This window comes from Bradyrhizobium sp. 521_C7_N1_3 (assembly GCF_052075975.1).
GTDB classification, from domain to species: domain Bacteria; phylum Pseudomonadota; class Alphaproteobacteria; order Rhizobiales; family Xanthobacteraceae; genus Bradyrhizobium; species Bradyrhizobium japonicum.
The window spans coordinates 7,372,909-7,483,291 of the sequence record NZ_CP197232.1 but is presented as its reverse complement, the minus strand read 5'-3'; the positions used below and the strand labels follow the sequence as shown (position 1 = coordinate 7,483,291).

General features: G+C 64.0%; 113 protein-coding genes and 2 pseudogenes (2 of these 115 running past the window's edge). 54 read left to right on the top strand and 61 right to left on the bottom strand.

Annotated elements, in window-relative coordinates; all coding sequences use genetic code 11:
- Positions 1 to 1,030, bottom strand: the 5' portion of a protein-coding gene (gene xoxF5 / locus AB7008_RS35325) for a lanthanide-dependent methanol dehydrogenase XoxF5 (RefSeq protein WP_028156726.1). It extends 782 nt beyond the left edge of the window; 1,030 of the gene's 1,812 nt are visible here — the first part of the coding sequence; its start codon is at positions 1,028 to 1,030; the stop codon falls past the left edge of the window.
- A gap of 513 nt (positions 1,031 to 1,543) precedes the next feature.
- Between xoxF5 and AB7008_RS35320 the strand changes: the two genes are divergently transcribed.
- Complete coding sequence (locus tag AB7008_RS35320) at positions 1,544 to 2,512, top strand: helix-turn-helix domain-containing protein (protein WP_441260284.1); 969 nt, start codon at positions 1,544 to 1,546, stop codon at positions 2,510 to 2,512.
- A gap of 40 nt (positions 2,513 to 2,552) precedes the next feature.
- On the opposite strand, the gene AB7008_RS35315 is transcribed toward AB7008_RS35320, so the two are convergent.
- From AB7008_RS35315 to AB7008_RS35290, 6 genes are all read right to left on the bottom strand, one after another.
- The gene (locus tag AB7008_RS35315) at positions 2,553 to 2,978 is read right to left on the bottom strand and encodes a hypothetical protein (RefSeq protein WP_014493618.1); all 426 of its coding nucleotides are present in this window, start codon (positions 2,976 to 2,978) and stop codon (positions 2,553 to 2,555) included.
- 128 nt (positions 2,979 to 3,106) lie between these two features.
- On the bottom strand, positions 3,107 to 4,108 hold the full coding sequence (locus AB7008_RS35310) for a Bug family tripartite tricarboxylate transporter substrate binding protein (RefSeq protein ID WP_014493619.1): 1,002 nt from the start codon (positions 4,106 to 4,108) through the stop codon (positions 3,107 to 3,109).
- A 100-nt stretch (positions 4,109 to 4,208) separates the two neighbouring features.
- Positions 4,209 to 5,198 (bottom strand): FUSC family protein, encoded by a 990-nt coding sequence (locus AB7008_RS35305; RefSeq protein ID WP_441260283.1) that lies wholly within the window; start codon positions 5,196 to 5,198, stop codon positions 4,209 to 4,211.
- A gap of 322 nt (positions 5,199 to 5,520) precedes the next feature.
- On the bottom strand, positions 5,521 to 6,450 hold the full coding sequence (locus AB7008_RS35300) for a transporter substrate-binding domain-containing protein (RefSeq protein ID WP_304490767.1): 930 nt from the start codon (positions 6,448 to 6,450) through the stop codon (positions 5,521 to 5,523).
- On the bottom strand, positions 6,447 to 6,803 hold the full coding sequence (locus AB7008_RS35295; protein ID WP_304490766.1) for a c-type cytochrome: 357 nt from the start codon (positions 6,801 to 6,803) through the stop codon (positions 6,447 to 6,449). The genes AB7008_RS35300 and AB7008_RS35295 overlap by 4 nt, the downstream gene beginning before the upstream one ends.
- 10 nt (positions 6,804 to 6,813) lie before the next feature.
- Complete coding sequence (locus AB7008_RS35290; protein WP_014493624.1) at positions 6,814 to 8,478, bottom strand: methanol/ethanol family PQQ-dependent dehydrogenase; 1,665 nt, start codon at positions 8,476 to 8,478, stop codon at positions 6,814 to 6,816.
- A gap of 338 nt (positions 8,479 to 8,816) precedes the next feature.
- Here AB7008_RS35290 and AB7008_RS35285 point away from each other — a divergent pair, with 338 nt between their 5' ends.
- The 4 genes from AB7008_RS35285 (at position 8,817) to AB7008_RS35270 (ending at position 10,724) form a co-directional block, all read left to right on the top strand.
- Positions 8,817 to 9,209 (top strand): EF-hand domain-containing protein, encoded by a 393-nt coding sequence (locus tag AB7008_RS35285; RefSeq protein ID WP_028156722.1) that lies wholly within the window; start codon positions 8,817 to 8,819, stop codon positions 9,207 to 9,209.
- Positions 9,210 to 9,380: 171 nt separating this feature from the next.
- Positions 9,381 to 9,461, top strand: coding sequence for a pyrroloquinoline quinone precursor peptide PqqA (gene pqqA / locus AB7008_RS35280; protein WP_012029362.1), 81 nt, complete (start codon positions 9,381 to 9,383; stop codon positions 9,459 to 9,461).
- Between the two features lie 24 nt (positions 9,462 to 9,485).
- Positions 9,486 to 10,391, top strand: a complete 906-nt coding sequence (locus AB7008_RS35275; protein WP_441260282.1) for a hypothetical protein — start codon at positions 9,486 to 9,488, stop codon at positions 10,389 to 10,391.
- 123 nt (positions 10,392 to 10,514) lie between these two features.
- Positions 10,515 to 10,724: a hypothetical protein gene (locus AB7008_RS35270; RefSeq protein ID WP_014493627.1), complete on the top strand. Its 210-nt coding sequence runs from the start codon at positions 10,515 to 10,517 to the stop codon at positions 10,722 to 10,724.
- Between the two features lie 10 nt (positions 10,725 to 10,734).
- On the opposite strand, the gene AB7008_RS35265 is transcribed toward AB7008_RS35270, so the two are convergent.
- The 5 genes from AB7008_RS35265 to AB7008_RS35245 are packed head-to-tail and all read right to left on the bottom strand — an operon-like array spanning position 10,735 to position 14,367.
- Positions 10,735 to 11,082, bottom strand: a complete 348-nt coding sequence (locus AB7008_RS35265; protein WP_014493628.1) for a hypothetical protein — start codon at positions 11,080 to 11,082, stop codon at positions 10,735 to 10,737.
- A gap of 25 nt (positions 11,083 to 11,107) precedes the next feature.
- Complete coding sequence (locus AB7008_RS35260; protein WP_304490764.1) at positions 11,108 to 11,905, bottom strand: pentapeptide repeat-containing protein; 798 nt, start codon at positions 11,903 to 11,905, stop codon at positions 11,108 to 11,110.
- A gap of 45 nt (positions 11,906 to 11,950) precedes the next feature.
- Positions 11,951 to 12,691, bottom strand: coding sequence for an ABC transporter ATP-binding protein (locus tag AB7008_RS35255; RefSeq protein WP_304490763.1), 741 nt, complete (start codon positions 12,689 to 12,691; stop codon positions 11,951 to 11,953).
- Positions 12,681 to 13,418, bottom strand: coding sequence for an ABC transporter permease (locus tag AB7008_RS35250; RefSeq protein ID WP_038957639.1), 738 nt, complete (start codon positions 13,416 to 13,418; stop codon positions 12,681 to 12,683). Before AB7008_RS35250 ends, AB7008_RS35255 begins: the two co-directional genes overlap by 11 nt.
- Position 13,419: 1 nt before the next feature.
- Positions 13,420 to 14,367, bottom strand: a complete 948-nt coding sequence (locus AB7008_RS35245) for an ABC transporter substrate-binding protein (protein WP_039152719.1) — start codon at positions 14,365 to 14,367, stop codon at positions 13,420 to 13,422.
- A gap of 135 nt (positions 14,368 to 14,502) precedes the next feature.
- Between AB7008_RS35245 and AB7008_RS35240 the strand changes: the two genes are divergently transcribed.
- Entirely contained in the window at positions 14,503 to 14,862 is a 360-nt protein-coding gene (locus tag AB7008_RS35240; RefSeq protein ID WP_014493633.1) for a hypothetical protein, read from the top strand.
- Positions 14,863 to 15,019: 157 nt separating this feature from the next.
- Here the strand turns inward: AB7008_RS35240 and AB7008_RS35235 are convergent, their stop codons facing one another.
- Both AB7008_RS35235 and AB7008_RS35230 read right to left on the bottom strand, forming a co-directional pair.
- A complete protein-coding gene (locus AB7008_RS35235) occupies positions 15,020 to 15,838 on the bottom strand; it encodes a quinoprotein dehydrogenase-associated SoxYZ-like carrier (RefSeq protein WP_304490762.1) in 819 nt (272 codons plus the stop codon).
- 73 nt (positions 15,839 to 15,911) lie between these two features.
- Positions 15,912 to 16,838 carry a quinoprotein relay system zinc metallohydrolase 2 gene (locus AB7008_RS35230; protein ID WP_304490761.1) on the bottom strand — a complete coding sequence of 309 codons (927 nt, stop codon included), beginning with the start codon at positions 16,836 to 16,838 and terminating at the stop codon, positions 15,912 to 15,914.
- A 129-nt stretch (positions 16,839 to 16,967) separates the two neighbouring features.
- Here AB7008_RS35230 and AB7008_RS35225 point away from each other — a divergent pair, with 129 nt between their 5' ends.
- Together AB7008_RS35225 and AB7008_RS35220 are read left to right on the top strand one after the other, a co-directional pair.
- On the top strand, positions 16,968 to 17,849 hold the full coding sequence (locus AB7008_RS35225) for a substrate-binding domain-containing protein (protein WP_041959058.1): 882 nt from the start codon (positions 16,968 to 16,970) through the stop codon (positions 17,847 to 17,849).
- Positions 17,846 to 18,403 (top strand): PQQ-dependent catabolism-associated CXXCW motif protein, encoded by a 558-nt coding sequence (locus tag AB7008_RS35220; RefSeq protein WP_304490760.1) that lies wholly within the window; start codon positions 17,846 to 17,848, stop codon positions 18,401 to 18,403. Before AB7008_RS35225 ends, AB7008_RS35220 begins: the two co-directional genes overlap by 4 nt.
- Positions 18,404 to 18,529: 126 nt before the next feature.
- Here AB7008_RS35220 and AB7008_RS35215 read toward each other — a convergent pair whose 3' ends face one another.
- From AB7008_RS35215 to AB7008_RS35190, 6 genes are all read right to left on the bottom strand, one after another.
- Entirely contained in the window at positions 18,530 to 18,829 is a 300-nt protein-coding gene (locus AB7008_RS35215) for a copper-binding protein (protein ID WP_304490759.1), read from the bottom strand.
- A gap of 137 nt (positions 18,830 to 18,966) precedes the next feature.
- Entirely contained in the window at positions 18,967 to 19,581 is a 615-nt protein-coding gene (locus tag AB7008_RS35210) for a hypothetical protein (RefSeq protein WP_028156711.1), read from the bottom strand.
- Positions 19,581 to 20,426 (bottom strand): ABC transporter permease, encoded by an 846-nt coding sequence (locus AB7008_RS35205; protein WP_441260281.1) that lies wholly within the window; start codon positions 20,424 to 20,426, stop codon positions 19,581 to 19,583. The genes AB7008_RS35210 and AB7008_RS35205 overlap by 1 nt, the downstream gene beginning before the upstream one ends.
- The gene (locus tag AB7008_RS35200; RefSeq protein WP_041959066.1) at positions 20,423 to 21,229 is read right to left on the bottom strand and encodes an ABC transporter ATP-binding protein; all 807 of its coding nucleotides are present in this window, start codon (positions 21,227 to 21,229) and stop codon (positions 20,423 to 20,425) included. Before AB7008_RS35200 ends, AB7008_RS35205 begins: the two co-directional genes overlap by 4 nt.
- The gene (locus AB7008_RS35195; protein ID WP_028156708.1) at positions 21,226 to 22,194 is read right to left on the bottom strand and encodes a YVTN family beta-propeller repeat protein; all 969 of its coding nucleotides are present in this window, start codon (positions 22,192 to 22,194) and stop codon (positions 21,226 to 21,228) included. Before AB7008_RS35195 ends, AB7008_RS35200 begins: the two co-directional genes overlap by 4 nt.
- 8 nt (positions 22,195 to 22,202) lie before the next feature.
- Complete coding sequence (locus AB7008_RS35190; RefSeq protein WP_304490757.1) at positions 22,203 to 23,384, bottom strand: ABC transporter substrate-binding protein; 1,182 nt, start codon at positions 23,382 to 23,384, stop codon at positions 22,203 to 22,205.
- Between the two features lie 59 nt (positions 23,385 to 23,443).
- Here AB7008_RS35190 and AB7008_RS35185 point away from each other — a divergent pair, with 59 nt between their 5' ends.
- Positions 23,444 to 24,016 carry a DUF3280 domain-containing protein gene (locus AB7008_RS35185; protein ID WP_152621421.1) on the top strand — a complete coding sequence of 191 codons (573 nt, stop codon included), beginning with the start codon at positions 23,444 to 23,446 and terminating at the stop codon, positions 24,014 to 24,016.
- A gap of 40 nt (positions 24,017 to 24,056) precedes the next feature.
- Here AB7008_RS35185 and fghA read toward each other — a convergent pair whose 3' ends face one another.
- Both fghA and AB7008_RS35175 read right to left on the bottom strand, forming a co-directional pair.
- Positions 24,057 to 24,902, bottom strand: coding sequence for an S-formylglutathione hydrolase (gene fghA / locus AB7008_RS35180; protein WP_039152707.1), 846 nt, complete (start codon positions 24,900 to 24,902; stop codon positions 24,057 to 24,059).
- 75 nt (positions 24,903 to 24,977) lie between these two features.
- The gene (locus AB7008_RS35175) at positions 24,978 to 25,598 is read right to left on the bottom strand and encodes a response regulator (protein ID WP_028156704.1); all 621 of its coding nucleotides are present in this window, start codon (positions 25,596 to 25,598) and stop codon (positions 24,978 to 24,980) included.
- A 209-nt stretch (positions 25,599 to 25,807) separates the two neighbouring features.
- Between AB7008_RS35175 and AB7008_RS35170 the strand changes: the two genes are divergently transcribed.
- Both AB7008_RS35170 and AB7008_RS35165 read left to right on the top strand, forming a co-directional pair.
- Positions 25,808 to 27,157, top strand: coding sequence for a histidine kinase (locus AB7008_RS35170; protein WP_441260280.1), 1,350 nt, complete (start codon positions 25,808 to 25,810; stop codon positions 27,155 to 27,157).
- A gap of 153 nt (positions 27,158 to 27,310) precedes the next feature.
- The gene (locus AB7008_RS35165) at positions 27,311 to 29,776 is read left to right on the top strand and encodes a TonB-dependent receptor (protein WP_028156702.1); all 2,466 of its coding nucleotides are present in this window, start codon (positions 27,311 to 27,313) and stop codon (positions 29,774 to 29,776) included.
- A 33-nt stretch (positions 29,777 to 29,809) separates the two neighbouring features.
- On the opposite strand, the gene AB7008_RS35160 is transcribed toward AB7008_RS35165, so the two are convergent.
- The gene (locus AB7008_RS35160; protein WP_441260279.1) at positions 29,810 to 30,313 is read right to left on the bottom strand and encodes a DUF4440 domain-containing protein; all 504 of its coding nucleotides are present in this window, start codon (positions 30,311 to 30,313) and stop codon (positions 29,810 to 29,812) included.
- Between the two features lie 163 nt (positions 30,314 to 30,476).
- Between AB7008_RS35160 and AB7008_RS35155 the strand changes: the two genes are divergently transcribed.
- A complete protein-coding gene (locus AB7008_RS35155) occupies positions 30,477 to 31,439 on the top strand; it encodes a LysR family transcriptional regulator (RefSeq protein ID WP_304490754.1) in 963 nt (320 codons plus the stop codon).
- A 9-nt stretch (positions 31,440 to 31,448) separates the two neighbouring features.
- On the opposite strand, the gene AB7008_RS35150 is transcribed toward AB7008_RS35155, so the two are convergent.
- A complete protein-coding gene (locus tag AB7008_RS35150) occupies positions 31,449 to 32,012 on the bottom strand; it encodes a DinB family protein (protein ID WP_441260278.1) in 564 nt (187 codons plus the stop codon).
- Positions 32,013 to 32,136: 124 nt separating this feature from the next.
- Here AB7008_RS35150 and AB7008_RS35145 point away from each other — a divergent pair, with 124 nt between their 5' ends.
- From AB7008_RS35145 to AB7008_RS35135, 3 genes are all read left to right on the top strand, one after another.
- Positions 32,137 to 32,304 (top strand): hypothetical protein, encoded by a 168-nt coding sequence (locus AB7008_RS35145; RefSeq protein ID WP_196236530.1) that lies wholly within the window; start codon positions 32,137 to 32,139, stop codon positions 32,302 to 32,304.
- A gap of 61 nt (positions 32,305 to 32,365) precedes the next feature.
- Positions 32,366 to 32,773, top strand: a complete 408-nt coding sequence (locus tag AB7008_RS35140) for a hypothetical protein (RefSeq protein ID WP_028156698.1) — start codon at positions 32,366 to 32,368, stop codon at positions 32,771 to 32,773.
- 357 nt (positions 32,774 to 33,130) lie between these two features.
- Positions 33,131 to 35,956: an ATP-binding protein gene (locus AB7008_RS35135; protein ID WP_441260277.1), complete on the top strand. Its 2,826-nt coding sequence runs from the start codon at positions 33,131 to 33,133 to the stop codon at positions 35,954 to 35,956.
- A 72-nt stretch (positions 35,957 to 36,028) separates the two neighbouring features.
- Here AB7008_RS35135 and AB7008_RS35130 read toward each other — a convergent pair whose 3' ends face one another.
- Both AB7008_RS35130 and AB7008_RS35125 read right to left on the bottom strand, forming a co-directional pair.
- Positions 36,029 to 36,442, bottom strand: coding sequence for a putative quinol monooxygenase (locus AB7008_RS35130; protein ID WP_441260276.1), 414 nt, complete (start codon positions 36,440 to 36,442; stop codon positions 36,029 to 36,031).
- A 72-nt stretch (positions 36,443 to 36,514) separates the two neighbouring features.
- Positions 36,515 to 37,354 (bottom strand): VOC family protein, encoded by an 840-nt coding sequence (locus AB7008_RS35125; protein ID WP_304490751.1) that lies wholly within the window; start codon positions 37,352 to 37,354, stop codon positions 36,515 to 36,517.
- A 203-nt stretch (positions 37,355 to 37,557) separates the two neighbouring features.
- Here AB7008_RS35125 and AB7008_RS35120 point away from each other — a divergent pair, with 203 nt between their 5' ends.
- The 3 genes from AB7008_RS35120 to AB7008_RS35110 all read left to right on the top strand — a co-directional run bounded on the left by AB7008_RS35120 (position 37,558) and on the right by AB7008_RS35110 (position 41,138).
- On the top strand, positions 37,558 to 39,021 hold the full coding sequence (locus AB7008_RS35120; protein ID WP_441260275.1) for a GH1 family beta-glucosidase: 1,464 nt from the start codon (positions 37,558 to 37,560) through the stop codon (positions 39,019 to 39,021).
- A 225-nt stretch (positions 39,022 to 39,246) separates the two neighbouring features.
- Positions 39,247 to 40,479, top strand: a complete 1,233-nt coding sequence (locus AB7008_RS35115) for an acetyl-CoA C-acetyltransferase (protein ID WP_041960713.1) — start codon at positions 39,247 to 39,249, stop codon at positions 40,477 to 40,479.
- Positions 40,480 to 40,835: 356 nt separating this feature from the next.
- Positions 40,836 to 41,138 (top strand): HU family DNA-binding protein, encoded by a 303-nt coding sequence (locus AB7008_RS35110; RefSeq protein WP_014493658.1) that lies wholly within the window; start codon positions 40,836 to 40,838, stop codon positions 41,136 to 41,138.
- A gap of 72 nt (positions 41,139 to 41,210) precedes the next feature.
- Here the strand turns inward: AB7008_RS35110 and AB7008_RS35105 are convergent, their stop codons facing one another.
- The 4 genes from AB7008_RS35105 to AB7008_RS35090 form a co-directional block, all read right to left on the bottom strand.
- Complete coding sequence (locus AB7008_RS35105) at positions 41,211 to 41,366, bottom strand: hypothetical protein (protein ID WP_187387991.1); 156 nt, start codon at positions 41,364 to 41,366, stop codon at positions 41,211 to 41,213.
- Positions 41,367 to 41,371: 5 nt separating this feature from the next.
- Entirely contained in the window at positions 41,372 to 43,765 is a 2,394-nt protein-coding gene (gene lon / locus AB7008_RS35100; RefSeq protein ID WP_441260274.1) for an endopeptidase La, read from the bottom strand.
- An 8-nt stretch (positions 43,766 to 43,773) separates the two neighbouring features.
- Positions 43,774 to 44,157, bottom strand: a complete 384-nt coding sequence (locus AB7008_RS35095; protein ID WP_014493661.1) for an Hsp20/alpha crystallin family protein — start codon at positions 44,155 to 44,157, stop codon at positions 43,774 to 43,776.
- A gap of 188 nt (positions 44,158 to 44,345) precedes the next feature.
- The gene (locus tag AB7008_RS35090) at positions 44,346 to 44,915 is read right to left on the bottom strand and encodes a YciE/YciF ferroxidase family protein (RefSeq protein WP_248879015.1); all 570 of its coding nucleotides are present in this window, start codon (positions 44,913 to 44,915) and stop codon (positions 44,346 to 44,348) included.
- 145 nt (positions 44,916 to 45,060) lie between these two features.
- Here AB7008_RS35090 and AB7008_RS35085 point away from each other — a divergent pair, with 145 nt between their 5' ends.
- From AB7008_RS35085 to AB7008_RS35070, 4 genes are all read left to right on the top strand, one after another.
- Positions 45,061 to 45,687: a MarC family protein gene (locus AB7008_RS35085; protein ID WP_441260273.1), complete on the top strand. Its 627-nt coding sequence runs from the start codon at positions 45,061 to 45,063 to the stop codon at positions 45,685 to 45,687.
- A 177-nt stretch (positions 45,688 to 45,864) separates the two neighbouring features.
- Complete coding sequence (locus tag AB7008_RS35080) at positions 45,865 to 46,512, top strand: L-fuculose-phosphate aldolase (protein ID WP_441260272.1); 648 nt, start codon at positions 45,865 to 45,867, stop codon at positions 46,510 to 46,512.
- A gap of 13 nt (positions 46,513 to 46,525) precedes the next feature.
- Positions 46,526 to 48,313: a chloride channel protein gene (locus AB7008_RS35075; RefSeq protein WP_028156689.1), complete on the top strand. Its 1,788-nt coding sequence runs from the start codon at positions 46,526 to 46,528 to the stop codon at positions 48,311 to 48,313.
- A gap of 45 nt (positions 48,314 to 48,358) precedes the next feature.
- Complete coding sequence (locus AB7008_RS35070; protein WP_441260271.1) at positions 48,359 to 49,354, top strand: hypothetical protein; 996 nt, start codon at positions 48,359 to 48,361, stop codon at positions 49,352 to 49,354.
- Between the two features lie 71 nt (positions 49,355 to 49,425).
- On the opposite strand, the gene AB7008_RS35065 is transcribed toward AB7008_RS35070, so the two are convergent.
- Positions 49,426 to 49,683, bottom strand: a complete 258-nt coding sequence (locus tag AB7008_RS35065; protein ID WP_014493668.1) for a DUF2798 domain-containing protein — start codon at positions 49,681 to 49,683, stop codon at positions 49,426 to 49,428.
- A 305-nt stretch (positions 49,684 to 49,988) separates the two neighbouring features.
- Here AB7008_RS35065 and AB7008_RS35060 point away from each other — a divergent pair, with 305 nt between their 5' ends.
- A complete protein-coding gene (locus tag AB7008_RS35060; protein ID WP_304490747.1) occupies positions 49,989 to 50,378 on the top strand; it encodes a hypothetical protein in 390 nt (129 codons plus the stop codon).
- Positions 50,379 to 51,290: 912 nt separating this feature from the next.
- Here AB7008_RS35060 and AB7008_RS35055 read toward each other — a convergent pair.
- A complete protein-coding gene (locus AB7008_RS35055; RefSeq protein WP_248879012.1) occupies positions 51,291 to 51,506 on the bottom strand; it encodes a hypothetical protein in 216 nt (71 codons plus the stop codon).
- A gap of 253 nt (positions 51,507 to 51,759) precedes the next feature.
- On the opposite strand from AB7008_RS35055, the gene AB7008_RS35050 reads away from it, so the two are divergent.
- The 4 genes from AB7008_RS35050 to uraD all read left to right on the top strand — a co-directional run bounded on the left by AB7008_RS35050 (position 51,760) and on the right by uraD (position 54,379).
- Positions 51,760 to 52,047, top strand: coding sequence for a hypothetical protein (locus AB7008_RS35050; protein ID WP_304490746.1), 288 nt, complete (start codon positions 51,760 to 51,762; stop codon positions 52,045 to 52,047).
- Between the two features lie 89 nt (positions 52,048 to 52,136).
- Positions 52,137 to 52,550 carry a DUF3830 family protein gene (locus AB7008_RS35045; RefSeq protein ID WP_014493672.1) on the top strand — a complete coding sequence of 138 codons (414 nt, stop codon included), beginning with the start codon at positions 52,137 to 52,139 and terminating at the stop codon, positions 52,548 to 52,550.
- Positions 52,551 to 53,486 (top strand): allantoinase PuuE, encoded by a 936-nt coding sequence (gene puuE / locus AB7008_RS35040; protein ID WP_304490745.1) that lies wholly within the window; start codon positions 52,551 to 52,553, stop codon positions 53,484 to 53,486.
- 5 nt (positions 53,487 to 53,491) lie between these two features.
- Entirely contained in the window at positions 53,492 to 54,379 is an 888-nt protein-coding gene (gene uraD / locus AB7008_RS35035) for a 2-oxo-4-hydroxy-4-carboxy-5-ureidoimidazoline decarboxylase (protein ID WP_304494736.1), read from the top strand.
- Here uraD and AB7008_RS35030 read toward each other — a convergent pair.
- Both AB7008_RS35030 and AB7008_RS35025 read right to left on the bottom strand, forming a co-directional pair.
- Positions 54,376 to 57,102 (bottom strand): molybdopterin-dependent oxidoreductase, encoded by a 2,727-nt coding sequence (locus AB7008_RS35030; protein WP_304490743.1) that lies wholly within the window; start codon positions 57,100 to 57,102, stop codon positions 54,376 to 54,378. The genes uraD and AB7008_RS35030 overlap by 4 nt on opposite strands.
- Entirely contained in the window at positions 57,099 to 57,926 is an 828-nt protein-coding gene (locus tag AB7008_RS35025; protein ID WP_304490742.1) for an FAD binding domain-containing protein, read from the bottom strand. The genes AB7008_RS35030 and AB7008_RS35025 overlap by 4 nt, the downstream gene beginning before the upstream one ends.
- Before the next feature lie 151 nt (positions 57,927 to 58,077).
- Here AB7008_RS35025 and AB7008_RS35020 point away from each other — a divergent pair, with 151 nt between their 5' ends.
- Positions 58,078 to 59,427 (top strand): 8-oxoguanine deaminase, encoded by a 1,350-nt coding sequence (locus tag AB7008_RS35020; protein ID WP_441260270.1) that lies wholly within the window; start codon positions 58,078 to 58,080, stop codon positions 59,425 to 59,427.
- 109 nt (positions 59,428 to 59,536) lie between these two features.
- Here AB7008_RS35020 and AB7008_RS35015 read toward each other — a convergent pair whose 3' ends face one another.
- From AB7008_RS35015 to AB7008_RS35000, 4 genes are all read right to left on the bottom strand, one after another.
- Complete coding sequence (locus tag AB7008_RS35015) at positions 59,537 to 60,613, bottom strand: BMP family ABC transporter substrate-binding protein (protein WP_253572079.1); 1,077 nt, start codon at positions 60,611 to 60,613, stop codon at positions 59,537 to 59,539.
- A gap of 77 nt (positions 60,614 to 60,690) precedes the next feature.
- Positions 60,691 to 61,608, bottom strand: coding sequence for an ABC transporter permease (locus tag AB7008_RS35010; protein ID WP_041959265.1), 918 nt, complete (start codon positions 61,606 to 61,608; stop codon positions 60,691 to 60,693).
- Positions 61,595 to 62,686: an ABC transporter permease gene (locus AB7008_RS35005; RefSeq protein WP_041959264.1), complete on the bottom strand. Its 1,092-nt coding sequence runs from the start codon at positions 62,684 to 62,686 to the stop codon at positions 61,595 to 61,597. Before AB7008_RS35005 ends, AB7008_RS35010 begins: the two co-directional genes overlap by 14 nt.
- Positions 62,670 to 64,241 carry an ABC transporter ATP-binding protein gene (locus tag AB7008_RS35000; protein ID WP_304490740.1) on the bottom strand — a complete coding sequence of 524 codons (1,572 nt, stop codon included), beginning with the start codon at positions 64,239 to 64,241 and terminating at the stop codon, positions 62,670 to 62,672. Before AB7008_RS35000 ends, AB7008_RS35005 begins: the two co-directional genes overlap by 17 nt.
- A 574-nt stretch (positions 64,242 to 64,815) precedes the next feature.
- Here AB7008_RS35000 and AB7008_RS34995 point away from each other — a divergent pair.
- Positions 64,816 to 65,925, top strand: a complete 1,110-nt coding sequence (locus AB7008_RS34995; protein WP_304490739.1) for a hypothetical protein — start codon at positions 64,816 to 64,818, stop codon at positions 65,923 to 65,925.
- Positions 65,926 to 66,103: 178 nt separating this feature from the next.
- Here AB7008_RS34995 and AB7008_RS34990 read toward each other — a convergent pair whose 3' ends face one another.
- The 6 genes from AB7008_RS34990 to AB7008_RS34965 are packed head-to-tail and all read right to left on the bottom strand — an operon-like array spanning position 66,104 to position 71,976.
- Entirely contained in the window at positions 66,104 to 66,589 is a 486-nt protein-coding gene (locus AB7008_RS34990) for a nucleoside deaminase (protein ID WP_304490738.1), read from the bottom strand.
- 13 nt (positions 66,590 to 66,602) lie between these two features.
- Positions 66,603 to 68,135, bottom strand: coding sequence for an ABC transporter ATP-binding protein (locus AB7008_RS34985; protein WP_304490737.1), 1,533 nt, complete (start codon positions 68,133 to 68,135; stop codon positions 66,603 to 66,605).
- Positions 68,132 to 68,815: a biuret amidohydrolase gene (gene biuH, locus AB7008_RS34980; RefSeq protein ID WP_248878998.1), complete on the bottom strand. Its 684-nt coding sequence runs from the start codon at positions 68,813 to 68,815 to the stop codon at positions 68,132 to 68,134. Before biuH ends, AB7008_RS34985 begins: the two co-directional genes overlap by 4 nt.
- 11 nt (positions 68,816 to 68,826) lie before the next feature.
- Positions 68,827 to 69,753, bottom strand: a complete 927-nt coding sequence (locus AB7008_RS34975) for an ABC transporter permease (RefSeq protein WP_014493686.1) — start codon at positions 69,751 to 69,753, stop codon at positions 68,827 to 68,829.
- A 1-nt stretch (position 69,754) separates the two neighbouring features.
- On the bottom strand, positions 69,755 to 70,867 hold the full coding sequence (locus AB7008_RS34970) for an ABC transporter permease (RefSeq protein ID WP_304490736.1): 1,113 nt from the start codon (positions 70,865 to 70,867) through the stop codon (positions 69,755 to 69,757).
- The gene (locus AB7008_RS34965; protein ID WP_304490735.1) at positions 70,864 to 71,976 is read right to left on the bottom strand and encodes a BMP family ABC transporter substrate-binding protein; all 1,113 of its coding nucleotides are present in this window, start codon (positions 71,974 to 71,976) and stop codon (positions 70,864 to 70,866) included. The genes AB7008_RS34970 and AB7008_RS34965 overlap by 4 nt, the downstream gene beginning before the upstream one ends.
- A 396-nt stretch (positions 71,977 to 72,372) precedes the next feature.
- Between AB7008_RS34965 and AB7008_RS34960 the strand changes: the two genes are divergently transcribed.
- Positions 72,373 to 73,650, top strand: coding sequence for an allantoate amidohydrolase (locus tag AB7008_RS34960; RefSeq protein ID WP_441260269.1), 1,278 nt, complete (start codon positions 72,373 to 72,375; stop codon positions 73,648 to 73,650).
- A gap of 98 nt (positions 73,651 to 73,748) precedes the next feature.
- On the top strand, positions 73,749 to 75,128 hold the full coding sequence (locus AB7008_RS34955) for a hypothetical protein (protein WP_441261266.1): 1,380 nt from the start codon (positions 73,749 to 73,751) through the stop codon (positions 75,126 to 75,128).
- Here AB7008_RS34955 and AB7008_RS34950 read toward each other — a convergent pair.
- Positions 75,125 to 76,443: pseudogene (locus tag AB7008_RS34950) on the bottom strand (dicarboxylate/amino acid:cation symporter). The gene AB7008_RS34955 and the pseudogene AB7008_RS34950 sit on opposite strands and share 4 nt — an antisense overlap.
- Before the next feature lie 182 nt (positions 76,444 to 76,625).
- On the opposite strand from AB7008_RS34950, the gene map reads away from it, so the two are divergent.
- Positions 76,626 to 77,378: a type I methionyl aminopeptidase gene (gene map, locus AB7008_RS34945; RefSeq protein ID WP_441261265.1), complete on the top strand. Its 753-nt coding sequence runs from the start codon at positions 76,626 to 76,628 to the stop codon at positions 77,376 to 77,378.
- Positions 77,379 to 77,465: 87 nt separating this feature from the next.
- Here the strand turns inward: map and AB7008_RS34940 are convergent, their stop codons facing one another.
- Positions 77,466 to 77,687 carry a hypothetical protein gene (locus tag AB7008_RS34940; protein WP_028152899.1) on the bottom strand — a complete coding sequence of 74 codons (222 nt, stop codon included), beginning with the start codon at positions 77,685 to 77,687 and terminating at the stop codon, positions 77,466 to 77,468.
- 365 nt (positions 77,688 to 78,052) lie between these two features.
- On the opposite strand from AB7008_RS34940, the gene AB7008_RS34935 reads away from it, so the two are divergent.
- The gene (locus AB7008_RS34935) at positions 78,053 to 78,235 is read left to right on the top strand and encodes a hypothetical protein (RefSeq protein WP_441260268.1); all 183 of its coding nucleotides are present in this window, start codon (positions 78,053 to 78,055) and stop codon (positions 78,233 to 78,235) included.
- 25 nt (positions 78,236 to 78,260) lie between these two features.
- On the opposite strand, the gene AB7008_RS34930 is transcribed toward AB7008_RS34935, so the two are convergent.
- From AB7008_RS34930 to AB7008_RS34920, 3 genes are all read right to left on the bottom strand, one after another.
- A complete protein-coding gene (locus AB7008_RS34930; RefSeq protein WP_441260267.1) occupies positions 78,261 to 79,640 on the bottom strand; it encodes a vWA domain-containing protein in 1,380 nt (459 codons plus the stop codon).
- A 5-nt stretch (positions 79,641 to 79,645) separates the two neighbouring features.
- Positions 79,646 to 80,593: an AAA family ATPase gene (locus AB7008_RS34925; RefSeq protein WP_028156663.1), complete on the bottom strand. Its 948-nt coding sequence runs from the start codon at positions 80,591 to 80,593 to the stop codon at positions 79,646 to 79,648.
- A 145-nt stretch (positions 80,594 to 80,738) separates the two neighbouring features.
- The gene (locus AB7008_RS34920; protein WP_028156662.1) at positions 80,739 to 80,936 is read right to left on the bottom strand and encodes a hypothetical protein; all 198 of its coding nucleotides are present in this window, start codon (positions 80,934 to 80,936) and stop codon (positions 80,739 to 80,741) included.
- A 226-nt stretch (positions 80,937 to 81,162) separates the two neighbouring features.
- On the opposite strand from AB7008_RS34920, the gene AB7008_RS34915 reads away from it, so the two are divergent.
- Positions 81,163 to 82,137: a quinone oxidoreductase family protein gene (locus tag AB7008_RS34915; RefSeq protein WP_028156661.1), complete on the top strand. Its 975-nt coding sequence runs from the start codon at positions 81,163 to 81,165 to the stop codon at positions 82,135 to 82,137.
- 39 nt (positions 82,138 to 82,176) lie between these two features.
- Here the strand turns inward: AB7008_RS34915 and AB7008_RS34910 are convergent, their stop codons facing one another.
- Both AB7008_RS34910 and AB7008_RS34905 read right to left on the bottom strand, forming a co-directional pair.
- On the bottom strand, positions 82,177 to 82,452 hold the full coding sequence (locus AB7008_RS34910; protein WP_304490729.1) for a hypothetical protein: 276 nt from the start codon (positions 82,450 to 82,452) through the stop codon (positions 82,177 to 82,179).
- Positions 82,453 to 82,551: 99 nt separating this feature from the next.
- Positions 82,552 to 83,160: a S24 family peptidase gene (locus tag AB7008_RS34905; RefSeq protein ID WP_028156659.1), complete on the bottom strand. Its 609-nt coding sequence runs from the start codon at positions 83,158 to 83,160 to the stop codon at positions 82,552 to 82,554.
- Positions 83,161 to 83,326: 166 nt separating this feature from the next.
- On the opposite strand from AB7008_RS34905, the gene AB7008_RS34900 reads away from it, so the two are divergent.
- Positions 83,327 to 83,857 (top strand): GcrA family cell cycle regulator, encoded by a 531-nt coding sequence (locus AB7008_RS34900; RefSeq protein WP_028156658.1) that lies wholly within the window; start codon positions 83,327 to 83,329, stop codon positions 83,855 to 83,857.
- Positions 83,858 to 83,896: 39 nt separating this feature from the next.
- Complete coding sequence (locus AB7008_RS34895) at positions 83,897 to 84,469, top strand: hypothetical protein (protein ID WP_028156657.1); 573 nt, start codon at positions 83,897 to 83,899, stop codon at positions 84,467 to 84,469.
- 49 nt (positions 84,470 to 84,518) lie between these two features.
- Here the strand turns inward: AB7008_RS34895 and AB7008_RS34890 are convergent, their stop codons facing one another.
- On the bottom strand, positions 84,519 to 84,875 hold the full coding sequence (locus AB7008_RS34890) for a hypothetical protein (RefSeq protein WP_014493703.1): 357 nt from the start codon (positions 84,873 to 84,875) through the stop codon (positions 84,519 to 84,521).
- 687 nt (positions 84,876 to 85,562) lie between these two features.
- On the opposite strand from AB7008_RS34890, the gene AB7008_RS34885 reads away from it, so the two are divergent.
- Positions 85,563 to 85,748 (top strand): hypothetical protein, encoded by a 186-nt coding sequence (locus AB7008_RS34885; protein WP_014493704.1) that lies wholly within the window; start codon positions 85,563 to 85,565, stop codon positions 85,746 to 85,748.
- A 146-nt stretch (positions 85,749 to 85,894) separates the two neighbouring features.
- On the top strand, positions 85,895 to 86,236 hold the full coding sequence (locus AB7008_RS34880) for a phasin (RefSeq protein ID WP_014493705.1): 342 nt from the start codon (positions 85,895 to 85,897) through the stop codon (positions 86,234 to 86,236).
- Positions 86,237 to 86,286: 50 nt separating this feature from the next.
- Here AB7008_RS34880 and AB7008_RS34875 read toward each other — a convergent pair whose 3' ends face one another.
- The 3 genes from AB7008_RS34875 to AB7008_RS34865 form a co-directional block, all read right to left on the bottom strand.
- The gene (locus AB7008_RS34875; protein WP_155255968.1) at positions 86,287 to 86,463 is read right to left on the bottom strand and encodes a hypothetical protein; all 177 of its coding nucleotides are present in this window, start codon (positions 86,461 to 86,463) and stop codon (positions 86,287 to 86,289) included.
- 78 nt (positions 86,464 to 86,541) lie between these two features.
- Entirely contained in the window at positions 86,542 to 87,372 is an 831-nt protein-coding gene (locus AB7008_RS34870) for an alpha/beta hydrolase (RefSeq protein ID WP_028156656.1), read from the bottom strand.
- A gap of 148 nt (positions 87,373 to 87,520) precedes the next feature.
- A complete protein-coding gene (locus tag AB7008_RS34865) occupies positions 87,521 to 89,317 on the bottom strand; it encodes a ShlB/FhaC/HecB family hemolysin secretion/activation protein (RefSeq protein ID WP_304490726.1) in 1,797 nt (598 codons plus the stop codon).
- A gap of 131 nt (positions 89,318 to 89,448) precedes the next feature.
- Here AB7008_RS34865 and AB7008_RS34860 point away from each other — a divergent pair, with 131 nt between their 5' ends.
- The gene (locus tag AB7008_RS34860; RefSeq protein WP_304490725.1) at positions 89,449 to 90,681 is read left to right on the top strand and encodes a FecR family protein; all 1,233 of its coding nucleotides are present in this window, start codon (positions 89,449 to 89,451) and stop codon (positions 90,679 to 90,681) included.
- Positions 90,682 to 90,742: 61 nt separating this feature from the next.
- The gene (locus tag AB7008_RS34855) at positions 90,743 to 93,487 is read left to right on the top strand and encodes an EAL domain-containing protein (RefSeq protein WP_304490724.1); all 2,745 of its coding nucleotides are present in this window, start codon (positions 90,743 to 90,745) and stop codon (positions 93,485 to 93,487) included.
- Positions 93,488 to 93,514: 27 nt separating this feature from the next.
- Here the strand turns inward: AB7008_RS34855 and AB7008_RS34850 are convergent, their stop codons facing one another.
- A complete protein-coding gene (locus AB7008_RS34850; RefSeq protein ID WP_092191058.1) occupies positions 93,515 to 93,775 on the bottom strand; it encodes a hypothetical protein in 261 nt (86 codons plus the stop codon).
- A 276-nt stretch (positions 93,776 to 94,051) separates the two neighbouring features.
- Here AB7008_RS34850 and rocF point away from each other — a divergent pair, with 276 nt between their 5' ends.
- The 4 genes from rocF (at position 94,052) to AB7008_RS34830 (ending at position 97,388) form a co-directional block, all read left to right on the top strand.
- On the top strand, positions 94,052 to 95,029 hold the full coding sequence (gene rocF, locus AB7008_RS34845) for an arginase (protein WP_039152647.1): 978 nt from the start codon (positions 94,052 to 94,054) through the stop codon (positions 95,027 to 95,029).
- Positions 95,030 to 95,189: 160 nt separating this feature from the next.
- Entirely contained in the window at positions 95,190 to 96,461 is a 1,272-nt protein-coding gene (gene soxC, locus AB7008_RS34840; RefSeq protein WP_039152645.1) for a sulfite dehydrogenase, read from the top strand.
- Positions 96,448 to 96,990 (top strand): c-type cytochrome, encoded by a 543-nt coding sequence (locus AB7008_RS34835; RefSeq protein ID WP_039152642.1) that lies wholly within the window; start codon positions 96,448 to 96,450, stop codon positions 96,988 to 96,990. The genes soxC and AB7008_RS34835 overlap by 14 nt, the downstream gene beginning before the upstream one ends.
- A 113-nt stretch (positions 96,991 to 97,103) precedes the next feature.
- On the top strand, positions 97,104 to 97,388 hold the full coding sequence (locus AB7008_RS34830) for a hypothetical protein (protein ID WP_028156648.1): 285 nt from the start codon (positions 97,104 to 97,106) through the stop codon (positions 97,386 to 97,388).
- A 131-nt stretch (positions 97,389 to 97,519) separates the two neighbouring features.
- On the opposite strand, the gene AB7008_RS34825 is transcribed toward AB7008_RS34830, so the two are convergent.
- Positions 97,520 to 98,836, bottom strand: a complete 1,317-nt coding sequence (locus tag AB7008_RS34825; RefSeq protein ID WP_049826287.1) for an NRAMP family divalent metal transporter — start codon at positions 98,834 to 98,836, stop codon at positions 97,520 to 97,522.
- Between the two features lie 733 nt (positions 98,837 to 99,569).
- On the opposite strand from AB7008_RS34825, the gene AB7008_RS34820 reads away from it, so the two are divergent.
- On the top strand, positions 99,570 to 99,743 hold the full coding sequence (locus AB7008_RS34820) for a DUF3606 domain-containing protein (RefSeq protein WP_080703974.1): 174 nt from the start codon (positions 99,570 to 99,572) through the stop codon (positions 99,741 to 99,743).
- Between the two features lie 34 nt (positions 99,744 to 99,777).
- Here AB7008_RS34820 and AB7008_RS34815 read toward each other — a convergent pair whose 3' ends face one another.
- Positions 99,778 to 99,963: a hypothetical protein gene (locus tag AB7008_RS34815; protein ID WP_014493715.1), complete on the bottom strand. Its 186-nt coding sequence runs from the start codon at positions 99,961 to 99,963 to the stop codon at positions 99,778 to 99,780.
- A gap of 275 nt (positions 99,964 to 100,238) precedes the next feature.
- Here AB7008_RS34815 and AB7008_RS34810 point away from each other — a divergent pair, with 275 nt between their 5' ends.
- The 4 genes from AB7008_RS34810 to AB7008_RS34795 all read left to right on the top strand — a co-directional run bounded on the left by AB7008_RS34810 (position 100,239) and on the right by AB7008_RS34795 (position 102,729).
- Positions 100,239 to 101,084: a hypothetical protein gene (locus AB7008_RS34810; protein ID WP_041959231.1), complete on the top strand. Its 846-nt coding sequence runs from the start codon at positions 100,239 to 100,241 to the stop codon at positions 101,082 to 101,084.
- Positions 101,085 to 101,282: 198 nt separating this feature from the next.
- A complete protein-coding gene (locus AB7008_RS34805; RefSeq protein ID WP_441260266.1) occupies positions 101,283 to 101,525 on the top strand; it encodes a hypothetical protein in 243 nt (80 codons plus the stop codon).
- Between the two features lie 71 nt (positions 101,526 to 101,596).
- Positions 101,597 to 101,911: a hypothetical protein gene (locus AB7008_RS34800; protein ID WP_441260265.1), complete on the top strand. Its 315-nt coding sequence runs from the start codon at positions 101,597 to 101,599 to the stop codon at positions 101,909 to 101,911.
- A 569-nt stretch (positions 101,912 to 102,480) separates the two neighbouring features.
- Positions 102,481 to 102,729: a hypothetical protein gene (locus tag AB7008_RS34795; protein ID WP_014493719.1), complete on the top strand. Its 249-nt coding sequence runs from the start codon at positions 102,481 to 102,483 to the stop codon at positions 102,727 to 102,729.
- 39 nt (positions 102,730 to 102,768) lie between these two features.
- Here AB7008_RS34795 and AB7008_RS34790 read toward each other — a convergent pair whose 3' ends face one another.
- Positions 102,769 to 102,963 (bottom strand): hypothetical protein, encoded by a 195-nt coding sequence (locus AB7008_RS34790; protein ID WP_028156644.1) that lies wholly within the window; start codon positions 102,961 to 102,963, stop codon positions 102,769 to 102,771.
- A complete protein-coding gene (locus tag AB7008_RS34785; protein WP_028156643.1) occupies positions 102,960 to 103,160 on the bottom strand; it encodes a hypothetical protein in 201 nt (66 codons plus the stop codon). Before AB7008_RS34785 ends, AB7008_RS34790 begins: the two co-directional genes overlap by 4 nt.
- A 403-nt stretch (positions 103,161 to 103,563) precedes the next feature.
- Between AB7008_RS34785 and AB7008_RS34780 the strand changes: the two genes are divergently transcribed.
- From AB7008_RS34780 to AB7008_RS34770, 3 genes are all read left to right on the top strand, one after another.
- Positions 103,564 to 104,337, top strand: a complete 774-nt coding sequence (locus AB7008_RS34780) for a DUF4261 domain-containing protein (protein ID WP_014493722.1) — start codon at positions 103,564 to 103,566, stop codon at positions 104,335 to 104,337.
- A 297-nt stretch (positions 104,338 to 104,634) separates the two neighbouring features.
- On the top strand, positions 104,635 to 105,270 hold the full coding sequence (locus AB7008_RS34775) for an imm11 family protein (RefSeq protein ID WP_441260264.1): 636 nt from the start codon (positions 104,635 to 104,637) through the stop codon (positions 105,268 to 105,270).
- 341 nt (positions 105,271 to 105,611) lie between these two features.
- On the top strand, positions 105,612 to 107,201 hold the full coding sequence (locus tag AB7008_RS34770; RefSeq protein ID WP_441260263.1) for an AHH domain-containing protein: 1,590 nt from the start codon (positions 105,612 to 105,614) through the stop codon (positions 107,199 to 107,201).
- Positions 107,202 to 107,314: 113 nt separating this feature from the next.
- Here the strand turns inward: AB7008_RS34770 and AB7008_RS34765 are convergent.
- Positions 107,315 to 108,843, bottom strand: a pseudogene (locus AB7008_RS34765) (FAD-dependent monooxygenase).
- Positions 108,844 to 109,397: 554 nt separating this feature from the next.
- Between AB7008_RS34765 and AB7008_RS34760 the strand changes: the two are divergent.
- Complete coding sequence (locus AB7008_RS34760; protein ID WP_441260262.1) at positions 109,398 to 109,826, top strand: GNAT family N-acetyltransferase; 429 nt, start codon at positions 109,398 to 109,400, stop codon at positions 109,824 to 109,826.
- Between the two features lie 237 nt (positions 109,827 to 110,063).
- Positions 110,064 to 110,383, top strand: partial view of a CaiB/BaiF CoA transferase family protein gene (locus tag AB7008_RS34755; RefSeq protein ID WP_304494236.1) — the 5' end (the start) only. Its footprint extends 955 nt past the window's final position; the window shows 320 of its 1,275 coding nt (coding positions 1-320); it begins with the start codon at positions 110,064 to 110,066; its stop codon lies off the right edge, out of view.

Below are 110,383 nucleotides of genomic sequence, written 5' to 3'. Positions count from 1 at the left end.
GAGTCAGCAGCTTGCGCGGCTGGCCGTTGATCTGCTGATCCGACAGGATCATCTCGTTGACGCCGTCATAGTCCCACTCGTCGTGGGGCGTCATCTGATAGACCCACTTGGCCATGCCGGTGTCCGCGTCACGCGCGAAAATCGTCATCGACCACTTGTTGTCGCCCGGACGCTGCTTCGGATTCCAGGTCGAGGGGTTGCCCGACCCGTAATACACGAGGTTCAGAGCGGGATCGAAGGACATCCAGCCCCAGGTGCAGCCGCCGCCGATCTTCCACTGATCGCCTTGCCAGGTCTTCAGCGAGGAATCGGCTCCGACCGGCTTGCCGAGCGACGTTGTCTTGGCCGGATCGACCTTGATCTGGTCATCCGGACCTTCGGAGAAGGCGCGCCAGACCTGCTTGCCGCTCTTGAGGTCGTAAGCGGTGACGTGGCACTGCACGCCGAACTCGCCGCCGGAGATGCCGACCAGGACCTTGTCCTTGACGACCAGCGCCGCCGACGTACCGGTCTCGCCCTTCGCGGGGTTGCCGTTCGTCGCCGACCACTCGACCTTGCCGGTCTTGGCGTCGAGCGCGACGAGGTTGGTGTCGGCCTGATGCAGGATGATCTTGCCGTCACCGTAGGACAGGCCGCGGTTAACCGTATCGCAGCACATCACCGGGATGACGTTCGGATCCTGCTTCGGTTCGTACTTCCAGACGATCTTGTTCTCGTTCGAAAGGTCAATAGCATAGACCTTGTTCGGGAACGGCGTATGGACGTACATCATGTTGCCGATGATCAGCGGGCCGCCTTCGTGGCCGCGCAGCACGCCGGTGGAGAAGGTCCAGGCGACCTGGAGCTTGCCTACGTTTTGTGCGTTGATCTGGTTCAGCTTCGAATAGCGGGTATTGGCGTAGTCTCCCGCGGGCATCACCCAGTCTTTGGGATTCTGCGACATCTTGATCAGCTCGTCATTGGCTGACGCGCTGCCGACGGCGAGCATCGCCGCGGAGCCAAGATAGGTCGCCATTAGCACCTTGCGCATAGTCATTCCTCCGTTGGTCTCGTTTATTGTTTCCGAAGCATTGCTTAATCACCGGGCTTCTCGTCCGGCGTCTGCTCGTGCAGGGCGGTCACGTTTGGGACCAGAAACGATGCTGTGCTGTTTCCTCCTCCGGATGAGAGCTACGGGTCCACGTGCAGGAGAGGCCCGTTTTTGTTGTTCCTGCCGCAATCCCTAACGACTTCGTCATCGGGAAACTTGCCCAAGAGGGAAGCCGGTTTGCTCGACAGCGCACGGACGCGAAGTTTTTGATTTTGCAGTAGCGAATTCAGCGGCTTCCGCGCGGCTTCGCGACGCCTTCGACGCTCAGGTTCCCCTTGACGGCGCTGCAACTAAGGCGGAGGATTAACCGTCAAGGGTGGCAATGGAACGACCGCGATCGTTGCAAGAGACCGCTCAAATTCGAGGTAAACGTCACGCAATCATAGCTGAGGGCTCCGGCAGCGCTGGTTGCGATTCGCGTCGAATCTCCAGATGAAACCAGCGGCTGGATTAATGTCCGACACCATTCACACGCTCTCGACGACCGGCCTGACGCCGAAGCGGCAGATCCAGAGCTGGATCGACGGGCTGACAAGCCTGTGTGGGCATTTCGACGTCGATCCGCTCGAGGCGTCCTCGCTTGAGGGCCGCATCGACTACACCAGCGTCTCGCGCCTGAAGCTCTGCCAGATCGAGGTCAGCCAGCATCGCATCGCGCACACGCTGGCGCGCGCCAAGGCCAATGAACACCCGTACATCAAGATCCACTTCCAGACCTACGGCGTGTCCTATTTCGAGCAGGAAGGCCGCCACATCGAGCTGAACCCGGGCGACATCATCGCCTATGACGTCTCCTGTCCGCATTCCATCATCAGCCCCGCCTTCACCCGCCACGACGTGGTGATCGTGCCGAAGGCCTTGCTGCGCGACCGCGGATTCCCGTCGCAGCGGATGCCGGCCTGCAAATTGTCGGCGAAGACCGGGACGGGGAGGATCGCCCATGATTTCGTCCATGCCACCTTCGACGAGGCGGCCAAGCTGTCGGCGAACAGCGCGGTCGGTGTCGCCGATTCGCTGATCGACCTCTTGCTACTGCCGTTGCGCGAAGCGGACGCGATGTTCGATCGCGTCGGGCCCGAGGCGATGTATGTGCGCGCACAATTCTTCATCCGCGAGCACCTGCGCGATCCGGATCTGTGCATCGACCAGATCTCCGCCGAGCTCGGCTGCTCCAAGCGCTATCTGCACATGCTGTTCTCCGAGCGCGGCACCACGGTGAGCGACTACATCTGGCAGGCGCGCCTGCAGAACTGCCGCCAGGAGCTCGAGGCACACGGTGGCAAGACCATCACCGACGTCGCCTTCTCCTGGGGCTTCTCCAGCTCATCGCATTTCAGCCGCGTGTTCCGGAAATATTTTGGCGTGGTGCCGTCCTCGATCCACAAGGCCCAGCAGGGCGCCGCGGCCTCGGGCGAGCATTAGGCGAGCGCCGCAGCCGACGCGGGCCGCGCGGCGATATCTCTCAGGCCGATATGGCGACGTAGGGAATGCTGGTCACGAGAGCGACGAGCAAGACCGCGTTGCCCAGCATTCCGCTCCAATGCAGGCGTCGCAGCCGACGCGGAGCCTCGGCATCTCCGGCGTCCCTCGCGCGGAGCTGGTCGTCCATCCGTTGCATGAACCAGCGGCGTCCCCAGATCGCCAGGGCCGCGAGCAGGCCGACGCCCATCGCGGCGACCAGGCGACCGTCGAGCAGGAAAGCCAGCGCCCCGATCACGCCGGCGATGCGCATCACCAGAAAATGGGCGTTGAACATCCCACGCAATAGCTGGGCGACGGGCTGGATATCGAGCTTCACCAGCAGGAAGGCGGGCGAGGCCAGCGTGAAATAGCCCATCGGAAAGAGCAGGATGATCATGACGGCAACGGCGACGCCATCCGGTGTCATGCGATCGGCCTTTCTTGTCCGCCGGTGAGGGGGGCACCGGCACACAATCATAGCGGGAAAATGCCCTTCCGACACTAGGCTTTGGTCGGATGTCGGGCTCCGTTAGGACAGCCCGTGCGCCGCGCGGTTCAGGCCGGCTCGAGGCCGAGCGACCGCGCGCTCTCGATCCAGATCGGCAACTCGCGCTGATACAGGGCATTGGTCTCCTTGAAGCCGATTGCCGGCTCGAGCACGAAGGTCGCGAGAACCTCCTTCACCTTCGGATCGCTGTTGGCGGCGACGCAGAGTTCCGCCAGGCGGTCGACGACCGGCTGCGGCGTCGCCTTCGGCACGGCCCAGCCGGAGAAGCCGCTCACGGTGAAGAATTTCGACGTTGCGCCCTGCTCCGGGAGGGTCTTGATGGCGGGGATCGCGTCGACCTTCTTCGAATGCACGGCGAACACGGTGCCACGGTCGCTTTGCAGGACGGACTGCGCAGCTGTGTAGCTGCCCATTGCGGCATCGAGCGTGCCTTCCAGCATCCCCGTCCACATCGGCGCTTCGCCGCGGTAGTGAACCGGCTCGATGGAAAGACCGTACTGCTTGTTGAGCTCGTTGATCGTCATGTGCGGGGCCGAGCCCGCGCTATACGTGCCGAAGTTGACCTTGCCGCTTTTGCGCGCGAAGGCGACGAAATCCTCCAGCGTTTTGACCCCGGTCTTGGGGTTCGCGACCAGCAGCAGGCCGGCGCCCGGAATGACACTGACCAGCGTCAGGTCCTTGTCCATGTCGTAGCCGGGATTCTTCATCACGACCCGGTTCATGATGTAGGTGGTCGAGATCGAGCACAGGATGGTGTGGCCGTCGGGTTCGGCGCGGGCGACCTCTGCGGTGCCGATCGCGCCGGAGGCGCCGGGCTTGTTCTCGACCACGACGGTCTTGCCGACCTGCTTGGAGATGAATTCGCCATAGGCGCGCGCGAGCAAATCGGTCTGTCCGCCGGCGGGATAGCTGCAAATCATGCGGATCTGCCGCGACGGCCAATTGCCTTGCGATGCGCCTTGCGCCGAGGCGCCGCGCGCGACGAAGGGCATCGCGAGTGCACTGGTACCGGCAGCGATGAAGTGGCGGCGATCGAATTTTGCGGGCATGATTCCCTCCTGATTTTTGCCGACCCTACTGCATCAGGCTGGGGTGGTAGGCGAGACAGATTGGCGCATTCGACAGGGCCGCGCGATGCCCATGTGCGCGTCATCCGGGCGATCGGGTCTTCCGCATCACCCGCAGCCAGACGATCTCGGTCAGGGCTACCGCAATCAGGCCGAACGTACCGCCGATCAGCACGTTGACGATGCGCTCCTCGGCGATGCCGATGGCGCCGCCGGCAAAGGATGCGGCGAGCGCGATGAAGAAGCAGCGCAGGCCGAAGCCGACGACGTAGCGGGAGAACGAGATCAGGGTGAGGGTGGCGGCGAGAATCGCGATGGCGTAGCCGACGCGGCTTTGCGGCAGGGCAAGGCCGGCGAGAAAGCCGAACGGCGCCCCGACGAAGGCGCCGATCGCCCGCTGCTTCAGCTTGCCGGTGGACGCCGTGAGGTCGCCAACCACGACGCTTGCGGCCGACCACATCACCCATTGCCCCTGCGCGAGGTTGAAGATCTCGACCAGGGCGGCTGCAGCAAAGACCGCCATGGCGGTTGCCGCTGCGGGCAGAAACCAGTCGGCGGCGGGCGGTCCGAACGAGGTCGCGGCATTGCCGCGCAGCCGCTGGTCGCAAATCTGAATAGCGCAGACGAGCGCCAGCGCGATCGGAGAGGAGGCGACGATCACGCCGGCATGACTTATCGCTTCTTCGGCGCTCACGCCCTCCCGCACCTCGCAGGCGAGATAGACGGCGGGGATGAACACCCAATTGCCGAGCGTGCGGAAATGTTCGCCGTAGCGCGTCCCCGCCACCGCAAGGAAGCCCGCGAGTGCCGTCAGCACCACGAATAGCGGCTTGACCGGAGCTGCAAGGAAAAGCGCGGCAAAGGTGACGAGGATGGCGAGATAATGCCACGCGACGACTTTTGGCGGAAAGTGCTGCCTGAGCGCCGGAATGAGCAGCGAGACCGCGACCAGCCCCAGGTTCAGCAGCGCCGTCTCGCGCGAGATGAAATAGGCGGCGACCATCGGGCCGACGACGATCAGCGCGCGCAGGAGCTCGCTGGTCTTGACTTCGCGGGAGAGAAGATCGCGCAAGTTTGTGGCAGAAGGGATGGTCGGAGAATTCACAGGGCACCAAAGGGGCGAATGAAGCATGACGCGTAGCGCCGGACAACGCCCGCACCTTAGCGCGTGGGGCGATAGCCACGCCACGCCCTCGCTGTCATCGCCCGGCTTGACCGCGCGATCCAGTACTCCAGAGGCGCTTGCGATTGAATCGGGAGGCCGCGGCGTACTGGATACCCCGCCTGCCGCCTACGCTAAAGCTTCGGCGCCCCTGGACCTCAACCCCGGCGAAGCCTTGGCGTAGCCGGGTCGCGGGGCATGACACCGGTGATGTGACGGCACGTGTGGCTACCTACCGCTGAATGATCTTCGCCCAGACATCGCCGAGCACCGCAGGCTCGCGCGGCGGCAGATAGGTGAGGCCGGCCTGCTTGCCGAACTCGGCGATCTTGCCCTCGGCGGCAAGGCTGGTCAGCGCCTTGTTCACCGCGTCGATCAGTGCGCCATCGCTGGCGAGCCCGACATAGCCGCGATTGGCGCCGATCGGATAATAATAGCCCGACGCGGTGATCGTCGTGTCGGGATGTGCGGCGCGGTGGGCGTCGAAGCGGCCGAGGTCGATCAGCGTCGCGTCATGGTCGCCGCGCTGGATCGCGCCGAGGAGATCGTCGCGGCCGGGGACGAGATGGGTGATGCTGTCGATCAGGCGGCCCTTGTCGAAGGTCATCAGGATGGCATCGCCCAGCGAGCCGCTCTCGATCGCAAGACGAAGGCCGGCGAGGTCGCCGATGTCGCTGATCTTGCGGCCCTGCGCTTTCGGCCCGAGTACCACCGTCATCGGCGAATAGACGTAAGGCTGGCTCGGCGCGAGCACGCCGAGCGCGACGCGGCGGCGCCGGTCATCGCGCGTGGCCCCGGCGAAATCCGGCAAGCGTGCCGTCTTCATGCCGGGCTTGACGAGGGAATCCGTCGTCAACGCATAGCCGCCGACCAGCGAGCAGCGCCCATCGGAGAGCAAGGCGTTGGCCTCGAGCTGCGGGCTCGAATCCTCGTCCAGCTTGCTCTCGAACCACTGGATCTTCAGCGGCCGGCCGATCCGGTCCGCGATCGCCTGCGCCAGCAGCACGTCGAAGCCTGAATCCGGCTTGCCCTTGTGATGCATCGAGAGCGGCGGCCGGTCCTCGTCGAGGCAGACCTTCAGCGGCTCGTCGGCCGCGCGCGCGGCGGTGGTCGCCGCCGCGAGGATCGCGGCGACGCTCCATGCGGCGAGCCAGGCTCTCATGGCTTTCTCCTGCTCGAGACGAAGGCCCAGAGGTTGCCGATCTCGTCGTCGCTCAAAATGTCAGCCCAGGGCGGCATCTTGTTGTTCTTGCCGTTCTTCACCGTGGTGACGAAGCGCGTCTTGTCGTCGGGAAAGACGCGTAGGTCCGGCGTGATGGTGCCGGAATTCATCATGTTGGGGCCGTGGCAGTGCGAGCACTTCGAAGCATAGGTCGACTTGCCATGATCGATCTGTGCCTGCACGGGATTGCCGGTTGCATCGTCCGCGGCACGAACGGTCGCCGCAAGCGCGACCGTCAGCACCGCGACGGTGGCGATCGTCGCCACCGTCTTGTGAGATATGTCCTTCAGCATCGGGCCGTGGTTATTGCTTGACCGCAAAAACCCACAGCGAGCCGCCGGGCGGCACCTTGGCAAGCCGCTCGTCGCCGGAGAACAGCGAGTAGACGCCGCCATAGCCGGAAGTGACGGCAATGTACTGCACGCCATCCTGCTGCCAGGTCACCGGTTGCCCCTCGATACCGGAGCCGGTCTGGAACTGCCAGAGCTTCTTGCCGGTGTCGGCGTCGAAGGCCTCGAACTCGCCGGTCAGCGCGCCCGTGAACACGACGCCGCCCGCGGTCGACAGCACGCCCGAGAAGCGCGGGATGTCGCTCGGCGCTTCCCACTTGGCCTTGCCGGTCATGGGATCGATCGCCTTCAGATGACCGCGCGGGCCGTCACCCCACTCCCAGAGGTCGGTGAGGTCCATGCCGAGATACCATTCGCCCTGCTTGAAGGTGACGGGCTCGGTCTTGTACCTGCCGCCGAAGGCGAGCGTGTTGGCATAGGCGAGGCCGGTCTGCGGATTGAACGACATCGGCTCCCAGTTCTTGCCGCCGAGGATCGACGGATAGACGGTGACCTTCTTGCCGTCGCGCGCGTCCTTCGTGACGTCGGTCTCGATCGGCTTACCGGTCTTCATGTCGACGCCGGTTGCCCAATTCACCTTCACGTAAGGATTGGCCGCAAGCAGCTTTCCGTTGGTGCGGTCAAGCACGTAGAAGAAGCCGTTGCGGTTGGCGTCCATCAGCACCTTGGTCGGCTTGCCCTCGACATTCATGTCGGCGAGGACCATCTCGGCCACCGAGTCATAGTCGAACGGATTGTTCGGCGAGAACTGGTAGTGCCACTTGATCTTGCCGGTCTTGGGATCCATCGCCAGCACGGAGCAGGTGTAGAGGTTGTCGCCGGGACGCACCGCCGAGTTGAACGGTCCGGGATTGCCGATGCCCCAATAGACCGTGTTGAGCTCGGGATCGTAGGAGCCGGTGATCCAGGTCGAGCCGCCGCCGAGCTTCCAGGTGTCGCCCTTCCAGGTGTCGCCGCCGGGCTCGTCGGGCGAGGGGATCGAATGGGTACGCCAGAGATGCTTGCCCGTCGCCGGATCCCAGCCGTCGATGAAACCGCGGGTGCCGAACTCGGCGCCGGAGATGCCGGTGATGACGACACCGTCGGCGACCAGCGGCGCCACCGTCATCGAATAGCCTTCCTTGATGTCGGCGGCCTTCTGTCGCCACAGCTCCTTGCCGTCCTTGGCATCGAGCGCGATCACGTTGGCGTCGAGCGTGGTGCGGAAGACCTTGCCGTCATAGAGCGCGGCGCCGCGGTTGATGATGCCGCAGCAGACGATGCGCGGCGTCTCGGCGGGATACTCGACCTTGGATTTCCAGATCTGCTTGCCGGTCTTGGCGTCGACCGCCATGGTCGCGTTGTGCGAGGTCACGTAAATCACGCCCTGGTACACCAGCGGCTGCGATTCCTCGCTGCGATCGTCGTTGAAACTGTAGTTCCAGACCGGGACGAGATTCTTGACGGTGTCCTTGTTGACCTGGTTCAGCGTCGAGAAGCGCTGCAGATTGTAGCCCATCCCGTAATTGAGAACGTTCGATGTATCGGTCGCGCCCTTGACCAGTTGCTCGGTGGTCTGTGCGCTCGCACAAGTCGATGCAAGCATGACGAGGCTCGCGGCCATCGCAAAGCGTTTCATCCGTTCCTCCCAATATGCGCGCCTTTTGACGCTGCGGGAGCAACACTCCGCCCGAACGCAAAACACGTCAATACGAAAGTCGTAAGTGCGTCGCCGATATGTTGGATGCCAGATGCCGGTCACCTGACGGAAACCTGACAACCGACTTTCACTTGTGCGCAGACGCTGAAAAAATTCCGTGGCATGAAGCAGTGGCGGCTTCGGCCGCTCTGCTCCGGCCGTCGGGTTCCGCGAGTTGTGCGGTGCGCAGGTTGCAATTCCGGACTTGAACCGGGGCTCGCTTGTAGACTTATGTCGTTTCGATCCCCTACGAATCGGGGGCTGGTCAGGAGGGTTTGATGATTTCACGTCGCTCAGTTGCGCTTGCGCTCACGATTGCAGTGCTGTCCGGTCCAGCGTGGGCTGCTTCCGGCAACGCCGTAAAGATGTTCGATACCGACAATGACGGCACGCTCGATCTCGCCGAGGTGAAGAAGGCGGCCGCCGCGCTGTTCGCAAAGCTCGATCCCGATCACGACGGCACGCTGGACGCGCGCGAATTGCGCGGACGGTTAACGGCGAAAGAACTCGCCGCCGCCGACCCCGATCACGACGGGACTCTCACGCTCGACGAATATCTCGTGGTGGTCGAGCAGCGCTTCAACGCAGCGAATCCCGACAAGGATGGAACGCTGGATGCGAAGGAGCTGAACTCGCGCGCCGGCCGCGCGCTGCTGCGCTTGTTGCGGTGAGAGACGCGGCGCTTGACTGGGAGCGAAGCCGATTTGCCCGAGAGGGAAATTCGCGAGCATAATGCGACAGTTCGCTGTGTTTGCGCTTCGATTCCAGGCTTGCGCTGCACCTGACGCAGCCCTAGGTTTTGCCCCGCGCGATGTCGCGCTCAATACCCTTGGGAGACCCGAATGGCTTGGAAAGCTCCGAAGATCGTGGAAGTGCCGGTCGGCATGGAAATCAACATGTACGCCTGCGCTGCGCGCAAGTAAGACTGACGACCTGCCGCGGCTTCGATGGCGGACGCCGTCGAAGCCGTGGTAGTGTTGGCAATGCGCCTTGGAGCCCACACGATCTGGACGGCAATCGCGTTCGGTGTTGCGCTTGCACCGGCGTGTGTCAGTGCCGAAGAGGGCTTCGATACCGAGCACATCTTCGGCTTCATGATCGGCACCGACGTCGGCAATCCCGGCGAGCGCGAATTCCAGACCCAAACGACAGGGAGCTTCGGCAAGGGCGGCGGTACCTATCGCGCCCTCCAGCAGGAGGTCGAGATCGAGGTCGTGCCGCTGCCGAACTTCCGTGTCGAGGTCGGCGGCACTGCCACGCTCCACGACATCACCGGCGTTCCCGATATCGACGACCGCCGCCAGTTCAATTTCCAGGGCGCCTCGCTCGACCTGCGTTACCGCCTGCTCGACCGCGAGCGCGCGCCGTTCGGGTTCACTGTCGCCGCCGAACTCCATGGCGATCGTATCGACGAGACCAGCGGCGCGAAGGGACGGATGTACGGCTCCGAATTCACGTTCGCTTTCGACCGTGAGCTGATTCCGAACTACGCCATCGCAGCGCTCAATCTGATCTATCAGCCGGAATGGGCGCGCTTCGAGGTGGCGGGGGTGTCCGAGAAGAGCTCGACGATCGGCGCGGCCTTTGGCGCCCTGGTGCGCGTGCGTCCCAATTTTCTGCTCGGTGGGGAGATGCGCTACTTCCGCCAGTACGAGGGCATCGGCCTCGGTGAGTTCTCGGGGCAGGCGCTGTTTGTCGGTCCGACCGCCTATTTCCAGCTATCGGAGAAGTCGCGGCTCACCTTGAGCTGGAGCATGCAGGCCTGGGGCCGCCCGGCCGCATCAGGCGGCAATCTCGACCTCGTCAATTTCGAGCGCCATCAGGCGCGATTGGTGTTCGGGGTAAACTTCTAGGTGTTTGTTCCGCCTCTGCCCGCGCGCAGAGAGAGGGAACATCCCGTCCGTTTGAAACTTCCCGCTCCTCGGAACGTAATCTTTCGTGCTACTCTCCATTGTCCCTTGCGACAGGATCCCGGCATGAACCCGATTGACCTGGTGGTGACTGTGTGTGCGGTGCTCTCGCCTGCGACCTGCGAGGAGCAGCATCTGGTGTTCAACTTTGCGGGGTCGCCGAGGCAATGCGTGATGGCTGCGCCGCCCTATATCGCACAATGGGTCGGCGACCATCCGAAGTGGCAGGCGGTGCGGTGGCGCTGCGAATATCCCCACCCGAACGACAAGGCGTGAACCGCCTTCGTTATTTCGTGCAGTCCTTCAGGTCCTTGTCGGCGATCGAGAACACCGCGTCCGCCTTGATCTCGATGTCGCGGACGACGCATTGCCGCGCATTGGGATAGCTGACCCTGGCGTCATAGCGGCCGGGCTCGACGCCGGTGATGCGCAGCCGCTCGTCGTGGTCGACTTCCTTGTCCTTGTCGTTCAGGCACTGGTTCGGGCCCCACTCGGTCTTGCCGGCGGGCGAGAGCTGGAAGCCGGAGATCGTCTCCGTCGTCAAATTCCAGAGCCGGATGCCCTTGCCCTTGCTTTGGGCGGCGGCTTCGCCGGCCAACGTCAACAACGCGATCAAAGCCAGAAACCAACGCATCAGCCGATCCTCCCAAAGGCGCCCGTTATTCCCTGATCAGGCGCTCGCGGTTCTTTGCCTTGTCGAAATTCCTGGCGCGGTCAAGGCCGATCGGCGCGATCAGCTTCGCCGAGGCAAGATCGGCGCCCTCGAAATCGGTGTCAGTGACGGTGGCTCCGGTCAGGTCGGCGCCGCCGAGCTGAGCATTTTTGAGCGACGCGCCGGTCAGGTCGGCTCCCTTGAGGGAGGCAAATTCGAGATCGACGCGCGACAGGTCGGCATTGCGCGCGTTCAACCCTTCCAGATTGGCGGATCGCAGCACGGCGCGCATCAGCCCCATCGACTGGTTGCGCATATCGGCGCCAAGATGCGCGTCCGCAATCGAGGCGCCGAGCAGGCTTGCGCCGGTGAGGTCGGCCGCGATGCGAGCACCGGTCAGGTCCGCGCCGTCCAGACGCGCGCGCGCCATCTGCGAGGCGAACAGATTGGCGCCCTTCAGGCTCGCGCCGGCGAGATCAGCGTCCAGCAGCCAGGCCTGATCGAGGATCGCCTGATCAAGACGGGCACCGGCGAGTTTTGTCTTGTTGAGCCGTGCCGCACGAAGGATCGCCGTGGAAAGGTCGAGACCCGAGAGATCGAGCCCCGACAACCGCTTGCCGGTGAAATCGGCCGGCGCCCCGGCGCCGGCTTTGGCCAGGATGGCCTCGATCTCCTGCCGGCTCATTTCCGCGGAGACCATCGCGGGTGACGTGAGGTCGACGTCACGCATCATGTCCTGCGCGCTCGCCATGGTCGCGACGAGAGCGAGGCCAAACGTCATGAGGGCGACCATTCGCTTCATCATCAGGCTCCGCTACGGGCCCTGTTTAGCACGCGCTTTGCGTGGCTCCTATGAGGCATCACGCCCGTCGCGTTCGCCGCCATGTTCACCCTGGGTCCTCGCCAGGAGGCCCGCCTTGATCGTGGCGATCTCTGCGTCGCCGCGTGCGCCACGCGGGATGCCGATCGGCACCTCTGCCAGAATTCGCGCCGGCTGCGGCGACAGGAAGAACAAGCGGTCGCCGAGGCGGACCGCATCGTCGAGGCTGTGGGTGACGAGCAGCGTCATCATGGGGCGGCTTGCGACCAGCGTCGCGATCTCGTCGCGCAGGCGGCTGGCGAGCGCGTCGTCGAGCGAGGCGAGGGGCTCGTCGAGTACGAGCAGATCGGGCTCGACCGCGAAGGCGCGGGCCAGCGCGACGCGCCGGGCCAGGCCCAGCGACAATTCGCCGGGAAAATGGCTGCGATGCGCTTCCAGCTCCAGGATCCTGAACAGCTCCGACAGCTTCGCCTCGGAGATATCAGGAGCCGCAAGCCGCACATTCTGCTCGACCGAGCGCCACGGCAGCAGCCGCGGCTCCTGGAACACCATCCCGATCCGCGCTTCCGGCGGACGCGCGATGGTCCCCTGGAAATCGCGGTCGAGCCCGAGGATGATGCGCAGCATCGTGCTCTTGCCGCAGCCGGAGGGGCCGATCAAAACGCCGACCTCACCGGATTGAAGCGCGAAGCTGACCGGGGCCAGCACCTCGTGCGTTTCGCCCGCGGCGCTCCTGAATGTCTTTCCGGAGATATCGACTTCAAGCCGCACGGGGCCGCCACCGTGTTGCGCGGGCTTCGAACGGCTGCACCAGCAAGGTTTCGATGACGAGCACGACGGCCGCGAAGGTGAGCGAATAGGCCAGCAGTCGCGGCGTGTCGAACAGCTGGAAGGCGACGCCGATCTCGAAGCCGACGCCGTTCGGCCGTCCCAGCAGTTCGGCCACCAGCACGATCTTCCACACCAGCGACAATCCGGACCGGGCCGAGGCTGCGATATAGGGCGCAAGCTGCGGCAGCACGACGTGGCGGAACGCGCGCCAGCGCGGCATCGCGAACACGGTGGCCATCTCGTCCAGCGAACGGTCGAGCGCGCGCGTGCCCTCGCGCAAGGTGACGATGGCGGTCGGCAGCTTGTTGATGGCGATCGCCGCGATCGCGGCCGCTTCGGTCAGGCCGGCCCAGATATAGGCCAGCACGATCACGACCAGCGCCGGCAGGTTCAGCAGCAGGATCAGCCAGGGATCGCCGAGCCGGTCGGCGAGCTTCACCCGTCCCATCAAATAGCCGATGGCGCTGCCCAGCGACATCGCCAGCACGAAGGCGAGCGCGACGCGCGCCAGCGTGGCGCCGAGATGCAGGAACAGGGCGCCGCTCGATGCTTCCGCGATGATGACGTTGAGCACGGCAGGCGGGGAGGGCAGCTTTGCGCCGCCGACGAACAGCGCCGCAATCCACCAGGTCGCGAGGAACAGGGAAAACGAGAGAAGACGCAGCACCTCAGTCTCCGGGGACCGCGTGATAGAAGGTGCCGGGATCGAGCTCGGCCGCCGGCCCGACCAGGTCGCGTCCGCCGATCTCGGCGAGCACGCGATAGAGCACGCGCGCATCCGCCTCCTCGTCCACGATGCTCCGGCGCGGAATGCCGTCGCGATAGCGGTCGCGGTAGGTCTTGAGGATGGCCGGATCGCTCGCGCCGGTGAGCGGGGCGATCTTGTCCCAGGCGGCGTCGGAGGTGACCAGCAGCTGCTTGGCCTTGCGGGTCATCGCAATGAAACGCGCCACCGCATCGCGGTGGGTTGCGGCCCAGCTCTCGTCGAAGACATAACCGACCGCGGACACCGCGCCCTTGGCCCCCAGCTTTGGCAAAATCTCCTCGATGCCGGCCAGGCGGCGAAAGCCCTTGGCTTCGAGCTGCGCACAGAAATTCCAGAAATTGAGGCTCGCATCCATCTCGCCATCGAGGGCCTTGGCGGCGATCAAGGGCGGCGCACCATAGACGATGCTGGCATCGGACTTCAGATCGATGCCGTCCTGCTTCATCCGCGCCTGCAGCAGCAGCCAGCTCTTGTCGATCGCACCGCCGCCGACGCCGAGCTTCCGTCCCTTCAGGTCGGCGAGCGTCTTGAGCGGCGACGAGGCCGGCACCATCACCGCGCCGAGCGCGCTGGAATAGGGATAGAAGGTGAGCTTGGCGCCGAGTACGCGCTCGCGCGACACCCACAGCCAGTCCGACAGGATGATGTCGGCATTCCCGGCGCGCAGGGCGATCTTGCCGGCCTCGGGGCTCGCGAGCTCGGCGACGTCGAGCGACAGATCGGCTTCCTTGTCGAGCCCGCCTGCGCGGATCGCGGCCAGCTCCCAGGAGAATGTTCCGGTCTTCTGCACTGCAAGGCGGATCGTATCCGCGGCGCGGCCAGGCGCGGCCAGCGACAGCGCCAGCGTCATCGCGAGCGCCAATGTTCGCCCAGGCGCTCTCAGACCAAGTGCTCTCATCACCTTGTGAGCCGTTTCCTCGAAGGGAGTGCTTTTCATGACAATACGCATAGCATAGCTTTCGTCGCAACCAGCGGGAGGACGCTCATGAATCTGGCGGGACAGCTACGACCGATTGTCGCCGCATTGGCGGTGTGGGCTGCGACCGTCTACGCCGCGCGTGCCGAGGAGGCCAACGATTATCCGACCTCGGCGCGTGCCGAATATGTCTATGGCTGCATGAAGGCCAATGGCGAGAGCCGGCAGTCGATCGAGCAATGTTCCTGCTCGATCGACGTGGTGGCCTCGATCGTGTCCTATGACCGTTACGTCACCGCCGAGACGGCGCTGAGCATGTCCCAGGTGCGCGGCAATCTCGGCGTCCAGTTTCGTACGTCCGAGCAGGCAAATTCGGCGGTGAACGATCTCAGGCGCGCGCAGGCGGAAGCCGAGGTGAGGTGTTTCTGACAGCCAGCTTCACGCCAACCGTAGTCGTCATGCCCAGGCTTGTCCCGGGCATCCACGTTCTTAGGATCGGCGCGAAGTCCGTGGATGGCCGGGACATAGGCGAGCGAAGCGACGCCGTCCTTCGGACGGCTATGCCCGGCCATGACAATCGAGAGACTTAAGTCCCCGGCTTCTCCGCATCCCATTCATTGCGGAACACGTGCCCATCCGTGTCCTTCGCCTCCGCGCGGAAGCGCTTGGCACCGTTGGACACATACGTGAAGCGCAGATTGGGATCTTCCGAGATCGAGATGCCGCCCTCCATCGACAGCACGGGGCTGTCGTCCTGCGTCAGCTTCAGCTGGTTGACGAAAAAGGCGGGAATGTAGAGCTGCGTGACCTGGTCCATTTGCAGCCCGGAATTGTTGGGGTGGCCGATCATGATCTGCGCCTCGCGGACGCGGCTCGCCGGTGCCTCCTCGCGCGCGAATTGCCGGTAGCGCATCTGGCCGAGCCGGTTCCTGGCTTCCTCGATGTTCTTTCCTGCCGGCGCCGAGCAGCCGCCTGAGGCCTTCACATAGGTCTTGGCGACGTAGAGCTGGCCGTCGCTGAGCTCGGCGACCGCGTGGACGTCGGTGTAGTTGTTGACGCGCACGCGCGTGGAGATCTCGGTGACGTTGGCGTCTGCGCCGAGCTCGAACTTCGCCGCCATCGGCGCCGGGTTGCGGTCGATGACAAGGGTGATCGAACGGATGCGGCGGCTATCCGCAGGCGACAGTTTGCTGCGCAGGGTCACCGGCACGATCGCCGCGTCCTCGGCGCGATAGGGCATCTCGATGCCGATGACGTCGTTGCCGTCGTTGATCGGACGGTTGCTGAAGATGTCCTGCACCAGGCCCGGCCAGGGATCGTAAGCCTCCTCGGCGCTCGCCGGCACAGCGAAGGCGATGCCAAGCAATGCGGCGATCAGGGGCAGGCGGCGTGTGCATCCCGTCATGGTCGTGGTCCCGTGCGGACGAAGCAGTTCTCTGGGTCGGCGTAGCCGATCCGCGTCCAGCGTAGCGCGTCCACTACTCCCATTCAATTTCCGAAAATGCTGCGGTTGCGTTGCGAGCATTGTAGTCGTCGAACAATTGCCAACGCGGCCGTTCCGATGCGGCCGCTTTGTCGGCGGCAGTCCGGATCGGCTCGCCCTTCTTGTTCGACGTCCGGACGTCCGCCAGCAGCGTCGTGAGATAACGCCGTTCGTCGCCGAGCGCGGCAGGCCAGTCGCTCACAGGCCCGTGACCGGGCACGACGCGCTGCGCTGGAATCTTGTCGAGTTCCCCGAGCGTGCCGAGCCAGCCGCGGATGCTGCCGTCCATCACCGGGATATGGCGGAGGAAGACGAGGTCGCCGGCGAACAGTGTCTTGCTGGTCTCGTCGAACACGGTCAGATCGTTGTCGCTGTGCCCCGCCGGCCAGGCCCGCAAGGTGAGGCGGCGCGACCCGAGATCGAGCGTCAGGGTATCAACGACGAGCAGGGTGGGCGGCACGATCTTCACGGGATCGATCAATTCGCTACCCATGAGGCGTCTAAAATTGTCGAGATAATACGGCCCGCGCGTCGCCAGCGCCTGCGGCAGCTTGCTGTGGCCGACGAAGCGGGTTCCCTCTGCAGCAAAGGCCGCATTGCCGAAGACATGGTCGGGATGGCCGTGGGTGTTGATGACGTAGCGGATCGGCTTGGATGTGCGAGCCCGCACCGCCTCCAGCAGCGCCTGACCCTCGCGGAGGCTGCCGCCGGTGTCGATCACGGCCACCGCGTCCTCGCCGACGATGAAGCCGACATTGGCGATGTCGCCTTCGTTCTCGCGGGTCATCAGCGCAATGGCCCCGGAGTGTACGAAGATTCCCGGCGCGACTTCGCTCACAGGCAATTCGGCCGCTTCAGTGCGTGCTAGCGTCGCGATCCCCAGTAGAGACAAGGTTGCGATCACGAGAGCGATGCGAGACACTTTTCCGCCTCAGTTCAAAGGGTTGCGCGCTTTGCACTGCAACAAAGCAAAGCCAGCACAAAGTTTGGCAAAACATGGCGCGTCATGCGTTGCATGGCTAGCATTCAAACAAACCGAGGAGGAAGCGCGATGACGGAGGCCGGACGACATCGTCGCTGGTTGTTTTCACTGTGGGTCCTGGTGGCATCCTGCGCGTTCGGCGACGTCGCCATGGCGCAGACCAGCGAGACCGGCGACCTCTCGTTCGAGCTGGTCGATCCAAAAGTGCTGCGCGTCTGTGCCGACCCGCGCAATCTGCCGTTCTCGAACGAGAAGGGCGAGGGGTTCGAGAACAAGATCGCCGAGTTGCTCGCGGACAAGCTTCAGAAGAAGCTCGACTACGTCTTCTTCCCGCAGGCCACCGGCTTCGTGCGCATGACGCTGGGCGCGCATCGCTGCGACGTCATCATGGGATTTCCGCAAGGTGACGACCTCGTGCAGGGCACCAATCCCTATTACCGCACGACCTATGCGCTGGTCGCCAAGACCGGCAGCGGGCTCGAAGACGTCGATACGCTCGAAGACGCGCGCCTGAAGGGCAAGCATGTCGGTATCGTCGCCGGCACGCCGCCGGCGACCAACATGGCGTTGGCCGGCCTGATGGGCGATGCGAAGCCCTATCCGCTGATGATCGACACGCGTTTCGACAATTCGGCGCAGGCCATGATCGACGACCTCGCCGCCGGCAAGATCGATGCCGGCGTGCTGTGGGGTCCGATGGCCGGGTTCTATGCCAAGAAGGCCGGATCGCTGCACGTTACGCCGCTAGTGAAGGAAACCACCGGGCCGAAGCTGGTGTATCGCATCGGCATGGGCGTGCGTCCCGCCGACCAGAACTGGAAGCGGCAGCTCAACAAGCTGATCCAGGAGAACCAGGGCGAGATCAACAAGATCCTGCTCGACTTCGGCGTACCGCTGCTCGACGAGAGCGACCGGCCGCTCGGTGCGGAGACGGCCAAGAAGACGCCATGAGGCGGCGCGTTACCGCCGCGCTGCTCGCTGCCATTCTGGTGGCGCCGGCGTTGGCGGAGCAGCAGGAGCCGTTCGAGCCCGAGGGATATCGCGCCGACAATTACCGCGCGCCGGTGCCGGCGACGCTCACTGGCGCGCGCGTGCTGACGACTGCGGAGGCCGAAGCGATCTGGCGTGCGAAGAGCGGCGCATTCATCGACGTGCTGCCACGCGCACCGAAGCCGAAGAACCTCCCCGAAGGCACCGTCTGGCGCGATATGCCGCGGAAAAACATTCCGGGCAGCATCTGGCTGCCGGACACCGGCTACGGCGTGCTGCCGCCCGCCATGGACGACTATTTCCAGCGCGGCCTCGCCCGCGCCGCGCGCGGCGACAAGGCTGCGCTGCTCGTGATCTATTGCCTGGCGGATTGCTGGATGTCCTGGAACGCTGCCAAGCGCGCCTTGGCCTACGGTTATGCCAACGTCGCCTGGTACCCCGACGGCACCGACGGCTGGGAGCGCGCAAACCTTCCGACCGAGGAGACACAGCCGCAGCCGCGGCCAGAGCAGTAACCACAGGCGGTCATGCCCGGCTTGTCCCGGGCATCCACGTATTTCAATCCGTGTGGTTGGGCGTGGATGGCCGGGACAAGCCCGGCCATAACGCCGTGCCGCGCGGGGAGAGATGAAGATGCAGGGTTACTGCTTCTGCAACTTGGTCAGCGTGCCCGTACCGTTGTTGTCGGTCGCCGAGTAGGTCACCCTGTCGCCGGCATGGACGGCATCCAGCATCGCGGCGTCCTTGGCCTTGTACTCCTGAACCGCGCCGGCGCCGCCTGTGCTGCCGCCGACCGTGCCTTTCTGTGTCTGCTGGATCGAGATCGTGCTGTTGAGCCGGTCGATTCTGGTGACCATTCCGGTCATGTCGTCAGCAAGAGCGCTGGTTGCGAGCATGCCGAGGGCCGCAGCACCCGCAAAGATGAATTTTGTTGTTCCCATCGAGGCCTCCCGACGTCTTGAAGTTCACTTCGACAAGCCAACTTGAATAGATTTAGTTCCGGCAGATAGCGCGGCAAAAGGTTAACGTTCCCGAGGCGATCGCGGGAACTTTTGGTGAGCTGTCAGCGAGGCTGACGCTATTCCATTTCCTGCTGGATCACGCGTCCGAGAGCGAACAGGCGCTGGTCGATCGTGGTCGGAACTTCGCAAACGAACCGCACCACCTTGTGGCGGTCCTCGAAGATGCGGGTCTTCCAGATCAGGTCGTTGCTGAGCGCCTCGACCTTGGCCTCGTCGCGCGGCGTTGCGCCCTGGAGCGCCTGCAGCGCCAAGGTCTCCTCGCGAATCTTGTCGGCGGCCTCGCGCTGCTTGCGGCTGACGCGTTCGAGCCCGCTCATGACCTGGGAGCGCTGCGCATTGAGCGTGTCGAACAGACCGGCGAACAGGAGTTTTGCGTTCGCGGTCTTGTCAGCGGCGGAGCCCGCCAGAAATTCCTTGACCGACTTCTCCGCCTCGTCGAGCGGCGTCTTGCGCGCCGACAGCTTTGAGACCAGCGCGCTGATCTTGGCGTCGTCCTTCCACTTGGTCTCGGCGTCGTCGAGCGCCGGACCGGCCCACACCGCGGCGAGAGAAATCACCGGTACTTTTGCCTGCGTGCAGGGCCAGTCGGGATAGCGTGGATCAGCCGCGCGCGCGGCCGTGCCCGCAACAGCGAGCGCCACAGCGGCTACGATCACGGTCCCGGATCTCATCATTCGCCTCCCGCAGGGCCCCGTCGCGCCAGCCCGCGCGAGGGATCATAGGCCAGAATCGCGCCGATCATGAAGACGATTGTGCAGGCCGTCACCACCGCCAGCGAGATCCAGTTGATTTGCCCGTAGAACGCAAAGCGGATCAGTTCGACCGCATGAGTGAACGGGTTGGCCTCGCAGAGATAGTAGAGATAGGGGCTGCCCTCCTGCACCCGCCAGAGCGGGTACAGCGCGGAGGAGGCGAAGAACATCGGGAAGATCACGAAGTTCATCACGCCGGCAAAACTCTCGAGCTGCTTGATGCCCGAGGAGATCAGCATGCCGAGCGAGCCCAGCATCAGCCCCGACAGGATCAGCGCCGGCAGCACGGTGAGATAGCCGATCGCGGGAGGGGTGATGTCCCAGAACCAGGCGATCAGCAGGAACGCGTAGACCTGGAGCAGCGACACCGCGGTGCCCGCCAGCAGCTTGCAGAACAAGAGGAACCCGCGCGGCAGCGGGCTCACCAGCAGCGTCCGCATATTGCCCATCTCGCGGTCATAGACCATCGAGAGCGAGGACTGCATGCCGTTGAAGAGCTGGATCATCGCCATCAGCCCGGGCGCGATATAGACATCGTAGAGGATGTAGGTCTCGTAAGGCGGGATGATCGAGATGCCGAGCACCTGGCGGAAGCCGGCGGCGAAGATGAACAGCCATACCAGCGGGCGCACCAGCGCCGAGACGAAGCGCTCGCGCTGATGCAGGAAGCGCAGGCCCTCGCGCCAGACGATGCCGGTGAGGCAGGTCATGTATTCCGCGGCCGAGAAGCCGCGCGGTGTATCCCGTGTCGTGATGCTGCTCATGCGCCGCCTCCCGGCATCGTCTGCGCACCGGTCAGGCGCATGAAGGCGGTGTTGACGTCCTGCGCGCCGGCATCCGTGATGACGCGGCTCATCGGCCCCTGCGCCAGCACCTTGCCCTGGTGCAGCACCACGAGGTCGTCACCGGGCATGATCTCGTCGAACAGATGCGTGGCCCAGAGCACGCCGATGCCTTGCTCGGTGACGAGCTGGCGGACATGGCTGATGATGTCGGCGCGCGCCTTGACGTCGAGGCCGACGGTCGGCTCGTCCAGCAACAGCAGCCGCGGCCGGTGCAGCAGGGCGCGGGCGATCTCCAGCCGCCGCATCTGGCCGCCCGAGAGATCGCGCACCTTGCTGCCGGCACGCTCTTCGAGCCCGATGCGGCCGAGCAGTTCGCCGCTGCGCGCGGCCGCCTCGCGCCGGCTGATGCCGTGGAGGGCGGCGTGATAGAGCAGGTTCTGTGTCAGCGACAGGTCGAGATCGAGCGTGCGCGGCTGGAACACGACGCCGAGCAGCCGCAGCGCCTCGCCGGGGCTCTTGCTGATGTCGTGGCCGAAAATGCCGACTCGGCCGCTCTGGATGCCGAACAGGCGCGTGATCAGCGAGAACAGCGTGCTCTTGCCCGCGCCGTTGAGCCCGAGCAGCGCAGTGAAGCTCGCAGGCTGCACATTGAAGGAGACGTCCATCAACGCCCGGCGCGGCCCATAGGAATGGCTGACGCCGTCGATCGACAGCGCCGGCACCGCGGCCGCTTCCAGCCTCGGCATCTCCTGTGGTTCGGCGATGGGAGCAGGGCTGGTCATGGCGCGATCGTAATGCCCCAGGGCAGTTCGCCCACCTGAATGGTCTTGATCACCTTTTGCGCGGCGACGTCGATCACCGAGACGTCGTTCGATACGCCATTGGTGGTGAGCAGATATTTCTCGTCCGGCGTGAACGCCAGGTGCCAGACGCGCTGTCCCACCAGCAGGTATTTCGTCACCTTGCGCGAGGCGACGTCGACCACGGCGACGCGGTTGGCGGGGCCGAGCGCGACGAAGGCGGTCTTGTCGTCCCTGGTCATGCTGATGCCGACCGGCTGGATCGCCTCTTTCCGCAACCCCGGAATCTCGAACGTGACCTTGCCGGTCACCTCGTGCTTCTTGGGATCGATGATCGAGACCGTGCCGCCGATCTCCGAGGAGACCCACAGCTCCGAACTGTCATGCTTGAATTCGGCAAAGCGCGGCCGCGCGTCGACCAGCACGTTGGCGACGATCTGGCGCGACGAGGTGTCGATGAAATGCGCCATGTTGGTCGTCTCGGACGTGTTGATCAGCGTCTTGCCGTCGGGGCTGATGGTCATGCCCTCGGGCTCGACGCCGACCTGGATGTCGCCGAGCCGCGCGCGCTTCTCCAGGTCGATCACGGTCACCGTGTTGTCGTTCTCGTTGGCGACATAAAGGATTTTTCCGGCCGCATCCTGCGCGAACAATTCCGGGTCGGGCCCGGAGGGCAGGCTGTCCACCACGGCCTGGGTCTTGGCATCGATCACCTGGATGGTGTCGTCGTCGCCGACTGCGACCATCACGAACTTGCCGTCGCGCGTGAAATCGATGCCGCGCGGGCGCTGGCCGACCTTGATGGTCTTGGTCACGGTCCAGCTGTCGGTGTCGATCACCGAGACCGTGTTGCTCTTCTCGTTCGAGACATAGGCGATGAACGCATGCGCGGGCGCGGCCGCAAGCGCCAGTCCGGACAGCAACCCCACACGCCACATGCGCAACATTCGCGTCCTCATTTCAGCTTGCATTTGCTCTCCGGGCGGTCGTAGCCGAGCGTGTCGAGCTCGGAGACCTGGTGCAGGAATCCCTCCTGCGGCGACACCGACACCACCATGCGGCCGTCGACCAGCAGGATCGGCTGGCGCAGCTGCAGGTTCCAGTCGCGCAGGGTCAGTCTTGTGCCCTTGAAGGCAGCGACCGAAAAATCCGGCCCCTTGATGAAGTCGGTGACTTTCTTGACGTCGCCGGAATTGGTGCGCGAGGTGGCCTCGCCGATCATGCGCACCGCCGTCCAGGCCTGCATGTCGAGCGCGGTCATGCGCCGTGAATTCAGCTTGATGAAGCGGTTCTGCATCTGGATCGCGCCCCACTGGTCCTGCGATGCGTCCCAGCTGCGCGGCACGAGGCCGGCCGAGCCCGCGACGGGGCGCGGATCCCAGGTGCGATAGGGCAGATAGGCGCCGAACACTTCGCTCTCGTCGGCGGCGACCAGCACGTCATAGGCCGGCAATTGTTGTGTGAACACCGGCATCTGGCGCTGGATCAGCGTGACACCGCTATCGGTGCGGCGCGCGCCGCCCTTGTCCTCGAAGGTCTTCTCTTGCACGATCTTGGCGCCGAAGCGTGTGGCGGTACGCCGGAGCGCGTTGGCAAACAGCTTGTCCTCGTCATGCGAGCCGACCACGAGCACCCAGCGCTTCCACTGCTTCCACACCAGATATTGGCCGAGCGCATCGGCCAGCATCGCGCGCGTCGGTGCGGTGTGAATGACATTGGCGCGGCAATCGGTCTCGCGCAGCCGCTCGTCGATCGCGCCGGCGTTGAACAGCAGCGTGCCGCGCTCACGCAGGGCATCCGAGACCTTCAACAGCGCGTCGGCCGGCAGGTCGGCGATGATGAAGCCGTTCTTCTCGGCGAGCGCAGCCGCGGCCTCAACCGGATCTTCGCCTTCCTTGATGCGGCGCTCCTCCAGCGTGAAGCGCTGGTTGAGGAATTTTCCCGTGGTGTTGTTGTCCTCGATGGCGAGGCGCGCGCCAGCGACACCGTCATTCTCCGCGGGCTGCTCGACCAGCGACAGCGTCGATCTGGTGCCGGCGACGCCGAGATAGCCGACGCCGATCTGGACCGGGTCGGCCGCGAGCGCGCTCGTCGCGGCAAGACCCAGGCCGATCAGGCCGACCAACCATCGGATCATGTTTCCTCCAGATGTTCTCCCTGGCTTGACCGCCGGTGGAGAATTGTCTCTGCTAAAGCATGACCGATTTGGCCCGGCTTGCAACCCCGCATTTCGTCCCCGCGCGCGCGAGGCCGGGAATCACGATCATGCGAGCGCTGATCTGTTTCTCAGCTTTGCTGTTGACGGGGTCGGTCGCGTTGGCCGATCCGCCAAGGCTCGCGGTGTTCGATTTCGAGCTGATCGACACCAGCCTTCCCGGCGAGTTCTACGGCTCCAAGCCGGAAGAGGCGCGGCTCGAACGCATCAGCGAGCAGCTGCGCAAGGAACTGGCTCTGTCGGGAAGGTTCCAGCTGCTCGACATCGCACCGGTCAGGGATGCGGCCCGTCACGCCAATTTGCAGGCCTGCGGCGGCTGCGACCTCAAGCTTGCCGACCAGCTCGGCGCCGACCTCGAGATCACCGGCATGGTGCAGAAGGTCTCGAACCTGATCATCAATCTCAACATCTATTTGCGCGACGTGAAGACCGGCAACATGATCACCGCCGCCAGCGCCGACATGCGCGGCAACACGGACGAATCGTGGTCGCGCACGATGAGCTATCTGATCCGCAATCGATTGCTGGCGCCGAATTACGGGAAGCCGGAATAGGGATTTCTTACCCTCCCCCTCCAGGGGAGGGTAAGAAAGATCACCCCTTCAATCTTTCCGCATGCCAGTGCAGATGATCGCCCATGAAGGTCGAGATGAAATAATAGCTGTGGTCATACCCCGCCTGCCGCCGCAGCGTCAGCGGGATGCCCGCCTTGGTGCAGGCGGCCTCGAGCAGCTCGGGCCTGAGCTGTTCTTTCAGGAAATTGTCGGCCTCGCCGACGTCGACGAGGAAGCCGGAATATTTCGCACCGTCCTCGATCAGCGCAACGGTGTCATGGTTGCGCCAGGTCTCCTTGTCCGGTCCGAGATAGCCGGTCAGCGCCTTGATGCCCCAGGGCACGAGCGAGGGCGCCACGATCGGCGCGAACGCGCTTGCCGCGCGATAGCGGTGCGGATTGCGCAGCGCGACCGTCAGCGCGCCGTGGCCGCCCATCGAATGACCCATCACCGATTGCCGCTTGGCGTCGACCGGAAAATTCTCCGCGACGAGCTTTGGCAGCTCGTCGGTGACATAGCTCCACATGCGATAGTTGCGCGCAAACGGCTGTTGCGTCGCGTCGACATAGAAGCCGGCGCCGAGGCCGAAATCATAGGCATTGTTGGCATCGCCCGGCACGTCGGGCCCGCGCGGGCTGGTGTCCGGCGCGACGAAGATCAGGCCGAGCTCGGCGCAGGCTTTGCGGAATTCACCCTTCTCGGTGACGTTGGCATGCGTGCAGGTGAGGCCGGAGAGATACCAGACCACGGGAAGCTTTGCGCCGGCGGCATGTGGGGGAACATAGACCGAGAACACCATGTCGGTTCCGGTCGCCTGGCTGGCATGGCGGTACACGCCCTGCACGCCGCCATAGGAAGTGTTGGTCGAGACAGTCTGGATCGTCATGCCGTTATGCTCCGTGGCATCTAACCACATCAGGATTGCAACGCTTGTGTGACCGAATTCGTGGCGGCGCGCGCGTCAGGCGACGCCGCTGTCGATCGCCAGCCGCACCAGCTCGACCGAGGTCTTCACGCCGAGCTTCTGTCGCATGATCGAGGAGGTGTTGGCGACAGTCTTGTAGGACGACTGCACCAGCCAGGCGATCTCGGACAGGCTCTTTCCGGCGCTGAGCAGCCGCAGGATTTCCATCTCGCGCGCGTTCAGCTTCGACAGCGGGCTCTGCGCCAGCGTCGGTCCTGCAAACGCGATGCTGCGCGCGATCGCGGTCGGCAGATAGGTGCCGCCGGCCCCGACGGCGCGGATCGCCTCGACGAGGTCGTCGGGGTCGCCGGTCTTGGAGACGTAGCCCTTGGCCCCGCACTCGATCGCGCGCGCGGCGAAGGCAGGGTCGTCGTTCATGCTGAACATGATGATGCGGGCCTCGGGCGCGCGTTCGAGGATGCGGCGCGCGAGCTCGAAGCCGGACACGGTCGGCAGGTTGATGTCGATGATGCAGAGGTCGGGGCGCTCGACAATGAAGACGCATTCGCCGTCCTCGGCGTCGGCGGCCTCCAAAATCTCGATCTCGCCCTCGTCGGCCAGCACGGCGCGGCAGCCGGAGGCGACAATGGGATGATCGTCGACGATCAGAATACGCATAGGCGTTCCTCGCGACAGCGCGTTCCCCTTGACAGAAGTTGCCTGTTTTGCGCCGCATGATCCGAACAGGAACGCTGCGCGCGTCTCATGTCGCCTCATGCAACCCGGCCGGGATTGCTGTACGCTTTCGATTAGATATCGGGCGCTTCGCCTCTGTCAACGTCATCGGACAGGTGCGGGCCAACCTTCGCGAGGCACGGGCGGCACCAATGTGGCAAAATCTATCGTTGCGCGCGCGCATCAACCTTCTGCTGGCACTGCTGCTGGCGCTGGGGCTCGCCGTCAATATCGGCCGCCAGGTCGCGGAAGCCGGGCCGCGCGTGCAGGCCGAGGACCAGAGCGTGATCCGGCTTGCGCGCGAATTCATCGAGATGATCGTGGCCGATCTGAACGAGGCGCCCGATCCGGATGCCAGGCTGAACCAGATCGCACGCGATCTGAGCCGCCTGCGCCATGTCAGCATCGCGCTTCAGGATGCCGGCGGTAACCCGCTGACGCCGCCCCGGCCTGCCGACGACGACGCGCGCGGACCGCCGGCCTGGTTCGTCAGCCTGGTTCATCCCGAGCAGACTGCGGTGAGTGTACCAGTCTCGGTCCATGGCAAGCCGGGCTCGCTGGTGATCACCGCGCATCCCGACGACGAGATCGCCGAGATCTGGGACGCCATCGTGACCCAGCTCGAGGTCGGCTCGGTGATCGCGCTCGCGCTGTTCCTGGTGATGATGACGGTGGTCGGCCGCGCGCTCGCGCCGCTGCAGTCGTTGGCGCAGACGATGACCGCGATCGAGGGCGGGCATTATGACGCGCGCGCCACGCCGGGCGGTGCGCCCGAGCTGGCCGCGATCTGCGGCAAGCTCAATCATCTCGCGGAGGCGCTCGGCGCGGCGGTGGAGGAAAAGCGGCTCCTGGCCGAGCGCGCGGTGTCGCTCCAGGACGTCGAGCGCAAGGAGATCGCGCGCGAGCTGCATGACGAATTCGGGCCGTATCTGTTCTCGCTGCGCGCGCATGCGAGCGCGCTGGCGAAGCTCGCGGACGGGCGCGCGCCGAATGCCGAGTCGGTCCGAAAGCACGGCAGCGCCTTGCTGGAACAGATCAACCAGCTCCAGCAGTTCACCCGCCGCGTGCTGGAGCGGCTCCGGCCGGTCGGCCTTGCCGAGCTCGGCCTGCGCCAGGCGCTGGAATCGCTCTCGCGGCTGTGGCGGGAGGCGCATCCCGACGTCGCGATCGAAACCGTGATCTCCGCCACGCTCGGGGTCACCGGCGAGACGGCCGACCTCACCATCTACCGCATCGTGCAGGAGGCGCTCACCAACGTGTTCCGCCACGCCGGCGCGACGTCGGTCAATGTCGTGATCGAGCCCGTCGAGCAGGCCGGCGGCCGCGGCTACGCGCGCGTGCGGGTCAGCGACAACGGCCGCGGCATGGAGCCGGGCCAGAAGCTCGGCTTCGGCCTCGTCGGCATGCGCGAGCGCATTCTGGCGCTGGGCGGCACGCTCAACGTCGTCTCCGGCGACGGCGGACTGACTGTGGAGGCGCTGGTTCCGACGGTGGCATCCTGATTGTGTCGGGAAAAATTCCCGATTTGGTCGGGAAAACGGGGGCGGATAGTGCCTGACCTTTTGTGGCTGGCGGACTCACTGCCGCCGAATACACTCGTCTCAACCAAACGGCGAAAATCAAAACAGCCGGTGGTCACGGATGGGAAGGCAGGGATGGGCACGCCTCTTTGGTTCAAGCGTCGTTTGTTGATGGCCTCGGTGTCGACGGGGCTGGTGTCGGGCTTGGTCCTTGCAAGCCCCGCCGTAGCCGCGCAGGACGAGGAAACCAACGTCCAGAACCTGCCGGCGGTCGAGATCGCGGCACCACCGCCACCGGCCGTGAGGCGTAGTGCGCCGACGCGGCCGGTCGCGCGCATAGGGGCGCCGGCGTCCGCCGCTCCCAAGACGCGCCTCTACGTCTACCCGACGGCACCCGGAGCCGGCAGCAGCATCGAAGTCGACAAAATTCCAGCCAGCATTAATGCGGTCGATGCCAGTCAGATCAGGCGTACCGCCTCGCCGGATATCGCCATTGCCCTGCAGCAGTACGTGCCTGGTCTCAGCATCAATGAAGTGACCGGCAATCCATTCCAGCCCGACGTGCAGTTTCGCGGCTTTGTCGCTTCACCTCTGGCCGGCACGCCGCAGGGCCTCGCCGTCTACCAGAACGGCGTACGCATCAACGAGGCGTTTTCCGACACTGTCAATTGGGATCTGATCCCGACGGCTGCGATTCGATCGGCGGTGGTCGTAACCAACAATCCGGCATACGGCCTTAACGCGCTCGGCGGCGCCATCGATCTGCAGATGAAGAACGGCTTCAACTATCAGGGTGCCGAAATCGACATCATGGGCGGTTCGTTCGGTCGCATCCAGGGCTCTGCGCAATGGGGCAAGAAGGTCGACAATAACTGGGCAGTCTACGGAGCGCTCGAAGGCGTTCACGACAATGGTTTCCGCAATTTCTCGCAATCGGATGTCCGACGCTTCTATGGCGATGTCGGGTACCGCTTCGAAGGCAACGAGTTTCACCTCAATGGCGGCGTCGCCAACAATTCCCTGGCAGGACCCAGCACTGTTCCGGCTGAATTGCTCCAGCAATATTGGGGGGCGACCTACACGACGCCGCAAACCATCTCCAACAAGGTCGGCTATCTCAACCTGACCGGCAAGGTGGAGGCGACGCCGACCTGGACCTTTGAGGGCACGGCGCATCTGCGGAGCTTCAAACAGAGTACCGTGGACGGAAATCCGACCGATGCCCAGGCGTGTGCCGATCCAACCCTCCTGTGCTTCGGCGATGATACGGTCCCGGCTTTTGGCCTGAATGGCGTTCAGCTCGCCAATACCTTTGCGCCGGATGCCATTCTTGGCGAGATCGATCGCACCAGCACGAAATCGACCACGTTCGGCGTATCCGGGCAGGCGACCAACAGCGACCAGCTGTTCGGTCATGAGAACCGCTTCGTAGTTGGCGCGAGCTATGATGTCAGCAGCACGCGCTTCATCGGCAGCGCTGAATTAGGAACCATAGGCACGAACTATGTCGTCACGGGCAGCGGCATATTCCTGGGCCCGTCCGGCGACCCGACATCGGTCGGCCCTGTGTCGCTTCGCACCGTCAATCAATATCAGGGGCTCTATGCGCTCGACACGTTCAACGTGGATGATCGCTTCGCGATCACGGGAGGCGGGCGGTTCAATGCGGCCCATATCTCCCTGATGGACCAGCTCGGCACCGCGCTCAACGGCGATCATAACTATAATCGATTCAATCCCATCATCGGCGGTACCTACAAGATCACGTCTGAAGTCACCGCCTATGCGGGTTATTCCGAAGCCAACCGGGTGCCGACGCCGCTCGAACTCGGCTGCGCCGATCCGACGCGGCCGTGCATCATCGGGCAGTTCCTGATCGCTGACCCGCCACTTCAGCAAGTCGTATCCAAGACGTTCGAAGCGGGCTTCCGCGGCACCAAGGAATTGAACATCGGCTCCCTCGGATGGAAAATCGGTGCCTACCGCGCGACCAACTACGACGACATCCTCGCGACGCCAATTCCCGGATTGACCGGCTTCGGTTTTTTCCAGAACGTCGGCCGAACACGCAGGCAAGGTGTCGAAGCCGAGGTGAGCCTGAAGTCGAATGTGCTTCAGTTCCAGGCGAGCTACGCGTTCCTGGACGCGCGCTTCCTCGACGCGCTGACGCTTGGATCAGAGAGCCCGTTCGCCGACGCCGACGGCAACATCCAGGTCTTGCCGGGCAATCACATTCCGCGCCTCCCTAGCCACCTTATCAAGGCAAGCATCGAATATGCGGTTACCGATGTCTGGAAGGTCGGGGGTGACGCGCTCTTTGTCTCGAGCCAGTATTTCGTCGGCGATGAGTCCAACCAGTTTCCGAAGCTGCCGTCCTACGCCGTGTTCAATCTCCACACCTCTTACCAGATCACCAAGAACCTGCAGATTTACGGTCGCGTCGCCAACATCTTCGACAACCGCTACTCGACGCTTGGCACCTTCTTCGACAGGGAAGCCCTGCCCAACTTCACCAATGGCGGCGCGGAATTCAACGACCCGCGATCGCTGAGCCCGGCAAGGCCCCGTGCGTTCTATGCGGGCATGCGGATGACGTTCTGAGTTCGACACGCTGGAGGGCGAAAGACACCATCTTTACTCCGCCCAGCCTCGGGCGAGGATCGCCGCTTGCTGCAAGGAAATGCGCCGGACCAGCGGGTCTGCATGGCGGTGTACCAGCTGCCAATCCGTGCCGTCCTTGCGATAGATCTCCGTGACGCGCAGCGACCAGTCCTGGGCAGGTAGGCCGCCGACCTCCGCGCTCTGGCGTTCGATCATGACGAGCGCGACGAGCCCGTTCGAGGCATAGGTCTGCAAGACCTCCAGTCCGGTTTCCCCGTTCCTGAAATATTGCGCCAGGTCGGCCAGCCGTTTTGGGCTGTTGTCGAATCCGAAGCTGGCAGGGCCACCGAAGGGCTGCATCAGCGTGAAATCCGGGGCAATGCGGACGAGCTGCGACCAGCGGTCCATGTCGCCACGCATGAAGGCGGCATTCTTCTCGCCGGCGAGCTTGATGAGACCGGCTGTCGCATCGTCCTCGGCGGCCGCGTCGGCTGAAGGCTGGCCGGATATCGGAATTGCCGCCGCCGCCATCATCATCGAGCGCCTCGAGATCCTGTCTGGCGAGTCCTGGTTGTCCGGCGAGCCGTGGCTTTTGCTCACCTCTTTCGACCTTCTGATCATTTCGAGGCTCCTGATTGCACGATCTACGCATTCCATGGGGCTTTGATCTCGATGAATCTAGCGATATGATTTCAGCAACATGCTGAACCAAATTGATCTATCCAGGCTTGAACTGAATCTCCTTGTGCTCTTCCGCGTGGTCCTGGAAGAACGCCATGTCGCGCGCGCGGCCGCGCGACTGAACCTGACGCCCTCCGCTGTCAGCCACGCACTTGGCCGGCTGCGCCTTGTTTTGAACGACCCGCTGTTCCTGCGAACGCCGAAGGGCGTCGTTCCAACGGAGCGGGCCCTGGAGCTTGACCACCCTATCGCTGAAATCATCGCGCGCGTCGAACAACTGGTTGGCGCGGCTAGACCATTCGACCCTGCAAAAAGCCATCGCCGTTTTACGATCGGCGCACCCGATGCTGTTCTCGCCTCGACAACGGGGCAGCTACTCGGTTCGATCGCGAGCAGGGCGCCCCACATCGACATCGGATTGATCCATGTGATGCCCGCGCTCCGCGGCGGCGCGATCGGCGAACCCTGGCACGAGTGCCTCGAGATGCTCGAAAGACGAGAGCTGGACATCGCGATGCTGCCGCTGCCGGCGGTATCGCCGCGTTTCGAGGCGCGCAGGCTCTACGACGAGGAATTCGTGCTGGCCATGCGCAAGGGACATGCCTTCGCAAGAGCTCCGACACCCGCGGCATTCTCGCAATCGCAGCATCTGCTAGTGTCTCTCAGCGGTGAGCCGCGCGGCTTCGTCGATGAGATGTTGGCAAAGCGCGGTCTCAAGCGCCGCATTGCGTTGACTGTCCCGAACTTTATGATGGCGCTGGTCCAGCTTGCAGGGTCCGAACTGATCGCTGCATTGCCGCGGCGTCTGGTGCAACAGCACGCCGGGCATTTCGGATTGGTGTTCGTCGAGCTGCCTTTCGCCCGTAAACCGGATACGATCTGCGCCATCGCGACCAAGGCTGCGATGAAGGACGCCGGTGTTGCATGGCTGATGGAAGTTGTCGTCGCCTCGGTCGGAGCAGGTCGGAACCGCAATCGGTAGCGCGCTCGCTCAGTCGGGCGGCCCCCAAACGGTTTCCTCCGTCCAGCCCAGATCGGCAAACTCGGATGCCCTCAACGGCGCTTCGGCCGTCGAAAAGAACTCGTCGAGCTGCGGCGGCTTGATGCGCGTTCCCGATAACATCGCATGCGCCTGCCCACGGTGGTGAATTTGATGCTGAATGAGATGCATCAGCAGCCGGTCGCGTCGCTCTGTCTGGACACTGGGATCTCGATTGATCCGCACGTCTTCGTTCAACGAGGCGGGTGTCAGAGCATCGCAGACGCCGATGAAGCGGCGGTCCATCGATGCTTGAGCTTCCGAGAGCCCTGCAAGAGCCGGAAATGGGATCGGATCCTCCCAGGCCTTCGGCCCAAGCCATCCACCCTCGAGTGCATCGACGTAAAAGAGGTCAACGACATAAATATGGTTCAACGTCCGCTGCAAGCTCGGGAAGAAGCCCGTCCGCTCGACCTCAAATTCGCCTTGGCTCAGCTCGGCGCACGCGCGGAGCAATCGGTGGTTCGCCCAGGCATTGTTGTAGGCGAAGGCGCGATAGCTTTGAACGATCGACATTGCAAACCCCGCGACCTGCTTGGCGCCGCGTTCCTTTACCGATCAGAAACCATAGCAAATGATCTGAAAATTGTAACGAAACGACTTGGCTGTTTCCGGGTAGGTTTGCCGGAGGGCCCGTCCGATGACAGAGCACCAGTTGCGAGAGCAGGAATTCCAGATCGCGCGTTACAGGCTTCTGGAGCGCGAAGTCACCGATCCGCTTGCCGCAAGTCTGCTTCACAGCATCATCGAGGAACTGGAAGCCGAGTTGCGAAGGGAAAGACCGGATTCGCACGGGCCGCGCGATTAACCGTTTCTTAGCGCTGATCATGCGGATTATTCGCGAGGGAATGTCAAGGGAGACTGCTCCCATGCTGAAGGACGGCACCTACGCGGCGTGGTACAAGACACCACTGGACCAGGGTACCGGGATCGTCCATGTCGCAGATGGCCAGATTTGGGGCCGCGATAGCCTGATGACCTATCACGGCTCCTGCAACGTCGACGGCGATCGCTTCACCGCCACCGTGCTGACGAAGCGTCATACCGATGGACGTGCAACGGTCTTCGGGGTGGATGATGAGCTCACGCTGGAGATCCAGGGGACGTGCCCCGGCAAGATCGCGACTTACACCGCGACGGCGGGACAGGCGCCGGGCGTCGTACTCCAGGGAACGCTCATTCGGACCGAACAGCCGACGCCGGCCCCCGAACAGATCGCGAAGGTCCCCCCGTTCGATCCTGGCAAGCTCCCGAAATTGCCGAAGCGCTCGCGCTGACCGCACGCGCGGGCGCCTGCGGGCGCTCCTCCGCCTTGCTCCGGCATCCGCTCTTCGGCTGCAATCGAACGCGGGCTGCGTCAGTTCGCCCGACCCTATTCGTGCCAATCCGGAAGAATTCCGGGCCTGTGCCTGATAGCTGCGTGCGTACCTTCGTACCGGCTGAGCACTGGCCACAACCGATGATCCCGCTCGATCCCGATATCACCCGATCCAATTTGCCAGGGTCCGGATCGACCGCGTCCTGTGCCTGCGACACCTTGTCGAGTTGCTGTGGCCGCAAGGTCGGCGATCGCGCGACGCCTCTGCAGAACGGCCGACCGGTCGACCATCGCTGCGCTGAGGGCTGAACAGGCAATGTCGGGTCCGGAAGTTACATTTGGACCATTTCGTTTCAGCCTGGCCAGACGCCTGCTGTTGCACGGTGAGACGCCCGTCAGGATTGGCTCGCGCGCGGCGGCGATCCTGGGTGCTCTCCTGGAAGCTCCGGGTGAGCTCGTCTCGAGGTCTGAGCTCTACGATCGGGCATGGCCCGGGAGGATCGTGACCGAGGCCAATCTGAAGGTTCAGATCTCCGGCCTGAGAAAAGCTCTTCGTGAATACGGCGACCTGATCCGCGCAGAGGCATCGTTCGGATACCGCTTCGTCGGGGAGACCAGCGTCTATCGCGCACCGAAGCGCCGATGCCGGGCGCCGGGCGCGACAAGCAGGCCGATTGGCCGCGGTGCGGTGATCGGCAACATCAGGGAGCTGCTGCAGAACAAGCGGCTCGTCACGGTCCTGGGGCCCGGTGGAATCGGCAAGACGACGGTGGCGCTTGCCGTGGCGAGCGAGCTCGAAGCGGCCTATGCCGACGGTGTCTGCCTTGTCGAGCTCGACCGCATCACTGACGGCAGTCAGGTCTATGCGGCGGTTACCGGCGCGCTTGATCTGCCGGTTCAGGTCGCCGCAAGTCTCGATCAGGTCTTGCTGGCCCTCCACGGCCGACACCTGCTGCTGGTCCTGGATTCCTGCGAGCATGTCACCGAGAATGTCGCGCTTCTCGTTGAAGCCGTGCTCAGCGATACAAGCGACGTCCACATTCTGGTGACGACCCGCGAAACCATGCGGATCGAAGGCGAGCTGGTCTGGCGTCTCGATCCGCTCGAAACACCGCCGTCGTCTGTTCTGGTGACAGCGGAGAACCTTCAGGATTATTCATCGGCCCAGCTGTTCACGCGAACCGTCTGCCAGAGACTTCCGGGCTTCGAGGTCGACGATACCGTCGCAGCAGCGATCGCGGAGATTTGCCGGCATCTCGATGGAATGCCCCTGGCTATCGAGCTCGCGGCTTCGATGGTCGACGTCCTCGGCGTCGACGAGGTTCGCCGCGGGCTTGACGAACGGTTCTCCCTGCTCTGGGTCGATCGCCGGACCGCGATTCCGCGTCATCGCTCGCTCGCGGCCACGATCGACTGGAGCTACAATCTGCTTCCCGAAAGGGAGCGGGTGGTGCTCGGGCGTCTTTCCATTTTTGCCGGGCCGTTCACGCTCGATGCTGCGATTGCGGTTGCCAGCGATGACGATCTGGACATGGCAAGTGTCCGCGAAGCGGTGGCCGCATTGGCGGGCAAGTCGTTTTTGAGCCTCGATCATCGGGCCACGCTGCTGGAGTATCGCCTGCTGGAGACCACGCGGGCCTACGCCAGCAGGGCATCGGGCGCGGCAGGCGATCGGCAAAGGGTGCACGAGCGCCACGCGCGCTATTTCCTCGACGTGCTGGAACGGAGGGATTGGGACGCCTGCGATTCCGTCGCGGACAGTGCGCTGCTGCGTGGTTACATCGACGAGGTTCGCGTCGCTCTCGATTGGGCGTTTTCCGTCAACCCCGGCCTCGGGATCGCGCTGGTTCTTGCAGCCGAGCGTCTATGGCTCGAGTTCACGTCGCTCGCGCGAGGCGTTCCTCATCTGGAGCTGGCGTTGCGCTTCGCCGACAGCAGTCCCGATGTCGGGCCCGTCGTGAGATCTCGCGTGCTGGTCGCGCTCGCGGCGGCGCAGGTCTATGTGCCGGGTCTCGAGGGTGCGAGCCTCTACGAACACGCCTGGCGGGCAGCGCAAATCGCGCGCAACGATCTCCTGGAGATGCGCGCGCTCTACGGAATCATTCAGAACATGCTCCTGACCAGACGTCCCGCCTCGCCCTACATCGATGCGTTCGCAGCGGTATGCAGGAGATCGAACGATGCCGTGATGTCGCGGCTTCTGCTGCGCTGGTCCGCCTTCCAGGCTTTTGAGGCCTCCGACATGAAGTTGGCGCACCAGAAGTTCGAGGCGTTCCTGGACGACCGAACGGTGATCCCGCGAAGGGTTTCGCTTTATTTTGGCGGTATCGACTCGATCATCTCCTGCAAGGTCGGGCTCGGGCTCGCCAAATTTTATCTGGGCTATTCCGATCAGGCGCGGTCTCTGCTGGCTTCGACCGTCAGCCAGGCGGAAAGCCAGGGCCACGTGACAACCCTGTATTTCGTGCTCGCCCAGGGCGCTATCTGGGCTCACCTTGCATCCGGCGATTTTCAACGCGTCAGGCCATATTTGCGGAAGCTCGAGGCTGTTTCCAGCCTCTATCGTCCATGGCGCGTTCTGGTCGATGTCTTTCAGGCTCTTCTGATCCGCGAGGAAGCCCGTGACCTCGAAGCGGCAGAGCGGAGCCTGACCCGTAGTCTGCAGGACGGATTCATCCTGAAGACAGGGACGCTTCATCCGATCCTGTGGGTTGAACTTGCGGAGACGCGACGCTTGTTAGGTGATCTGGATGGAGCGGAGGCCGCGGCAAAGCAGGCGATGACGCAATGCCTCGGCGACCGGGATGGCCGGTTCATTGGACGATACAACCCCGTCCTCGCAAGGATCCTGATGGCGCGCAATCGGCCGGGCGATCTGGATGCCGCGAGAAACCTGTTCGTGGGCGCGATCGAATTGATGCGCTCGCAGGGCATCTATTTCCATGAATGCGATGCCAGCGTCGGTCTCGCCGAACTGGAACTGGTCGCCGGACGACCGGCGGTCGCGCATGCCGTCCTCGGCGAATTGCTGGGACGTCTCGGCGACCGGGAGCACGTTCCCGGGCTGGCCCGGGCGCGGGAAATTCTTGACGAGACCAGAGGGGAGGCGATCGCGCGGCGGCAGATCGCCCGCTTGTCCTGATCACTAGAGCATGATCCGGAAAAGTGCGAAGCGGTTTTCCGGAAAGATCGTGCGACGGCCTCCGGGCGGAGTTCAACCGCCGCCATGGCCAAGGATTTCCAGCCGCCTGACCACGACGCCACCTTCCGCCAGTTCGGGAAGCCGGCCGAACCACTGCTGGACATAGGGCATGGCGTTGTGGGCCTCGAAGTCGTCGCGGGTTGCGAAGATCTCATAGAAGATGAAGCGTCCCGGTGTCTCGCGATCTTCCTGGAAGAAGTAGACGAGGTTCTTTGGATCGCTACGGACACGCGCGACGAGCGGCAGCGTTGCTTCGCGAAGCGCGCGTTCCTTGCCCGGCTTGGCTCGCACTTCGGCGACAACCGAATAGGCACCGTCGGGAATGGCGCGATAGCGAACGCCGTCGCGCTCCTGTGCGGCGGCGGGCGCCGCGCCGCCGAGTAAAGCAGCGGCGAGGGCCAGGATCATTCGTGTTCGTGACGTCATGGGGATCATCCTCCGGTACGCGCGCATGCGTCTTGCAGGGCAGGGGCTCACAGGAACAGGCGTCGTGCCGCTCTACCCCCGCTGCTGGCGGGTGGCGAGCGCGTCACTGAAGCGTTTCTTGACCGGCCCCAGGGCCTTGACGAATTCAAGCTGTTCTCCCTCGGGACCCTTGCAGTAGATCAGCTCCCAGCCCTCCGAGAGGCCCTGCGTGATGCGATTGGTGTTCGCCTCGATCGGGGCGGCGCGGCGTTGCTGCTCGGACGTCACGGTGATCACACGATTGGCCCGCACCTGCGTCATGCCGCGGCGCGCCGATTCCGCTTCGAGGTCATGGATGAACTTGTTGAAGTCGACGTCATCCCTCACGTAGAAACAGATGTGCATGGAGCGTGGAAACGCCGGGCTCATGTGATCGCGAGGCTCTGCGAAGCTGTCGCCGCTGCCCGACGGCTGACCGGCGTCGCGATATTGCAGAAGCTCGATCACGACGTTGTCGAACTGGACAAAGCGCACGTCGAGGCGTTGGGTGCCGCCCCTGAGATCGGGAACCCCGATCGTGCGCGGGTTGACGTGACGCTCGCGCGCTTCGATTTCCTGATCGGTCAAGAGCGTATTGTGGATCGGTTCACCCTGGAAGTCGCCGTCGCGGAAAATCTCGGTGCCACCGAGCACTTCGGTGTAGAACTCGAAGGCGCGATTCATGTTTTGCACGGTCACGCCGAAATGCTGAACGCCTTGCAACCGCGCGCCGAGCGGCGCGGAATCGCGCGCAGCCGAAGCGGGACGGGGAGCGCCTTGGGCATTCGCAACCGAAGGGTTGGTCGCCGCCATTCCCGCCAGCATGGCTCCGGCCGTGAGAAGAACATCCCGGCGTCCGATGCCGGTCGTCTCGAGGTCTGTCTCTTCGCTCATCTTCCGTCTCCATCGCTTGATCGACATGGCGCGACGTAAAACTTGCTGGAGAACGGAGAGCTTTGCAGGTTAATTGAGGTAAATTCTGCCGTGGGTCGGTGTGCCGCAATTTTGCATCCGCAAATCCCGACCTCACGCCTTCTCAAACCGCCTGCGACGCGCCATTGTGCCGCAGCATCAGCATCACCTTTGGAGCAGCATCAATGTCGGACAAGGTCTCGCGTCGCCAGTTTGCCAAGCTGGCGGGATTGTCCGCAGCCGGGATCGCAAATCCGTTGGAGGCCGCCGAGACCAAGCCGGCACCGGCGCCGCGAGGCATGGACAGCTTTCCGGCGGGCTTTGTCTGGGGCACGGCGACCTCGTCCTATCAGGTCGAGGGTGCGGTCGACGTCGACGGGCGGGGGACTTCGATCTGGGACAAGTTCGTGCGCATCCCCGGCAAGATCGAGGACGGCACCACCGGCGATCGCGCCGTTGAGCATTATCACCGCTACAAGGAGGACATCGCGCTCATCAAGGAGCTCGGCTGCAAGGCCTACCGCTTCTCGGTGGCATGGCCGCGGGTGTTTCCGGACGGCGACGGCAAGCCGAACCCGAAGGGGCTGGACTTCTACAATCGGCTGATTGACGAGCTGCTGAAGAACGGCATCGAGCCGTGGCTGACGCTTTACCACTGGGACCTGCCGCAATCGCTCCAGGATCGCTTCGGCGGCTGGCGCTCGACCGAGACCTGCAAGATCTTTGGCGACTATGCGGGCTATGTCGCCGAGCGCCTGACCGATCGCGTCAAGAACGTGTTCACGCTGAACGAGAGCGGACGTTTCGTCCAGTTCGGCTATGGCCTCGGCATCGACGCGCCGGGCGTGACGCTGCCGCAAGCGGAGGTCAACCAGGTCAGGCATAACAGCGCGCTCGCGCACGGGCTCGCAGTGCAGGCGGTGCGGGCGCACGGCCGCCGCGGCACCAGGGTCGGGCCGGCCGAGAATATCGACGTCTGCGTTCCCGCCATCGACACGCCCGAGCATGTCCGCGCGGCCGAGATCGCGCTGCGCGAGATGAACGCCGGCTATCTCAACGTCATCATGACCGGCCGGTATACCGACGCCTTCCTGAAATACGCGGGCGCCGATGCGCCGAAATACACCGAGGCCGAGCTGAAGATCATCTCCTCGCCGGTCGACTTCCTCGGCCTCAATATCTACGCGCCGCAGAACTACGTGGTGCCCTCCGACCAGGGTGCGGGCTTCATGCCGCTGCCGATCCCGAAATCGTTCCCGCACATGAACTCGAACTGGCTCCGCGTCGCGCCGGAGACGATCTACTGGGTGCCGAAGCTGGCCGCAAAGATCTGGAAGACGGATGCGATCTACATCAGCGAGAACGGCACCTCCGGCGACGACGTGGTGACGCCCGACGGCAAGATCTACGACACCGATCGCATCATGTACCTGCGCAACTATCTCGCCCAGCTCCAGCGTGCCACCGCCGAGGGCGTGCCGGTGCGCGGCTACTTCCTCTGGAGCCTGCTGGACAATTTCGAATGGGTGTTCGGGCTCAACAAGCGTTTCGGGCTCTATCACGTCAATTTCGACACGCAGGTGCGCACGCCGAAGCTCAGCGCGACCTTCTACCGCAATGTGATCGCGAAGAACGCGGCGGGGGCGTGATCGCTTCCATCTAGTACAGGTCGTCATGCCCGGGCTTGTCCCGGGCATCCACGTTCTTCCCGCCGTGTGGCAACGCGTGGATGGCCGGGACAAGCCCGGCCATGACGTCGCGGAGGCTTTCGCGCAGCGGAAAATCCGGGTGAGAGGCGCACACGTCCCGCATTGACTCCACTCTTCCCGTTATTCAAAACCGTCCTCAACACTCATAACAAGAGGACAACGCCAATGGCTGACGCGCTGATCATCGATGCCTGCCGGACCCCGCGGGGCGTCGGCAAGGCCGGCAAGGGAGCACTCTCGGGCATTCATCCGCAGCAGCTCGGTGCGACCGTGCTGCGCGCGCTCGCCGATCGCACCGGCATCGACACCGCCGATGTCGACGACATCGTCTGGGGCTGCAGCGCGCAGGTCGCGACCCAAAGCGGCGACCTCGGCCGCATGTCGGCGCTCGATGCCGGCTACGACGTGCGCGCCAGCGCGGTGACGCTGGATCGTTTTTGCGGCTCCGGCATCACCAGCGTCAACATGGCGGCGGCCTCGATCATGTCGGGCACCGAAGACCTCGTCATCGCCGGTGGCTGCGAGATGATGTCGATGGAAGGACGCCGCGGCGGCGGTCCGATGATGATGGATTCCGGCAATCTGCGCCTGCGTGCGCGGCATCCGCAGTCGCATCAGGGCGTCTGCGCCGACGCGATCGCGACGCTGGAAGGCATCACGCGAAGCGACGTCGACGCGCTCGGTCTCGAAAGCCAGAAGCGCGCAGCGCAAGCGATTGCCGGCGGCCACTTCAAGAAGAGCCTCGTGCCCGTGCATCGCGAGGACGGCAGCCTCGCGCTCGACCATGAAGAGTATCCGCGGCCGCAGACCACGATGGAAGGGCTGAGCGCATTGAAGCCCGCATTCCCCGCGATCGCCGACTATGCGCTCGACGACAAGGGCACGACCTATCGCGGCCTCATCCTGCAGAAATATCCGGACCTGAACATCGACTTCATGCATCACGCCGGCAATTCGTCCGGCGTGGTCGACGGCGCCGCGGCGATCCTGCTCGCGTCGCCCGCCTATGCCAGCGCGCACGGCCTGAAGCCGCGCGCTCGCGTCGTCGCGATGGCCAACATGGGGGACTCGCCGACCCTGATGCTGAACGCGCCGGTGCCGGCGACGCGCAAGGTGCTGGCGAAGGCGGGGCTCTCGATCGACGACATCGACCTGTTCGAGATCAACGAGGCGTTTGCGGTGGTGGCGGAAAAGTACATCCGCGACCTCAAGCTCGACCGCGCCAAGGTCAACGTCAATGGCGGCTCGATCGCCCTCGGCCATCCCATCGGCGCCACCGGCTCGATCCTGATCGGCACCGTGCTCGACGAGCTCGAACGGCGAGACCTGAAGCGCGGTCTCGTCACCATGTGCGCCGCCGGCGGCATGGCTCCCGCGGTCATCATCGAGCGTATCTAGCGCGAGCGAAGCTCGTCGCGCCCCTGTAAGAACAGGGTGAGAGAGTAGCTGAGACGCCGCAACACGACGATCTAGCCTTATTTTTCAGGGTGAATCGCGACCGGCCTTTCACAAAGAGGCCGGTCGTCGCTTGTCGAAAGCAGCGAATCAGCTTTAGCAAGGCGACGTGCGGGCCTTTGAAACAAGGCAAAAACCGCTGCCGGAGGCTCCTTCCGCTCTGGAAGCCGCTGAAAAGCAGGGGTTTTTGCCACAGGGGGCCAAAAAAGCCCGTAAAATCGCGACAAAACTGTGCAGAAGGCTCTCGGCCTTCAACGGTTGGTCTAATATGCAACCGGCAACGAATCAGAGGAGACACGATGCCAACCCAAATGTCCAAATCGCAGCTGATCGAAAAGATTGCGACCGCCACCGAGCTTTCCAAGCGTGACGTCAAGAGCGTCATGGAGACGCTGACCGACGTCGGTCACAAGGAGCTCAAGAAGAACGGCCTGTTCCTGGTGCCGGGCTTCGCCAAGTTCGTGGTCATCAAGAAGCCCGCGACCAAGGCGCGCAAGGGTACCAACCCGTTCACGGGTGAAGAGATGATGTTCAAGGCCAAGCCGGCCCGGAAGATCGTCCGCGCCCGCCCGGTCAAGGCCGCCAAGGACGCGGTGGGCTAACAACGCAAAGGCCCCCTCGGCTAGGAGGGGGCCTTTTGTTTGGGGCTGCCGCGAGGGCTTGAGACGGAGGGCTCAACCCTTGCGGCGCTTCACCCGGACCGGAACGGGTTGAAGCCGCGGCCCAGGGGCCGCCAGCGCATCGCGAACCCGGTCGATCGCACGGTCGAGCAGCTGACGCAGCCGCTGCGTCTTCCGCGATCGCCTGGCTTTTTCCAGCAGTTTCTTCATCGCCTTCACTCCGCCGCTTCGACCTTGGCATCGGCCGGCTCGAGCGCTGCGGCGATGGCCTCGTCGACGCGTTCCAGCCAGATGAATTCGAGGTTGTCCCGCGCGCTCTTCGGGATGTCGTCGTAGTCCCGCTTGTTGCGCGCCGGCAGCATCACCCGCTTCAACCCGGCAGCGGCCGCAGCCACCACCTTCTCCTTGATGCCGCCGACCGGCAGCACCAGACCGCGCAGCGAGATCTCGCCGGTCATCGCCGTGTCGCTGCGCACCGTGCGATTGGTGAGCAGGGACGTCAACGCCGTGAACATCGCAACGCCCGCGCTCGGTCCGTCCTTCGGGGTTGCGCCCGCCGGCACGTGAACGTGGATGTCGTTCTTCTCGAACACCGACGGATCGATGCCGAGCTGCGTGGCCTTGCTCTTCACCAGCGTCATCGCAGCCTGCACGCTCTCGCGCATGACGTCGCCGAGCTGGCCGGTCAGGATCATGCCGCCCCGGCCGGGCACGCGCGAGGCCTCGATGAACAGGATGTCACCGCCAACCGGCGTCCAGGCAAGGCCGGTGGCCACGCCCGGAATGCTGGTGCGCTGCGCTATCTCGCCCTCGAAGCGCGGCTGGCCGAGCACGATGCCGATGTCCTTCGGGCTCACCACGACCTTGGCAGCCGTGCCCTCGGCGATCTGCACCGCGGCATGGCGGAACAGCTTGCCGATCTCGCGCTCGAGGTTACGCACGCCGGCTTCGCGGGTGTAGCCCTTGACGACCAGCTTCAACGCCTCCGGCTCGATCTCGGCCTGCTCGGCCGTCAGGCCGTTGGCCTCGAGCTGACGCCGCACCAGGTAGCGGCGCGCGATCTCCAGCTTCTCCTCCTCGGTGTAGCCGGCGAGGCTGATCAGCTCCATGCGATCCAGCAGCGGACCCGGAATCTGGTCCAGCATGTTGGCGGTCGCGATGAACACCACGCGCGATAGGTCGAACGGCACGGCCAGGTAGTTGTCCCGGAACGTCCCGTTCTGCTCGGGGTCGAGCACCTCCAGCATGGCGGCCGAGGGATCGCCCTGCACGCCACGGCCCATCTTGTCGATCTCGTCCAGCATCATGACGCAGTTCCGCGTGCCGGCCTTCTTGATGCCCTGGATGATGTTGCCGGGCAGCGCGCCGATATAGGTGCGCCGGTGGCCGCGGATCTCGGCCTCGTCATGCACGCCGCCGAGGCTGACGCGCACGAACGGGCGATCCATTGCGCGTGCGATGGATTGGCCGAGCGAGGTCTTGCCGACGCCGGGCGGCCCGACGAAGCACAGGATCGGCGCCTTGCCCTGCGGAGCGAGCTTGCGCACCGCCAGATATTCGATGATCCGACCCTTGATCTTCTCCAGGCCAAAGTGATCAGCGTCGAGGATGCGGCGTGCTTCCTTGATGTCGATCGGCTTCTCCGCGGGCAGCGCCCACGGCAGCTCGATCAGCCAGTCGAGATAGGTGCGGACCATGCCGGACTCACCGGCAGCCTCCGGCATGCGCTCGTAGCGGCGCAGCTCCTTCTTGGCGTGCGCCTCCGCTTCCGGCGGCATGTTGGCCTTGGCGATGGCAGCCGTCAGCTCGGCGACCTCGGCCGCCTTGCCGTCGCCTTCGCCGAGCTGGCGCTGGATGGTCGCCATCTGCTCGCGCAGGATCGCCTCGCGCTGCCGCTCGTCGAAAGAGGCCTTGGTCTTCTGGCCGATCTCGTTGGAGATGCGCAGCACCTCCAGCCGCTCGGCCAGATGCTTCGACACCTTCTCGACGCGCAGGGCGAGGTCGATGGTCTCCAGCACCTCCTGCTTGTCCTGGGGCTTGATGTCCATGAACGAGGTCGCCAGGTCGGCCAGCGCGCCGGGCGCGGTGGTGCTCTGGAACATCGCGACCAGCTCGGGGGGCGCCTGCGGCAGCAGCTCGACCGCCTCGATGGCCTGGCGCTGCAGGTTCAGCGCGCGCGCCTCGATCTCGGGCGAGCTCGTGGTCGGCTCGGGGATCTGCTGGAAACGCGCGGCCAGGAACGGCGTCCCCGGCAGGAAGTCGAGGATGCGGGCGCGCTGCACGCCCTGGCAGACAATGTGATGCGTGCCGTCGGGCGCGGTGATGTAGCGCACGATGTTGGCGATGGTCGCAACCCGGTAGAGATCATCCGGCCCGGGCTCCTCGATCTCGGGGCTGCGCTGCAGGACGATGCCGACCGGCCGCTGCTCGCGCAGCGCCTGCTGCGCGGCGGCGATGGACTTCGCCCGGCCGATCGCGATCGGCGCGATGGCGCCGGGAAACAGCACCATCTCGCGCACCGGGATGACGATCAGCGCGTCTTCGGGAATCTTCACGTCGGGATTACTCTGGGAATTGGTTTGTGCGGTATTCATCTGTTCGGTGGCCATGATCGACCTCAGGATTTGGCGAGGCGCAGCGCGACGCAGCCGTCCATCACGAAGCGGCTGATGGCGTAGCGGCCGACGGGAAGCGCGATGCGCCGCTCGAAGCGGCCCTGCGGCAGCTCGAGCCGGTGGATGCGGGCGTTGCGAAGCTCCGGCGGAAGCGTGCGCTGGCCGGAGATGACGAGCACGCCGTCGAGGATCACCGTCTCGACGTTGTCGGGATTGACGCCGGGAAGCGCGACCAGGATCAAAAGCTCATGCTCGGTCTCGAGCACGTCGATCGGCGGCTCCCAGCAGGCTTCCTGGCGGCCGAACTGCTGCCGCAGCCGTTCGGCGCGGGTCAGCGAGTCCAGGGCTTCGGACAGCATCCAGTCGAGGGGATTTTTGGGTTGCATGGCAAAAACTCGGGGAAGGCGCTGCGGTTGGAAAACGAGCATATGGGGACGGTTCCCCAAAATTCCAGCATCGCGCGTTTGGAGCATGCCTGGCCTCTCCAACCGGAAAAGGCCCTTGCAGTCGCACGCTTCGACGCCGCGGGGATATTCCGCGGCATCGAAGGCAACAGTTGGGCGCGTCGCGCCGATCAGGCCGCGGCGCGGTACTCCTCTTCCGCTTCGAGGTTGATGACCGAGGTCGCGAGCTCGGTCAGCGTGTGATCGGTCGCCTCTTCCTCGTCCAGCGTCTCCTGGAGCAGCCTTGCGGCGTCCGGCATGCCGAGCTCCTCGGCCCAGGTGCGGAGCGTGCCGTAACGGGAGATCTCGTAGTGCTCGACGGCCTGAGCGGCCGCGAGCAGGCCGGCGTCGAGGGCAGGGGCGTTCTTGAAATCCTTCATGATCTCGGCACCCTCGTCGGTGATGCCGTTGATCGCTTCGCAGGGCTTGCCGCGGGCCGGCTTGCCCAGCATCTTGAAGATCTGGTCGAGCCGTTTGACCTGGCCCTGCGTCTCGCGCAGATGCTTGCTGAAGGCGGCGGCAAGGTCCTTGGAATGCGCGGCCTTGGCCATCTTGGGCAGCGTCTTGATGATCTTGTTCTCGGCGAAATAAATGTCCTTCAGCGTCTCCAGGAACAGGTCGCTCAACATCTTCGGTGCCTGACGCGGACGGTGCGCCGCGGTCTTTTTCGCGTTCGCGCGTTTCTTTGCTCGTTTAGCCATGAATCCTCCTCTTGAGGCGACACGGGAAGGGCGATGCCCTCCTCAATCCTCGCGCGACCAAGACTCTGCGAAGGCAAATGTTCCTCGCGAAGGCCTCCTCCAGCGGTTATGGATTGCGGCTGCACCTCGCGCGAGACCCTCCCGCATGCTCGACTTCGCCCTGTCCGCCTTCGTGACGCTGCTGCTGGTGGTCGATCCCGTCGGCCTTGCGCCGGCCTTCCTCGCCGCGACCGGAGGCATACCCGACAAGGTCAAGCGCACGATCGCGCTGCGCGCGCCGCTGATCGCGGCTTCGATCCTGGTGGTGATCTCGCTGGCCGGAAACTGGCTGTTGCGCCAGCTCGGGATCGGCATCCCCGCCTTCCAGATCGCCGGCGGACTGCTGCTGTTCGGCGTGTCCTACCAGATGATCTTCGGCGACCGTCCGCATCGCGAGGCGCGCGAGGCCGACAAGGCCACCTCGGAGCATGCCTCCGACGTCGCGGTGTTTCCCTTGGCCATCCCGATGATGGCCGGTCCCGGCGCGATCGCGACCACGCTGCTGCTGACGGGCAATGCCGGCTATGGGGCCAAGCTCGCGATCATCATCGCGGTCGTCGTCTCCGTCTGCCTGCTCTGCATGGTGTGCTTCGTCTCCGCGAGCCTGATCGCGCGCACCCTCGGGCGCACCGGAAATGCCGTGCTCTCGCGCGTGCTCGGCATGCTGCTCGCAGCCTATTCGGTGCAGTTCGTGATCAACGGGGTCGCGGCCGTCCGGGCGAGCCTGCCCTAGGGTTTGCCTTGGACCTGCGGAAATCTGCTAAATTATTGATTTCAAGTGATATTTAGTGGCCTGGCGGGGCTGCCGGCAAGGCGGTAGCTGATCCGGGTCGCTTTCGCTTGCACTGCCACATTGCTTTGACGTACTCCCGGTCTAACAAACGCCCATCGCCAAGAAGTCGAGATATCGATGACAGCGGACGAGCTCGACAAGAGACAGGCCATAATCGACGCTTGCCGCCGCATGAACGCGCTCGGCATCAACCAGGGCACGTCAGGGAATATCAGCGTCCGGCATGCAGACGGGCTTCTGGTCACCCCGACCAGCGTGCCGTATGACGCCATGACGCCCGACCAGATCGTGTTCATGGCGATGGACGGCTCGCATGCCCCCGGTCAGAAGCCCTCCAGTGAATGGCGCTTCCACCGCGACATCCTGAAATCGCGGCCCGACGTCAACGCCGTCGTCCACGCCCATCCGACCTATTGCACCATCCTGGCGATCATGGGCATGGAGATTCCGCCCGTGCACTACATGATCGCAGCCGCCGGCGGTGACAGTATCCGTTGCGCGCCCTATGCCACCTTCGGAACGGCGGAGCTGTCCGAGCATGCGCTGCGGGCGCTGGCGGGCCGGCTCGCCTGCCTGCTCGACCATCACGGCATGATCGCGGTCGGCAAGACGCTGGACAAGGCGATGTGGCTCGCCGTCGAGGTCGAGACGCTGGCGCGGCAGTATCACGGCTGCCTCCAGATCGGAAAACCGCCGCTGCTCCCCAGCGACGAGATCGAACGGGTCCGCCAGCGCATGGCCGGCTACGGCATGTCGGAAGGGTAGGGCGGGCAAAAAGGTGTTCGCGCGGATCAGACACATCGCCGATCGCAAGGGATCGAACCGCGTCATGGTTCGTCTGCGCGCGCTCTTGCGCAGCAACGAGTTCTACCTGATCCCGCTGGCGCTTGTGATCGGCACGTTTACCGGCGCCATCGTGACGCTGATGGCCGAGATCGCGCAGATTGCCCATATGGTGATCTACGGCATTCCCGTCGATGTTCGCCTATCCGCCCACGCCCGGGTCAGCCCCTGGGCGGCCCTGATCGCGCCCGCGCTCGGCGGACTGGCGCTCGGTATCATGGAATGGTGGCGGCGGCGGCTGAAGATCTCCAACGCGGTCGACCCGATCGAGGCGAACGCGCTACGCGGCGGCAATCTGTCGATGCGCGACAGCATGGTCGTGTCGAGCCAGACGCTGATCTCGAACGGCTGCGGCGCCTCGGTCGGCCTCGAGGCCGGCTACACCCAGATCGGCTCGGGCATCGCCTCACTGCTCGGCAAGTTCTTCAATCTGCGCCGCAACGATTTGCGCCTGATCGTCGGTTGCGGCGCAGCCGCTGCGATCGCAGCGGCGTTTGGCGCGCCGATCACCGGTGCCTTCTATGCCTGCGAGCTGATCGTCGGCGTCTATTCGGTCGGCAGCGCCGCGCCGATCCTGGCGGCCTCGCTTGCTGGCGCGCTGACCGCGCAATGGCTCGGCGGTGCGCCTTACTCTATCGAAATACCGAAGGTCAGCGCGGTCGGCGTCGAGCAATATCTGGCGTTGATCGGGCTTGCGCTCATTACCAGCGGCGTCGGCATCGCGGTGATGCGGTCGTCTTCGATGTTCGAGCGCCTGTTTGTCTGGCTGCCAGTCTGGCTGCGCCCGGTGATCGGCGGCCTTATCGTCGGCAGCTTCGCCATCGTCACGCCGCAGGTGCTCGCGGCCGGCCACGGCGCCATGGTGCTCGATCTCTTTCACGACATGACGATCGGCCTGATCGCGCTGATCATCGCCTTGAAGGTGACGGCCTGCCTGATCTCGCTCGCCTCGGGCTTCCGCGGCGGACTGTTCTTCGCCTCGCTGTTCGTCGGCAGCCTGATCGGAAAATTCTTTGCCGCGTTGCTGTTGCTGATCAGTCCGAGTTTCGTGATCGACCCGCTGGTGGCGATGCTGACGGGCATGGCGACGCTCGGCGTCGCCATTGTCGGCGGTCCCCTGACCATGTCGTTCCTCGTGCTCGAGATGACCCGCAATGTCGACGTTACCGCCGTGGTGCTGGCAGGCTGCATCGTCACCTCGATCTGCGTCCGCTTCATGTTCGGTCATTCCTTCTCGACCTGGCGCCTGCATCTGCGCGGCGAGACCATCCGCAGCGCCAACGACGTCGGCTGGCTGCGCAACCTCACGGTCGAGCGGCTGATGCGCTCCGACGTCGGCAAGGTGCCGTCGACCACGACGATCGCCGCCGTGCGCAGTGAATTCGCACTGGGCTCGCGGCCCGGCATCGTCATCGTCAACAATGCCGACGAATATGTCGGCCTCGTCCTGCTGCCCGACCTGTTCTCCAGCGATCTCGACACCATCGCCGACGACATCCAGGTGATCGAGCTCGCCCGCTTGACAGAAATCGTGCTGATCCCGGAAATGAACGTGAAGTCGGCGATGGCCGTGTTCGACGAGGCGGAAGCCGAGATGCTGGCGGTGGTCGATTCCACCGATAGCCGCAAGGTGGTCGGCTTCCTCACCGAGACCTTTGCCCGCCGCCGCTATGTCGAGGAGATCGACAAGGCCACGCGCGGCGTGCTCGGGGCGCTGTCGTAAGGGTCCGCGGCCTCGGGGTCGAGAGAGGTATTGGGGGAGGGGGCCATGGCCCCCGAAGTCGTCCGGCCTCCGAATTTCCTTGAAGGCGTCTTGCTTTGGACAAAGCGCGTCGGCGATGATCAGGGCAAGCAGATGCGACGGACGCCTTTGGGCGACATTGGGCTGGGAAGGGGAGCGCCAATGAACTCCGTGACGACACCGATCGAGCCGCGTTATGCGCCGTCCGCGCGCATGGACGAAGAGCTCACGCATACCTTCGAGAAAATCAAGAGCGTGGATGAAGAGATCGCGCGCGCCAGCGAGCAGCTTGCCCGGCTGGAGCGCGATGCCGTGCGCAGTCGCCCGCGGCGCGGCGGGACGGCGCTGCGCGGCTTCGTCGGTCTGGGGCTGGCTGCGGGGATTGGCATCGCTGCCTTTGTCTCGCAATCATCCCACGGTGATACGGTCAGGCAGATGATCGCCGGTTGGGCGCCGCTGCACGCTGCGACGTCGTCGCAGTTGCAAGCAGAGCCGGCGCGCGAAGCTGAGACGAGCCCGACTGCTCAATTGGCCGAGGCATCGCCGCAACCGGCATCCGCCGCCGAAGCCATACCAGAGGTAGCCGCGCCAACCGGCAGCACGCTCCCGCCGGAGTTGACCGAATTGCTGCAGAAGCTGGCGAGCGATCTCGCAAACGTGCAGCAAGGCATCGATCAGCTCACGGCGAGCCAGGCGCAATTGAAAGCGAACCAGGAGCAAATGTCGCTCGACAATCTCAGGCTTGCCGATGAGTTGAAGGCAGGCCAGGAACAAATGGCGCGGCTCGTCGCCAAGATGCCTGGAGACAAGGCGTCTGAAAACAAGACGCCGGATAACAACAAGCCCGAGATCGCCGGGAAAACGACCGGCCGGTCGAACGCGGGGCAGAAGACGAGCGCAGCACCCGTGCCTGCGCCACGTCCGGCTGCGGCCCAGACGCGCAAGCCGGCGCCGGCAACGTCGTCACCGCATGCCGCGGTGCGACGGCCGCCTCCGGTTCAACTGCAATCAGCGCGGCAATAGCGCGATCGATATGGGCCCGTAGTCGCGGCCGCATTCACGACAACGATCGCTTGCGCCGCCGTCCGCGCCTTCTATCGGCCTGGTTGAGATGGAGAAGCGACGACGCACGCCACGATCCGTCGGACCAGTGGCAGCACCATCAGCAGCGTGGGAAAGGCGACGAGCCATGACAGCGCCCAGGCGCCCGGCCAGGTCGCGAGGAACGCCGGCGTCGCGCCGAGGCTCCGGAGCGTCGAAATGACCGACACCACGGCCGTCATGAGGATGGACAGCACGAATGGCATCACGATCGGCGCATAGCGCGCCGGCAGTTTGCGAACCGCAATCATCTGGTTTCTCTTGAAGAAAAGGACGCGTCAGTCACGTTGAACCTGCGAAAATGGCATCGATCCCGACGGCGTCGGTTGATGCGTTGGTTCACGTGAAACGCTTACGGCGACCGAAAAACGGCGCGGCTGTTCATTATCCGCTCACGTTCAGTGGTTCAAGCTGGATCTGGTCGTTCGGTTTACAATCGTTCCAAGCGTGGCAGATTGCCGCGATCACGAAACTTCTCAGTGATTTGCACGTTGTGGACCGTTTCATATTTTGACTTTGCATATTTTGACCTTGAACGAGAACAAAGGACGCCGAGATGAGCGACAGGCCCGCAAATTCCAGGTTTGGCCGCAACACCGCGCTGGCTGCGTTTGCGAGTCTGGCAATGGCGACAGCTTCCGTCTCGCCCTCGTCTGCGGCGCCGGCCGGTGCGCCGTCCGTCAGTGCGAACTCTCCGACGTCAAGCAGATCGGCAGCGACCGATTTCAGCGCCGCTCGCCGCCACCGCTACTATCGTCGGGGTCCAAATGCGGCGGGGCTTGCCTTCATGGGCGTAGCGGCGGGTCTGATCGGAGGCGCGATCGCAGAGAGCCGGCGCCAAGAGTACTACGAGAATTATTACGGCCCGGGTCCTTACTATGGTGGTCAGGGATATTATGGCGGCGGTCCCTATTACGGTCCGCGTGGCTACTATCAGCCCTATTAGGCGCCTGTTCTCGCCGTAGCCCGGGTTGCGCGGAGCCGGTTATCGTGCGGCGTTTCGCGCCGACCCGTTGGCTCCATCCGGGCGACGGGGCTCTCGTTGCCCGACGGGCAAAACACCCGAGAGGGCGTCAAGCCGCGCGCGCGAAAATATTCTGCTTTACCGAAATTCGGAAACGGCGTATGTGTCGCCCATCCCGGCTCACCCTTGAGGGGCGATCATGTGTCGTCACGATACGCGAGCCGGGCTTGCGGTGGACGCGGTAGCGTCGGGCGCGAGAGGTCAGGGGCAGGGCGGATTGCTCTCCGTGAGCCCAAGACTTCGTGCCGGATGAGCGGCGCTGCTAGGCTTCGTCTCGTCTGCAAGTTTCCGGCTCCGTCGACAGGGCTGGGAAAACTGCGGCGAAATGGCGGGCCGTGCGTACGGCAAAACCGTGTGGTCCTGACCGTCGTCGCTACGGTCAAGTGCTTTGCGGATGCGGCAGTCGCGTCAACCGGCGCGCTGTCGGCGACTTTCGCAGGCGTGAGGGAGGCCAGAAGGAATTCGGCTCCCGGGAGAGCACGGCATAAGCCGTCCAACCATCGCGCAGGGAAGGCCGAGTGATTGGCGCCACCTGTATGCTGCTGTGCAGTCTCCTTTGCGCACCATCTCGCGCAGCGGACCGTGGGGGCGAGGTCAGCACCCGGCCTCCCCTGCGCCCTCTTGGCTTCGAGGGTGGAGTGATCAGGCAAAACTCGGGCGGAATGCGCCGCGAGGACGCGAAGGCGTGTCTAAGAGGCCGTAGGATGGGTAGAGCGCTTGCGAAACCCATCATGCTTCCGCGTTGATGAGAGATGATGGGTTTCGCTTCGCTCCACCCATCCTACGCGTGCGCTCGTCGTGATGACGTTGACGCAGTTGCGTTGTACGCCCGTATCACCGTCCCGCCGGTGCCGACAGCGCGCCGTTGGCGTAGCGCTGCCAGTCGGGTGTGGTCGACTGCGACGGCCAGAACGCGTTGGAGTCACGGACCGACTGGGTGATCGGGGCGGCATGTGCCTTGCTTCTGTGGTGGCGGTCGCTCGCGGCGGCGGTCTGGATGGTGGCGGCGGCAATCAGGGTGACGCCGAGAATGGCAAAGGTCTTTCGCATGGTTGTTTCTCCCGTGACGGCGATTCAGGCTGTGAGAAAAATGTCTCCTGTGTTCGCGGCCGTGGCTGACATGGCGATGTGTCCTGCCGAATATCAGCCGGGTCGGTTTCACGATCCGAAGCGCGGCCATCACGTTGGGGCGAGCAAATTTTCTAGCCCCGGCCAAATATTCGGCAATCGTGCCCGCGGCGCCGGTGGACTTGCCCCTGGCAATCCGGTTCAATGAGGCGAATTGAGTTCTCAGGCGACAACGATGTCGAAATATCTGCTGGTCCTTCTCCTGATCGCCTCCCCGGCGGCCGCGCAGGTTAAGCTCACGCCAAGGACCTCGGCAGCGCATCCAGACCCGTGCGCTCCGATCGGGCGGACCGCGGACGGCAAGCTGGTCTACTCCATGAAATGCGAGAATCTGCCGGCGCCGCCTCCACCTCCGCCACAGGCGGAACTGAAGGAGGCGCCCCCTTCGGCCGCGCTCGCCGCCGAGCCCGAGCCGGAGGTGCGGCGGAGCGGTATTTTCGGCTGGTCCTACGACCGCAGATGACGGGCCGCGCCACTTGCGCGAAGCCCCCTGGAATGCTCTTTGCTTGAAAATTCCCCGTGGGCCTTTGGCCCCCGATCCAGAGAGATGAGATGAGCAAACTCGTTATCCGCGCCGGCGACTTCACCTTCGATGCCCGCTTCGAGGAGCAGCTGGCGCCCAAGACCGTCGCTGCGTTTCGCAAGGCGCTGCCGTTCGAAAGCCACATCATCCATGTGCGCTGGAGCGGCGAGGGCGTCTGGATGCCGCTCGGCGATCTCGATTTCGGCGTCGGCTACGAGAACCACACCAGCTATCCCGCGCCGGGTCAGATCATCCTCTATCCCGGCGGCATCAGCGAGACCGAGATCCTGCTTGCCTATGGCGGCGTGCACTTCGCCAGCAAAATGGGCCAGCTCGCCGGCAACCATTTCATCACGCTGACCTCGGGCCTCGAGAATCTCGCGACCCTCGGCAAGAGCGTGCTGTGGAAGGGCGCCCTGCCGATCCGCTTCGAGGAAGTCTGAGTGACGGATACTCGCTACCCGCGCGATCTCCGCGGTTACGGCCGCAACCCGCCGCATCCGCAATGGCCTGACAACGCGCGGGTCGCGGTGCAGTTCGTCGTCAACTTCGAGGAAGGCGGCGAGAACAACATCTTGCACGGCGATCGCGCCTCGGAAGCGTTTCTGTCCGACGTCCTCGGTGCGCAGCCCTGGCCGGGCCAGCGCCATGCCAATATCGAGTCGATGTTCGAATATGGCTCGCGCGCCGGCTTCTGGCGGCTGTGGCGGATGTTCAACGAGCGGAAGTGGCCGACCACCGTGTTTGGCGTTGCCACCGCGCTGAAGCGGAATCCGGAGATTGTCGCGGCGATGAAGGAGTCGGGCTGGGACATCGCGAGCCACAGCCTGAAATGGATCGAGCACAAGGACATGACCGAGGCGCAGGAGCGCGCCGAGATTACCGAGTCCATTCGCGTCCACACCGAGGCGACGGGCTCGCGGCCGCTCGGCTGGTACACCGGGCGCTCCTCGATCAACACCAACCGCCTCCTGATGGAGGAGGGCGGCTTCCTCTATCTCTGCGACTCCTATGCCGACGATCTGCCCTATTGGGTCAAGGGCGCGAACGGCAAGCAGCTCATCATTCCCTATACGCTTGACGCCAACGACATGCGCTTCATCAACCCGCAGGGGTTTGCCGAAGGCGAGCAGTTCTTCACCTATCTGAAGGACGCCTTCGACGTGCTCTATGCCGAGGGCGAGACCGCGCCGAAGATGATGTCGGTGGGGCTGCACTGCCGTCTTGCGGGCCGGCCCGGCCGCGCCGCGGGACTGATCCGCTTCCTCGATTATATCGGCAAGCACGATCGCGTCTGGGTGCCGACGCGGCTCCAGATCGCGCAGCACTGGCACGACAAGCATGCGCATCTCGCCGCCGACGCCTTCGAGATCGGGTGAGGACGATGGCGCAAATCTCGCTCGCCGATCTCAATGCTGCTGATCAGGCCGGCTTTGTCGCGGTCCTTGCCAACGTCGTCGAATATTCACCGTGGATTGCGGAGAAACTTGCTGAGCAGCGGCCGTTCGCCGGTATCAATCAGTTGCACTCAGCGCTGATGGCGGCGATCCAGGCTGCCGAGCCCGACGTGCAGCTCGCGCTGATCCGGGCGCATCCCGACCTCGCCAACAAGACCCAGCGCGCGGCGGGCCTCACGGCGGAATCGACCGACGAACAGAACAGTGCCGGCCTCGACCGGCTGTCGGAGGCCGAATACGCGGCATTCGAGCGCGTCAACAACGCCTATCGCGACAAGTTCGGCTTCCCCTATATCGTCTGCGTGCGCCGTCACACTAGGGATTCCGTGCTGCGCGACTTCGAGACGCGGTTGCGCAATATCGCCAAGACCGAGACGCGACGCGCGATCGAGGAGATCGGTCGTATCTCGGCGCTGCGGCTCGATCAGCTCGTCGTCGCCGACGACAAGCTGAAAGTGCATGGCCGGCTTTCCACGCATGTGCTCGACAATCACGCCGGAAAGCCTGCAGCCGGCATCCCGGTGGAGCTCGTCGAGCTTGCGAATCTCGGCGAGAGCCGCGTGATTGCGCGCGCCGTCACCAATGCCGATGGCCGCACCGACCAGCCGCTGATCGGCGGCCGTCCGCTGCCGATCGGCCGCTACGAGCTTCGCTTCAGCGTCGCCAAATATTATTCCGAGCGCAACGTGCCGCTGTCAGACCCGCCGTTCCTCGACGAGATCCTGCTGCGCTTTGCGATCAGCGAGCCGGAAAGCCACTATCACGTGCCGCTGCTGGTCACGCCGTGGAGCTACTCGACCTATCGCGGAAGTTAATTCCCGAACCTCTCGTGCAGCGCCGGAAACAGCCGGTCCGGCTTGAACGGCGGCGCGGTGAAGCGGATGCCGGTGGCATCCGTGATCGCGTTGCCGAGCGCGGCGGTGACCGGATTGTACGGGCTCTCGCTCATCGACTTGGCGCCCAGCGGCCCGATCGTGTCGGACGTCTCGGCAAAGAAGACCTCCGTGCGCGGAACGTCTGCGAAGGAGGGCAGGTGGTAATCGCGGAATTTCGGGTTGGTGACGCGGCCGGTCGCGTCGATCACCATCTCCTCGTAGAGCGCCGCCCCGATCGCCTGCGCGACGCCGCCCTCGACCTGGCCGCGGCACTGCATGGGATTGGCGACGACGCCGGCGTCCGCCGCCTGCACGCTCCGGAGAATCTTGATCTCGCCGGTGCCCTTGTTCACGGCGACGCGAAAGCCCTGGACGTTGAAGCCGACCGAGCGCGGCGTCCCCCCGGAATTGCCGCTGGCCGCGAATGGCTGTCCGCGTTCGCGCGCAAGCTTCGCCAGCTCCACAAAGGACATCCGCCGGACACCGCTGACGACGGCTTCGTCGTCGAGCGTGCAACTCGCGGCGTCGCACAGCCAGGCGCCGGCGGCCACCGTTTTCAGCTCGGTCGCAAGCTGTATCGCGGCCGCATGCGTTGCCTTGCCCGCAACGAAGGTGCCCGCACTGCCATAGGCGCCGGTGTCGTGGCCGCCATGGGCGGTGTCGGACTGGCGCAGGCGGATGCGGTCGACGGTGGTTGCGAGCGTCGTCGCCGCGATCTGCCGGTGCACGGTGCTGGTGCCGTTGCCGAACTCGGCGGTGCCGACGGTGAGGTCGAAGCCGCCGTCGTCGTTGAGGGCGATCATCGCGTCCGCGAGATGCCCGGCCGGTGGCACCGTATCGATCATGGTCAGCGCGACGCCGTCGCCGATCAGCCACTCTGGCGTCAGGTCCGGCTGCGGGCCGTCGGCCTGCATCGCGCGTTCGACGAGGTCGAGGCACTGGTCGAGCCCGTAGGAGCCATAGAGCACGTCGTGAAATTCGGACGGCGGCGGCGACAGCATGGGATCGCCTGTTTTGACGACGTTGCGCCGGCGCATGTCGTAGGGGCTGATGCCGAGCTGCCGTGCCAGCTCGTCGATCGCGGCTTCGATCGCGATTTGCGTTTGGGGCAGGCCATAGCCGCGAAACGCGCCCGACGGCACCGTGTTGGTGTAGACGGCGAAGCCGTCGACCTTCTTGTTCGGACAGTTGTAGACGGCGATGGACTCGGACAGCGAGTGGAACATCACGGGACCGGCATGATTGCCGTAGGCGCCGGTGTTGGAGAGCACCTCGAGCTGAAGTGCGGTGAGCCTGCCGTCGGCATCGGCGCCGGCCTTGATGTGGACCCGCATCGGATGCCGCGTCGAGGTCGCGATGAACTGCTCCTCGCGGGTCAGCTCCAGCTTGACCGGTCGTCCGGTCTTGAGCGTAGCCAGCGCCAGAATGTCCTCGACGAACATCTCCTGCTTGCCGCCAAAGCCGCCACCGACGCGTTCGCAGAACACGCGGACCTTGTCCAAGGGGAGCTCAAAGATGTCCGACAGCGCGCGGCGGGTCAGGAACGGCACCTGCGTGGAGGTGCGGACATTGAGCACGCCTGAAGCATCGAGCCAGGCGAGGCCGCCATGGGTCTCCAGCGCGGCGTGCTGCACGCGGTGGCTGTGGAAGGTTGCCTCATAGGTGACGGCGGACGTCGCGAGTGCCGTCGCCACGTCGCCGTATTCGCCATGCGTCTCGGCTGCGAGGTTGCGCTGGGGATCGGCGATGCGGTTTGCGGTGGTGCGGTCAGGATGAATGACAGGCGCACCCGGCGCCATCGCCTGCTCCGGGTCGATCAGCGCAGGCAGGATCTCGTAGCTGACCTTCAGCCGGCGGCACGCCTCCTCGGCCGCAGCCTCGCTCTCTGCGACGACGGCCGCGACCTTCTGGCCGATGAAGCGGACGACGTCATCGAGGATGCGAGTATCCTCCGGATCCATCCAGTCCTTCTCATGCCGGGCAGTCGAGATCAGAACCGACGGCGCATCCTCATGCGTCAGGACCGCGTGCACGCCGGGCACGCGCAGCGCGTTCGACTTGTCGATCGCCACGATTTTCGCGTGGGCGTGCGGCGAGCGCAGCAGCTTGATGTGCAGCAGGCCGTCGATCTCGGTGTCGAAGGTGTAGTGCGCCTTGCCGCGCACGACGTCGGGGCCTGCGGGCGCCGGCAGGCTGCGGCCGAAGGCGGCGCCGGGCTCAACGCTCTCCTCGACATTGGTCTTGCCGAGCAGTGCGTCCTCGATCGAGCGATAGCCGGTGCAGCGACAGATATTGCCCTTCAGCGCCGATCCGAGGTCGGTGCGCTGCGCCTGGTTCAGCGAAGCGCAGGTCAGGATCATGCCGGCGGTGCAGAAGCCGCATTGAAAGCCCTGCGCATCGAGGAAGGCCCGCTGCATCGGATGCGCGCCGTGGTCGCCAGCGAGGCCTTCGATCGTGGTGACGGCGCGCCCCTCGGCGCGGAACGCCGGGATCAGGCAGCTATGCACCGGCTCGCCGTCGAGCAGCACGGTGCAGGCGCCGCAATCGCCGGCATCGCAGCCCTTCTTCACGCCGAAATGGCCGAGCTCGCGCAGGAACGTGCGCAGGCACTGCCCGGCGCGCGGCTCTTGCGGGAACGTCTTGCCGTTGACCTCGAAACTCATGACGGCGTTGCCCCGACGAGTTCGGCGCGAATCTCCTCAGCGAGCCTTAGCGTCATATGCTTGCGCCAGAGTGGCTTGCCGTGGATGTCGGTGTGGTACAGATCATCCGGGATCTGCTGCGCGATCGCGACGCGAAGCGGGCCCGCGTCCGGGGCCTTGCGAAAGGACAGCTGGATCGGTCGCACCGTCGATGCGGTCACCGACAGCGTCAGCGTGCCATCGCTGTCCAGGCTGCCGATCAGAAGTGCCGCAGAGCGGCCGACCGGTGCCAGCGAGATCTGGCGAAAGGCCGTGCGACGCTTCAGCGCGGCAATCGGGATATCGATCTGCCGGATCAGGTCGCCTGGCGTCAGGCGGTTGCGCTGGTTGCCAATGACGAAGTCGACGACGGGTATCTTCTCTTCGCCGCCGCCGGCCTTCCAGATGGTGCAGACGCCGTCCAACGCCGACGTGAGCGAGATCATCGGTCCCGCCGGCAGCGACATGCAGAGATTGCCGCCGACGGTTGCGGTCTTCCAGATCTTGAATGACGCAAGGAAAGCCCGGCAGCACTGGCCGATCAGCGGGGCCGCGAGCCAGTCGGGCGGGCAGGCGAAACCGTCGAGCTGTGTGATGGTGCAGGTGGCGGAGATGGCGAGATGGGTGTCGGTGGTCGTCAGCGCCGGCCATTTCAGGTCAGTGAGATCGATCAGCCGTTTCAGGTGGACCTGGGGCTCCGAGAACAGCCAGGTGCCGCCCGCGAGCCAAGCATCACCTTCCGCCCAGGCGGGCAGTTGTGCGCGCGTTTGCGGATGGGCCACCGTCGTGATGGTATTCAAATCCATGGCTGCGCCAAAGCTTTCGCCTGTGAATCGTACAGATGAGTCTTGCAAGACCGGAGCCAAGTCGCAACAAGCAAGTCGTAGCATGAAGGTGATCGAGCCGGCGGCCGCCTTCGCGGGCCTGTCATCAGCGGATGTGAGGAGAACCAGGATCATGAGCGACGCAAAGCCGATCTGGATCAGGGATCCCCTCGCCATCCTCGCCGACGGCGCCGAGCGCGGGATCGTGGTGAGGGATCGCCGGATTGTCGAGCTCGTGCCGGCCGGCGGCAGGCCTGCGATGGCGGATGTCGCGGTGTTCGACGCAAGCGAGCATGTCGTGCTGCCGGGCCTGATCAACACGCATCATCATTTCTACCAGACGCTGACGCGGGCGCTGCCGGCGGCGATGGACCGCGAGCTGTTTCCCTGGCTCCAGGCACTCTATCCGGTATGGGCGAGGATGACGCCGGAATCGCTCGAGCTCGGCGTCACCGTGGCGATGTCCGAGCTCCTGCTCTCGGGCTGCACCACCACAACGGATCACCACTATGTGTTCCCGGCGGGGCTCGAGGAGTCCGTCGATATCGAGGTCGGGGTCGCAAAACGGCTCGGTGTCCGGGTGCTGCTCACGCGCGGCTCGATGAACCTGTCGCAGCGCGACGGCGGCCTGCCGCCTGACAGCGTCGTACAGGACGAGGACACCATTCTCGCCGACAGCGCGCGGGTGGTTGCAAAGCATCACCAGCGCGGCGCGGATGCGATGGTGCAGATTGCGCTGGCGCCATGTTCACCATTCTCGGTCACGACGTCCCTGATGCGCGCCACCGCCGATCTCGCCGACAAGCTCGACGTTCGCCTGCACACCCATCTCGCCGAGACCAAGGACGAGAACAAATTCTGCCAGCAGATGTATGGCTGCCGCCCGCTCGACTATCTCGAGCAATGCGGCTGGCTCAATGCGCGGACCTGGCTCGCCCATGGAATCTTTTTCAATGCGGAGGAGATGAAGCGGCTCGGCAAGGCCAAGACCACCATCAGCCACTGCGCATGCAGCAATCAGATTCTGGCGTCGGGCTGCTGCCCTGTGTGCGAGATGGAGGAGGTCGGTGTCGGCATCGGCATCGGCGTCGACGGTTCGGCCTCGAACGACGGATCGAATTTGATGCAGGAGGTGCGGGCGGCGTTTCTGCTGCAGCGGGCACGCTACGGAGTGGCCAAGGTCAGCCACAAGGATGCGCTGCGCTGGGCGACCAAGGGCTCGGCGGCCTGTGTCGGCCGGCCGGAGCTGGGCGAGATCGCCATCGGTAAGGCGGCTGATCTCGCCCTGTTCAAGCTCGACGAGCTGCGCTTCTCCGGTCACGGCGATCCGCTGGCCGCGCTGGTGCTGTGCGGGGCGCATCGGGCCGACCGGGTGATGGTGGCGGGACAATGGGCCGTGATCGACGGCGCGATCCCGAGACTGGATGTTCCCGATCTCATCCGCCGCCACGGTTCCGCGGCGCGGGCGATGCAGGCGGGATAATCCGGGCAAAAAAGAAAGAGGGGGCGACCATAAGTGCCGGGTGCTTCTGGCCACCCCCTCCGAACCTCCTCCGGGAGGAGCAGGTGATTTAGACAATGCAAGAAGCGTGCTACTTGCCCGGAAGCTTGTCGTCGATGCCCTTGACGTAGAAATTCATGCCGAGGATCTGGCCGTCATCGAGGTGATCGCCACCTTTGCACTCGACCGGCTTGCCGTCCTGCCCAACGATCGGGCACTTGAACGGATGCAGCTTGCCCGCGGTGATCGCGGCCTGGGCATCCTCGGCCATCTTCTTCACGTCGTCGGGCATGTTGGTGTAGGGCGCCATCGCGAACATATGGCTGTCGAGGCCGCCCCAGGTGTCCTCGGACTTCCAGGTGCCGGCGAGCTCGGCCTTGACGCGCTCGATGTAGTAAGGGCCCCAGGTGTCCAGGATCGAGGTGAGCTGGGTCTTCGGCCCGAACTTGATCATCTCGGAATCCTGGCCGAAAGCGAGCTTGCCGCGTTCGCTGGCAATCTGCATCGCCGCCGGCGAATCCGTGTGCTGCATGATCACGTCGGCGCCCTGGTCGATCAGTGCCTTGGCGGCGTCGGCCTCCTTGCCCGGGTCGAACCAGGTATTGGCCCAGATGATCTTGACCTTGATGTTCGGGTTGATGGTCTGCGCCGCCAGGATCGTCGCGTTGATGCCGGAGACGACCTCCGGAATCGGGAACGAGCCGATATAGCCGAGCACCCCGGATTTCGACATCTTGGCCGCGATCAGGCCCTGGATGTAGCGGCCCTGCCACCATTTGGCCGAGTAGGTCGACATGTTCGGGTTGCGCTTGTAGCCGGTGGCGTGCTCGAAATGCACGTTCGGATATTTCTTGGCGACCTTCAGCGTCGGGTCCATGTAGCCGAACGAGGTCGTGAAGATCAGCTTGTTGCCGGCGCGGACGAGCTGCTCGATGGAGCGCTCGGCGTCGGGACCTTCGGGCACGTTCTCGAGATAGGTGGTCTCGATCTTGTCGCCCAGCTCCTTCACCAGGGCCTGGCGCGCGAGGTCGTGCTGGTAGGTCCAGCCCAAGTCTCCGATCGGACCCAGATAGATGAAGCCGACTTTCAGCTTGTCGGCGGCGGAGGCTGCGCTGACGCTTCCGGCAAGCAAAAACCCGGCAGCCAGCGCAAGAAGTGATTTCCTCATCATCAATCTCCAAACATCAGGGGACAGCCACGATCCGCAACGTGCGCGCCCCATCGCGCACGCCGCGGAAATGAAATTCAGCGGTCGGGCACGAACACGGTGCCGAGCGCGGCCGGTGCGGTCGAGCCGCCGGTGCGCGCGCGTGAGAGCAGGACCAGGACGATGACGGTTGCGAGGTAAGGCAGCGCCGACATGAATTGCGAGGGAATGCCGACGCCCCAGCCCTGCGCGTGCAGCTGCAGGATCGTCACCGCGCCGAACAGATAGGCGCCGACCACGAGTCGGCCGGGCCGCCAGGACGAAAACACGACCAGTGCCAGCGCAATCCAGCCGCGGCCCGCGGTCATGCCGGGAATGAAGAACGGCGTGTAGGCGAGCGGCAGGTAAGCGCCGGCAAGTCCTGCGCAGGCGCCGCCGAACATCACGGCGAAGGTACGGATGCGCAGCACGGGGTAGCCGAGCGCATGCGCGGAGACATGATTGTCGCCGCAGGCACGCAGGATCAATCCCGCGCGCGTGCGGTACAGGAACCACCAGATGCCGACGACGAGCGCGATGGAGAAATAGACGAAGGCGTCCTCGCCGAACAGCACCCGGCCAATCAGCGGCATGTCCGTGAGGCCGGGAATGGCGAGGTGCATCGCGGGCGTGATGCGCTCGCCGACGAAGCCCGCGCCGATCAGGCCGGACAGGCCGACGCCGAGGATGGTCAGCGCGAGACCCGTTGCAACCTGGTTGACGGCGAGCCCGAGCGTCATCAGCGCGAACACCAGCGACATCAGCGTGCCCGCGACGATGCCGAACAGTGCGCCGATGAAGATCGAGCCGGTGAGCCACGCACCCGCAAAGCCGCAGGCCGCGCCGACGATCATCATGCCCTCGACGCCGAGATTGAGCACGCCGGAGCGCTCGGTCACGAGCTCACCGGTCGCCGCGATCAGAAGCGGCGTCGATGCGGCGAGCACCGCGAGGATGATGGCTTCAACCAGTTCCACGGGCCACCTGTCGGTTCGGGAAAATCAGCTTGAAGCGGTAGAGAATGAGCGAATCGCAGGCGAGGACGTAGAACAACAGAATTCCCTGGAAGACCTTGGTGACGTCCAACGGGATCTTCATCGCGATCTGCGCCTGCTCGCCGCCGATAAAGGTCAATGCGAGAAAAAGGCCTGCAATCAATATTCCAAGCGGGTTCAGCCGGCCGAGGAAGGCGACGATGATCGCGGTGAAGCCGTAGCCGGGCGAGATGCCGGGCTGGAGATGCCCGACCGGACCCGCGACCTCGATGATGCCGGCAAGGCCTGCGAGCGCGCCTGACACCGCGAAGGTCAGGATGATCAGCTGGTTGGCGTTGAAGCCGCCGAACCGGGCCGCGCGGGGCGCCGCACCGACCACGCGGATCTCGAAGCCCTTGATGGTGCGTCCGAGCAGGATCGCGGCTGCCGCGACGACGAGCAGGGCGATGATCGAGCCGAGATGCAGCCGGCCGCCTTCGATCAACAGCGGCACCGTCGCCACCGGATCGAACTCCGCGGTGGTCGGGAAGTTGAAGCCATGCGGATCGCGCCAGGGGCCGCGCACGAGATAGTCGAGGAAGAGGTCGGCGACATAGACCAGCATCAGGCTGGTCAGGATTTCGCTGGCGCCGAACTTCACCTTGCAGATCGCCGGGATCAGCGCATAGAGGGCGCCTGCTGCTGCGGCGAGCACGAGCATCACCGGAAGCACCCAGGCGCCGGCATCGGTGCCCTGCGTCTTCACCGCGATCCAGCTTCCGGCCACCGCGCCGATCAGGAATTGGCCCTCGGCGCCGATGTTCCAGGCATTGGCGAGATAGCAGAGCGACAACCCGATCGCGATCATCACCAGAGGCGTCGCCTTCACAGCGATCTCCTGCAGCGAATAGCCGTCGGTCAAAGGCGCGATGAAATAGGCATGCAGAGCGAGAAGCGGATTCTTGCCGAGGATCGCGAACAGGATGATCATGGTCGCGATCGTGAGGCCGATCGCGATCAGCGGTGAGACCAGCGCGATCGTGTTGGAGCGCTCGACGCGCTTCTCAAGCACCAACTGCATGCGCGGCCTCCTTCGGCTCCAGGCTGCTGCCCCCCATCAACAGGCCGAGTTTTTCGCGCGTGGCTTCGCTCGTGGCAAGCGGCGCGGAGAGCCGGCCGTGGAACATCACGGCGATCCGATCGGCGATCTCCGCGAGCTCGTCGAGATCCTGGCTGGTCACCAGCACGGCAGCACCGGCGGTTGCGAGATCGAGCAGCGCCTGGCGGATCACGGCGGCGGCGCCGGCATCGACGCCCCAGGTCGGCTGGCTCACCACCAGCACCGCGGGGTTGCGGAGGATCTCGCGGCCGACGATGAACTTCTGCAAATTGCCGCCGGACAGGGATGCTGCTTCCGGATCCCGTTTGGCCTTGCGCACGTCGAACGTTTCGGTCGCGCGGTCCACGGTCTTTAGTGTCGCCGCGGTGTCGATGAAGCCGTGATGGACCATGCCGCTGGCGGCGTGCCCGGTCAGCAGCGCGTTCTCCGACAGCTTCATGCGCGGCGCGGTGCCGTGGCCTAGCCGTTCCTCCGGGACGAAGGCCGCGCCCAGCTTGCGGCGCTGCGTGATCGAGAGGTGGCCGGCGGCGATGCCTTCGATCACGACGGTGCCGGGGTCGTTCGACAGGCGTTCGCCGGAGAGCGCGGCGAACAACTCGTCCTGGCCGTTGCCGGCGACCCCGGCGATCCCGAGGATCTCACCGCCCTTCAGCTCGAACGAGATGTGCTCGAGTCGCACGCCGTGCGCCTCGCTCGGCGCGAGTGATAGGTCGTTGACGACGAGCCGCGGCACGGTGGTCGTCCGGCCGGCTGGTGCCTTCACTTCCCTGATCTCGCCGCCGACCATCATCCGCGCGAGCGAGGCCGCGGTCTCTAGCCGGGGATTGCAGGTCTCGACCTTCTTGCCGCCGCGCAGGATCGTGGCGGTGTCGCACAGTCGCTTCACTTCCTCGAGCTTGTGGCTGATGTAGAGGATGGCGCGGCCTTCGGCCTTGAGGCGCTCCAGCACGATGAAGAGCTGGTCGGCCTCCTGCGGGGTCAGCACGGCGGTCGGCTCGTCCAGGATCAGGAATTTCGGATCCTGCATCAGCGCGCGGACGATCTCGATGCGCTGGCGCTCGCCGACGGAGAGTTGCCAGACCTCGCGCCTGGGATCGAGCGGTAGTCCATAGGTCTTCGACACCTGCTCCAGCCGCGTCGACATATCCTTGAAGGATTCCCTGCCGTCGAGGCCGAGCGCGACGTTCTCGGCAACGGTGAGATTGTCGAACAGCGAGAAATGCTGGAACACCATGCCGATGCCGCGGCTGCGCGCCTCTGAGGGACCCGACAGCACGATGGGGTGGCCCTGCCAGCGGATCTCGCCGGCGCTGGGCTGGATCAGCCCGTAGATCGCCTTGACCAGCGTCGACTTGCCGGCGCCGTTCTCACCGAGCAGGGCATGGATCTGTTTCGGCTGGATCTCGATGCTGATGGAGTCGTTGGCGAGGAAATCACCATAGCGCTTGGTGAGCCCGATCGTCTGAAGCAGAGGGGGCTCGCCGGAATGCAGGTCGTTGGACGTCTGGTCTAACATTCGCTGATGCACTGGCACGGGGTGAAGTGCCTCAATTGTGGGCTAGTTTGAACCGTCGCGTAAGATGTGAAAAAGCGTCATCCCTTGCTCAACGCTTCGGCAGGCGGTCTGTGTCGCGAGTCGCGACCCTCGTCAGTCGATGATCGTCTCCAACCGACATTCGGGAGAGCCATTGCGGCGGCCTCCTGCGAGAGGCGCCTGTTGCAAATTTGTGACGGCTCAAACCAAATCGGAACCCGCTGTGCAGGCCTGACCTGAAGTTGAGCAAAGTCGCGCCGGCGCGCGTATGCAATTCCCGACCAGGCCAACGGTCTCTGTCGTCAATTGTGTCTGCATTCTTGCGCCGCCACAAAAGACAAATGAAATCAAACGGGGATGTTCGGCATCGCGTCACCGCACGCACGCAACAGCGAAACGGAAAAAGTCCTCGAATTCCCCCGTTGAAAGGCCGCCTCCTGCCGAAACAAGCGGCATGCCTTGAAAGAAGTTGAGGCTTCTCACTCCGGGAGATCGGCGCAAGTGTCGCACCCAAGGGGCGTTCATTTTTACGTGTCCAAACTTGGGGGTATTCAGGATGTCGTTTCGTTTCAAGGCAATCGCAGCCGCGGTGCTGTCGATTGCTACACTCGCTACCAGTGGCCTGGCTCAGGCAGCGGACCTGCCGGTCAAGGCTGCCAAGAATGCCTCGGACGTCCCGTTTTTCCTGGTGATCGACAACCGCGTCACGTTCTCCTGGATGCCTAAGGGCACTGACCCCGGCATGTGGAGCGTCAATCCGAACGGCAGCATCAACGGTACGACCGCCAAGCAGGTCTATTCGTTCACCCACTTCGACCTCTGGGCCTATGGCACCAACTTCTTCACCATCTCGATGTTCAAGTCGGGCCATAACGACCCTGCATCGCCCTGTATCGCACCTGGTCTATCTTCCTCCTTCGGTGCAGCCGACTGCGCCGGCGCGACCGAGATCTACGGCCTGTTCCGCTCGACCTTCGGCTGGAACCAGCTCTTCAACACCAAGGCCTTCACCACGGGGCCGCTGCAGAACATTTCGTTTGAAGTCGGTATGGATGGCAATTCCGAGAACACCTTCTTGGCGCCCGCGAAGCGGGACGTCGTTGCCGGTCTCCAGTTCGCCTTCGATCTTCCTTACAAGGGCTACATCAACGTCGCGCCCTTGATGTACTGGGAGTTCTCCAACCACAACGCCTTCACTCAGTGCGGCAGCGGTTTTGCTGGCCCCCTCCCGGGTGTGAGCTGTAACTCCGATGGCAATGTCAGCTACAACCCGACCTGGGCCGTCGAGATCAACTACTACATGGACCTCGGCTTCCTGCCGCCGAACATGCAGTTCTGGTCGATCAGCGGCCGCGCCGGCTGGTACGGACCGAAGGGCGACTCGAACGGCCTGCCTGCTCTGTCGGGCCCCGGCCGGTTCTCGACCGCCTCCAAAACCGAGCTGAACAGCGAGCCGATTCGCCTGACCTTCGATGCCTCGAAGGCGGTCTGGGGTGACAAGTACTCGCACTTTGTCGACCTCTGGGTCGCCTACCGCTACTGGCAGAACAAGTTCGGCCTCGACCACAACGCCATGCCCGGCGTCTGCACCGTCGCCGCGACCGGCCAGAGCACCAAGAGCTGCACCGAATCCACGGTTTACGGCGGCATCACTGTGAAGTTCTGATCGGCTGGGGTCTTCAGGTTAGGATGGCGTTGCGCAGAGATGCGCGGCGCCATCGGCGTTTGTGAGAGTTAGGGTGGGCAGAGGCGCAACGCGCCGTGCCCACCATCTCTCCGGGCGGTTGGCATTGGTGGGCACGCTTCGCTTTGCCCACCCTACGAAGACGAGTTCTTGGAGTTCGCTACTTCGTCCACACGCCGTCGTGCAGTGCTTCGGCCTCGTCCTCGAGCAGCGGTCCCACAACTTCCGTCGGCCGCTGGCCGCTGGCAAAGACCTCGCGGCAGGGCAAATCGAGCGTGGGGTTCTCCGGATGGTTGCCGGTGACGCCGCGCAGGCGATGCTCGCTGAGGCCATAGACCACGCGGCCGATGCCGGCCCAGTAGATCGCGCCGGCACACATCGCGCAGGGCTCTGCGGAAGAATAGAGCGTGGCCTTCGCCAGCACCTCGCGGTCGAGCCTACGGCAGGCCTGCGTCGCCGCGAGGCGCTCGGCATGCGCAGTGCCGTCGTGGTCGGGCATGTAGCCGTTCTCGGTCTCGACCAGCACCTTGCCATCGGCATCGACGACGACGCAGCCGAACGGATGGTTGCCATGGGTGAGCGAGCGGCGCGCGACCGTGAAGGACAGGCGGAGGAAGTGCTCGTCGCGCTCGGATCCGCCGCTCATCGCTCGTCCCTGGTCAATGCCCCGCCATATGCCGGCCGACCACGGTGAGATCGGCTTCGCTGGTTCGTGCTTCATACACGAATTCGCCGTGGAACATCACCACCAGCCGATCGGAGAGTTCGAGCAATTCGTCGAGATCCTCGCTGACGAGCAGCACGGCGGCGCCACGGTTGCGGGCGGCCATGATCTCGGCGTGGATCTGCGCCACCGCCGCGAAGTCGAGGCCGAAGCAGGGATTGGCTGCGATCAGCACCTCGACGTTGCCGCCAAGCTCGCGCGCCAGCACGGCGCGCTGGACGTTGCCGCCCGACAGCGCCGCGATCGGCGTATCGGGCGTGCGGGTCTTGATCCTGTACTGCGCGATCTTCTTCTTCGCATCGTCCCGGAAGGCGCCGCGGTTGAGCCACCAGCCGCCGCTCGCGAAGGGCGCGCGGTCGAATTCGCGGAAGGCGATGTTGTCGGCGACGCTCATGCCGCCGACGCAGGCGTTCTTGAGCGGCTCCTCGGGCAGCAGCGACATCTTGTGGCGGCGCATCTCCTCGCGGCTGGCGTGATAGGAATCGCCGGCGACGCGGACTTCCCCGCTCTCCGCCTCGCGCTGGCCGGCCAACACCTCGACCAGCTGGCGCTGGCCATTGCCGGAGACGCCGGCAATGCCCACGATCTCGCCGGCGCGGACCGTGAGTGAGACGTCGTGCACGGCGATGGCGCCTGAGTCGTCGAGCGCGCGGACTTTTGCCAATTCCAGCCGGGCCGGGCCGGCTTCGCCGGTGCGCGGCGGCTGCACGGTCAGTTCTTCGGCGCCGATCATTGTTCGCGCCATCGCATCCGGTGTGAGTTCGGAAACCTTGCCGGCACCCGCGAGCTTGCCGCGGCGCAGGATCGTGACGTCGTCGGCGAAGGCCATGACCTCGCGGAATTTGTGTGTGATCATCAGGATGGTCAGCTCGTCCTTGACGACCATGTCGCGGAGCATGCCGAGCACTTCGTCGGCCTCCGCCGGCGTCAGCACCGAGGTCGGCTCGTCCAGGATCAGGAAGCGGCGCTTCAGATAGAGCTGCTTGAGGATCTCGCATTTCTGCCGCTCCCCGGCGGAGATGTCGGAGACCTTGGCGCCGAGCGGCACCTTGAACGGCATCCGGGCCAGAAAAGCCTCGAGCTCTTTCATCTCTTTCGGCCAGTTCACCACGGCCGGCACATCGTCGCGGGCCAGCACGAGGTTTTCGGCGACCGTCATGGCCGGCACCAGGGTGAAATGCTGGTAGACCATGCCGAGGCCGAGCGCGTGGGCGTCCTTTGGATTTGCGATCGCCTGCTCGCGGCCGCCGACGAGGATGTCGCCTTCGGTCGCGTGGTAGTAACCCATGATGCATTTGACGAGCGTCGACTTGCCGGCGCCGTTCTCGCCGAGCAGCGCATGGAACGAGCCCGGCCGCACCTTCAGCTCGACATTGTCGAGCGCGAGGAAGTCGCCGAAGCGCATGGTCATGGCGATGGCGTCGACGCCGAAGGCGCCCGCTGGCGGCGGCGTGTCGCCGATGATCACGAAATCGCTCCGATGAAGGCGTCCGACGTCGAGACCGCGCCGAACACGCCGCCCTGCATCTTGATCATCTTCAGTGCATGGTCGTGATTGCTCTTGTCGGTGGCGCCGCAGCAATCGTGCAGCAGCACGCATTCGAAGCCGCGGTCGTTGGCCTCGCGCATCGTGGTGTGAACGCAGACGTCGGTCGTGATGCCCGTCAGTACGATATTCTCGATGCCGCGCACGCGCAGGATCAGCTCCAGGTCGGTGGCGCAGAACGAGCCCTTGCCGGGCTTGTCGATGATGGGCTCGCCCGGCAGGGGGCTAAGCTCCTCGATGATGTCCCAGCCGGGCTCGCCGCGCACCAGGATGCGGCCGCAGGGACCGGGATCGCCGATGCCGGCGCCGATCTGCCGCGAGCGCCAGCGCTTGTTGGGGGGAAGGTCGGAGAGATCGGGGCGATGGCCCTCGCGGGTATGGATGATGTGAAAGCCTTGGGCGCGCATCGCCGAGAGCAGCTTCTTGATCGGCTCGATCGGCGCCCGCGTCAGCGAGAGGTCGTAGCCCATCTTGTCGACATAGCCGCCGATGCCGCAGAAATCGGTCTGCATGTCGATGATGATGAGCGCGGTGTTCTCCGGGCGGAGATCGCCATTGTAGGGCCAGGCGTAGGGCTCGGACTTGATATAGCGCTCGGGCATGATTTCGCTCTCTAGCGGGTGATCGACAATTCGGCCGGGGCTCCGGTCAGCGTGCGTTTCGGCGAGCAGGTGATGATCATGATCGCCAGCGTCAGGATGTAGGGCGCGGCGTTGAAGAGGTGATAGCCGGAGGTGACCCCAACCGATTGCAGCGCAGGTCCAAGCGCCGCGGCGCCGCCGAAGGCGAGCGAGGCCCACAGGCAGAGCAGGGGATCCCAGCGCGCGAAGATCACGAGGGCCACGGCAGTGATGCCCTGTCCGGAGGACAGGCCCTCGTTCCAGCTGCCGGGATAGAACAGCGACAGGAACGAGCCGCCGATGCCGGCGAGGAAGCCGCCGACCATGGTCGCGCGCAGGCGGATCAGCAGCACGGAATGGCCCATTGCGCGCGCGGCGTCGGAGCTCTCGCCGGCGGTGCGGATCAAAAGGCCCCAGCGCGTGGTGCGGAAGGCCCAATAGAGGATCGGCGCGAGCGCGACGCCGATCAGGAACAGGACGTTGACGCGTAGCGCGGCGCGGACTTGTGGGACGTCGCTCCACCAGCCAAAATCGATCGCGGGCAAGCGCGGCGCGGTGGGCTCGATCAGCGGCTTGCCGAGATAGAAGGCAAGGCCGGTGCCGAACAGCATCAGCGCGATGCCGACCGCGATATCGTTGACGCGCGGCAGCGAGCAGATACCGGCGTGCAATGCACCCAGCAGTGCACCTGTGATGCCGGCGGCGAGCACGCCGAGCCAGGGCGAGCCCGTGAGATAGGAGATGCCGTAGGCGCTCATCGCGCCCGTCACCAGCGTGCCCTCGAGGCCGAGATTGATGCGGCCGGAGCGCTCGGTGATGCATTCGCCCAGGCTCACGAACAGGAACGGTGTGGAGACGCGGATGGCGCCGCCGAGCACGGCGAGGGGGACAGTCCAGAGGCCGATCGATCCGTCTGCCATCTCAGGATTTTCCCTTCAAAAATCCAATGCGGCCGTAAAGCGCATCGCTGGCCAGCACGAAGACGAAGATAATGCCCTGAAGCACCAGAACGGATGCGTCGGGCAATCCGAGGCGGCGCTGCAGCAGGCCGCCGCTGGCGCTGATGCCGCCGAGCAGGATCGCGACGGGAATGATCGCGAGCGGATTCTGCCGGGCGAGGAAGGCGACGAGAATGCCGGTGAAGCCGTAGCCCGCCGCAAGGTTGGCGTTGGTGCGTCCCTGCACGGCGGCGACCTCGATCATGCCGGCAAGGCCCGCGGCGCCGCCGGCGAGGAAGCAGACGGCCAGGATCAGCTTGCTGACGCCGAGACCGACGATCTTTGCGGCGCGGATGTTGCCGCCGGCGACCCGCGCGGCGAAGCCAAACACGGTGTGATAGATCAGGACGTAGGCAGCGATTGCGGCGATCAGGCCGAAGACGAGACCCCAATGCACGTCGGTGCCGGGAATGGTGCCGATCATGTTGGCGGCGCCGATCTCGCGTGTCGACGGCTTGTTGAGGCTGGCGGGATCGCGCATCAGCCCCTCAACGAGATGGTTGAGGATCGCGAGCGCGATGTAGACGAGCAGCAGGCTCGAGATGGTCTCGTTGACGCCGCGATATTGGCGCAGCGCGCCCGACAGCATGATCCACAGGCCGCCGCCGATCACGCCGCCGATGACCATGGCAATTTGGACGACGAGCGGCGGCATGCCCTGAAGCGCCAGCGCGGCGCTGGTCGCCGACAGCGCGCCGATCAGGAGCGCGCCTTCGCCGCCGATGATGACCATGCCGAGCTGTGCCGGCAGTGCGGTGCAGAGCGCGGTGAGGATCAGCGGCGCGGCACGCGTCAACGTGTTCTGCCAGGAGAACCAGGTGCCGAAAGCGCCGTAGTACATATAGAAATAGAGATCGAGCGGGTTCTTGCCGAACATCGCGACGAAGATGCCGAAGACCACGAGCGCGCCGGCCAGCGCCGCGCCCGGGATCAGGATGTATTCGATTGTCGCGCCGTGGCGCTGGAGAAAGCCGGGACCGGCGGCCGGGGCAATTGTCCCGGCCGCTTCAGTGGAATCCGCGGCTTCCGTTGTCACGAAGTCGCTCCGGTCACGCCTTCGACCAGGTAGTCCATCTTCTCCAGCTCGGGATCCTTCTGGCCGCGATCGGTGCCGGCCGCGATCACCGTCTTGCCCTTGTTGTCGACCAGCCCGCCCTTGAAGATGGCGTAGCCCTCCGCCGACAGGAATTTGGCCTTGACCTCGTCGGCGTGCTTGCGCGCTTCGGCGGAGACCGCCTCACCGTAGGGCGAGGTCTTGACGATCTCTTCCTTGAGTCCGCCACGATAGAAGTTCGGGATGCTTTCGCCGGCGGCGATCATCTTGACGAACTTCGGATAGAGCGCTTCCCAATTCCACTCGGCGCCCGTGAGATACGCCTTCGGCGCCAGCGGCGACTGGTTGGTGTGATAACCGCAGACGAAGGCGCCGCGGCGCGCCGCGTTCTCGACCATGGTCTTCGGGCCGTCGACGTGGCAGGTGAGCACGTCGACGCCCTGATCGATCAGGCTGTTGGTGGCTTCGGCCTCCTTGACCGGCATCGACCAATCGCCCGTGAAAATAACCTGGGTGGTGGCCTTGGGATTGGCGAGCCTGGCGCCGAGCGCGAACGCGTTGATGTTGCGCAGCACCTGCGGGATCGGCTTGGCGGCAACGAAGCCGAGCTTGCCGCTCTTGGAGGTGTAGCCGGCGACTATGCCCGAGATGTACTGGGCCTCGTCGATATAGCCAAAATAGCTGCCGGCGTTCTTTGGATCCTTGTCACTCCACAAGCCGCCGCAGTGCTCGAAGCGCAGCTTCGGGAACTTGGTGGCCATCTTGATCATGTGCGGGTTGTAGTAGCCGAACGAGGTCGGGAAGAGCAGGGTGGCGCCGTCGAGGTTGATCATGGACTCGATCGTCTTCTCGACCGCGTCGGTCTCCGGCACCTTCTCTTCCTCGACGACCTTCAGCCCCGGAATTTTCTTCAGTGCCGCCGCGCCCTGCGCATGCGCCTGGTTGTAGCCGTAGTCGTCGCGCGAGCCGACATAGATGAAGCCGATGGTGGTATCGGCCGCGAAGGCGGGACGGACGCCCGCTGCCGCACCGAGGGTCAGGGCCGCGCCGCCCTGCAACAAATGACGTCGTGAAATCTTGCCGAAATCCATTGCTCGCTCCCCTTGGCGGATGTCCCGCCTTAATCTCGCGGCCGCGCCGGTCTGGCGGAGCCTGGGGATAAGGTGTCGCAAGCTTCGTGCCAGAGACCATGGAGTGGTCAATGGACCTGAAGCCATTGAAAAGTATTGTGTTTACAGATTCTCAGAATCCTGCCGAGTAAGTCGGCAGATTAATTGTTGAGCAAAATATAGAAGTTGTATGCAATGGAGTTGAGCAGCCAGGCCAACTCGTTTGTGTCCATGGCGGGAGACGATCTGCCGGCAACCCGCATTCATGCTACCCACGCGCGGATCGGGACCGCGTTCGTGATTTTTGCTGGCACCGAACTTGTATCGATTGCCGCCAGGACCGCCGCTGCGGTCCCAAGAGATGGGAAGCTCGCCGAGATGGTTGCTGGTAACGCCGTTCAGAATGCATCGCTCGGCGAGGAGATCGTGCGACGGATCGACGAACTCGCCGCGATCTCGGAAGACGGCGACAGGCTCACCCGCATCTACCTCACCAACGAGCTGCGCAGCGCCGCCGATCTCATCCTGGGCTGGATGCGCGAAGCCGGCATGAGCGCGCATCTCGATGCGATCGGGAATGTCTGCGGACGCTACGAAGGCGAGCAGCCGGGGGCGCCCTGCCTGATGCTCGGCTCTCACTACGACACGGTGCGCGATGCCGGCAAATGGGACGGGCCGCTGGGCGTGATCACGGCGATCGCCTGCGTCGCCGATCTCAACCGCCGCGGCAAGCGCCTGCCGTTCGCGATCGAGGTGATCGGCTTTGCCGATGAAGAGGGGGTACGTTTCGCCTCGACGTTGCTCGGAAGCCGGGCGGTGGCCGGCACCTTCGACGAGAGCGTCCTGAACACGCGCGACCGCGACGGCGTGTCGATGCGCGATGCGCTCGTCGCGTTCGGCCTCGATCCCGATCACATCGGCGCGGCCGCGCGGGCCCGGCGCGAACTGCTCGCCTATCTCGAATTGCACATTGAGCAGGGCCCGGTGCTGGAAGCCCAGGACCTGCCCGTCGGGGTCGTCACGGCGATTGCGGGCGCGACACGGCTCGCTGCGCGGCTGACCGGCATGGCCGGTCACGCCGGCACCGTGCCGATGGCGCTGCGCCGTGATGCGCTCGCCGGCGCGGCCGAATGCATCGGCGCGATCGAGCAGTTTTGCCGCACCGACGCGGGCGGGCTGGTCGGCACCGTCGGCTATATCCAGGCGAGGCCCGGCGCGACCAATGTCATCCCGGGCGAAGTGTCGTTCACCATCGACATGCGGGCGCCGACCGACATGCATCGTAAACGCGCGGTCGCCGACGTCGTCCGGCAAATCGAGGCCATCGCCAAGCGCCGGCATTTGGCGCTTCAGCTCGACGTCACTCACGAGAACCGCACCGCGCCTTGCGCACCCTGGCTGAAGGACCAGATCGCACAGGCGATCGCTGCCGAAGGTGCGTCGGTGTTCGAGCTGCCGAGCGGGGCAGGGCACGATGGCATGGCGATGATCGATATCGCCGATGTCGGCATGATCTTCGTCCGCTGCCGCGGCGGCATCAGCCACCACCCGGACGAGCACGTCGAGCTCGCCGATGCCGACGCCGGCGCGCGCGTGCTGCTGCGGGTGATCGAGAATTTCAGGCCGCAGGAGGGCCGTGCCGGCGCCAACTGTTAGCCCGAAGCCCGCAAGTCACCGGGTAGAGATACGAATCAGTCATGTTTAAAATGGTGGCCGCCATCACGGGGGCACGAGACATCAGCCGATTGACGCATATGAACAGCGACATCTCTTTTCCATCACAGCGTGAGAACCGGTTCTACCAGGGGATGGCTGCGACCTTCGTCGCCAACGCGCTTCAGGCGGTCAATTTTCTCGGTGATCGCTTCCTGAGACAATCGCATCATGCGTTGTCGGACATCGAGGATCTCTACCGGCACTCGATGGACAGTGCCTTTTCGGTGACCGAGGCCTTCCTCGTCACGGGAGCGCCGCACGCCTCCGCCTATTACCCGCGCGACTTCGCCTGGTTTTACCCCGACGTTCTCGACCCTGAAACCATCATGGATGCGCAGGACGCGGTGCGCCGGGCTCGCCTGCTCGAAAAGAGCGTTCGCCTCCTGCTGGAGGCGGTTCGCGCCGACGTGGTCACGACGACCATCGTCCCTGCGGGACGCGGGCGGTACCTCGGCGTGAATTATTTCTCGCGGCCCTCTGACACGCTGCTCGGCATTCTCGCCGGTCTCCAGCAGATGACAGGTGCCGACGAGAGAGCGTCTTCCTATCTGGCGATGTCGCAATGCGCACATGCCGGCCGCCTGTTGCTGGCCGAGTATGGCGCAGACCTGAAGCGAGCGATCCTGAAGCTTGCAAGCGAGCTTGAGCCGTTCGACGCTGACGGCGCCAGGTATTTGCTGTGCGATGCCGGCGGACCTCGCTCTGCGGCAACGGATACGCGGGCCGAGCGCAGGCGCTTCGTCACCAACGCCTGCGTCTACACGACGTTCGTGTGGGGCGTGCAGCTCGGGATCGTCGACGAGAACGAACTGAAGCGGCTGCTCGGTCGCGACCTTGCGCAGTACAAGCGAGATCTGCTCCGTTTGTTCGGCAAGGACGGCTATATCAGGCATTCGCTTGACGGCCCGGCGGGCGCGCCGGTGTCCTTGGTGGCCCTGGATTTCGTCAGCGTGCATCGCGGCTTCTGGAACATGAACGATGCCAGCGAGCGGGCGCTGTTTGCGGCTACGACGGATCTGATCATCGCTGAGCCGCGATTTCGCATCCCCAGTACGTTCCACTTCCTGGTGTCCGCGGATAATCCACGGAACAAGATGATCCACAAGATCGCGGCGCCGGCCTATCAGGGGCGTTCGTCGTGGCCGACATTCAATGTCGAATTCGCGGATCGGATGCTGGATTTCGATGAAGCCTCAGGGAGCGATACCTATCGGGCTTGCGCGCAGGGGATATTGAAGGACATTCGGACCGCGACCGAGGTTCATGGCGGCTATCAGGAGCTGATCTCGGAGCAGGGCCTGAAGTATCGCACCTGGGCGTATAAAGGCGCCGTGGCGCACTCCTGGTTTCCGCGCTTCCTGTCGGTCTGGAGGAGGGCGTATGGAGCGCCACTCCTCCAGTGGGATGACGGGCGCTAACCCGCGGTCACGTCGACCAGCTCGCCGCCCTCCAGCACCTTGGCCGCCTTGGCGCGGTCGAGATCGCCTTCCCAGGCGGCGACCACGACAGTCGCCACGCAATTGCCGACGAGGTTGCCGAGCGCGCGGGCCATGCCGATAAACCAATCGACCGAAACACCAGCACGAGGCCGATCGCAGGAATGCTCGGCACCGCGTTGAGCGTCGCGGCCAGGATCACGATCGCCGAGCCCGGCACGCCGTGCGCGCCTTTCGACGTGATCAGCGAGACGCCGAGCACCAGCAGGAGGTCGCCGAAGGACAGCGGCGTGTTGGTCGCCTGCGCGATGAAGACGACGGCGAGCGTCAGGTAGATCGAGAAAGCGTCGAGGTTGAAGGAATAGCCGGTCGGGATGACGAGGCCAACCACGGAATCCTTCACGCCCATCCGCTCCAGTTTCTTCATGATCTGCGGCAGCACGGCATCGGAGGACGCGGTTGCGAGCACGATGGTCAACTCTTCGCGCAAGTAAGCGAGGAATTTGAGGATGTTGATTCCGGCGAGTGCCATCACGCCGCCGAGCACGCCCAGCACGAAGATGCCGACCGAGACATAGAACAGCATCACCAGCGAGACGAGCTGCTTCAGTGAGCCGACGCCGTATTTGCCGACGGTATAGGCGACCGCGCCGAGCACGCCGAGCGGCGCGACCCGCACGATCAGCCCCATGACCCGAAACAGCACGGTGGAGGCCGCGTCGATGATCGACGTGACCAGCGCGCCCTTCTCGCCGCCGACGAGCGCAAGGCCGACACCGAACAGGACCGCGAAGAACAGCACCTGGAGCACGTCGTTGCGCGACAGCGCATCGAACGAGGTGCTGGGGATCACGTTCATCAGGAAGGCGCCGATGCCGCCGCCGGACAGCTTGTGGGCGTTGTCGGCATAGGTGTTGAGCGCCTTGGCGTCGAGCGTCGAGGGATCGATGTTCATGCCGTGGCCGGGACCGAAGAGATAGGCGAGCAGCAGGCCGACCACGAGCGCGACCGTTGTCATGGCCTCGAAATAGACCAGCGCCTTGACGCCGACCCGGCCGACCTTCTTGAGGTCACCGGCGCCGGCAATGCCGTGCACGACGACGCAGAACACGATCGGGGCCACGATCATCGAGATCAGCTTCAGGAAGGCATCGCTGAGGATCTTGAGCCCGATCGCGAAGTCCGGAACGGCCATCCCCAGGATGACGCCAAGCACCAGCGCGGCGAGGACCTGGACGAACAGCGAGGTGTAGAGCGGCTTCGGCTCGGCGGTAGGTGCCGCGGTAATGGTCGACATGGTGGGCTCCCCCGGTTTGACGCGTCTTGGACGTCAAAAAGGAGCAACAACCGTGCCAGATTGTCGCGGCTTGGTCCTGGAAGTCATCTAGGGCGCCGCATAATCCGGGATTCTTGCGCGCGCTCTTCCGTTTGCAAGTCGGCATCGCAACAGCTATGTCCCGGCTTTCGCAAGAGCCTGATATGACAATCTCGAATGAGAACGATCTGATCTGCCTGAAAGAGGTCGGGCGTATCGTCGCCAATGCCCTTGAGGCGATGGGGAAGGCCCTCGAGCCCGGCATGACCACCGCCGAACTCGACCGGATCGGACGAGAGGTCCTTGAGGCCGCTGGAGCGCGTTCGGCGCCGGAACTGGCCTATGCCTTTCCTGGCGCAACCTGCATCAGCGTGAACGAAGAGATCGCTCATGGTATCCCAGGTGCCCGGCGGATCGAGCGTGGCGACCTCGTCAACATCGACGTCTCGGCCGAGAAGGGCGGCTTCTTTGCCGATACGGGCGCCTCGTTCGCCGTTCCGCCCGTGACCCGTTCGATCGAGCGTCTTTGCAGGGATGGTCGGCGGGCGATGTGGACGGGCCTGCGGCAGGTCGGAGCCGGCAAGCCGATTGCCGGCATCGGTCAGGCCATCGGGACGTTTGCGCGGAAAAACGGCTACAGGCTCGTCAAGAACCTGGCCAGTCACGGTGTCGGCTTGTCGCTCCACGAGGAGCCGACGGAGATCGCGACATGGCCCGATCGCTCCGAGCGCCGCATCATGAGCGATGGGCTGGTCTTCACCGTCGAGCCGTTCCTGTCGCTTGGCTCGGAGTGGGCCGAGAACGGTGATGACGATCCATGGACGCTCTACAGCAGCCCCGAGGCGCCTACCGTTCAGTACGAGCACACGGTCGTCGCAACCCGAAATGGACCTTTGATCGTTACGCTGGCGGATTGAGGTCGTCCCCGCGACGCGCTGTCAGCGGGAACGCAAAGGATTATTCTTCAGGCGATCATGCAGAGCCGTTGCGCGCGGACAGTCTCGTCACGCCACGAGATCCAGTAGCCGGCACGATCCGCGTACCAGCACCTTGCGTCCGGTTGGCGTCATCGAAGGTACGCCGTCATTGACAACAACGAGACCGAGCTTGACGAGACCTTCGACGAGATAGGCCTTCGAGAGGCGACCATTCGACACGGGGTTGCGAAGCGCTTTCAGCGCTTCCCATTGGTCCGGCGAAAGATCGAAGTCGATGTCGTTGCTCATGTTGCCTCAAGCGATAGTCCAAGTTCGCGGGCCCCTGTTAGCGGCCGCGCATGAACACCATGCGACGACAATGAGTCGGGAATTCGGTAAGCTGTTTAGAACCTCTCTTCACGAATTGCCGCACTTCATTGCGCCACAACAGTTAAGATCGTTTGCGCACGAAAATCGTCCTGAGCTCCGATCACTAATTGATGATGTGCGCTTGATCGTGCGGCGAGAGTTACCGCAGTGCACGGGAAGCATCACTGTCCCATTGCGCGTCGCGATATGCACAGAAATCGTGAAGCGAGGGCGATTGGACTCTGACTGGACTCAGCTACATTGATTCGTAGGGAATTGGCTTCACACGACAGGAGTGTGAGTGCATGAACAGGCTGGTGGAAATTCGCAGTCAGGAATTCCTTTGCCGAGAGCGCGCCGCGCTGGATTCGGAGCGACGGGTGTTCTGGCTCGCGCAAGCCCGGGAATGGGAGCAGCGCGCGCTCGACGAAATTGCGCATCACTTTCGGGAGTGCAACCCCGTCCAGGCCGAGCTGACTGCCGCCTGACGCCAGCGACGGACGTGATTGCCGTCTACTGATAAGTCGCCACGATGTCGGACACGGCGCGCTCGAGCTGCTGTGCGGTGGCGCATTGGCGCACGACAGTGCAGAAGGTCGCATAGCGCGGCATCTCGGAATCACCGAAGCCCCAGGCGAGCCGTCCTTCGGGATTGAGCCAGACCACACGCTTCGAGCGTTCGGAGATGCGGCGCAGGATGTCGGCGCGCGGGTCGAGATTGTTGCTGCGGGCGTCGCCGAGCACGATCACCGTGGTCTGCGGCGTCAGCGTGCTCATGAACTCTTTCTCGAAATCGACGAGCGAAGAGCCGTAGTCGGATGAGCCGAAGCCGACCTTGGACATGATCTCGGCCATCGCCTCTTCCGGCGACTTCTTTTCCAGGATCTCGCTGACCTCGATCAGATGCGAGGAGAAGGCGAAGGAGTGGACGTCGTCGACCACCTCGTGCAGCGAGTGGATCAGGAGCAGGAAGAAATCGGAGACCTGCGCGACCGAGCCGGAGACGTCGCAGATGGCAACGATCTTCGGCCGATCGCGATGCTTGCGCTTCCAGGCGGTGAGGAAGGGCACGCCGCCCCAGGCCGCGTTGCGGCGCAGTGTGCGACGCACATCGAGATGGCCGCGGCGCTGGCGCTTGCGCGGCTTCGAATAGCGCTCGCGCAGGCGCCGCGCGATCTGGCGGATGAGCGCACGCATCTCCGCGACCTGGCGCCGCTCGATGCGGGCGAGCGGGGCATTGCGCAGGATCTCGTTGCGGAGATTTTCGGCCTCCTCGCGGGCATAGAGCGCAAGGCCTTGCGAGACGGTGTCGCGGACTGCTTCTCGCAAAGCGTCCAGCGCGCCGCGCAGACGCTCGGCCAGCGACGGATTGGTTGCGGTGAGCGCGTCGAGATCGTCGCGCAGGCGCTGAAGGCCCATGGCGTCGAGGATGCGGCTGGAAAAGATGCCGCGCTGAGTCGAATAGCGGATGTCGGACAGCGAAGCCGCACCGGAAGCGCTGGCGATGGCGGCTGCGATCGCGTTGCGATCCTGCGACAGCAGCATCTGCGCGAGCGGGCCTAATCCTTCGGAAGGCTGGCCTTCGCCTGCTTCACTGGCCGAGCTTGGTGAGCGGGGCTGATCCGCGTCCTGCGATGCGTCGTCGTTGTCGTCGGCCTCGGGTTGATCCTGCCGCGGCTCTGGTTGGCTGAAGAAGAGATCAAAGCAGTCGCCGAGGGCGAGCTTCTCGTCCTGCGACTTGGCGAGCGTCAGGAGCAGCGCATCGCGCAGGATCGCCCGGTCGGAAAAGCCAACCTGCCTGACCGCGCGCATCGCATCGATGCTTTCGGCGGGCGAGACATGCACGCCGGCACCGCGCGCCGCCCGAAAGAAACGATGGAGGTTCTCGCGCATCGGCTTCAACCGAAGACGTTGGACCGTGCCGCCTTGGCAATGAAGGTCGTAACTTGCGGCGTTGCTGCCTCGATGTCTGCCTCGTACTTCAGGAGCACATTGAGCGTGTCCTTGACGATGTCCGTATCGAGCTCCGAGGCCTGAAGTAGGACCAGGACGCGCGCCCAGTCGATGGTCTCACTGACCGAAGGCAGCTTCTTCAGGTCGAGCGAGCGGATCTCGTGGATGAAGCCGACCATCTGCCGGCGCAGCGCCTGCGAGATGCCGGAGACGCGGCTCTCGACGATGCGTTCTTCGAGCCGCTGCTCGGGGAAGCCGATATGCAGATGCAGGCAGCGCCGCTTCAGGGCGTCGCCGAGGTCACGCTCGCTGTTCGAGGTGAGGATCACCGTCGGCGGCGTGATCGCAGCGACCGTGCCGAGCTCCGGGATCGTGACCTGGAAATCGGAGAGGATTTCCAGCAGCAGCGATTCGAACTCGGCGTCCGACTTGTCGATCTCGTCGATCAGCAGCACGCAGCCGCCCGGCTGCTCCAGCGCCTGGAGCAGTGGTCGGGGCTCGACGAACTCCTTGGAGAAGAAGACATCGCCGAAATCATGGAGCTGCTCTAGCGCCGCGTGCAGCGTCTGCGCACCGCCGAGGACTTCGCCGAGCTTGTCCTTGAGGATCTGGGTGTAGAGAAGCTGCTTGGCGTATTTCCACTCGTAGAGCGCCTTGGCCTCGTCGAGGCCTTCGTAGCATTGCAGGCGGATCATCTTCATGCCGCGCCAGGCCGCAATGGCCTTGGCAAGCTCGGTCTTGCCGACGCCCGCGGGGCCTTCGACCAGGATCGGCTTCTCGATCTGCTGAGACAAATAGACGGCGGTCGCGATCTGCCGGCTCGCGATATAGCCTTGCGCGGCGAGGCCGCTCTCCACTGCCTCGATCGAGGTCGAGGCCTTCTGTTCAGCCACGAAAGGGCGCTCCCAAAGGTCTTGCTTGAGGCTTGTTCTGCCTGCGTTCCCGGCAAAGAACAAGCCTCGTTTGGGAGGCATCAGACCCGCGCGGACGGCGTTTTTTCCGCTTAGCGCAAATACTTGAGGGGGACGCCGACGGCGGTCAGTGCCGCAGCTCCGGCTTGCTGACGGTCTGCCGGACTTCGGCGCCGCAGTCCGCGCATTCATAGACGAAGTCGATCCTGGCAAGGCCCCAATGCGGTTCGACCTCGCGGACGTACATCGGCAGGAACCCCATGCAGGCGGGACAAATTACAGGCGCGATTTCGATATCCTGATGATGCTGTACATAAGCTGGCATCTCGGCTCTCCTTCGCAGGCGACCACCAAACCCCGTGTGAAACCTACCGCTGGGCGCACCATGACCGTCATCAACTCTTTCGAACAGAGGCGGAACTGCGCGCCTTTGTCGTTCGCTGTGACATTCTTGCTACGTCTCTGTACTGTAACGGGCCGACCGAATTCCTATTTCACTGGCCGATCCGTTTTCCACGGACCTTCACTGCAACAATAAGGGAGCAACGCCCATGACGCATGCCATTCGCTTTCACAAGACCGGCGGCCCTGAAGTCCTGGTCTGGGAGGAGGTCAGTGTCGGCAAGCCCGGACCCGGCGAGGCGCGCATCCGTCACACCGCCGTCGGTCTCAACTTCGTCGACATCTACAATCGCTCCGGCGTGTATCCGGCACAATTGCCGAGCGGTCTTGGCAGCGAGGCGGCCGGGATCGTCGAGGAAGTCGGTTCGGGTGTCACCGATCTGAAGCCGGGCGATCGCGTCGCCTATGGTGCCTCGCCGCTCGGTGCCTATTCCGAGGCGCGACTGATCCCGGCCGACCGGCTGTTGAAGCTGCCCGACGGCGTCGACGACAAGACCGCAGCGGCAATGATGCTGAAGGGGCTCACCACCCAATATCTGATCCGGCAGACCTATCGCGTGAAGGCCGGCGACACCATCCTGCTCCATGCCGCGGCCGGCGGCGTCGGTCTCATCTTGAGCCAGTGGGCAAAACATCTCGGCGCGACGGTGATCGGCACCGTCAGCAGCGACGAGAAGGCAAAGCTCGCCAAGGCACATGGCTGCGATCACGTGATCATCTACACGCGCGAGGATTTCGTGAAGCGCGTCGACGAGATCACGGGCGGCAAGAAGGTGCCGGTGGTCTATGATTCCGTCGGCAAGGACACGTTCCTGAAGTCGCTGGATTGTCTTGCGCCGCTCGGTGTTGCCGCACTGTTCGGTGCGTCCTCCGGCGCGGTCGAGCCGCTCAATCTCGGCCTGCTCGCGCAGAAGGGCTCGCTCTACGTCACCCGTCCGACGCTGTTCACCTACGCTGCCAAGCGCGAGGCCCTGGTCGCGATGGCGAACGAGCTGTTCGACGTTGTGAAGTCCGGCGCAGTCAAGATCGAGGTGCACCAGACCTATCCGTTGAAGGACGCCGCCAAGGCGCATGCCGATCTCGCCGCGCGCAAGACCACGGGCTCGACCGTCCTCACGGTGTGATCGCCGGCCGGGCAGTGACGCAGGCCGTTTGGGCCTGCGTCACATTTTCTCGTGCTTGCGCTGGTCGCGGGCGTGATCGAGGCGGATGGCCTGGAGGTCGACTTCTTCAGGTGGAACCTGGGGGAGGGCGGCCTCGGTCAGGATGGCCTCGGTCACGTCCTCGACCGCATTCTCCGCGATTTCGTGGATGAACGAGATGTTTCGGTATTCACCCGAAGCGACGCGGGAGATGACCTCGCGCCTTGTGATTTCGGGATCGACGACCGCCTCGCGTCCGCGCCGCCCATAGTCGATCATCACGACGAAATACTGCATGAAACGATCCTGCCGCGTCCCGTGGCCGGGAGCGCGGCAGAGTATTTCCGAAAAACAGAATCAAGTCAAGGAGGATTTCCAAAAATCGGAAATCGACGCCTATTTGCTCTTCTTGCGAGGGCGTGCCGACTTGGCCCGCAGCCGCTCGAGCTGGCCCTTGGGCATCGACAGGCAGATCTCGCCGACCCACTCGAGCTTGACGCCGACGATCGGCTTGGCGTTGAAGCTGGTGAGGTTGACGACGGAGGGGGACTTGCCCCGCTCGATGGTCTTCAAATAACGCTCGCCGGTCTTGAGCCGGACCACGGCCTCTTCGCCGTAGAAGCTCGACAGCGGATGGCGCTGGTCCTTGTAGACGACGATCACATCGCCGCTCTCGTATTTGGGCAGCATCGAATCGCCGACGATCTCGAAGGCGACGGTCTCTTCCATGATCGGGAACGGCAGCGCGATATCGCCGAGGCCTTCCGGGGGAACCTGTTCATAATCGGGCTCGATCACCGCGCCGGCCCCGACGCGGCCCATGATCGGCGCGAGATTGAGCTCAAGATATTCCATGATCGGAATGATTTCGGACGCCTTCACCAGGCGCTCGCCGCCCAGGATCTCGGACACCGCGCCGGGCCGCACGCCCATGGCCGCCGCCAGGCCGCCCTTGCTCTTGCCCGTCTTCTCCAGGCCCCGCTCGATCATAGCAACGTCCAACATGGTGATTCCCTCGATTGCCCATCGTCCCGCCTCTTGTAATCCGAAATTCGGAATTGATGCAATTATGAATATCAGAATTTTTGCTTGACAGTCGCTTCGGAATAACGGAATGTAGTCTCCGCCTCGCGATCGAGCGATCGGAGGAGGCGCATCACAGGACAACAGCATGGAACCGGGTCATTGGCCGTCGGAGCACTCCGACGCGCTTCGCGACTATTTTCTCAAGGGAATGTCTTATGCGGAGATCGGAAGACAGATAAACGGAAGGTTTGGAACGGCTTACACACGCAACGCGGTGGCCGGCCGCGCCAAGCGGCTGGGACTCGTGGCACCGGCGCGGATCACGAGTCCGTCGATCGTGCCGTCCTTGCCGTCGGGAGCCTGTCTCATCGGGCCGCCCCGTCCGGCGATGCCGAACCTGAACTTGCCACCGAAATCCGCAATGAAGCCCGCGCGGGTCAAGTTGCGCTGTGTCGGCGTCCAGCCCCGCCTGATCGCGCTGGGCGAACTCGGGCGCGACGACTGCCGCTATCCCTATGGTGGCGACAAGGACGGGGAGGGGATCGCCTTCTGCGGCCATCCGCGCCAGCCGGGCTCCAGCTATTGCACGCCGCATGCCCGCCTGACGCGAAAGTCTGAGGCCGCGTCCGTTCGCGCCGCCGGTCCCGTCGTCCTGAGGCTGATCTCTGCCGCCTGACGGGACCGCTATCCGTTCAATTTTGCGAGGAGTATCCGAGTGGCAGGTGCACGACGCAACAAGTCCTACAGATTGACTGGAATCTACGATCGGCGCTCGCGCGAGGTGCCGTTCAACGCCGAGGTGGCGGAGGTCGAGGTCGACAATCCGCTGGCGCTCGATGCCGGCGAGAAGATCGTCGCCGTCCGTTCGGTCCGCGGCGATCCGCTCGGCCGGTTACACGCGCATCACCAGATCGACGAGGCGCAGTATCGCGGCGGGCGCGCCTACCAGAACGACTGGGAGAGGGCGGAGCGCGGGCCCCAGGCGGTGGACCCGACGCGCGAATATGTCGATGGCACGCGCTCGCGCGAGCCCGTCACCGAGGACCAGCGCCAGGCTGTGCTGCGCCTGAACCGGGTCGAGCGCGAACTCGGTACCGATGGCGCCGCGCTGGTCCACGACGTCCTGGTGCTGGGGCTGACCATGGATCAGATCGGGGAGCGGCGCGCTGTTCGTACCCAGCGCTGGAACGACTATTTCGCACGTCGCTTTCGCGAATGCCTGGACCGGCTGGCGCTGATCTACGGCTTTGCGACGGAAGGCCGGGCTCAGCGCTCCAAGCAGCGTTGAGAGTAGTGGCGCGCCTGCGATCTCGCCGCAGGCGCGCCCGGGCCGCTTGTTACGGATGCGGCACGATCTGGTAAGGCGTCGTGTAGGGCTCGACACGGAGAGACGCGTTGGCCAAGAGCCCGATCTTCGCGGTCGGCGCCTGTTGCAATTCACCGTTCGGGCCGCGATGCACGTTGTACTGCCAGACCGTGAGATCTCCCTTCTGCGCCAGCGCGTGCGCAACCGCGCTCGCATCATTGCCGCCGAGCGTCTGGAGTTCCTCCGCCGACAATCCGACGACGATTTCGTCCTTGATGGTGACGATCTTGAACAGATTCATCCTGGTCTCCTGCGCCCATGCGCCTTGTATCGAGAAAGTGAGAAGCGCGACCGCGCCGCCCTTGATGAGATCGCAGCGGGAAAGCATTCTGTCGTCCTTTGGTGCTGAGGCGCGCCCGAATCGAGAAGTCCGTCAGCCATGGCGCCCGTGGTCTGCGTGGCCGCATCGCAACCGCTTGGTCGTTCCACCTTGAACGACGGTTCATTGGCGGAGATATCTTCCGACCGATGAACCCTGGTGCGGGAACCGCGTCCAAGCCGAGCAGCTCAAGGGGCTTCACTGGCGGACGGATCAAGACGCTGCAGGCCGGCTGCAAGGCTCGACGTTCATTTCGCCGACGATACAACCGTCGAGGTGGGACTCGCCAATTGCGTGTATACGCTGAAGAAACTTTAATCTGACCTCATTCACACCGGAAACACGGCGAAACGCCGCACCGATTGACAGCGACCGAGGCTGTGTGCGTGAGTGATGCCGCTTCTTGACGCAGGTGGGTGACGACGGTCCATATTCCTGTTATCCGGAATTGCCGTGCTCCGATGCGGACGAAGCATCGCTACGGTGACGGTTGGGCTTGCCGGAAGGGTTGTTTCTTGACATAATTGCAACCTGTTTGGTTGAGCCAGTCCGTGTGGATATGTGGTTCAGCGTGTTAACCCACCGGGTGCCCCGGCCGAGAGCTCAGGGTCACCATGGCGTCTGGTCATGGTGTTCGGTTCTCGAGCGAGACCTCGACGTCTGATCACGAGGGCCGATGCTTGTCATAGGTGCGAGATGAAAAACCTCAATTTCGCGGCTGAACTGCACCTTAAGCTCGGCGCGCCTGCGAGCAGCACCGTTGAAAGTCTGCGTCTGCTTCGCGCGTTCCTGAAGCTCGCGCCTCGACAGCGTTTCGAGGTCATCAAGCTGGTCGAAGACCTCGGCACCGAAGAGACCCTTCCCGAGCACCCCCTGTCCTGACCCCGGCCGCGCGCCGGCCTTACGCCTCGTCCCTCGATTTCCCGCCGGAGCCGGACCGCCGGGCGACGTTTGTCCCCCAGGCTGCCGCTGGAATGCGGTCCGGCAAGTGTGGTATTCAGTTGGGAAAAACGGGGAGGAGTATGACCATGATCGAACCGAAGCTCGAAGTTCCGGCCGAACTGCGCGACCTGGCCGAAAAGACGATCGATCAGGCGGAACAGGCATTCGGCATGTTTTTCGAAGCTGCCACCAAATCGATGACGTCGGTTCCCGGAGCGGGTACCGAAGTGTCCAAGCAGGCGCTCGCGTTCACCGAGCAGAACATGAAGTCGGCGTTCGAGCACGCGCGCAAGCTCGTGCATGCCACCGACCTTCAGGAAGCGATGCGAATCCAGTCCGACTTCCTGCGCAGCCAGTTCACCAGCGCCGGCGACCACATGCGCCAGATGACCGGCAGTTTCATGCAGCCCGGCAAGGGAAAGTCCTGAGTTCCGGTGTGCGCCGCGTGACCGCAAATTGAACCTGCGTGACGCCGCGCTCAGCCGCAGCACGATCCCGGAAATTGCGAGAGATCGATGCGGGCGATGATCGACCGCAGCAGCTTGCGGGTCGCACGATAGAGATGCCGCGCGATTGCCGGTGTCCTCGCAGCTGGCAGGCCAAGGCCTGCCGTCTCGAGACGTTTCGTATCGAGGCTTTCGATGGTGTGCGACACGTGCCTCTCCGGGACGGTGAGGCCCTTCCTATCGTCGCCAGCCTGGAGCTGCCTTGATCTGCCGCAAACGGGGCCCGGCTAGTAGTCGCCGGGGTTCATGATCATCGGGCTTCTGGTGTCAGCCGGCGCGAGCGAGCTGCTGGCACTGTCACGCAGGAAGCGGTCGAGTGTCGCCTGGATCTTCTCCTTGACCGCATCGGGACCGCGATCGCTCATCTCGGTGTGCTGAGCACCGGTATGGACGATGTCGATGCCGCGCGCTTTGGCCTCTTCAGGCGTCGGCAGCACGCCCGGGTCGGTCTGGAAATGCGGATCCTTGGAGCGGAACGACAGGATCTTCAGGTTGTCGCTGAGCACGAAGGGCACCCGCAAATTGTCGAGCGTGATCACCTTCGACACGATCTCCGGGTGCTGATGGGCGACATACATCGAGACGTCGCCGCCGTTGGAATGGCCGACGAGGGTGATGTGGTCGTAGTCGGTGTTTTCCTGCCGTCGCTTCAGTTCGGCCAGGGTGAAAAGGATGTTGGCCTCGCAGCGGATGTAGACCTCGCGCCGCCCGACATATTGCTGACCGACATGGGTCATCAACGGCGGATCGCTCGGCAGGTCCTGCTGGATGCTGGCAACGAGATAACCGCGCGCCGCGAGCACGTTGGCGAGGAAGGAATACTCGGTCGCCTTGACGGTGTTGCCGTTGCTGATGATGGCGAGCGGGAGCTTCCAGAGCCCGAGATTGGCCTTGGTCTCGTAGTCGCGCCGCACCGCGATTTCGACCGAGATCGGCCGTTGGCGCGAGGCATCGAACAGGGTCAAAACGTCATGTCGGATCGCGAACCGGCTGACCACGAAATACTGGCCGACGCCGAGCACGCAGAGAAAGGCCAGGATTGCAAACACCCTCTTCATGGTTCCGTCCCAATCACTTTCGTCTGAAAATGGTCACTGGAAGCCCCCGGATCGAGCGATCGTGAGCAGGTTACGGGATTAAATTTAGGCAAGTCTGTGAGCAAGGCCGCAAAAGGGCCGCATGCCGGGTGTGATCAAAGCACGGCGGCTAGAGGCGGCCGCCCCTCTCGCGTTCGGGGCAGAGCCGGAATGCGCTCGAGAGGGTGAAGAGGAAGCGCGGGCTGCGGCGCTCGTTGTCTGGCGCCCGGTAGCTGTAGGGGACGGCTACGCCGAGATCGGCTTGAAGATCATCCGGCAGAAAGAACCGCACGCCGGCTCCGGCCGACGTCAGCGACAGGCCGTCGCTCAGGCGGTAACCGTCGTTCCAGACTGCGCCGGCGTCGCCAAAGGCGTAGAGCTGATAGCCGGTCCAGTAGCGGAAATTGAGCTTCTGGTCGAAGCGCAGCTCGAGCGAGCCGGCAAGACCGTTGTCGCCGCTGATCTCGGCTGCGCCATAGCCCCGGCCGAAAGCCGCGCCGCCGAGATAGAATTGCTGCGAAATGAACAGCGGCCGCGATGCCGTCTGGCTGGCGGCGGACAGCTTGAGCGACCAGGCGTCGTTGAGGGTCTGGTAGCGCGTGAACCAGAGGTTCAGGACCGAGAAGTTCGACGCGGCGCCGTCGCGCGACAGCAGATCGTCGTCGAAATGCGAGGCGCCGAAGATGTCGAGACCTTGGCGGTAGGTCAGCGTCGCGAAATTGGTGCCGCCGAAGCGATCCTGCAGCCGGTAATCGGCGGTCAGGCTCGCGGTCCTGATGTGGTCGTTGTACCAGGGGCCGTAAAGATCGTGCTCGGACACGTTGCTGAAGGTCCCGGCCAAGGTCAGCGTCAACGCCGATGATTGCGACATGAAGGGCACGGTGCTTGCCCGCAGCTCGAACGCCTCTGTCGTGGTGATGTCGCTGTCGAGGCGGCGGGCGTCACCCGGCCGGACCGCGCTGTACAGGACGGAAGCGCCGAGGCGCACGCCATCGACGCCGACGGGCGCGTCATAGGATAGTCGCGCAAAGCCAAGCTCACGCGGGTCGTTGGCAATGGTCGACAGGTTGACCACCAGCGTATCGCCGGGCGTGAGGTAGGAGTTGAAAGCGCCGGTCGCGTAGGTCTGCCACGGGCCGACCGACGATGAGCCCAGATTATCCAGGCCGAACGACGAGAAGACGTGCCAGGTTTTCAAATGGACGATGAGACGAAAGCGGCCGGTGGCACCGCCGATCTCCTCGAGCGCGGTGTCGGTGATCCGGATGCCCGGCCCGCTGTTGATGAGGAAGAGCTGACGTTCGAGCGTTGCCAGGCGCGACGGCTGCTCGGCGAGAACCCGGTCCAGCATCGGCCTCACGCCAAACTGCTCGGCACCGTCGCCTTTCAGCTCGGCCTGCACGATGGCGCCTTCAATCACCTGGATCCGGACGCGGCCGTCGGCGATGTCTTGCGGCGGCACGATCGCCCGGCTCAGATGGAAGCCGTCTGCGCGGTAGAGATCGCTGATCGCGCCGGCGATCGCGGCGAGGTTGGCTTGCGAGACATTCTTGCCGAGATAGGGCTGATAGGCTGCGGCGATGCGATCGCGGGGAATGGCTTGGGCGCCGCTGACATCGATCCCGCGTAGCACGAATTGTGGTTTCGTATCCCCGCCTGTGTTGGGCCGGCCGACCGCCGGCAGCGTGACCGGAGGACGGCTCAGCGATTCCTGCTCGCTTTGGTTTTCAAAGTATTTCTCCGGCTGCCGCGGATCGAAGCCGGGCTGGTTCGCCTGTTGAGCGAACGCCTGCGAAATTCCCGTGAAAATCGGTGCCGCCAGCACCAGTGCAACGAGGAGATGCCGCTTCTCAATGCGCGCAGCGAGCTGCTCACCGTAGTTTAACGGAGCGGTGCCCAGGAGCCGGTAAGAGTTCGTTAGCTGCATGATTTTTCTTAGTTTTTTATGGTCAATGATTGGTTAATGCAGCCACTGGACTTGCCGGTTCCCGCTAATTCTCTCTTGAGTGATTTCGGATACGCCTCAGGACTGGCTGTAATGCGGGACTGAGGATCGTGATGCTGGGCAGAGTTGGAATGCGGTGCGCCTTCGTGGCCGCGCTGAGCCTGGGTACGGCCTCGTTCGCATCTGCCGCGGACGATGGCGTCTGGTCAGTCAGCAAGTCCTCGGGTGAGGTCTGGCTTGCCGCCAATGGCGCGCAGCCTGTGTCGTTGACCCAGGAAGGGACGCTGAAGGCCGGTGATACCATTCGCACCGGACGCAACGGACGCGTGCTGCTCGTCCGTGGCGAGGAATCAATCTTGATCTCCCCGAACTCGGTGGTCGGTTTGCCGGCCGAGAAGAAGGAAGGGCTTTCGACCACCATCATCCAGCAGGCGGGTTCGATCCTGCTCGAGGTCGAGAAGCGCAACGTCAAGCATTTCGAGGTCGAGACGCCGTATCTCGCCGCCGTGGTCAAGGGAACGCAATTCAGCGTCACCGTGAATGCTGGCAGCACCAAGGTCGGCGTGCTCCGCGGCCAGGTTGAAGTCTCCGACTTCAAGTCCGGACAGATCGCACGGGTCATGCCGGGACAGGCCGCCACCTCCTTTGAGCACGGCAAGCCCGGCCTCAGCCTGAGTGGTGCCGGGACCTTCAATCCGATCGAGCACGGCAAGCCGCGCGCCTCGACGATCGAGCGAGTCCCTGTGCCGAAATCGGGTCTGTCGGCACCGCGCAATGCGGCGACCGGCCATGCGATCCATGCGCTCGGTCGGATCGACAAGGGGGCCAAGGCGGCCGGCGCGCCGGCGCAATCGCATCAAGCGGCCGGCGGTCAGGCGCCCAAAGGCGGCGTCGTGCGCATCTCCAGTTCGCTCGGCGAGGTCAAGCTGAACGTCCACAAGGTCACGAACGGGCTCGCCCACGGCGCCGTGACAACGGGGCACGTGCGCAACGCGAACGCCAGCACCGAGACGGCGTGGAGCGACACGAAGGCAAGCACGACGACCACGGCCTCCAACAGCTCCAACGTCACGGCGGTTACGGTGAGCGGCAGTGCCCCCGCGGCCAGTGCCACGTCGACGTCGTCAAATACGACGATGACTGTTGCGACCTCCTCTGGTTCGACCAGCGATGTGTCCGGCGGAAGCTCTGGGAGCGGAAGCAGCGGGACTGGCACGACCAGCAACGGAAGCGGTGGCACCGGCAATAATGGCAACGGCAACAGCGGAAACGGGAATAACGGCAACAACGGCAACGGCGATCATGGCCACCACTACGGTTGGTATTGGGGCAGAGGCCATCGCTAGGACCGTGTCGTCGGTATAGGGGAGCGCCTGGCGGCAGGGACCGCCGGTGCAGGGGAGCAAAGTGAAACGCCATCGGCCGCATATTCTTGTCATGATCGCGCTTGCGGTTGTGCTGTCCACGGGGTGGCACGGCGCGCTTCGCAACGCGCTCACCGATCTGCGCTTCGCCTGGCAATCGCGTACGGCCAGCGGCAATGTCGTCGTGGTCGCCATCGACGCTCCCTCGATCGACCAGATCGGGATATGGCCCTGGCCGCGCCGGCTCCACGCGGAGCTGTTGCACAGGCTCGAGGCGGCGGGGGCACAGGACGTCGCCTTCGACGTCGATTTCAGCACACCATCGGATCCGGCCTCAGACGAAGCCCTCGTCACCGCGCTTCGGGAGGTCGGCGGTTCGACGATCCTGCCCTCCTTCAAGCAGCCGACGCCGAATGGTGGCGCGGTTCACATCAACCGTCCACTGAAGCCGTTCAGCAACCAGTCGTGGCCGGCCGTCGTCAATGTCGCGATCGAATCCGACGGGCTGGTGCGCCGCTATCCGGTCGGAGAGAAGCTTGGCGATGCCGTGATGCCGTCGATGGCCGTCGTGCTGGCCGGGCAGGACGCCAATCGGCGGCCACCCTTCCTGATCGATTTCGGCATTCGTGCGGCCTCCATCCCAAGTGTCTCCTATTTTGACGTGCTGCGCGGCGATGCCGCGACCTTGGACAAGCTGAGAGACAAGAAGATCATCGTCGGTGCTACCGCGCTCGAACTGGGCGACCGGTTCAGTGTTCCAAACGGCAAGAGCGTCTCTGGGCCCGTCCTCCAGGCGCTGGCGGCGGAATCGATCCTCCAGAACCGGATGCTGCGCTGGACGTCCGATGTCGGCATGATCATTGGCCTGGGCCTGATCTGCCTGGCGATGATGTATTCGTGGCGCCGTTCCGCACCGGGCGTCCGTGTCACCATCCTCGTCGCCGCAGGAGCGGGCGTGGAACTTGCCGCTGCGCTCGTGCAGGCAAGCTGGCCGCTCATCATCGACACGTCGCTGTTTCACATTGCGATCATTGCCTATCTGACCGCGATTGCGCTCGACGAGATCGATTTCCGTAGTCTCCTGGGGCGTATTGCCGAGAGCCGCTTTCATCGTATCGCGATGTCGCTCGGCGACGGTCTGATCTGCACCGACGAGGATCACCGGATCACGGTGTGGAATCCGGGCGCCAGCGCGATCTTCGGTTACGTGCCGACCGAAATGATCGGGCGTCCGTTCGAAACGCTCTGTGCGGAGCCCGCCGGCGGTGGCGCCAAGGCATTTGCCATGCGCGATGCTGCGCGCCAGGCGCTATTGGTGCCCGGCGGTGCCGTCGTCGTCGAGTTCCAGGGGCGACGGAAGAACGGCGAGACGTTCCCGGTCGAAGCGAGCTTTTCGGGCTGGCAGGGCACGGACGGCTTCCAGTACGGAGCGATCCTGCGCGACATCTCGGTCCGCAAGCGCGAAGCCGAACGCGTCAGGTATCTCGCCGAACATGACGCGTTGACCGGTCTTGCCAACCGCAACATGCTGCATGCGAGCCTCGCCAATCTGATCGCCGCGGCGGAGCGGCGATCGTCCGACGTCGCGCTGCTCGTGCTCGGGCTCGACGGCTTCCAGCAGATCAACGACATGCTTGGACATTCGGCCGGCGACCTCGTGCTGCGGGCCGTCGCGGAGCGCCTCCGGACCAAAGTCGGCGGCAAGGCCGTCGTCGCCCGGCTCAGCGGCGACGAGTTCGCCATCGCGCTTGATTGTACGGAGGCTGGCGAGCCGATTGTGGAGTTTGCCGAGCGGATCGCGCGCGCGTTCGAAGCGCCGCTCGCAACGGGTGCGCGCCAACATCGCGTCAGGATCAGCATCGGCGTCGCCGTCTACCCGGAGGGCGGGCACAACGCCGACGATCTCCTCGGCAATGGTCATCTGGCGCTGAGCAAGGCAAAGATGACGCGGCGCGGCAGCCACGTGATCTTCGAGAGTGCGATCAGGCAAGAGCTGGAGAACCGGCTGACGCTGGAGAGCGAACTGGCGCTTGCCGCGGATCGTGGCGAGTTCGAACTGTTCTACCAGCCACAGGTTCGGCTGGTCGACGGCAGCCTGCTCGGGGCCGAAGCGCTCATCCGCTGGCGGCATCCCGTGCGCGGCTATGTCTCGCCCGGGGAATTCATGCCGGTGGTCAACACCTCGTCCCTGTCCGAGCGGATCGCGAACTGGGTGATGGAGACCGCCTGTCGGCAGGCGCGAGCCTGGGAATTATCCAGAAACAGCGTGCGCGTCGCGATCAACCTCTCGCCGTCGCAGCTCGAGTCCGGCGACCTCGCGCATTCCGTTGCGGCGCTGCTCGCGGAGACGGGGCTCACGCCGTCGCTGCTCGAGCTCGAAGTCACGGAGGATATCCTGCTGCATGACGAAAGCCGCGTGCTCGACATGTTCGAGCGGATCCAGCAGCTCGGCGTCCGCGTTCTGTTCGACGATTTCGGCACGGGCTATGCGAGCCTGAGCTATCTGAAGAAGTTTCCGCTCGACGGGCTCAAGATCGACCGGTCGTTCGTGCTTGACCTGCTCGCCGATTCCGACGACGCCGCGATCGTCGGCTCGACCATCGGTCTCAGCAAGCAGCTCGGGCTCACTGTCGTGGCGGAAGGCATCGAGAACCGTGCCACGGCCGACTTCCTGGTCAGCATGGGATGCGAGGAAGGGCAGGGATATTTCTTCGGCCGGCCGATGCCCGCCGGGGCGTTCGAGAGGCAATTCCTGCCGGCCGAGCTCGAAGCCGTCAGCGCTGCCTAGCTGACTCACGTCACGCGGGCTTCATTGCTAACGCCGGCGGGCGATGGCAACCCCGAACAGGAAGGCGACGAACAGGCTCGCGAGCGGCGCTTCACGTGTGATTGCGGCGACCGTCGAGAGCGGTTTACCCGGCTTTCGAGCTTCGTCGATGACGTGCGTCAAGCGGTCCACAGCGGCGCGCAAGCCTCCCGCGACCTCACCGATCGTATGAGAGACGTCGGTCGCCGCGTCGATGGCGCGCTCGGCCATGCCGGGCTGGGACGGGGGCTGCGGAATTTCGGTGCTCAAATTCGTAAACTCCGCTTCTGACGAAGTGAATGAGGCCGGCACCTTTGGCTATCCGCGCGAGCGCTCGTTTTGAACAGCGGGTCCGAAGACCTTTGGCTATCCGCGACAGGCGCCGTAATGTACGGCGGGTGCCGGCCTTGCAAGAGAAATGCGGCGCGCGGGGTTTTGTTCCGGGGGGCTTCTCTCGCGGCGTCTTTTCACCGAGAAATACCCGTGAAACGACGGGTACGAATCTCTGCTAGGCTGCCACGACCTTGTGGATGTCAGGAGACTGCCGTGACCGATCGGACCATGCCGGATCGAGCCCGGCGCATCGCCTTGCTCGGCGCGCCCATCGACATGGGAGCTTCGCAGCGCGGCACCTTGATGGGCCCTGCGGCGCTGCGCACCGCCGGGCTTGCGGCACTGCTCGAAAGCCTTGATTTCGAAGTTGTCGATTACGGCGATCTCTCCGTGGCGGAGGTCGGGGACCTCGGTGACAGGCCGCCCGAAAAAGCCAACCACTATCGCGAAATCCAGCGCTGGACGCGTCTGCTGAGCCGCAGAGGCCATGAGATCGCGCAGACCGGGGCGTTGCCGATCTTCCTCGGTGGCGATCACACATTGTCGATGGGCTCGGTGAATGCCATGGCGCGCCACTGGCAGGAGCGCGGACGCGAGCTGTTCGTGCTCTGGCTCGACGCCCATGCCGATTACAACACGCCCGAGACGACGATCACCGCCAACATGCACGGCATGTCGGCGGCGTTCTTGTGTGGCGAGCCCGGCCTCGACGGATTGCTCGGCGATGATCCGCGCGCCTCGATTGATCCCGACAGGCTGGACCTGTTCGGCGCGCGTTCGATCGACAAGCTCGAAAGGGAATTGATGCGCACACGCCGGATCAGGGTTGTCGACATGCGCCAGATTGACGAGTTCGGCGTCGCTGTGCTGATCCGGCGCGTCATCGAGCGCGTCAAGGCGTGCGATGGCGTGCTCCACGTCAGCTTCGATGTCGATTTCCTCGATCCGTGCGTGGCGCCGGGAGTCGGCACCACTGTGCCGGGCGGAGCGACCTATCGCGAGGCGCATCTGATCATGGAGCTGCTTCATGATTCCGGCGTCGTGGGATCGGTCGACATCGTCGAGCTCAACCCGTTCCTGGACGAGCGCGGTCGCACCGCGCGCACTGCGGTCGAGCTGATCGGCAGCCTGTTCGGACAACAGATCACCGATCGCCCGACGCCGAGTAACGCGATCGCACCGGGCGAGTGAAACTGGGAGCTGTTTTGCATCGCGGAGAACGGAATGACTGTTGCGGCTGTCTGATCTAGACCAGTCCTGGTCGAAATCGCCTGTTTTTGAAATAGGTGCGGATTGCAAACACCCTTCGCGGAGGGTTTGATGCGGGGCGCGCTTCAGCCGAGGATCCGCAATGAGCAGCACGATAGACGCCGCCGGAAAATCCGCGAGAACAACACGCCGTCGCTTCCTGCAAGGCGGCACCGCGGTGGCGGGCGGCGCCGTTCTGGGCGCTGGTGCGTCGTCCGCGGCGGAGACGGACAACCTTCCGCCCAACATTCCCGAATGGATGAAGGCGCCGGGCGAGCCGATGGGAGCCCAGCCCTATGGCGCGCCGTCACCGTTCGAGAAGGGCGTCGTCAAGAACATCTCGAAGACTCTCAAGCAGTACATATCGGCCTCCAGCCGGACGCCGTTGCAGGAGCTAGACGGCATCATCACGCCGAATGGACTGTTCTACGAGCGGCATCATGGCGGTGTTCCGACCATCGATCCGGCGCAGCATCGGTTGATGCTGCACGGCCTCGTCGAGCGGCCTTTGATCTTCACGATGGACGATCTCAGGCGCTTCCCGTCGGAGTCGCGCATCCACTTCCTCGAATGCTCCGGCAATCCCGGTTACACAAAACCCTATGGCAAGACGGCGTCGGACCTCGTGGGTCTGGTGAGTTGCGCCGAATGGACCGGCGTGAGCCTGAAGCTCGTGCTCCAGGAGGCCGGACTGAAACCCGACGCCAAATGGGTCGTCGCCGAAGGCGCTGACGCCGCCGCGCTGACGCGCAGCATTCCGATCGAGAAATGCCTCGAGGACGCCCTTTTGGTCTACAGCCAGAACGGCGAGCGCTTGCGTCCGCAGCAGGGCTATCCAGTGCGGCTGTTCCTGCCGGGCTTCGAAGGCAATATGAGCGTGAAGTGGCTGCGCCGCCTGCACGTGACCGCGGAGCCCACTTATTCGCGCGAAGAGACCTCGAAATACACCGATCTCTTGCCCGACGGCACGGCGCGCGAGTTTTCCTTCTACATGGAAGCGAAGTCGATCATCACGCGCCCCTCGGGCGGTCATCGCCTGAGCGCGCCCGGCTTCCACGAGATCACCGGCATCGCCTGGAGCGGACATGGCAAGATCAAGCGCGTCGAGGTGTCGGTCGATGACGGCAAGAGCTGGCAGGACGCGCGATTGCAGGAGCCGGTGTTGACGCGCGCCCTCACGCGCTTTCGCCTGCCCTGGCAATGGGACGGCAAGCCGGCCGTGATCCAGAGCCGTGCCGTCGACGAGACCGGCTATGTGCAGCCGACGCTGGCCGAACTGCTCGCTGTGCGCGGCGAGAACTATTTCTACCACAACAACGCGATCTGGCCCTGGCGCATCGCAGCCGACGGCGAGGTGACCAATGCGCTGGCGTGAGAGCTGCGGCGTTGCCGTCGCAATCGCGCTGGGTGCCTTCGCGAGCGAAGCGCAGGCGCAAAGCCCTTATGGCATCGGTCGCCCTGCGACGGCTGCGGAGATCGCGGGCTGGAATATCGATGTCGGACGTGACGGCAGCAATCTGCCGAAGGGAGGCGGTTCGGTCAGCCATGGGCGCGAGGTGTTCGCCCAGCAATGTGCGTCCTGCCATGGCGATAAAGGCGAGGGGGGGCTGGGGGACCGGCTCGTCGGCGGGCAGGGCACGATCGCAACGGCCAGGCCGATCCGCACCGTCGGCAGCTATTGGCCTTATGCACCGACGCTGTTCGATTATATCCGCCGCGCCATGCCGCAGAACGCGCCACAGTCGCTGAGCGACGAGGATGTCTATGCGGTGTCCGCCTATATCCTGAACCTGAACGGGCTGGTGGGAGCGGATGCGACACTCGATGCCAGATCGCTTTCGGCTGTCAAAATGCCGAACCGCGACAGCTTCGTCGGCGACGCGCGCCCGGACGTGAAAAAGTGATCGTATCGGGACGATCAGTTCCGCGCAGTGGCTCGGAACTTGCTTAAGCGAAGGCCGGAACTCACGGGATACGTTTGAGTTAACCCGCGAGAGGAAACAGCACGGGTCCTTCGATGACAACAGATCGCTTCGCAAATTCCATGTCCTCGGCGCTTCGCCATCCCGGCGTGATCGCGCTGATCGTGGCCGGCTTGACGATTGTTGCGATGCTGATCGTCGATCACGGGCCGTGGAACCGCGCCAAGACGCAGCCGGCTCATGTCGCGATGTATGCAACCACGGGCGAGGCTGCACATGCCGCCGGCGCCAGGGTGCTTCCCACCGCCCCGAAGTCGCCGGTCGAGCCGGAACGGCCGGGGCCGAAGACATCTCCGACCGTCAATCCGGTGACGCCGTAATACGGTTCATCAGCGTACCGGCCGTGCCCGCGGCCTTCATCATCGTCGTCGCTTCGCAGATCTTGGCGTCGCAGATCTTAGCGTCGCAGATCTTGGCGTCGCAGATCTCGGCGTCGCGGCCGCCGGTCTGGTCAGCCGATCGCGGACGAGCCGAGCAGTGCGAGGACGGCCAGCGCCATGATCGCGGTGCCGAGCCAGCCCAGCGCGACCAGCCGTGATCGGGCCTTGAAGCGGCCCATGATTGCACGGCTCGAGACGATCAGCATCATCATGGCCATGACCGGCACGGCAACGATGCCGTTGAGCACCGCGCTCCATACCAGCATGTGGATCGAGTCGATGCCGGTGAAGCCGAGACCGAAGCCGATGATGGTTGCGGCCGCGATGATGGTGTAGAAGCCGACCGCTTTTTCCGGCTTTGCCTCCAGCGTGGCGCGCCAGCCGAAAATCTCCGCAACGGCGTAAGCCGCCGAGCCCGCCAGCACCGGGATCGCCAGAAGGCCGGTGCCGATGATGCCGAGCGCGAACAGCGCGAAGGTGAAGTCGCCGGCGAGCGGACGCAGCGCTTCGGCCGCTTCCGTCGCCGAGTTGATCCTGGTGACGCCATTGCCGTTCAGCACGGTCGCCGTGGTCAGGATGATGAAGAAGGCGATGCTGTTGGAGAGCAGCATGCCGACGATGGTGTCAGCCTTGATGCGCGCGATTTCAGGGGCGCCCCCGCTCGGAAGGTCGCGCAGCGGCTTGTCGCGCTTGCCCTGGTTCATCTCCTCGACCTCTTGCGAGGCCTGCCAGAAGAAGAGATAGGGGCTGATGGTGGTGCCGAGCACGGCGACGACCATCAGGAAATAGTCGGCGCTGATCGTCGCCTTCGGCCATACCGCGGCGAGCAACGCGGTGCTCCACGGGATATTCACGGTGAAGGCGGTGGCGACATAGGCGAACAGCGTCAGCGTCAGGAATTTCAGCACCGGCGAATAGCGGCGATAGGGCACGAACACCTGGAGCAGGGTCGAGCCCGCCGCGAAGATCAGGGCGTGCTCGTGATTGAGCCCGCCGATGACCAGCGAGAGCGCCTCCGCCATCGCGGCGATGTCGGCGGCGATGTTGAAGGTGTTGGCGATGACGAGCAGCGAGACGAGCCCCAGCACGATCCAGCGCGGCGCGAGCTGCAGGACGTTGGCGGCGAGCCCTTTGCCGGTGACCCGGCCGATCCGCGCGCTGACGAGCTGAATCGCGATCATGAACGGCAGGGTCAGAAACACCGTCCAGAGCAGCCCGTAGCCGAATTGCGCACCCGCCTGCGAATAGGTGGCGATGCCCGACGGATCGTCGTCGGCCGCGCCGGTGATGAGGCCGGGCCCCAGCCGTTTCAGCAGCCCCGGCCCGGACTTCGCCGAACCTTCGGTGCTGTCGTGCTTGGCGGCGTGCTGTTTCGATCGGTTTGACAGGGCTGACCTTCCGGAATTGCGAAGCGTGCTTTAAGCGCGATCATGGCCGCAAGGTTCCTGCGTCGGCCGGCGCCGCCGTCTGCTGACGCCAATGCTTCGTCATTGCTTTGACACGTCGGGCAAAACACCTGTAGAGTTGTACCATAGCAGAGATCGTCGAGCCCGCACCGTCACCGGTTGCGGGCTCTTCGTTTGCTCCCGTTCAAAACGGTCGCCAGCCTCTCGCGCCAGAGCATGTCGCCGACGGCCGGTCGATCCCTGGACACAGAAGCCGTCGGCAATCAGGCAGCACTTGCTCGACTGTCCGCCGGCGCGCACGAACTGGTTCTCATGCCAGTAGCGCCCGCCGTCCGGCGGGGTTAACGTTGTTGCTCTGATTCGCGCCTTCCGAAAATTTGGAACCAAAGCTGGATGAGCGCGTTGCGGTGCCGCTTGACGGGCCGTTCCAACCCGCCCCGGCAGCAAAGTCACGGTGCGGTGCTGCCTTGCCCAAGGCCGGGCCGCGCGCCGTACGGCAAAGAATTTGCAACGACAAAAGGGGGCACATTTGGCCGCCGATCTGGTTTTCAGAATTGCAATTGCCGGGCTGTTTGTCTTTTCAGCGGTGCTGGCTTCCATGCTGTGGCTGAACGTCTGAGTCTCCGACGTGTGAGCCCCGCCCTGTGAGTCTCGCTCTGCCGCTTGGAACGGCCGGTCCATGGTGGCGTTTTTCTTCCGTGAGGGAGGAAACACAATGGACAGTCTGACGAAGCGCGGGCAGCCGGACCGCAGCAAGATCAACATGCACGAGGCCTATGAGGTCAAGTACTGGACGCACGCGCTCGGCGTATCGAAGGAGGAGCTGCAAAAGGCCGTCGACAAGGTCGGCAATTCGGCCGCCGCCGTCCGCAAGGAATTGGCGACGTAACGCGTCCAACGCATTCGTGCCGAAACGCGTGCTGCTACTTGATGCTGACGAACATGCCCCAGGCGGCGGCCAGCGCGCCGCCGGTGAAGACGACCACCGGGTTGTCGCAGAACGTGCTGCCATAGCTGCACACGTTCGCGCCGAACTGGCCGAGCTCGTGATGGCTCGCGGAGTAGAACAGTCCCGACAGCACCAGCAATGCGGCGGCGACGTAGTACATCGACGGAATCTCCAGCCTGCCCATGCGCCCTCGCAAGGGACATGTCCCAGCATGGCGCGGGGAGATTTCATTTCGCCGAATCCGCTTCGCCGCATTTGGTTAAAGTTTGACCCGTCGGGGAAACGATGTCGTGATTGTCCGTGAGCGGCTGGCGCCAGAACAATGTGAGATAGTTCATATCCGGCGCGTCGCCGGCGTGTTGCCATTCCGATGTGTCCGGCGAAACTTCATTTCTTTCGCTATGCGCTGCGGTTCGGACTGTGCGGAGGCGTCGAATGGTCAATATCAAAGTTCCTCTTAATCCAGTGCAGAAACGCGGCTTGTGGCCGCCCAAAGGCGGGCGCGAATATCCGGTCCTGGATACGGACGACTGGTGGAAAATTGCGGCGCGCGAGCACATGGATGCGTGGGCGTTGATCGAGTTCAATTTCCAAACGCACGTTCCCGAGGAGGTGAATTGGTATTTGCGCGAGCTCGTGGGTTGCCGCCACAGCCGTGACGGGGGGCGCAACTACGCGTTTCTCGGGGCTGACCCGAAGCTGCGCAAAATCTATCTTCCCGCTGTGCCGCCTCCGCCCCCACCTAAACCCATACCCTGGCCCGACAAGCTCAAGAAGCTCCAGTACGAGGTGGAGCATTCGAACGATCCGCAAAAGGAACGCTTCCTCTGCATGCTCAAGGCGATGGAGAACCGCCGTGATGATCGCGTGATCTTTTGGTCCACCATAGCCCCGGGCCCCGAGTGGGTTGCTCCGCTTGGCGTTGAGGGAAGAGGGATTGGGAAAGCGTTGATCGATTCGCAGTGGCTCTACAAAAATATAAAGACCGTGCGGGATGTGGACCTTCTTCCGTATGGCGACGGGATGCCGAGAAGCGATACTTTCGTGATCAGCTTCCACAAATATCTGTTTGAAACGGCTGAGCCTTCCATCGGTATCCTGCGCGCGGCGAACGCAGAAATCGTCAAGACGCATGTCATGCTGGATCGTTGGGCGAACCAAAGCATGGGTGGAAGTGCGTCGATGCCGACGTGTTATCGCGCAATCAAGGAATTCATTCGCTTGCAGGAGCAAAGTGATTACCCGTCTGTCATCAACTGCATCGTGACAACCGGCACGTAACCAGTTGCCTGGGCGGATGACCGCACCAATCCCCACCGCTTCAGCGTACGCGCCCTGGTTCAAAGGTCCGCACGTCAACGAAGCAATCTGACCTGACGCATTGAAGGTGAGGATCGCGCTCACGACGCCGTCGCGCGCGACATAGGAAATGGCTGCTCCATCCTCGGACGGATGGAGATCGTCCATATGCGAAGCAGGATGATCCCTGAGACGCTCGACCGAATAGGCGCGCAGGCCCTGCCGGGTCGAAATCGTCTTCAGGCCGCCGCAGGCGCAATGGATGATCGCGTCATCGGCATACATTGCCAGAATGGTCTCGATGTCGCGGCGCTAGGCATCGAGCCAGTCAACCGCAGCGGCCATCGGGTCAAAGGACATGTTTCCTACCTGCGTGCGGTCATGGGCTCGGGGTTTAGGGTCGACCTCATGAACTCGGGGTGAAGATCTCCCCTCGCATTGACTATTTGTTCATGATTTGTTCTTATTGTGCCATCATCAAATGGAGATGGGCCGTGGACAACCGCATCAATGAAATCCGCAACATCGTCAGAGCGTTACGCGTCAGCATGCGAGAGGCCGAGGCCATCATGCACGAGCAGATCAATCGCGACGAGGACTGCATCTTCGTGGCGGAAGAGATCATGAAGATGCGCGTCGTGATGAGCGGCCTGGTTCAGGAGCGGGCACGGCTCGGCGACAGCGAGCCTATTCTCGTGCACAGCCTCTTCGTTCCGCGCCGGCCGCCGGCAGCCCCGCGGACTGGTCTTGCCAATGGCGGCCTCGTACCGCACGGAATTGAGCAGCAACGCGGCCACGCACGCCCGTGAACGGGGATGGGATTCAGACCGCGCGCGCGGCGAGCGAGCAGACGTATGATGTCGGCTAAGAGCCAAGAAATCCGCGACCAGGCGTCGGCCGTAAAGAAGGCGGTCAACAGCCGGAAGAAAGTGGGGAAGAGGTCGCGGAATCGTAAGGTCCCGCTTTGGAACTTCCTGCTGCAAACTCGAATTGGTTGTGTGGTCGGCCCACCGCCGATGGCCGGCCTGGAATGGCGGCTCCGGCGCCCCCAGCCCCCCGTCCCGCGCCGGGGCCGTTTCCAGGAGTTAGGTGGGACAAAAACACCGGCGGCATCGCCGCCAGACGTTCAGCAGGCACCTCAAGATCGTTTTCCGGAGATCGTTTTCGGTCTCGACGAAACACGCCTGAAACATTGCTGAAACCAGATTGTCCTGAACGCCGCGCCCGTTGGCCCCGACCAACGGAGCGAGAAGGAGACAAGTCATGATCCAGGTCGGTTCGAAGGAAGAAGTCGCGTTTCTGCTGGCGCTGTTCGGCACGCATACCCAGCCGGTCAAGCGGCCGAAGCCGAAATCGCAGCAACGCTGACGGCGGCGCCATGCCCGGTTTGGCCGATTGCCAGAGCCTCTTGCGTCTCCTGATCGCAAGGGGTGATCCGAGGGCCATTCCGCTCGCCAAGGGCGCCATCGATCAATATTTGAACACCGCGCCGGCCAGCCTCCGCGGGCGCGGCCTGCGCGTGCTCCAGCGCGACGCGCTCGACCAGCACGGTGCCGCGGTCGGGGTGCAGCGCTCCTTCGCCGAGACGGTGGACGCCTATATCGAGCGCAAGCTTGCGGAGGAGTGACGCCTTTCGGTGCGGTGGCTGCGGCAGCGTGGCTGCCGGTCAGGCTGCGACGGGTGGCGTGGCTTGCGTCAACAGCCCGATCTTCCGGTCGAGATGCCAGACCTCGACGTCGCCCCGGCGCGTGAACTGTTGTGCGACGCGAAGCGCGGATGCATCGGAGTCGGCCTCGAACGCTTCGGCGGAGCGAAACACGCCGTTCTCGTCGACCAGATAGGCGCGGTATTGCCGGGTCATGTCGGCGCCCTCAGGCCCGTCGAATGCAGCCAGGACTCGATCTGGATTGCCGTCTCGTCCTGCCGCGCCCGGCGCAGCAGCATCTCGCGGCGGCGCCCCGGCGCAAGCGTGCGGGCCTCCTCGCGAAGACGTGCGGCCTCGTCTGCGAGCCGCTCGTGGAGAGTTTTGGACTGTTTGAAACGACGCCGCCGAAGCATGACACTGCTCCCTCGTTAGAGTGGGGCGGGAGCGCAACTGGCGTTCTCATCACCGACCGATGCCCGTGCCGCGCGGTGATGGCTGACTGTAGGCCTGTCGTCGGCGGGCGTCTGCAACATTTGATACATTCCTCCGGAAATCTCGAGCGCCCGTCGCGGCGAGGTTCTAGTCCCTTAAGCCGGGGGGACCGTCAGCCCCGAGAGGTCGAGCGCGAACACGCTGCCAGGCAGCGAACTCGCATGCATGGACTTTCGCGCATCGGTCGGAACAGCAAAAGCGTGAAGTACCGGGCGAGCACGCGTTGACATTGTTCCCGTTATGTTCTAGTTGGCATCAACTCAACCTATGAGCGAGCCGTGATCGATCGTCAGTCACGCCTCGAAACTTACCTGAGGCGGCCGAATGAGTAAGTCGTTTCTTGCCTTGGTCTTGTTGGAGACTCCTGCAACTCCGGACATGGTCGCGCTCGCCAAGGCCATTCGCGCGCGACATCCCGAACTGCCGATGGAGGTGGAAGGAGGGGGCGAGGGGAGCGCACGCCAGGGTTCGCCGCTGATCCGCTGTGGCAACGAACTCGTTGTGGTGATGGCGATGCCGGCACCCATTCCAGAAGATACCGGCCTGTGGTCGCGCGCTTCCACGATATGGCCGCAGGCCAAAGCGGTCGCGGCGGGGCACCGAGGGCATCTGATCGTTTCGGTGCTTGGCCAGAATCAGCGACCATTACCCACCGCCCGTTTGACGACTGCAGTCATCGGCGCGCTGATAGCAACCATGCCACAATGCTGCGCCGTCGTGTGGAACGGCAAGGTCGCACGATCCACCGATCTATGGCTGGACCTGTCCAGCCGATCGCTCGCGCCGTTCCCGGATTATCCCTGCTCGCTTTGGATCGACATACTCCCCTTCCGATCAGAGGCGGGCATCGGCGCAGTGACGATGGGGCTGGCGGCGTTTGCCGAACGTGAAATTCAATTCGAGACCCACAAGCTGTCCCTTGGAACATTGCTCAACAAGGTCGACGGTCTTGCCGCCTATCTGGTCGAACACGGAGCGGTGGTCAAGGATGGCGATACGTTTGGTAGAGACGCGCGCGAGCGCTTTTCGGTTCGTCACAAGGACTCCGATCAGTTCGGTGGCTTGCCTGTGCTTTTCTGTAGCGATGGTTCGGCGTGACTCCGCGTGATGATGCGCGAAGGGATGTGCGGGATGTCGTTCAAGGTCGATCGTTGACACGTCGGGCAAAACACCGGCAGAATGGCATCATCGAGATGAATTCGGACAAAGCCCGCGGAGATGCCGCGGGCTTTTTTGTTGGCAGTTGATATTGGTTCTACGTCGCCCTGCAGGCATGATGTTCAATGGGCGGAGCATGGGTAACAGAACGACAGTCTTCATTGTGACCGACCAAAGGCGCGAAGCGCCCACCGTTACGTGATGAGCCGGACGTATATTCGGCAGGAGCATAATTTTATGGCTGTATCCCGTAATCCAAAGCGAAGGCCGAAGGGGCCGAAACTCTATCGTGTCGGGCTGGATTTCAGAATCCACACGCGCCCCGGTTTGGAAATGGAGAATTTTGCCGCCCTTGGCGCCGGTCGCGTGCTGCTTTCACCACGGGGCAAGCGAAGCTTTCCTGCGCTGGCCGAAACGCCACGGCTGCTGATCGACAAATCTCTCGGCCGGCCGCCGGTCGATTGGGAGCCATTTCACGACTTCTGGCTCGTATCCGATCGCATGAAGAGGGTCCTGGAAGCCGTGGATAGCGACGGCGTGGCGTTCCTGAGGTGCGAAACGCGGTCGTTGCGTGGAGATGCGCCCGTCTATTGGCTTTGCGATGTTGTCCGCAAGCTCGAGGTCATCGACGAGGAAAAGTCGATCGTCGAAATCCTGGATGATGGGACAGATTTCAGGCGGTACGATAACACGGCGATTTCAAGCTTTGTCTTTAGGGAGGAGGCCATCGGTTCGGCTCATATTTTCCGGCCGCGCTTTCTAGAGACGAGGATTATTTGCGACCAGGCAATGAAAGACGCCTGTAAGGCTGCCGGCGTTAGAGGCCTAAGCTTTGGAGATCCCTACTTCAATTACGATAGCCTTCGTCCCTAGTCTTCTTCACGTAGAGATTCGGGGAGAATCCGGCTTTGTCCGTTTGTGGGCTCGCCGAAGACATTCGCACGACTCTGACGACTCTAGCAGAGGGGCGGATGCCCCGATTTCATTTCAATAGTACGGATCGCTGCCGTCGTCACGCGGACCTAAAGGCGACGACGTTGTAGGCGCGGCGTGCCGATCGGCGATGCCGGGTGCGGCGGCCGCATGGACTTCTAGCGCGTACGCAAAGAGGCCGGCTCTCGCCGCCGGCCATCTACCAAGCATTTCAAATCAGATCCGCCGGCTGCGATCACCAGCAGCACGGATGCTGGCCTGCGCCAGAAAGTAGCAGCCCTATGTTCCAAGATCATCACGTTTTACCGCAGAAATTTGCAGATCATCCGGTCATCCGTCTCTTGGGGGCACGCTTCAATCATGATGCGATTCGAAATCTAGTCGCGTTGCCGTCAAGGCAGCCCCTGGCAACCGAACTTAGTTCAAGTCCACATACGGGGGGACATCTCAGAACGTATTACAAGGGATTTTGCGACTATCTCGAGAAGATCAGAGTGTCCCCAAGGTTCGACGTGGCTAGCGCGGGCGATGCACGTGCGCTGAACGAGATAGCTTCAGACGTGAACGCGCTTGTAGCCGCTGCCAAGTATGCTGTGGTGAACGGCGATCTGCTTCCCAATACTCCAGAGAAAATGACGACTGAGGAGGCAAATGGTAAGAACAACGGATGGTTCTCAAACCGTGAGAAGTATGCGGCGGACAATGCAGAGCAGATCCGGCAGATGGAGGAAACAATCGATCAGCTCTATAATGCCGGTCAGCGGGATGCGGCGTTGTATTGGCCGCTTACCTCACCGACCAGCGATCTTAGCATGGCAGAGAGAATCGAAATCTTAGAGCGCTCCCGGAAAAGCTCGCCAATTTCGCTGCAGTTCACCAGCATCGGTCCTGTGCCTGACCTTCCGGGCCTCGTTCCGCCCTTTGTCGATACCCGCTTGCCAGGCTTCATTCCGCCTTCTCCTGAGGGGACGAATAAGCCGGAAGGGTTTACACCAAGCAATCCGCTTCTCACTTATGGGTTGCCAGGATTTCCAGTCCCTCCCTCAGGCTGGCGACGTCTGATGCAAGTGCCTCCCAGCGTGGCTATGCCGCCGGAGCCGCAAGTCTTGCAGTTTCATTCGGAGACAGGCCAGCCACTCACGCGTCTCTCTGATGGATCACAGGTGCTGGGGCCGCAGGCACCTCCTGATCAGGGCTCTGCATCGCTGATGGGGGCGGCTGTGCTTGGTACAGGAGCGATGATGATACCTGGAGTACAAGGCCTTGGCGCGGCGTTGCTCGCAGGCTCAACTGTTGCCGCCCTCACTCGCCCCGCTTTCCCGGCAACCATCTCCAGCGATGCCAAGGTTGCAGATGGCAGCGTCTTTTCCAACGGAGCAGCTCCCTATAAGCCGTTCGACGTTAACGTTCCTGTCCAGCGCCTTGATAATGGATGGGGGGATCCTCTCGAGCCATCCGCCAGCACCTTTGCAGATCGGTTCGGAAACTGGACCGACACGCCAGCCGGAACTATGCCTGCCCAGAATGTACAACAAGCGCCGACCCCTCCTGCCGCGGGAGCAGTCGCACCCGAAGAGGTTCGGCGTCTCACCCGCGTCAACGCGACAAATGCGAGCAGCGTCTTCACATCAGGGAGTGCGCCAGTCCCGTATCTGCCCTCCACGGAATTCGACGATCGGTTTGGCAGCTGGAGCAAGCCGACTGGCGAGGGCCGTGCACAACAGGCGAACATGCCGATCGGCGCGTTCGCGGATGAGCCGCCTTACATCATTCCGCCGCCGATCTTCGGGGTGGATGATCCGGGCCACCCGCGCAATGATGCTGAAGAATGGTTTGCGCGCTGGATACGGCCGTTGCTTCGGCCGGAGTGAAGGCGTCGAAGTCCTAGGCACAGACTGGCAGAATGGCATCATCGAGATGAGTTCGGATCAAGCCCGCGGAATCCCGCGGGCTTTGTTTGTATGGCGTCTCTGACGTGCGCGCGCTACACCGCAGCCGGCGGCCCAAACCAGGTCGTCAGCGCATCCGCAAGTCCGCGCTGGCTCTCATCTCCGACCCACGCCACATGCCCGTCGGGCCGCACCAGCACGGCTTCGGGGGCGGTGACCTGTCCGATGGCCGGAAGCTCCCATGCGCCGTTGTAGCCGGCGTCGACTGTTCCGATGCGATCTGCCCAGGGCGCGATGTTGACGCTGCCGGGCTTGCCGAAATTGAGCAACACAGCCTGTGCGCTGTGCAGCAGCGCGAAGAGTTTTCGGGGGCAGCCATCGACCGTGAGGTCGAGATCGGGCATCCGGCGCCCGAGCAGTTCGTGTCCCTCGCCGAGATCATAGCGGATATCGAGCCCGCTCATCATCGCGCCAAAACGTTTGCGCGGCTCGTCCATGGCGAGCAGGTCGGACACCACATCGCGCGCGGCCTTGAGGCCGGCTTCGCCGCGGCGGAGCATGGCGATTTGCGCCATGGTGTTGCGCAAGACGCGCGCGGCAACGGGATGACGTTCGGTGTGGTAGGTGTCGAGCAGGCCGTCGGGCGAAATGCCCCTGACCACCTGCGCCAGCTTCCAGCCGAGATTGACCGCGTCCTGCACGCCGGTGTTGAGGCCTTGCCCGCCGACGGAGTGATGGATATGCGCGGCATCGCCGGCGAGCAGCACGCGCTCCCGCCGATAGGACACGGCCTGCCGCGCCGCATCGGTGAAGCGGGAGATCCAGGCGGGATTTTGGACCCCGAAGTCGGTGCCGTACACGGCGACGAGCGCATCGCTGAGATCGCGCAAGCCGGGTTCGCCGGTGCGGTCGAGCGTCGCTTCCGTCACGACGACCAGCACGCGACCGCTCTCCGCCTTGCTGAGGCCATGAAAGCCGATGGCGTCGTGGCGGAGACCCCATGCCGGCTCGTCGCGCATCTCGACTTCGCCCATGAGATTGCTGAGCGTCGGATCGGAGCCGGCGAAATCGATGCCGGCCCTCTTGCGCACCAGGCTGCGACCGCCGTCGCAGCCCACGAGATAGCTCGCGCGCAATGTCTTGCCGCCGGAGAGCGCAACGTCGATGCCGGTCGCGTCCTGAACGAAACCCGTCACCTCGGAGTTTCGATGGATCGGCACCGCGAGCTCCTCGACCCAGTCGGCCAGGATGCGCTCGATGTGGCGCTGCCGCAGCGCGAGGCCATAAGCGTGCCGGGCGGGAGATCGCCGATGTCGAGCCTGGTCCAGGCGAAGCCCGCGAGCTGGGTGACTTGCCCCTCGCGCAGGAAGCGCTCCGCGATGCCGCGCTGATCGAGGATCTCGATGGTACGCGCGTGCAATCCGCCGGCCCGCGTGCCGACGAGCTCCTGATCCGCGCGCCGCTCGACCACGGCGACGTCGACATCCGCGAGCGCCAGCTCGGCGGCCAGCATCAAACCGGTCGGGCCGCCGCCGGCGATCACCACGGCATGGTGGCTCGCGCAGCCGGCACCGGCCCGCTCGGAACGGCCGCGCGGCCGGGACGACGGAAGCAATACAGGCATGTGGACCCCCTCGCGTTGCCGCTTTGGATGTTCATTGGGGCGGGGGTTCTACGGCAGGGCGGGGGGCTTGAAGCAAGCCCCTTGCGCACCACATATCAAGCTGGGAGGAAGGGCTCCTCCTTCCGCATTCGCTGCGTTGACACGTCGGGCAAAACACTGGCAGAATGGCATCATCGAAAGACGTTTGGTTCGGCCCGCGCGGATCCGCAGCGGGCTTTTTTGTTTCTGCTTCGTGTGACGACGATTTCACTCAACACAAGGTTTGACACGTCGGGCAAAACACCGGCAGAATGACATCATCGAGACGAGTTTGGTTCACCCGCGCCGGAAGCATCCGCCGCGGGTTTTTTCGTCTCGATTTCGAGATCGGACGGTGGCCGCGCATCAGGCCACGCACTCGCAAGACCACGTTCAAGGGGCGCCCATCGGCGCTCGCGACCGGACTTTTGGGCGCCGTTTGGCTAGGCGTCAAGGTCGTGCTGGGCAAGTGAGTCGCCACGGCGGCGACATCGCCGCTCTTGCACTCATGCAATTTCCCGCACACGGACCGTCTCATGTACAAAATTCGTATCGTCGATGCGTCCGATGACGACGTCCTCGACACGTTGGCTGATTTGCATCGGTCGACGTTCTTCGATGCGGCGGCCGTGCCGCAATTCGAGTTGGGGGCGTGGTGGCTTGCCTATCATGACGATGAGGCGGTCGCATTTGCCGACGTCATACCGTCGACGCATGTTCGAAACGGCGGCTACTTCTCCAGGGTCGGCGTGTTGCAGCGGCATTGGGGGCGGGGACTCCAGCGCAGGTTGATGCGTGTGATCGAGGCGAGGGGGCGGCGTGTCGGATGGGATGCCATTGTGTCCGATACGACAGACAATCCCGTCTCTGCGAATAACTTCATCAAGGCGGGCTATCGGCTCTTCGAGCCAGAGGTGCCCTGGGCCTGGGCGCACACGCTTTATTGGCGGAAGTGGCTTCGCTGAGTGGGGTTTCCCGTGATGCGGAACGTGCTTTTCTCGGCGTAGGATGGTCAGTGCGAGACACAGTGCGGCCGCGTACGCCAAAAATGTTCGAGGGCCCGGCAGCTTGATGGCTGCCGGGCCCTTTTTGCGTATTGAAGCGATGCGGGTGAAGCACTTGCGAAGTTGGCGGCGCCGGGCTTTAAGTTTGCTCTTGCAGGAAATTCGGCACCCATAAGCCGATGTAAGGGAGCGCCGTCGATGCCCACCAAGCCTCAATTGCCGGAACGTTCGTCGCGGGCGATGGGCGCGCCTACCGCGCTCGACGGTCTCTTGGTCGTCGATTTCACGCGCGTCGTGGCGGGGCCGGCCTGCACACAGACACTTGCCGATTTCGGTGCACGCGTCATCAAGATCGAGAATCCGGATGGCGGCGACGATACGCGCGCCTATGAGCACGCCGAAATCGGCGGCGAAAGCGCCGCTTATCTGAGTCTGAACCGCAACAAGCGCGGTATCGCGCTCGACCTGACCGTGCCGCAGGCTCGCGAGATCGCACTGGACCTGATCCGGAAGGCGGA

Coding starts and splice junctions, on each gene's coding strand:
- AB7008_RS35320 (WP_441260284.1), top strand. CDS start 1,544: ATGTCCGACACCATTCACACGCTCTCGACGACCGGCCTGACGCCGAAG.
- AB7008_RS35315 (WP_014493618.1), bottom strand. CDS start 2,978: ATGACACCGGATGGCGTCGCCGTTGCCGTCATGATCATCCTGCTCTTT.
- AB7008_RS35310 (WP_014493619.1), bottom strand. CDS start 4,108: ATGCCCGCAAAATTCGATCGCCGCCACTTCATCGCTGCCGGTACCAGT.
- AB7008_RS35300 (WP_304490767.1), bottom strand. CDS start 6,450: ATGAGAGCCTGGCTCGCCGCATGGAGCGTCGCCGCGATCCTCGCGGCG.
- AB7008_RS35295 (WP_304490766.1), bottom strand. CDS start 6,803: ATGCTGAAGGACATATCTCACAAGACGGTGGCGACGATCGCCACCGTC.
- AB7008_RS35290 (WP_014493624.1), bottom strand. CDS start 8,478: ATGAAACGCTTTGCGATGGCCGCGAGCCTCGTCATGCTTGCATCGACT.
- AB7008_RS35285 (WP_028156722.1), top strand. CDS start 8,817: ATGATTTCACGTCGCTCAGTTGCGCTTGCGCTCACGATTGCAGTGCTG.
- pqqA (WP_012029362.1), top strand. CDS start 9,381: ATGGCTTGGAAAGCTCCGAAGATCGTGGAAGTGCCGGTCGGCATGGAA.
- AB7008_RS35275 (WP_441260282.1), top strand. CDS start 9,486: ATGGCGGACGCCGTCGAAGCCGTGGTAGTGTTGGCAATGCGCCTTGGA.
- AB7008_RS35270 (WP_014493627.1), top strand. CDS start 10,515: ATGAACCCGATTGACCTGGTGGTGACTGTGTGTGCGGTGCTCTCGCCT.
- AB7008_RS35265 (WP_014493628.1), bottom strand. CDS start 11,082: ATGCGTTGGTTTCTGGCTTTGATCGCGTTGTTGACGTTGGCCGGCGAA.
- AB7008_RS35260 (WP_304490764.1), bottom strand. CDS start 11,905: ATGATGAAGCGAATGGTCGCCCTCATGACGTTTGGCCTCGCTCTCGTC.
- AB7008_RS35245 (WP_039152719.1), bottom strand. CDS start 14,367: ATGACGCTGGCGCTGTCGCTGGCCGCGCCTGGCCGCGCCGCGGATACG.
- AB7008_RS35240 (WP_014493633.1), top strand. CDS start 14,503: ATGAATCTGGCGGGACAGCTACGACCGATTGTCGCCGCATTGGCGGTG.
- AB7008_RS35235 (WP_304490762.1), bottom strand. CDS start 15,838: ATGACGGGATGCACACGCCGCCTGCCCCTGATCGCCGCATTGCTTGGC.
- AB7008_RS35225 (WP_041959058.1), top strand. CDS start 16,968: ATGACGGAGGCCGGACGACATCGTCGCTGGTTGTTTTCACTGTGGGTC.
- AB7008_RS35220 (WP_304490760.1), top strand. CDS start 17,846: ATGAGGCGGCGCGTTACCGCCGCGCTGCTCGCTGCCATTCTGGTGGCG.
- AB7008_RS35215 (WP_304490759.1), bottom strand. CDS start 18,829: ATGGGAACAACAAAATTCATCTTTGCGGGTGCTGCGGCCCTCGGCATG.
- AB7008_RS35210 (WP_028156711.1), bottom strand. CDS start 19,581: ATGAGATCCGGGACCGTGATCGTAGCCGCTGTGGCGCTCGCTGTTGCG.
- AB7008_RS35205 (WP_441260281.1), bottom strand. CDS start 20,426: ATGAGCAGCATCACGACACGGGATACACCGCGCGGCTTCTCGGCCGCG.
- AB7008_RS35200 (WP_041959066.1), bottom strand. CDS start 21,229: ATGACCAGCCCTGCTCCCATCGCCGAACCACAGGAGATGCCGAGGCTG.
- AB7008_RS35195 (WP_028156708.1), bottom strand. CDS start 22,194: ATGTTGCGCATGTGGCGTGTGGGGTTGCTGTCCGGACTGGCGCTTGCG.
- AB7008_RS35190 (WP_304490757.1), bottom strand. CDS start 23,384: ATGATCCGATGGTTGGTCGGCCTGATCGGCCTGGGTCTTGCCGCGACG.
- AB7008_RS35185 (WP_152621421.1), top strand. CDS start 23,444: ATGACCGATTTGGCCCGGCTTGCAACCCCGCATTTCGTCCCCGCGCGC.
- fghA (WP_039152707.1), bottom strand. CDS start 24,902: ATGACGATCCAGACTGTCTCGACCAACACTTCCTATGGCGGCGTGCAG.
- AB7008_RS35175 (WP_028156704.1), bottom strand. CDS start 25,598: ATGCGTATTCTGATCGTCGACGATCATCCCATTGTCGCCTCCGGCTGC.
- AB7008_RS35170 (WP_441260280.1), top strand. CDS start 25,808: ATGTGGCAAAATCTATCGTTGCGCGCGCGCATCAACCTTCTGCTGGCA.
- AB7008_RS35165 (WP_028156702.1), top strand. CDS start 27,311: ATGGGCACGCCTCTTTGGTTCAAGCGTCGTTTGTTGATGGCCTCGGTG.
- AB7008_RS35160 (WP_441260279.1), bottom strand. CDS start 30,313: ATGATGATGGCGGCGGCGGCAATTCCGATATCCGGCCAGCCTTCAGCC.
- AB7008_RS35155 (WP_304490754.1), top strand. CDS start 30,477: ATGCTGAACCAAATTGATCTATCCAGGCTTGAACTGAATCTCCTTGTG.
- AB7008_RS35150 (WP_441260278.1), bottom strand. CDS start 32,012: ATGTCGATCGTTCAAAGCTATCGCGCCTTCGCCTACAACAATGCCTGG.
- AB7008_RS35145 (WP_196236530.1), top strand. CDS start 32,137: ATGACAGAGCACCAGTTGCGAGAGCAGGAATTCCAGATCGCGCGTTAC.
- AB7008_RS35140 (WP_028156698.1), top strand. CDS start 32,366: ATGCTGAAGGACGGCACCTACGCGGCGTGGTACAAGACACCACTGGAC.
- AB7008_RS35135 (WP_441260277.1), top strand. CDS start 33,131: ATGTCGGGTCCGGAAGTTACATTTGGACCATTTCGTTTCAGCCTGGCC.
- AB7008_RS35130 (WP_441260276.1), bottom strand. CDS start 36,442: ATGACGTCACGAACACGAATGATCCTGGCCCTCGCCGCTGCTTTACTC.
- AB7008_RS35125 (WP_304490751.1), bottom strand. CDS start 37,354: ATGAGCGAAGAGACAGACCTCGAGACGACCGGCATCGGACGCCGGGAT.
- AB7008_RS35120 (WP_441260275.1), top strand. CDS start 37,558: ATGTCGGACAAGGTCTCGCGTCGCCAGTTTGCCAAGCTGGCGGGATTG.
- AB7008_RS35115 (WP_041960713.1), top strand. CDS start 39,247: ATGGCTGACGCGCTGATCATCGATGCCTGCCGGACCCCGCGGGGCGTC.
- AB7008_RS35110 (WP_014493658.1), top strand. CDS start 40,836: ATGCCAACCCAAATGTCCAAATCGCAGCTGATCGAAAAGATTGCGACC.
- AB7008_RS35105 (WP_187387991.1), bottom strand. CDS start 41,366: ATGAAGAAACTGCTGGAAAAAGCCAGGCGATCGCGGAAGACGCAGCGG.
- lon (WP_441260274.1), bottom strand. CDS start 43,765: ATGGCCACCGAACAGATGAATACCGCACAAACCAATTCCCAGAGTAAT.
- AB7008_RS35095 (WP_014493661.1), bottom strand. CDS start 44,157: ATGCAACCCAAAAATCCCCTCGACTGGATGCTGTCCGAAGCCCTGGAC.
- AB7008_RS35090 (WP_248879015.1), bottom strand. CDS start 44,915: ATGGCTAAACGAGCAAAGAAACGCGCGAACGCGAAAAAGACCGCGGCG.
- AB7008_RS35085 (WP_441260273.1), top strand. CDS start 45,061: ATGCTCGACTTCGCCCTGTCCGCCTTCGTGACGCTGCTGCTGGTGGTC.
- AB7008_RS35080 (WP_441260272.1), top strand. CDS start 45,865: ATGACAGCGGACGAGCTCGACAAGAGACAGGCCATAATCGACGCTTGC.
- AB7008_RS35070 (WP_441260271.1), top strand. CDS start 48,359: ATGGCCCCCGAAGTCGTCCGGCCTCCGAATTTCCTTGAAGGCGTCTTG.
- AB7008_RS35065 (WP_014493668.1), bottom strand. CDS start 49,683: ATGATTGCGGTTCGCAAACTGCCGGCGCGCTATGCGCCGATCGTGATG.
- AB7008_RS35060 (WP_304490747.1), top strand. CDS start 49,989: ATGAGCGACAGGCCCGCAAATTCCAGGTTTGGCCGCAACACCGCGCTG.
- AB7008_RS35055 (WP_248879012.1), bottom strand. CDS start 51,506: ATGCGAAAGACCTTTGCCATTCTCGGCGTCACCCTGATTGCCGCCGCC.
- AB7008_RS35050 (WP_304490746.1), top strand. CDS start 51,760: ATGTCGAAATATCTGCTGGTCCTTCTCCTGATCGCCTCCCCGGCGGCC.
- AB7008_RS35045 (WP_014493672.1), top strand. CDS start 52,137: ATGAGCAAACTCGTTATCCGCGCCGGCGACTTCACCTTCGATGCCCGC.
- uraD (WP_304494736.1), top strand. CDS start 53,492: ATGGCGCAAATCTCGCTCGCCGATCTCAATGCTGCTGATCAGGCCGGC.
- AB7008_RS35030 (WP_304490743.1), bottom strand. CDS start 57,102: ATGAGTTTCGAGGTCAACGGCAAGACGTTCCCGCAAGAGCCGCGCGCC.
- AB7008_RS35025 (WP_304490742.1), bottom strand. CDS start 57,926: ATGGATTTGAATACCATCACGACGGTGGCCCATCCGCAAACGCGCGCA.
- AB7008_RS35020 (WP_441260270.1), top strand. CDS start 58,078: ATGAGCGACGCAAAGCCGATCTGGATCAGGGATCCCCTCGCCATCCTC.
- AB7008_RS35015 (WP_253572079.1), bottom strand. CDS start 60,613: ATGAGGAAATCACTTCTTGCGCTGGCTGCCGGGTTTTTGCTTGCCGGA.
- AB7008_RS35005 (WP_041959264.1), bottom strand. CDS start 62,686: ATGCAGTTGGTGCTTGAGAAGCGCGTCGAGCGCTCCAACACGATCGCG.
- AB7008_RS35000 (WP_304490740.1), bottom strand. CDS start 64,241: ATGTTAGACCAGACGTCCAACGACCTGCATTCCGGCGAGCCCCCTCTG.
- AB7008_RS34995 (WP_304490739.1), top strand. CDS start 64,816: ATGTCGTTTCGTTTCAAGGCAATCGCAGCCGCGGTGCTGTCGATTGCT.
- AB7008_RS34990 (WP_304490738.1), bottom strand. CDS start 66,589: ATGAGCGGCGGATCCGAGCGCGACGAGCACTTCCTCCGCCTGTCCTTC.
- biuH (WP_248878998.1), bottom strand. CDS start 68,815: ATGCCCGAGCGCTATATCAAGTCCGAGCCCTACGCCTGGCCCTACAAT.
- AB7008_RS34975 (WP_014493686.1), bottom strand. CDS start 69,753: ATGGCAGACGGATCGATCGGCCTCTGGACTGTCCCCCTCGCCGTGCTC.
- AB7008_RS34965 (WP_304490735.1), bottom strand. CDS start 71,976: ATGGATTTCGGCAAGATTTCACGACGTCATTTGTTGCAGGGCGGCGCG.
- AB7008_RS34960 (WP_441260269.1), top strand. CDS start 72,373: ATGGTTGCTGGTAACGCCGTTCAGAATGCATCGCTCGGCGAGGAGATC.
- AB7008_RS34955 (WP_441261266.1), top strand. CDS start 73,749: ATGAACAGCGACATCTCTTTTCCATCACAGCGTGAGAACCGGTTCTAC.
- map (WP_441261265.1), top strand. CDS start 76,626: ATGACAATCTCGAATGAGAACGATCTGATCTGCCTGAAAGAGGTCGGG.
- AB7008_RS34940 (WP_028152899.1), bottom strand. CDS start 77,687: ATGAGCAACGACATCGACTTCGATCTTTCGCCGGACCAATGGGAAGCG.
- AB7008_RS34935 (WP_441260268.1), top strand. CDS start 78,053: ATGAACAGGCTGGTGGAAATTCGCAGTCAGGAATTCCTTTGCCGAGAG.
- AB7008_RS34930 (WP_441260267.1), bottom strand. CDS start 79,640: ATGCGCGAGAACCTCCATCGTTTCTTTCGGGCGGCGCGCGGTGCCGGC.
- AB7008_RS34920 (WP_028156662.1), bottom strand. CDS start 80,936: ATGCCAGCTTATGTACAGCATCATCAGGATATCGAAATCGCGCCTGTA.
- AB7008_RS34915 (WP_028156661.1), top strand. CDS start 81,163: ATGACGCATGCCATTCGCTTTCACAAGACCGGCGGCCCTGAAGTCCTG.
- AB7008_RS34910 (WP_304490729.1), bottom strand. CDS start 82,452: ATGCAGTATTTCGTCGTGATGATCGACTATGGGCGGCGCGGACGCGAG.
- AB7008_RS34905 (WP_028156659.1), bottom strand. CDS start 83,160: ATGTTGGACGTTGCTATGATCGAGCGGGGCCTGGAGAAGACGGGCAAG.
- AB7008_RS34900 (WP_028156658.1), top strand. CDS start 83,327: ATGGAACCGGGTCATTGGCCGTCGGAGCACTCCGACGCGCTTCGCGAC.
- AB7008_RS34890 (WP_014493703.1), bottom strand. CDS start 84,875: ATGCTTTCCCGCTGCGATCTCATCAAGGGCGGCGCGGTCGCGCTTCTC.
- AB7008_RS34885 (WP_014493704.1), top strand. CDS start 85,563: ATGAAAAACCTCAATTTCGCGGCTGAACTGCACCTTAAGCTCGGCGCG.
- AB7008_RS34880 (WP_014493705.1), top strand. CDS start 85,895: ATGATCGAACCGAAGCTCGAAGTTCCGGCCGAACTGCGCGACCTGGCC.
- AB7008_RS34870 (WP_028156656.1), bottom strand. CDS start 87,372: ATGAAGAGGGTGTTTGCAATCCTGGCCTTTCTCTGCGTGCTCGGCGTC.
- AB7008_RS34865 (WP_304490726.1), bottom strand. CDS start 89,317: ATGCAGCTAACGAACTCTTACCGGCTCCTGGGCACCGCTCCGTTAAAC.
- AB7008_RS34860 (WP_304490725.1), top strand. CDS start 89,449: ATGCTGGGCAGAGTTGGAATGCGGTGCGCCTTCGTGGCCGCGCTGAGC.
- soxC (WP_039152645.1), top strand. CDS start 95,190: ATGAGCAGCACGATAGACGCCGCCGGAAAATCCGCGAGAACAACACGC.
- AB7008_RS34835 (WP_039152642.1), top strand. CDS start 96,448: ATGCGCTGGCGTGAGAGCTGCGGCGTTGCCGTCGCAATCGCGCTGGGT.
- AB7008_RS34830 (WP_028156648.1), top strand. CDS start 97,104: ATGACAACAGATCGCTTCGCAAATTCCATGTCCTCGGCGCTTCGCCAT.
- AB7008_RS34820 (WP_080703974.1), top strand. CDS start 99,570: ATGGACAGTCTGACGAAGCGCGGGCAGCCGGACCGCAGCAAGATCAAC.
- AB7008_RS34815 (WP_014493715.1), bottom strand. CDS start 99,963: ATGTACTACGTCGCCGCCGCATTGCTGGTGCTGTCGGGACTGTTCTAC.
- AB7008_RS34810 (WP_041959231.1), top strand. CDS start 100,239: ATGGTCAATATCAAAGTTCCTCTTAATCCAGTGCAGAAACGCGGCTTG.
- AB7008_RS34805 (WP_441260266.1), top strand. CDS start 101,283: ATGATCCCTGAGACGCTCGACCGAATAGGCGCGCAGGCCCTGCCGGGT.
- AB7008_RS34795 (WP_014493719.1), top strand. CDS start 102,481: ATGCCCGGTTTGGCCGATTGCCAGAGCCTCTTGCGTCTCCTGATCGCA.
- AB7008_RS34790 (WP_028156644.1), bottom strand. CDS start 102,963: ATGACCCGGCAATACCGCGCCTATCTGGTCGACGAGAACGGCGTGTTT.
- AB7008_RS34785 (WP_028156643.1), bottom strand. CDS start 103,160: ATGCTTCGGCGGCGTCGTTTCAAACAGTCCAAAACTCTCCACGAGCGG.
- AB7008_RS34780 (WP_014493722.1), top strand. CDS start 103,564: ATGAGTAAGTCGTTTCTTGCCTTGGTCTTGTTGGAGACTCCTGCAACT.
- AB7008_RS34775 (WP_441260264.1), top strand. CDS start 104,635: ATGGCTGTATCCCGTAATCCAAAGCGAAGGCCGAAGGGGCCGAAACTC.
- AB7008_RS34770 (WP_441260263.1), top strand. CDS start 105,612: ATGTTCCAAGATCATCACGTTTTACCGCAGAAATTTGCAGATCATCCG.
- AB7008_RS34760 (WP_441260262.1), top strand. CDS start 109,398: ATGTACAAAATTCGTATCGTCGATGCGTCCGATGACGACGTCCTCGAC.